Below are 91,666 nucleotides of genomic sequence, written 5' to 3'. Positions count from 1 at the left end.
GCGCCGAGCGCGCCGGTGGTGTCGAGGCCGATCACCTCGAGGTCGTCGCTCGCGTCCGGATCGCTGTCGTTGCCGGTCAGGTCGATCGAGATCGCCGGGCCGTCCTCCGACGCCGCACCGGTGTCGGCGACCGCATTCGGGCCGTCGTTCACGCCGGTGATCGTCACCGTCGCCGTCGCGGTGTCCGTCCCGCCATTGCCGTCCGCGACCGTGTAGCTGAACGTGTCGGCCGCGGTCTCGCCCGCCGCCAGGCTCTCGAACTGGCCGTTCGGGTCATAGGTCACCCCCTCGCCATCGGGGTTGATCAGCACCGCGCCGAGCGCGCCGGTGGTGTCGAGGCCGATCACCTCGAGGTCGTCGCTCGCGTCCGGATCGCTGTCGTTGCCGGTCAGGTCGATCGAGATCGCCGGGCCGTCCTCCGACGCCGCACCCATGTCGGCGACCGCATTCGGGCCGTCGTTCACGCCGGTGATCGTCACCGTCGCCGTCGCGGTGTCCGTCCCGCCATTGCCGTCCGCGACGGTGTAGCTGAACGTGTCGGCCGCGGTCTCGCCCGCCGCCAGGCTCTCGAACTGGCCGTTCGGGTCGTAGGTCACCCCTTCGCCATCGGGGTTGATCAGAACCGCGCCGAGCGCGCCGGTGGTGTCGAGGCCGATCACCTCGAGGTCGTCGCTCGCGTCCGGGTCGCTGTCGTTTCCGGTCAGGTCGATCGAGATCGCCGGGCCGTCCTCCGACGCCGCGCCCATGTCGGCGACCGCATTCGGGCCGTCGTTCACGCCGGTGATCGTCACCGTCGCCGTCGCGGTGTCCGTCCCGCCATTGCCGTCCGCTACGGTGTAGCCGAACGTGTCGGTCGCGGTCTCGCCCGCCGCCAGGCTCTCGAACTGGCCGTTCGGGGCGTAGGCGACGCTGGCGATAGAGCCGTCAGGGTTCAGCGACGCCGTGACCTGGCCGAAGGCCGCCGGCCCGACGCTGGCGACGCGCAGCGCGTCGCCCTCGAAATCGATGTCGTTTGCGAGAAGCGCCGCCGAACCGACAAGCGTCGCGCTGTCCTCATCGGTCGTGATCGCGTCGCCCACGGCGTAGGGCGTATTGTTCGTACCGTCGAGAAGGAGCGTGTATCCATCCTCGAACTCGACAGCCTCGACCGATTTGAGCGTATCGCGTCCGCTCGGGCCGTCGAAGATCCAGCTCTTTCCGTGCTTCTCGAAAGAAAATTCGTATTCGTCAAACGTGCCCTGAAGGGCCGCCGTGTCGAACCCGTTGCCGCCGTCGATGAAATCGTCTCCCGACCCGCCGTCGATCCGGTCGTCGCCGTTGCCGGCCTTGATCTCGTCATTCCCGCCGCCGGCATGCACGGTGTCGTCACCATTGCCGGCCTTGATCTCGTCATTCCCGGCGCCGGCAAACACGACGTCGTCGCCATTGCCGGCCTCGACATCGTCATTCCCGCCGCCGGCATGCACGGTGTCGTCGCCGTTGCCGGCCTTGATCTCGTCATTCCCGCCGCCGGCATACACGGTGTCGTCGCCGTTGCCGGCCTTGATCTTGTCATTGTCGTTCTCGCCGCCGCCATCGGGATCGATATCCGGCGGGACGCCGTCAGCGCCGTAACCGAAGATCAGATCGTTTCCGTTGCCGCCGGAAATCGAGTCCGGGTCGCCGGTCCCCACCAGCGTGTCGTCGCCATTGCCGCCCTTGAGATCGTCTTTCTTGCCATGACCCATGTCGGTCTCTCCTTTCAGATGTTTCGATCCGGCAGCCTGTTCGCCATTCGCGTATGTCGGGACCCCACCACCAGATTGTCGGAGCGGAGCGTGGCGCCGCCATTCCGGACTCCCGGCCCGCCGCCGAAGACGCGGTCGCGGGCCATGCTGTCGCCCGGCGCCGTGCTGCTGGTCAGACGCGGCGTGTCGTCGTCCGCGAAGGGTACGGGCGCGAAAACGATGGCGTCGGTGCTGGCTCCGGCGTCCGGGATTGCCTGTAAAAGAGCGTCATCGCTTGCATCGGCGGCGTTCCGGACGAGAAATCTGTTCATCAAGGATTCCGCCTGGAGGCGTTATCAGTTTTTACATGAGTGATCGTGGTCAGATCATATCATTATTTTAGAATATCGGAGAGTAAGCTTCTTGTTGCACTGGAATACTTTGGAAATTTCTGGATTTCTCTGGAAAGGATTGGACGGATTTGTTCCGGGGCCGATCCGGCTTCGGCTTCGGCGCCCCCAAGTCGGTCGCGCCCGCCGGTCCGGCGGCAAGCGCGCGGCGTCGCCTCAGATGTTTCGCTTTGTCGGCGTGTGCAGGGGCAGCACGACGGCGCTGTCGGCTGAGCGCGCATCCTTGCGTGCGGATTGCGCTTCTGCGTTCGCCAGTTCCAGATCGAGCGCGAAGTTCAGCCGGGCGCTCGCGTCGACCGGGATATGATCGAACCCGCCCTGACCTTCACCGGCAAGAAAATCGAAGACGATCCGGTCGAACTTCACCGCGTCGACGATCGGCAGCCCGGAGCGGATCAACTCTTCCGCTATCGAGTGATCGGCTTCGTCGAACACGCACTCGCGCCCGCCGAGCGCCGAAAGGTCGATGCCCGGCGCCCGGATCGCCAGAAACCGGGTGACCGACGGCCGCGGGCTGGCGTCATGGAACGACAAGCCGGCCATCAGGCCGGCAAGCACGCTCGCAGGCGTGCGCGGCGCGTGCAGGATCAGGTGCACATGGCTGTCATGTCGGTCGTCGTGCAGATCAAGCGTGATGAGGCCGTTCATTGGCGAGACGCGACCGCGATGGATGAGTTCGGTGAACGGCGTCGTCTCGGTGTAGCGGGCCTTGATGCGCGAGGCGCCGCTCGACGGACCGATGATCAGGATGCCGCGCACGATCTTGCCCGCGAAGATCGGCGAGAAGGCGCGGGAGTAACAGGCGAACGTGCCGCAGAGGTGATCATCCCGCGCGGCCCTGGGGGCGTCGGCCGGGTCGGGATCGGCCGCGCCCGGCCTGGCGCCCAGAGGCGCCACCGTAGTGACCATGGCCGGGTCCAGCCCGTATGCCTTGATCACGTCGTCGGCGAACTCCTCGATCGAGCAGCTCTTGAGATGGGCGAGCGAACGGTCGAGCCGAAGCATCCCGGCCCAGTGTTCATAGACTTTCGAAGACCGGGGCGTGCTCCGACCCTGGATCCACTTGTAAAGGCTGTCCTGCTCCAGCCCCAGGGTCGGCGCGACGGTCAGGAAATGGCGGTGAAGCTCCTTCTTGGTCGCGAAGCCGAGCGCCAGAATCGTAACCTTCAGCTTCAGACCAAAGTCCCGGACCATCGTGCTCCTCCTGTTCCGAGGCCGCTTCCCGGAGTGGCGACCGTTACCGGCCCCTTCTGACGATAGCGACGCGCGCGCGACGCGTCGACCCGACCGAGGCGGTTGCGAAGGTGCGGTTCCAGACCTACCTGGATGCGGACACCGGTCTTCGGGACGCCGAGCTTCGCCAATGTCGCCTTCGCGGGCAAATGGGATTGCTCAACCAGCTGGATGATCTTCAGCTTCTCCGTGGCGGGGTATCACCGGTTCGTCGAGCGCCCCGGCGAACGAGTCTAACCCGCCTGAGAAGAGCAGCGCCTCATCGGCGGCGAAGCCGGCGTCAGGCCCGAGATCCAGATACCCTGGTCGGCGGGCGCCTTCACCTCGCGCGACGAAGGCGAAGGCATGGTGATCGTCTGATAGGAAGCTCAGGGTTTCATGCGGCATCGCGCCGACGTCCAGTCGATCTGCAATCTGGTCGGAGGCAACGAACCGCCTGTCTACGCGCCCTGCGAAGGCATGCATGGTCATGCGAACTCTCACTGAGATCGCAGTTTCACAGATATCTACGAATAAAATCAAATACTTCGCGATCGAGGAAGTCACAATTCCTCCCCCCTCCGTCCACAGATTTCCTGCCGATCAAAGCGCATTTCTACGACGTGAACCGCAGCGCAGTCCCGAGCAGCGGAGCGAAAATGAAAGGCGCGTGAGGATGTGGAGTATGACGCAGGATGAACTGGCGGAGAGGTGGCGGATTTCGCCGCGGACGCTGAAGCAGTGGCGGTGGCGCGGGATCGGCCCCCGTTACCTGAAAATTGGCGGCGGGTGATCTATCCCGAGGAGGAGGCGCTCCGCTACGAGGCGGAGCGGCTGCATCAGAATACGGCCGGGCCGCTTGCGGCGGGGGATTGGCGGACGCCCCGCCGCCCCGCTCACCATCGGGTCAAGATCCACGAGGTCTACACTGTCTCCGAGGCGGCGCCGAAGCATGCAAAAGGAGGCTCCACTTTTCCAGCATGTGAATGGCCGGATGCTTTCGCGCGGCCACCCCTCGACGGTCTGGCGGACGCATTTCGGGACAGGCGCGCATATCTCACGCAGCCGCGTGCGCACCGAGCCGGGTCAGCTCGGTCCCGAGGGCGTGGAGACGGCCTTGGCGCTCGAAGCTCAGTGTGATCCGCGAACCACCAACCATTATCACGGAGAAGCCGTGGCGGCGGCACAGCGCCGCAAGGGTCAGGGCATGGTCGACGCGCTGCTCGATGAGGTGTTCGCGCGTTAGCGTTCGAGCGCATCTGGCGGAACATGGCCTCGTCGCGCCGAAGGGGACGCAGAACCTCCGGCGGCTGCAAGATGCCGTCGCCGAGCATGCGGCGCACTTGCCTGCCGTTGTCGTGTCGCTCTGCACGCTCCTGACCGATGGGATCCAGAAACTGACAGTCCACATCGATGACCTGACGCTCCGAATCCGTCGGGAGATACAGGCCAATGAAACGGCGCAGCGTCTGAGCGCCATCCCGGGAATCGGCCCGATCACGGCCATGACCTTGGCCACCCTGGCGCCGCCCACTGACATGTTCCGCAAGGGCAGGGATTTTGCCGCATGGGTCGGACTGACCTCGAGACAGCATTCGACGGGTGGAAAAACACGATTGGGCGAGACGTCGAAGATGGGACAAAAGGACATCCGCCGCCTGCTGATCATCGGGGCGATGGCTGTCATTCAGGCGGCCGGCCGGACCGGAGGACCGAAACCCGATTCTCGGCTGGCCGGATGCTGAGCCGCAAGCCCAAGATGCTCGTGGCCGTCGCCTTGGCGAACAAGATGGCCCGGGTCGCATGGGCGCTTATCTCGCTCGGCGAATCCTACAGAGTTCCGGCATGAGGTCGTAGACCTCGCCGGATCTGGCCGAGCGGAAGTTCTGACAGGAGGTCATGGGAACGCGGGACAGCAACGGGGCGGGAAAACCAGATGTCAACGGAGCGCCCTTGAGCGCGATCCGCCAATTTGGACCCGTCCGCGGAATCGCCATGAGGGCCCGCGGCGTAGAAAGCCGCAACTTGAGGCCGGATACACGTAGGAACTCGACCGCTCCGTCCAGACCCATCTTCAGAAAATCCTTGCTCCGCCGGGGGCGTCCATACACGTTGACATTCCGGCGCGCGGCCAGAATTCAAGCACCTTGGCAGAAGTCCGCAAAGGCCGATCTTGGCCGGTCATGTCCTTCGGAAAATTCAAGATCTGCGTATCAACGCGGCGCAGCCAAGGTGGACGGCGTGGAAGCGGCCTCAGTCCTCGAAACGGGATTGGGACCGGGCTTCAATGTACGCCATGACCTCGGATAACCTCCACCGGGACGACCTGCCGAGTTTCAGCGGACCGGGAAACTCGCTGCGCTCGATATCGCGGTAGATGCTGGCGCGCGAGCGCTGGAGCATTTTGTTGAGGGTCGACATGTCAACGAGCCTGCCGGTGGGGGTGGCGCTGTGCATTGTGGTCTCCTTGTTCGGTTGCGAAGAGGAGATCGGTTCGCCGCCAGGTGGGCGGAAACGATTCGGGAAGAAATATTCAGAGGCTCTCCCCGAACCGTCGGAGCGGCTCCGCCTGATTCGGACTTGTGGCCATAGTTCAGATCACCACTATCCGGCGGTGTCGCTGGTTCGAGCGCATGAGAACAGTGACGGCTCCCAGCCATGTCGCGCCGAAAGGCTCGTGCTTTGCTGCTAGCTCTCAAACCGAAAATTTTACCCGGACTTCGCCGCAAAACCGAAAGACGCGTACATCGTCGGTGTGGAATGCGAGAGCACCGATCCCCATGAGGTCGCGGAACTGACGTGAAGAGGCGAAGATCCGTTCTGCATGCCGACAGAGCGAAATTTGGAACTTATCAACAGCACCGTCTCTTGCTACGGTTCACGGACTGCGCCCAAGCTGGGCTGCAGTCCCGGTGAAGTCCCGGAAAGAAGCAAGTGAGGAGCAGGAAAGAGGATCCGCTGCAAGTATCTGAAAGATCGAGGGAAAAAAGATCGAGGGAAAATGGTGCCCAGGGGCGGATTCGAACCACCGACACGCGGATTTTCAGTCCGCTGCTCTACCAACTGAGCTACCTGGGCCAAGGCGGAGCCGCCTGACGAGCGCCCGTATATTTGAGCGCAGATGGGGTGTCCAGAGCATTTTCTCCCGCGCGCGGCGTGAGCGGGGGGCCGCAGGGTCAGTCTTCGGGCGGCGCGTCGTCCGGCGCGGGTTCGTCCGAGGGGACGACATAGGCGCCGGAGAGCCAGCGGCCGAGATCGATATCCGCGCAGCGTTTCGAACAGAAAGGCCGCCAGCGATGCTCGGTCGGGCGGCCGCAGATCGGGCATTCAGACATCGGGCGTCAACGGCGCCGTCTCGCGCCGCTCCCTCTTTCGGCTGAGTTCGAGATGGCCGAGCGGCGTCCAGCCGGCGACCGTGGTCCGCACCGGATCCGTGGAGAGCGCCTGGCGAAGCGCGGACTCCACCGCCTTCCGGTCGGTCTTGCGCATCGGCGCGAAATCCACCGCGATCTGCCCGCCGAGCCCGCGAATGCGGAGCTGGCGCGGCAAGTCCGCCGCCGCGGCGAGATTGGCGCGCGCCGCGGCGGCGTTCGAGAGATCGCCGCCGGTGTTCACATCGACGGCGATCAGCGCCGCCGTCGGCTCGACCGCCATCCAGCCGCCTCCCGTCAGGTCGACGCGGGGGCTGCGGAGCCGGTCGATCTCGTCCCAGAGGCCGAGCCGGTCGAAGGCGCCCGGCTCGCGGATCACGTCCTCCGCGTCCCATTCCCGGAGCGCGCGCGCCGCCGCGTCGGGCGCCGCCGCGAGCCGGCCGGGCGGGCCGCCGGCGGCCAATGCGGCCTCGCGCGCCATCAACGCTTCGATCTCCGCCCTGATTTCGGCCTCGTCCGCGCCGACGGCGGCGCTCCGGAGGATGAGGCCGGCCTTGGCGCCCTCCAGCGCCGCCTCGCCGATCGCGCAGAGGCGCGCGCGCTCCTCCCGGTCCTTGACCGCCCGGGCGACGTTCACGCCCTCCGCAAGCGGCGTGAGGATGGCGAAGCGGCCGCGATGAAGCCGCCGCGCGGTCAGCGGGACCGCCTTGCCCCGCTCCGCGAAGCCGGTGACCTCGGCCAGAGCGAGATCCCCCTCGGCGACGCCGGGCGCCTCCCGGAGATAGCCGTCGACGCCGCCCGCGAGCTTGACGAGCGCGGCCCCCTGGCTCCCCAGCACCCGGCGGACGCGGACGCGGTGGATCTCCTCGATCCGGGGGGCCTCCTCATCCGCGGGAGGCTCGATCAGCAGGTCTTCGATTCGCCCCTCGACGACGAGAGCGGCCATGATCGGCGGGCCGGGCTCGATGGCGATCAGCCGGCCCTTCATTTCGCCGGCCCGTCGAGCAGGACCGGATAGCCGGCCGCCCGGAGAAGATTGGCGGATTCGGTCAGCGGCAGGCCGACGATGCCGGTGAAGGAGCCCGAGATCCAGGGAATGAGCGCCCCGGCGAGGCCATGGATGGCGTATCCGCCCGCCTTGCCGCGCCATTCGCCGGAGGCGAGATAAGCGGCGATCTCGTCCTCCGAGAGGCGCTTGAACTTCACCCGGCTCACCACCTCCCGCGCCCATGCGCGCTCTCCGCGCCTGACCGTGACCGCGGTGATCACCTGATGGCGACGGCCCGAAAGCAGCCGCAGGAAGCGTTCGGCCTCCGCCGGGTCCGCCGGTTTGCCGAGGATCCGCCGCCCGGCGGCGACGGTGGTGTCGGCGGCGAGCACCACGTCGTCGGCGCCCGCCTGGGTCGCCGCGGCCTTCTCCGCCGCCATGCGGACGCAATACGGCCGGGGCGGCTCGCCCTTTCGCGGCGTCTCGTCGATATCAGGCGGGCGGATGGCGTCAGGCGTGACGCCGATCTGCGCCAGCAACTCCCGCCGGCGCGGACTCCCCGAGCCGAGAATCAGGCGCATCTCCGGCGGCGCTTACTTGAAGCGATAGGTGATGCGGCCCTTGCTCAGGTCATAGGGCGTCATCTCCACCTGCACCTTGTCGCCCGCGAGCACGCGAATGCGGTTCTTGCGCATCTTGCCTGCGGTGTGCGCGATGATCTCATGGCCGTTCTCAAGCTCCACCCTGAATGTCGCGTTGGGCAAAAGCTCGGTCACGACGCCGGGGAACTCGAGGGTTTCTTCCTTGGCCATGCCGTCTCCGAATATGAGCGCCCTGCAATGGGCGCGTGGTAATTGACTCCAAAAGGGAGGGAAAGCAAGCGGCTGCGCGCTCAACCGCCGAATCGCTCGTGGATTCGTCTGGCGATCTGGTCGCGGGTCTGCCGATAGGCGTTGAGCTTGGCCTCCCGTTCCTCCGTCAGGCCGGTCGGATCGAGAGTCGGCCAGTACTCCACCTCGATCGCATGGTGGCGCGTGTACTCCAGCGCGCGCAGCTGCGCCGCGGGCGACAGCGCGATGATCAGGTCGTAGGAGTCGATATCCTCGCCCCAATTCTCGAAATCCTCGAAGCTCTTGACCCGGTGCCGGCTGAGATCTACGCCGATCTCGCGGCAGACCTCGACCGCGAACCCGTCCACCTCCATCTCGCTCTTCACGCCGGCGGACTGGATGAAGACGCGTGAGCCGAGCAGCTTTTTCGCCAGCCCTTCGGCCATCGGCGAGCGAACGGCGTTGTGGTCGCAGCAAAAGAGCACCGCGCCCGGAAGGCTGGCGCCATGAGGGGCCTCCTCCACTCGCTCAACCTCGGAAATGCAGCACGCAGACCAGCGTGAAAAGCCGCCGCGCCGTGTGATCGTCGGTCGTCACCTTGCCGTCGAGCCTCTCCTTCAGCACCCGGGCGCCTTCGTTGTGGATGCCGCGCCGCCCCATGTCGATCGCCTCGATCTGGCTCGGCGGCAGACGTTTCACCGCGTCGAAATAGCTCTCGCAGATCTGGAAATAGTCCTTGATGATCCGCCGGAACGGGGAGAGGGAGAGGTGAAACTCGGCCGCCGCCGCGCCGGTCTCGGTCCTCACGTCGAACACCAGCCGCCGCTCCTTCACCGCGAGATTCAGCCGATAGGGGCCGGCCGCGCGCCCGGGGAGGGCGAAGGCGTTCTCCTCCAGCAGGTCGAAAATCGCGACCTTTCGCTCCTGCTCCACCTCCGGCGTCGGCGCGGCGAGGCCGGAGGCGTCGAGCGAAATGTCGATCAGGCGGTCGGTTGACGCGTCTTCATCCATCGTGTGACGCGCTCCCATCGCGGCGCTCGTTCATCGCATCGAGCCGCCGACGCACGGAAAGCCCGTGCGCTTCGAGCCCCTCGGCGCGCGCCAGCGTCTCCGCCGCCGGGCCGATCGCGGCCAGCGCGCCTGGGCTCATCCGCGCCAGCGTCGTCCGCTTCATGAAATCGAGCACGGACAGGCCGGAGGAGAACCGGGCCGAGCGCGCCGTCGGCAGCACATGGTTCGGCCCCCCGACGTAATCGCCGATCGCCTCCGGCGTGTGGGCGCCGAGGAAGATGGCGCCGGCGTGGCGGATCTTCTCCGCCAGCGCCTCGGGATCGCTGGCGCAGATCTCCAGATGTTCGGGCGCGATCCGGTTCGCCAGCTCGGCGGCGTGGCCGAGATCGCGCGCGACGATCAACGCGCCATGCGCGCGCCAGCTTTGCGCCGCGATCGGGCCGCGCGCCAGCGTCTTCAGCGCGCGGCGGACGGCGGCCTCCACCTTGTCGGCGAAGTCCGCGTCGTCGGTGATCAGGATCGCTTGCGCGCGTTCGTCATGCTCGGCCTGGCTCATCAGATCGAGCGCGATCCATTCGGGATCGTTCAGCGAGTCGGCGATGATCAGGATCTCGGACGGGCCGGCGATCATGTCGATGCCGACGCGCCCGAACACCCGCCGTTTCGCCGCCGCGACGAAGGCGTTGCCGGGGCCGGTGATCTTGTCCACCGGCCGGATCGGCCCGGCGCCATAGGCGAGCGCGGCGATCGCCTGCGCGCCGCCGACGCGGAAGATCTCATCCACCCCGGCGAGCCGCGCCGCCAGAAGCACGAGCGGGTTCGCCGCGCCTTCGGGCGTCGGCGCGGTCATCACCAGCCGGGAGACGCCGGCGACCTGCGCCGGAATGGCGTTCATCAGCACCGAGGAGGGATAGCTTGCGAGGCCGCCAGGCACATAGAGCCCGGCGCTGTCCACCGGCGTCCAGCGCCAGCCGAGCGTCGCGCCGGCCTCATCCGTCCAGAGGGCGTTCTCGGGTTTCTGGCGTTCGTGATAGGCGCGAATCCGCCCGGCCGCGAGCTCCAGAGCGGCGCGCTCCGCCGCCGGGACGGTCCTGATCGCGGCGTCGATCTCCGCCTCGCCGATCCGCAGGGTCTCCGGCTCGGCGTCGAACTTGTCGAACCGGCGGGTGAGCTCCACCACCGCCTCGACGCCGCGCGCCCGGACATCGGCGATGATCGCGGCGACGGCGGCGTCCACGTCGGCCTCCCCCTCGCGCGCCACGTCGAGAAACGCCTCGAAGCGGCGGTCGAAATCCGGATCTGCGTGTGACAGGCGTAGCGGCATGGCGGAGCTGGCTCCCTTGGGCGAGCGACTTCGGCGGTTTATGCGGGCCGGACGCTCAACGCAAACCCGCGTCAGAAATGTTGCGGCTGGCCGCCGGCGGCCCAGGGCCGGGTCAGATCGACCAGCCCGACATTCAAGGCCTCGACCTGCATCTGCAGCGTGGCCTGCCCCGAACAGGTGACGCAAAGCAGGCCGGCGCCGTCCTCCTCCGGCTCGAACGTCATGCTGAGCAGATTGAACACCGCGTCCTTCTCCCGCGGGTCGAGGCCGGCCGCGCGGGCGCGAAGAACATCGTCGAAGGTCAGCGCCGACGCCACCCGCTCGAAGCTGCGGGTCTCACGCGCCGCCCGTTTGTGGTCCTCCCAGCGAAACCGGTAGATCAGCAGGGAGAATCTGCGCCGGCGGGGCGCGTAGTGAACATTTGCGACCTTCCCCACCGCATCCTGCGTCAACGCGGAGATCACCGAGAGATCCTCCGGACTCATCGCACGGAGACGCAGCGCCGCCTCACCGCCTTCGCCGAATGTCGCATCGCGCACCATGTTTATCCGCTCACTCTTTCTATCCGCGCGCCGCAGGCGGAGAGTTTGTCCTCCACCCGCTCATAGCCGCGATCCAGATGGTAGACGCGGCTGACGACGGTTTCGCCCTCCGCCGCAAGCCCGGCGAGCACGAGAGACGCCGACGCCCGGAGGTCGGACGCCATCACCGGCGCGCCCTTCAGCCCGGCCACGCCGCGAATCACCGCAACCGCGCCGTCGACATCGAGATCCGCGCCCATCCGCGCCAGTTCCGGGACGTGCATGAAGCGGTTCTCGAAAATCGTCTCCTCGATCCGGCTCTCGCCCTCGGCGAGGGTGAGAAGCGTCATCATCTGCGCCTGAAGATCGGTCGGGAAGCCGGGGAACGGCGCGGTTTTCACGCTGATCGGCCGGATCACGCCGTTCCGCCGCCGAACCAGCAGCCCTTCCGGCGTTTCGGCGACCTCGATATCCGCGTTCTCGAGCTGATCGGCGAACGCGGAGACGAGCGCGCGCTCGCCGCCTTCGAGCAGAACCTCGCCGCCGGCGATGGCGGGCGCGATCATGTATGTGCCGAGTTCGATCCGATCCGCGACCACGCGGTGCGTCGCGCCATGAAGGCGCTCGACGCCTTCAATCGTGATGCGCGAGGAGCCTTCGCCCTCGATCCGCGCCCCCATGGCGCGCAGGCAGCGCGCGAGATCGACGATTTCGGGCTCGCGGGCCGCGTTGTCCAGAACCGTGACGCCCCTGGCGAGCGTCGCCGCCATCAGCAGGTTCTCCGTCGCGCCCACGGAGACGACGGGAAAGGTGAACTCGGCGCCCTTCAGGCCGCCGGAGGCTTTCGCGTGGACGTAGCCGTCGCGAAGCTCCATCTCGGCGCCCATCGCCTCAAGCCCCTTCAGGTGGAGATCGACCGGCCGCGCCCCGATCGCGCAGCCGCCTGGCAGGGAGACCACCGCGCGGCCCTCGCGCGCGAGAAGCGGCCCGAGAACGAGGATGGAGGCGCGCATCTTCCGGACGATGTCGTAATGGGCGACGTGATTCGCGATGTTCGCCGCGCCGAGCGCGAGAACGCGCCCCTGCTGCAGCGCCGCGATCTCGCAGCCGAGCGAGGTCAGGAGCTCCGTCATCGTGCGGATGTCCGCGAGCCGCGGCGCGTTGGTCAGGGTCAGCGGCTCCTCGGTCAGGAGCGCGGCCGGCATCAGCGCGAGGCACGCGTTCTTGGCGCCGCTGATCGCGATGCGCCCTTTCAGCGGCGCGCCGCCCCTGACGATGATCCTGTCCATGCGCCCTCGATCCTTGCTGCGGCCCCGGATCAGCCCGATCGGCTCTCCGCGTCTTCTTCCGTGGAATCAGGCCGATTCAGCGGCGTGTCCGTGCGATTCGGGTCAAGTCCGGAAAGATCGCTCCGCGCCTTCGCCTGCGCTTTTCGGCGGCGAAGATTGCGGCGGAGGGCCGCGGCGAGCCGTTCGGCCCGTTCGGTCGCCTTCGCGTTTTCACTCGCACCCGTCATGGCTGGTCTTTAGCCGCGCGCCCGCCCCGCGTAAAGCGCCGCGGCGCGCGCCGCGTCCGGATCGGACCTTTGGGCTTGCAATCCCGCCCGCTTTGCACGAGAAACCGCCGCGCGTCAGAAGCGCATCGGCTGCTGTAGCTCAGTGGTAGAGCACTCCCTTGGTAAGGGAGAGGTCGACAGTTCAATCCTGTCCAGCAGCACCACGACGCCCAAGGGGCGTTGTCGGGCCGGAAACGTCCGGCCGGAAACATGGGCCGCGCCGAAGCGCCGGAGGCGGCGCTTCGCGGGGTCGGGCGTCTGAAGCCTTCGCTTACAGCACGCCGTATTTGTCATAGACCTCCTGAAGCAGCTTTCCCTCGATGATCTCGCGCCGCGTGTGATCCTCGGCTGCGACCTTGGCGAGCGCGGCGGCGAGGATCTCGTCGGCGGCCTTCTGCGGGATGACGACGACCCCGTCGATATCCCCGAAGACGAGATCGCCGGAGTGGATCAGCACGCCGCCGCATTCGATCGGCTGATCCATCGTCGTCATCTTGCCGCGCCCGTTGGAATCGAGCGGCCCGACGCCGCCGTGAAACACCGGAAAGCCCATTTCGCGGATCTGGCGCAGATCCCGCACCAGACCGTCGGTGACGCAGCCGACCGCGCCCCGCATCGATGAGGCGGTGGAGAGCAATTCGCCCCAGGGCGCGATCCGCGTCGTCGGCCCGTCGCAGCCGAGAACCGCGACGTCGCCGGGTTTCAGATCGTCGATGAGCGCGATTTCGAGCGCGTAGGGGTTCTCGCCCTCGGTGACCGAGTAGATGTTCATGAAGCCGCCGGTGCGGGCGCGCCCGAAGATGACCTTCGACTCGTCCGATGGGCGGACGAAGGGGCGCATCGCCTGATTCCTGTAGCCGAAACTGTCCAGCACGTCCGAAAGCACGGCGGAGTAGAGTTTTTCCGACAGGCCCTTGAAATCGATCGTCATGTATCGCCTCATTTATCGGGTGTGTTAAACGTTTAATTCACGCTATGGACTGTCAAATGGCCTGTCAACGGGCGTTTGCGCCAGGTTGGCGCCCGGATTGACGGTTGTTCAGGAGGCCCGCCGGGGATGAAGACGAAGCCGACCCTTCACACCGTGGCGCGTCAGGCCGGCGTTTCGACCGCGACGGTCTCGAAGGTGGTGAACGGCATCTGCGCCGGCGTCTCCGACGCGACGCGCGAGAAGGTGCGCGAGGCGATCGTCGCCCTCGGCTACATGCCGAACAGACTGGGCCGGAGCCTGCGGACGTCGCGCCATTTCCGGGTCGGGCTGACGATCATCGATCCGTCGCCGCGCTTTCTGGCGGACCCGTTCACGACCAATCTCGCCGCCGGGCTCGCCAACGCGCTCAGCGAACGGGGGTTCGGCTTGCTTCTTCAGCGCGTCGCGCCCGGCGGGCTCGCCGCGTTCCACCGCGCGCGCGGCGCCGAAGCGGACGCGCTCTGCCTCAACCTCTCCGGGACTCGGGCCGAGCGGGAGGCGGCGATGGAGGTCGCCGCGGCCCTTCACGCGCCCGTCGTCGTCTTTCAGGACGCGCCCTATCCGGGATTGCGCGACGCATGCTTCATCCGTCAGGACGATCAGGGCGGCGCCTTCGCGCTTGGCGACGCGGCGGCGGAGCGACGAGCGGGGGATGCGCTGATGCTCGTCGCCAATGTCGCCTGGCCCGCGGTGGAGCACCGCGTCGCCGGCGTCCGGGCCGCGCTGGAGCGCCGGGGCCGCCGGGTCGCGATTGAGGCCTGCGACGAGACCGACATGGCTGAAATCGTCGCCAGCTTTGAGGCCCGCCTCGACCGCGAGGGCGCGCCGGGGCTGGTGATCGCCCAGAACGATCAGATGGCGATCCTCGCGATGCAGGTCCTGCGGGGGCGCGGCCTCCGCGTGCCGGAGGATGTCGGCGTCGCGGGGTTCAACGCGTTCCCGTTCATCGGCTATTCCGAGCCGGCGCTGATGACGGTGCGCTCGCGCGCGTATGAGCTCGGCCGGCGCGCCTCCGACGCGATCATGACCCGGCTGGACGAAGGCGCGTTCAGAACCCGTGAGATCATCCTGCCGCTTTCGCTGGTACCGGGGGGCTCGATGTGACGGCGGCGCTGGGGAATGCGGTTGCGGCGCGGCGTGTTTCATGCCTGAGTGACGCCCTGTTCGGCCTGACGGCGCTGCGGCCGAGGGTCATTCGCGCGAAGGTCCAGATGCTCGATCGAGGGGCGGATTTCATGTCGGCGCCGGAACGACGCGGTGATCGGAAGGTCGTCTGAGATGCGCGGCGCGGCGCCCGGCGGCCGGCTCTTCTACGGGTGGGTCGTCGTTCTCGCGACCTTCGCGGTCACGCTGTTCGGATTTGGCGCCGCCTATAGCTTCAGCGCGTTCATAGAGCCGCTTCAGGCGGAGTTCGGGGCCTCCCGCGGGTCGGTTTCGCTCGTCTTCTCCCTGGCCGGATTTCTCTATTTCAGCCTTGGGGTCGTCAGCGGGCCGCTCGCGGATCTCTGGGGCGCGCGGCGCCTCACGGTCATCGGGATGCTGCTGGTCGCCGGCGGTCTTGCGCTCGCGGGCGCGGCGCGCAGTCTCTCCGAGGTGTACGTGGCTTACGGGCTTGGCGTCGGCCTTGGGGTGGGCTTCGCCTATGTGCCGGCCATCGGCGCGGTTCAGCGGTGGTTCGTGAAACGGCGCGGCTTCGCCTCCGGAATCGCCGTCAGCGGGATCGGCGTCGGCACGCTGATCATGCCGCCGGTCGCATCGTGGCTGATCGAGGGCTGGGGCTGGCGGAGCGCCTATCTGGCGCTTGCGGCGGTTGTCGCGGTCGCTGGCGCGGGCATGGCGCTCCTGATCGCAAGCGAGCCGCACGAGAGGGGGGTGGGCCCGGATGGCGACCCTATCGACGCCGGCCAGCCCGCCCTGGCGCGGGCCGGCGCCTCGGTTGGCGAGGCGGTCAGGTCGCCGCAATTCATCGGGCTTTACATCGCCTGCATGATCTGCGCGTTCGGCGTTTTCGTGCCGTTCGTGCATCTGGTCCCCTATGCGCTGGACCGGGGGATAGGCGCGCATTCTGCGGTGCTTCTGATTGGCGCGATCGGCGTCGGCAGCACGGCGGGCCGGTTCGTGCTCGGGGGCGTCGCGGATTATATCGGGCGCTTGACCTTCCTCGTGACGATGTTCGCGGGCATGGCGGCCGCGCTGCTGGTCTGGGCCGCCGCCACCGGATATTGGGGGCTCGCGGTCTTCGCGCTCGCGTTCGGCGTCTTCTATGGCGGCTGGGTCGCGATCATGCCGGCCGTGGTCATGGACCTCTTCGGCGGGCGCAACGTCATCGGCATCATCGGCGTTCTCTACACCAGCGTCGGGTTCGGGACGCTGATCGGGCCGAGCGCGGCCGGCTTCATCTTCGACGCCAGCAACAGCTACACGTGGCCGATCCTGGCCAGCGCCGCGGCGAATATCGCCGCGGCGTGCATCGTGGCGCTGATGGCGCGGGCGGCGGCGCGGGCGCCCGCGGAAGGGTAGGGGAGAGGCGCCGGCGGCGCGGCTTTGACCCGCCGGGGCGGCGCGCTACCATGGCCGCGTGCAATCGGAGGATACGCCATGGCCGGAGGCTGGGCGCGCGACGGCGCGGTGAACGAGCAGATCGAAGCCTCGATCGAGGATGAGTTGACGCGGATGCGGGCGGCGCGCGCGGGTGGCGGCGAAAGCCGGACCCATTGCGCGGAATGCGAAGAGCCGATCCCCGAGGCGCGCCGCGTGGCGGCGCCGGGCGTGACGCTTTGCATCGACTGTCAGGAGGAGCGGGACTCGCGCCCCGTCGCGCGGGGCGGGATCAACCGGCGAGGCTCGAAGGACAGCCAGCTGAAATGACCGGAGAGAAGGCGGAACGCCCGCCCGCCGGCGAAAACGCTCCGCCGCATCGTCCGCGAGGATACGCCGCAGGCGCGGCCCCGCCCGGCGCGGTTTCAGATCGAAAAGCTGGTGCCGCAGCCGCAGGAGCTGGTCGCGTTCGGGTTCTCGACCGCGAATCTGGCGCCGATCAGCTCGTTCTTGAAATCGACGACGGAGCCGGAAAGAAACGGCAGAGAAACCGGGTCGATCAGCACGGCGCCTTCTCCGGCCTCGATCACCAGATCATCCTCGGCGACCGTATCCTCAAGCGTGAATTCGTAGGAAAATCCGGAACAGCCGCCGCCGAGCACGGCGACGCGCAGGTTCTTGGGCGCGCCCTCCGCGGCGGAGATCGCGTTCAGACGGGCGGCGCATGCGTCCGTCACCTTGACCGGCAGAGTGAGATCCATGTGTTTTCTCTCGACCTCGCATCGGATATGGAGTCGTGTCGAATGTATGGCTCCTCCGGCGAAGGGACAAGGGCGGCGATGAGCGTGAAACGAGGGTGGACGGCGCGCAGGGCGCGCGCGCGGGTTCTGCGATGAGCCGCCCGCCGCTCAGCCCGGCCGCCACCGACGCCGCGAAGACCCGCGGGCGCCTGCATCCGGAGGAGGAGAGCGCGCACCGGACGCCGTTCCAGCGCGACCGCGACCGGATCATCCACTCCTCGACGTTTCGGCGGCTGAAGCACAAGACCCAGGTTTTCGTCGAACATGAGGGCGATCATTACCGCACCCGACTGACCCACAGCCTCGAAGTCGCGCAGATCGCGCGCACCACCGCGCGCACGCTCGGCGCCGACGAGGATCTGGCGGAGGCGGTGGCGCTGGCGCATGATCTCGGCCATACGCCCTTCGGCCACACCGGAGAGGACGCGCTGAACGAGATGATGGCGGAGCATGGCGGCTTCGACCACAACTCGCAGGCGCTGAGGATCGTCACCGGATTGGAGAGCCGCTACGCCGAGTTCGACGGGCTGAACCTCACCTGGGAGGTGCTGGAGGGGCTCGCCAAGCATAATGGCCCGCTGCTCGACGCCGAAGGGGCCGATCGCTCCCGGCTGCATTTCGCGCTGGCGGAATATGACGCGCGCCATGATCTGGAGCTCTGGACCCACGCCGGGCTGGAGGCGCAGATCGCCGCGCTCTCGGACGATATCGCTTATAACACCCATGATCTTGACGACGGCCTCCGCGCGGGACTGTTCGATTTCGAGGATCTGGCGGATCTGCCGCTGGTCGGCCCGGCGCTGGCGGCGGTGCGCGCGCGCTATCCGGGGCTCGACGCGCACCGGACCGCGCATGAGGCGTTCCGGCGGGTTTTCGGCGCGCTGGTCGAAGACATGCTGACCGAGACGAAGGCGCGCCTCGACGCCGCGCGGCCGGAAAGCGCCGCCGCGCTCAGGGCGCTGCCGGAGCCGGTGGCGGCTTTCTCCGAGTCGCTGAATCAGGACCTCTCGATCGTGCGCGCGTTCCTTTTCGCCCGGATGTATCGCCATTTCAGCGTGCAGCGGATGCGGCGCAAGACGGGGCGGGTGGTGCGGGACCTCTTCACGATTTTCATGGAGGAGCCGGCGCTTCTTCCCGAAGAGTGGGGCGAGGCGGCCGGACACGCGGCCTCGACCGGGCTTCGCGCCCGCATCGTCGCCGATTACATCGCCGGCATGACCGATCGCTTCGCGCTGGAGGAGCATCGCAAACTGACCGACCCGATGACGCCGGTCTGAGCGCGGCGTCTGGTCGGAAACGCGTGGATGCCTCTCCGGACCTGTGTTAGACGGCCCGGAAAAGCCGCAAGAGCGGCCCTGCAGCATGCTTGAGAGTGACGACCGCCATGAATCTCTTCGCCGATATTCTGAACCTCGTCGAGGCGTCGCTCGACGCGATGACCGCCGATGGGGCGCTTCCCGCAGGGCTGGACCGTGGGGCGGTGACGGTGGAGCCGCCGCGCGACCCCGCGCATGGCGACATGGCGACGAACGCGGCGATGGCGCTGGCGAAGCCGGCGGGGATGAACCCGCGGGCTCTGGCCGCTCTGCTCGCGCCGCGCCTCGAAGCCGACGAGCGGGTGATGGAGGCGACGGTGGCCGGGCCGGGGTTCATCAATCTGCGGCTCGCGCCGGCGGTCTGGCTCGCCGCGATCGCCGAGGCTTTGCGCGCGGGCGTCGATTTCGGCCGCGCGGATATCGGCGGCGGCCGGCGGGTGAACGTGGAGTTCGTCTCCGCCAACCCGACCGGGCCGCTCCATGTCGGCCACGCGCGGGGCGCGGTCTTCGGCGACGCGCTGGCGGGACTGCTGGATTTCGCCGGCTGGGACGTGACGCGCGAATACTACGTCAATGACGGCGGCGCGCAGGTGGATGTTCTCGCCCGATCCGCGCATCTTCGCTATCAGGAGGCGCATGGCCGCGCGGTCGAGATCGCGCCCGGCCTTTATCCCGGCGATTACCTCGCGCCGGTGGGCGAGGCGCTGAAGGCGGAATTCGGCGACAGCCTGCTCGATGCGCCGGAATCGGAATGGCTGCCGCAGGTTCGCGCCTTCGCCACGGAGCGGATGATGGACATGATCCGCGCGGATCTGGAGGCGCTCGGCGTCAGGATGGACTGGTTCCAGTCCGAGAAGGCGCTGTACGGCGCCGGCAAGATCGACGCCGCGCTGAAGGCGCTGGATGAAAAGGGCCTGATCTACGAAGGCGTCCTGCCGCCGCCGAAGGGCAAGGTCCCGGAAGATTGGGAGCCGCGCGAGCAGACCCTCTTCCGCTCCACCGCCTATGGCGACGATGTGGACCGCCCGGTGAAGAAATCCGATGGCGGCTGGACCTATTTCGCCCCCGATATCGCTTATCACTTTGACAAGATAGAGCGCGGCTACGATCTCCTGATCGATGTGTTCGGCGCCGATCATGGCGGCTATGTGAAACGGATGAAGGCGGTCGTCGCCGCGCTCTCGGACGGGCGCACGCCGCTCGATATCAAGCTCTGCCAGCTGGTGCGGCTGTTCCGGAACGGCGAGCCCTACAAGATGTCGAAGCGCTCCGGCGATTTCGTCACCCTCCGCGAGGTGGTGGACGAGGTCGGCGCCGGCGTCGCCCGCTTCACGATGCTGACGCGCAAGAACGACGCCCCGCTCGATTTCGATTTCGCGCGCGCGCTGGAGCAATCGAAGGACAATCCGGTTTTCTACGTCCAGTACGCCAACGCGCGCGTCCATTCGGTTCTGCGCGGCGCGGCCGAGCAGGGCGTCGCCTGCGACGACGCGGCGCTGGCGGCGGCCGATCTTTCGGGGCTGGAGCATGAGGCGTGGGTCGAGTTGGCGAAGAAGATCGCCGAATGGCCGCGTCTGGTGGAGACGGCGGCGCATCATCATGAGCCGCATCGCGTCGCCTTCTATCTTTACGACCTCGCCGGCGTCTTCCACGCGCTCTGGAATCGCGGCCGCGAGATCGGCGATCTTCGCTTCCTTCAGGAGGACGACAAGGCCGGCGCGCCGGCGAGATTGGCGGCGATTCGCGCCGTTTCTGTTGTGATCTCGTCCGGTCTTGGTATCCTGGGCGTGACCCCGTTAACCGAAATGCGGTAAAAGCAGGTATATTTGGGGTTGGAGCAGAAGGCGACCACCATATAAGGTGGCGCAAAGGCACAGGCGAAAACCCCATGCGGGATGATTCTTATCTTGAAGCCGGCGCCGCCGCGAAGGCGGCCGCAAGGAAATGGCGCAATGGCGCCGTCACGGCGGCCGGCGCCGTCGTTTCACTGGCCATTCTCGTCGCCGTCGTCACCTGGTCCTACCGGCTGGGCATGCGCGACGCGGAGGATATTCCGGTGATCCGGGCCGAGGCCGGGCTGACCAAGATCCGCCCCGAAGAGCCGGGCGGCCAGGAGGTCGCGCATCAGGACCGGGCCGTCTATCACGCGCTTTCCGGCGGCGGGGCCGAGCCGACGACGAAAGAGGCGGCGGCGCTGGCGCCTCCTCCCGCCAGCCTGACCCCGGCCGACAAGGCGCCGGCCTCGCTCTCGCCGGAGCCGGCGCCGCGCCCGGAGACGGCGCCTGATCGCGCGCTCGCCGCCGCCGCGGCGGAGGTGGGGGGCGATCCTGATCCGCAGGCGGCCGAAACTGGCGCCGCCGCCGCGCCCGACGCCGCCGAGGCGGAGGCGCCGGCGGAAGATCCGCTCGCCGCCGCGGTCGCCGCCGCGGTCGCCGAGGTGATCGGCCAGGACCGCGCGGAGAACGCCAGCGATCAGGCGCCGCGTTACGCGCCGCCCGCGCGCGCGCGCCCCAGCCCCGCCGCCCGCGTCGCCGCCGCCCCGGTCGAGCCGCGCGAGGCCGCCCGCGCCAGCGCGATCCAGATTCAGCTCGGCGCCTTCGAGAGCGAAGCCGTCGCGGCGGCGCAGTGGGAGGAGATCAAGGGCCGCAACGGGGACCTGCTGACCGGACGGGGCAGGGTGATCACCTCGGTGCAGTCCGGCGGGCGCACGCTCTGGCGGCTTCGCGCCGGCCCGTTCGACGAGATCTCCGCCGCCGCCGCGCTCTGCCGCGCGCTTCAGGCGCGGGGCGAAGCCTGCATCGTGGCGCGGGCGCGCTGATGGCGCCCGGCGCGCTCATCCTCGGCTGCGCGGGGGGCGCGCTTTCGGCGCGGGAGCGGGATTTTTTCCGCGCCGCGGACCCGTGGGGCTTCATCATCTTCGCGCGGAATGTCGAAAGCCCGGACCAGCTTGCGGCGCTGACCGCCGAGATGCGGGCCGCCGTCGGCCGACAGGCGCCCGTTCTCGTCGATCAGGAGGGCGGGCGCGTGCAGCGGCTTCGCCCGCCGCATTGGCGCGCGTTTCGCCCGGCGATGGCCGAATGCGAGGGCCGCCCGCTTGAGGTCGCGGCGGAGGCGCTCGTCCTTCGCTATCGGTTGATCGCGCACGAGTTGAACGCCGCCGGCGTCGACGTGAACTGCGCGCCGCTTCTCGACGTGGCGACGCCGGACCTGCATCAGGCGATCGGCGACCGCGCGCTGGCGCGCGACGGGGCCCGCGTCGGAGCGCTCGGCCACGCGGTGAGGCGCGGGCTGATGGCGGGCGGGGTTCTGCCGGTGGTGAAGCATCTCCCGGGTTATGGCCGCGCCGACGTGGACCCGCATCTCTCGCTCCCGGTCGTCTCCGCCTCGCGCGCCGCTCTGGAGCAGGATTTCGCGCCTTTTCGCGCCCACGCCGACGCGCCGATGGGCATGACCGCGCATCTCATGATCGACGCGGTGGACGCCGAATATCCCGTCACCTTCTCCGGCCCCTGCATCGACCTGATCCGGGATGAGATCGGCTTTCAAGGGCTGTTGATGACCGACGATATCTCCATGGGCGCGCTTCAGGGCTCGATCGCCGAGCGGGTGACGGCGAGCCTCGACGCCGGCTGCGATATCGTTCTGCACTGCAATGGCGACATGGCCGAAATGGAGGCCGCCGCCGAAGCCGCCGGCCGGCTTGAAGGCCGGGCGCTGGCGCGCGCGCGCGCGGTGGACGCGCTGCCGCGGGCGGTGGAGGAGATCGACATCGCCGAGGTGGAGCGGCGCTACCGCGCGCTCGACCCGGCGAAGGCGGGCGCCCATGCGTGACGAGCGCGCGCCCGAACAGCCTTTTCCGCCAGAGCGGCGGGAGGAGGAGGGCGCGCTCTTCACCGCGCCCCGCGCGGGAGCGGCGGATCCGGAGGCGCTTCTCGTCGATGTGGACGGCTTCGAAGGGCCGCTCGATCTGCTGCTGACGCTGGCGCGCGGCCAGAAGGTGGATCTTCGCCGCGTCTCGATCCTGCAACTGGCGGAGCAATATCTGGCGTTCGTCGCCGCGGCGCGGAAACTGCGGATCGAGATCGCCGCGGATTATCTGGTGATGGCGGCCTGGCTCGCCTATCTGAAGTCGCGCCTGCTTCTGCCGCCGCCCGAAGAGGACGAAGGCCCGAGCGCGGAGGACCTCGCCGCGCGGCTCGCCTTTCGGCTGGAGCGGCTGGAGGCGATGCGCACCGCCGGCGCGCGGCTGATGGCGCGCGATCAACTCGGCCGCGAGATCTTTCCCCGCGGCGAGGAGGAGAGCCAGGCCGTGCGCCGGAGGGTGGAATGGACCGCTTCGCTCACCGACCTCCTGACCGCCTACGCCCGGATCAAGACGAAGGACAGCTACGAGCCGCTGCACCTTCGCCGCGCGCCGGTTTATGCGCTCGAGGATGCGGTGAAGCGGCTGACGGACCTGATCGGCGACGCGATGGACTGGACCGCGCTCTCGGCGTGGCTCCCCGATGATTGGGCCGGCGCGCCGGAACGCAGGCGAAGCGCGCTCGCCAGCCATTTCGCGGCTTCGCTGGAGCTTGTGAAACGCGGCGAGGCCGAAATCCGTCAGGATGACATCTTCGGCCCGCTCATGCTCCGCGCGCCCCGGCGCGCCGACGCGGCGACGCGCCATGCCTGAAACGCCGCCCGAAAGCCTCTTTCGCGCGCCGCCGATGGAGGAGCAGGAGCGCATGGTCGAGGCGCTGCTTTTCGCCTCCGCCCAGCCGCTCGAACTGAAGGAGATGGCGGCGCGGATGCCGCATGGCGCGGATCCGGCGGAAGCGCTGGCGCGGCTTCGTCGCCGCTATGAGGGACGGGGCGTCACGATCCGCCGGGTCGGCGCGGGATGGGCGATCCGCACGGCGCCCGATCTCGGCTTTCTCATGCGCCGCGATCAGGTCGAGCGGCGCCGCCTGTCGCGCGCCGCGGTGGAGACATTGGCGATCATCGCCTATCATCAGCCGACGACCCGCGCCGAGATCGAGGAGATCAGGGGCGTCTCCGTCTCGCGCGGCACGCTCGACATGCTGATCGAACTCGAATGGGTCCGGCTCGGCCGGCGCCGGATGACGCCGGGGCGCCCTGTCACCTTCGTCACCACCGATCGGTTTCTGGACCAGTTCGGGCTGGAGAGCCCGCGCGACCTGCCGGGCGTGAAGGAGCTCCGCGACGCCGGGCTTCTCGACAATCGCGGCGCGCTCGAGGCCGATGGCGAGGAGGAGGAGGACGACGCCCCGGCCGCCGAAGGGCAGGACGAACTTTTCGAGTGACATCCGCGCGCCCTTACCCCGGGGCGAAGTCTCCTTGTTGCTTGCGGAGCGGGTCTGCGGTTGAGTAGAGATGAGGGAACAGGGGCGGTGAACGCCTCGGCTTGGGGAGGTGTGGCGTGAGCCGCATATGGGTTTCTTGCCGGCGCGCCGCGCCCGACGGGCGAGGCCGCGCCCGACCCGGATCCCGGGTGTGAGCGCCGCCGCGCCCAGGGTGGAAGGCGAGCCCGCCTCGCTCACAGTAGAGAATGTCGTGCTGAGCTTCGGCGGCGTGAAGGCGCTCAGGGGCGTCTCCTTCGGTGCGGAGGCGGGGGCGATCACCGCGCTGATCGGGCCGAACGGCGCGGGCAAGACCTCGATGTTCAACTGCATCTCGGGCTTCTACCGGCCGGAATCCGGGCGGATCCTGCTGGACGGCGAAGATATCGGCGCCCTCCGGCCGCCGCGGCGCGCCGCGCTCGGCATGGCGCGCTCCTTTCAGAACATCGCGCTTTTTCGCGGCATGACGGTGCTGGACAACATCAAGCTCGGCCGCCACGCGCACATGAAGACCAATCTTCTGCAGGCGTTCCTTTACGCCGGGCCCGCCGCCCGCGAGGAGATGGAGCTTCGCCGCGAGGTCGAGGAGCGGATCATCGACTTTCTGGAGATCGACCATATCCGCAACATGCCGGTCTCGGTTCTCTCCTATGGACTGCAAAAGCGCGTGGAGCTGGCGCGCGCGCTGGCGATGCGCCCGCGCATCCTGCTCCTCGACGAGCCGGTCGCCGGCATGAACCGGGAGGAGACCGAGGACATGGCGCGGTTCATCCTCGACGTGAAGGAGGAATGGGGCGCGACCATTCTGATGGTCGAGCATGACATGGGGCTGGTGATGGACATCTCCGATCATGTCGCGGTGCTGAATTTCGGCGCGCTGATCGCCAGCGGCCCACCCGCCGAGGTGCAGGCGGATCCGCTCGTCGCCGAAGCCTATCTCGGCAGCGGCGATCCCGCGGCGCTGATGAGGCGGCTGGCGGCGGAGGCGGCGACATGAACGGCGAGCTTCTGTTCTTCATCGAGGTCTCCCTCGCCGGCCTCGGCTCGGGCGCGCTTCTGGCGCTGACGGCGCTCTCGTTCGTGCTGATCTACAAGGCGACGCGGGTCGTCAACCTTGCGGTGGGCGAATTGCTGATGCTCGGCGCCTATCTCTTCTTCGCCTTCGCGGCGGGGCTCGGCCTGCCGGTCTGGGCGGCGCTGCCGCTGGCGGTGATCGGCGGCGGCGCGGTCGGCGCGGTGATCGAGCGCGGGGTGATCCGCCCGCTGCTGGGGGAGAGCCCGATCTCGGTCCTGATGGTGACGATCGGGCTCGGCTCGATCATCGTCGGGCTGGTCGAGCTGATCTGGGGCACCGATCCGCGGAGCCTGCCCGCGTTCATCGACAGCGCGCCGCTCTTTCTCGGGGAGGCCTACATGTCCCGGAAGATCGCCGTGAGCTTTCTCGTCGCGGCGGGGGTGATCGCGATCTTCCTGATCCTGTTCCGCTTCTGGCGCGGCGGGGTCGCGCTCCGCGCCACGGCCACCGATCAGGCGGCGGCCTATTCCTGCGGCGTCAACGTGCCGGGGGTGTTCTCCGCCGCCTGGATCATCGGCTGCGCCACCGCGGCGGGGGCGGGCGTCCTGCTCGGGGCGATCGGCGGGATCGCGCCCTCGATGGGCGTCTTCGGACTCTCGGCGCTGGCGGTGGTGATCGTCGGCGGGCTGGATTCGGTGCTGGGCGCGCTGGTCGCGGGGCTGGCGCTCGGGCTGATCCAGTCCTGGGCGGGCGCCTTCATGGGCGGCGACTACCAGAGCGTCGTGACCTTCAGCCTGATGATCGCGGCGCTGATGATCCGGCCTTACGGCCTGTTCGGCGTCCATGAGATCGAAAGGTTGTAGCGATGATCATCGGCACGGCGAAGGAGACCTATCGCGCCGACGAGGCGCTCCTGACCACGCGGCCGCAGCAGGTCTGGACCGGCGCGCTGATCGCCGGGCTGGCGGCGCTGCCGTTTTTCTTCAACGATTACTGGCTTTACCTGATCTGCCTCATCGCGATCAACGTCATCGCCGCCACCGGGTTGAACATCCTCACCGGCTTCACCGGGCTGGTGAGCCTCGGGCAGGCCGCCTTCATGGCGGTCGGGGCCTATACCGTCGCCTGGCTGGAGCGGGATGTGGGCTCGCCCTTCCTCCTGAACATCCTGCTCGGCGGCGGGGTGGCGGCCGCGATCGGCGTCGTCGTCGGCATCCCCAGCCTCCGGGTCAAGGGGCTCTATCTCGCCATCGCCACCATCGCCGCGTCCTTCATCCTGCATTTCATCTTCGTGCATTGGGAATCGGTGACCGGCGGCAATGGCGGCGCCAATGTCGCCCCGGCGCGCGTCTTCGGGGTCGAGCTGATCACCTATTTTCAGCTTTACTGGGTGATCATGCCGCTGACGATCCTGATGGTTCTCGGCGCGGCGAACCTGTTTCGCACCCGCATCGGGCGCGCCTTCATCGCCATTCGCGACCGGGACATCTCGGCCGAGGTGCTGGGTATTCCGCTGCTTCGCTACAAGCTGATGAGCTTCGCCGTCGCCTCTTTCTACGCCGGGGTGGCCGGCGGACTCTGGGCCTATTTCTTCCGCGTGGTGACGCCCGAGAGCTTTCCCTTCATCGCGTCGATCTTCCTTCTCGCGGCGATCATCGTCGGCGGCATGGGCACGATCATCGGCGGCGTCGTCGGCGCGCTCTTCATGACGCTGACGCCGGAGCTTTTGCGCTTCGCGGTGGAATGGGCCAGCCCCTGGGTGCCGAACGCGGGGGTTCTGCTCTCGCCGGTGCGCACCATTGTCTTCGGCGTGCTGATCGTCGGCTTTCTGGTGTTCGAGCCGCAAGGGCTGGCGGAAATCATCCAGCGGGTGCGCCGCCATTTCCGGCTGTGGCCGTTCAGGACCTGATGAAAACAACAATGGAAAACGGGAGAAAACGAATGTCCGAGCTGACCAGACGCACCCTGATGGGGATGATGGCGACCGCAGGCCTGACGCTGAGCGCCGGCGGCGCGAGAGCGGCGGGGGACGATATCGTGATCGGCGCCTCGTTGCCGATGACCGGGGTCTTCGGCTTCGCCGGGGTCGCGATCGAAGCCGGGATGCAGGACTATATCGAGATCGCCAACGCGGATGGCGGCGTCGGCGGGCGGAAACTCCGGCTCGCCTATGAGGACACCGGCTACAAGGTCGACCAGTCGGTCGCGGTGTTCAACAAGCTGCTGAGCCAGGAGGAGATCCACCTCTATTATGGAGACTCGACCGGCTTCGCCAAGACCATCGCGCCGGAGCTGGCCCGCGCCAAGAGCATGATCATGGGCGGCGCCTCCTTCGCCAGCGAGCTGAACGACCCCGAGGCCTATCCCTACACCTTCATCGCCGGTCCGGATTACACCGAGATGGTCGGCATCCTCCTCGAATATATCGCGAAGGAGACGCCCGGCGCGAAGCTGGTTCTGGTCAATTCGGACAGCGAATTCGGCCGAGATCCGATCGAGAAAACCCGCGCCCGGGCGGCGGAGCTCGGTCTCGAAATCGTCGAGGAGATCATCACCGCTCCGGGCTCCGTCGATGTCTCGACCGAAGTTCTGAAGCTTCGCCGCGCGAGGCCCGACTACACCATCTTTCACGGCTATATCATGGCGCCGATCCCGGAATTCATGTCTCAGGCCAAGTCTCTGGGCCTGACGACGAAATTCATGGGCACGTTCTGGTCGATGGACAGCTCGCTCTGGAACACGGTGGGCGAGCTCGCCGACGGCTTCATGGGCGTGATGCCGTATCGGTACTATTACGACGACGCCGAAGACGCGCCGATGCTGGACAAGATCCGCGAGATGCGGCCCGAATATCAGGCCACCGGCTACATGCAGGGCTTTCTCTCGGCGATGGTGATGATCGAATCCGCGCGCCGGGTCCTCGCCGCCGGTCAGGAGCTGAACGGCGACACGTTGAAGGCGGCGATGAACACCATCGAGAACTTCGACACCGGCGGCGTCATCGGCGTTCCGATCTCGACGCCCGGCAACTCGATCCCTGTCGGGCGCGTCTATCAATACAGCGCCGCCGAGCAGAAGATGCTGCCGATGTCGGACTGGATCAGCCTGCAGGAGTGATGAAGCGTGAGCGCGGACGCCATTCTCGACATCGAGAATATCGAGGTCGTCTACAACAAGTCGGCGCAGGTCCTCCGGGGCCTGTCGCTGACGGTTCCGCGCGGGCGGGTCGTGACCCTTCTCGGCTCCAACGGGGCCGGGAAGTCGTCGACGCTGAAGGCGATCTCGCGCCTTTTGAGCCTGGAGAACGGGGAGCTGACCGCCGGGCGGATCCTGTTCAATGGCCAGGACACCGCCGAGATGGCGCCGCACCAGCTGGTGCGCAAGGGGCTCTTTCACGTCATGGAGGGGCGGCGCATCTTCGAGGATCTGACCGTCGAGGAAAATCTCGTCGCGGCGACCTTCGCGCTCATCGGGCGCGGGGCCAAGGCGCCCTCCTTCGATCTCGTCTATGAATATTTCCCGCGCCTTCATGAGCGGCGCTCCGCGCGCGCCGGCTATCTTTCCGGGGGCGAGCAGCAGATGCTGGCGATCGGGCGGGCGCTGATCGCGCAGCCCTCGCTGATCCTTCTCGACGAGCCGTCGCTCGGCCTCTCGCCGCTGCTGGTCGAGGAGATCTTCACCATCATCGCCCGCATCAACCGGCAGACCGGGGCCTCGATGCTGCTGGTCGAGCAGAACGCGGCGGTGGCCTTCGCCATCTCCGAATACGGCTACATCATGGAAAACGGCAGGATCCAGCTGGACGGCCCGAGCGCGCGGCTGGTCGCCGATCAGGATGTGCGCGAATTCTATCTCGGCCAGGCCGGCGGCGCGGCGCGGAAAAGCTATCGCGACGTCAAGCATTACAAGCGCCGCAAGCGCTGGTTGTCCTGAGATGCGGACGCCGGCCGAGACCGTCTCCTATCCCGAAGCGACCCTGCCGCAGATGCTGCGCCGGAATGCGGAGCGCTGGCCGACCCGCCGCGCCATCCGGCAGAAGGATTTCGGCATCTGGAAGGTGACGGACTGGAAGACCTATTTCGAGCGCGCCTCCGCGGTCGCGCTTGGCCTGCGCCGGCTCGGCCTCGACGAGGGCGGGCGCATGGCGGTTCTCTCCGAAAACCGGATCGAATGGGTGCTCGCGCAGCTTGGCGCGGGCTCCGCCGGAGCGATCACCGTCGGCGTCTACCCCACCAGCCCGGCGCCGGAAGTCGCCTATGTCCTCGAGCATTCCGACAGCCAGATCGTCATCTGCGAGGATCAGGAGCAGGTCGACAAGGTGCTCGAGATCCGGAGCCAGCTTCCGAAGCTCGCCCGCATCGTGGTGATCGAGACGCGGGGGATGCGCGCCTATCCGCCCGATCTCGTCACCAGCTTCGCCGCGCTTGAGGCCGAGGGGCGCGCGGACGCGGCCGCCGCCCGCGCCCTGGTGGACGAGACGCTCGCCCGGCAGAGCCTCGATGACACCGCGCTGATGATCTACACATCCGGCTCCACCGGCAGGCCCAAGGGCGCGATGCTGAGCTACCGGAATCTGCGCGCGCAGGCCGTCGCCGTGACGGAGCGGCTCGGCCTCGGGCGGGAGGATTCCCATCTCTCCTATCTGCCGCTCTGCCACGTGGCCGAGCAGATGACCACGACGATGGCGCCGATCTACAACGCCAGCCTCGTGAATTTCGGCGAGTCTCTCCGCACTGTGCAGGAGGATCTCCGCGAGGTGGCGCCGACGATGTTCCTCGGCGTGCCGCGGATCTGGGAGAAGCTGCATGCGTCGATCCATATCGGAATGCTGGAGGCGGGCGGCCTCAGGAAGCTGCTCCATGACCGCGCGCTGAAGGCCTGCGCGCCCTTCGCCGATCTTCCGCCGGAGCGGCGGAGCGTCGCGCAGCGGCTGACCTTCCTTTTCTGGTATCTGCTGGTCTTTCGCGCCCTTCAGAACTTCATCGGCCTTCGCCGCGCCCGCATCGCGATGACCGGGGCCGCTCCGATCGCCCCGGTCATCGTGGCTTATTTTCGCACCATCGGCGCGCCGCTGGTCGAGGTCTACGGCGCGACCGAGACCACGGGGATCGCCCTCGGGCAGCGGCTGTCGCGGCTGGAGCCGGGCGGCGTCGGCGAGGTGGTCGTGAACGCCGAAGCCCGCGTCGGCGAGGTCGGGGAGCTTCTGATCCGGGGCGATATCGTCTTCGAAGGCTACTACAAGAACGAGGAGGCGACGCGGGGCGCCATTCGGGACGGCTGGCTCCACACCGGCGATGTGGTGGAGGAGAGTGACGGCCAATACCGGGTCGTCGATCGGCTGAAGGACATCATGATCACCGCGGGGGGCAAGAATCTCTCCCCGTCCGAGATCGAGAACGCGATGAAGAGCAGCCCCTATATCAAGGAATGCGTCGCCATCGGCGAGCGGCGCAAATACGTCGCGGCGCTGATCCAGATCGATTTCGAGACCGTGGGAAAATGGGCCGAGGAATCGCGGCTCGCCTACACCACCTTCCGCAATCTCTCCGAAAATCCGGCGGTGCGCGACCTGATCGAGACCGAGGTGGCGAAGGCCAACAGCGGCCTCGCGCCGGTCGCGAACATCCGGCGGTTCCATCTTTTGACCAAAGAGTTGGACCATGACGACGACGAGGTGACCGCGACCATGAAGGTGCGCCGCGCCAACATCGCCGCGAAATACGCCGATCAGATCGAGGCGCTCTACGCCTGACGGCGCGCGCCTCCGGTTCTGGCGCGGCGCCGTCGCGCCGGGCGCATCGGCCCGCAATGGGCGTTTGGCCCGGCGACCTGCGGAGCCCCGGAGCCATTTCCGCCCGGCTGTGGAGGCGGAGCGGATGGGCGCGGCGTCAGGCCTTGATCCAGTATTCTTCGAGATGCATCTCGAAGGTCGGATGCATGTCGGCGCCTCTGACGCCGGGTCTGACATGGCGATAGATCGACCGCCAATAAGGTTGGATCATGACGCCCTGCTCCTGCAGGATCTCCTCGATCCGCTTCATCACCTTGCGCCGCTCTTCGACGTCGGCGAGAGACATCGCCAGGTCGAGCTGCTGATCGAACTCCTTGTTCGAAAATGCGCTTTCGTTCCAGGCGGCGCCGGAGCGATAGCCAAGCGCGAGCGCCTGAACGCCGAGCGGGCGCATGTTCCATTCGGTGGCCGAAAACGGATACGTCATCCAGTTTTCCCAGTAGGTCGCGCCGGGAAGAATGGTCCGCTTGATGTTGATCCCGGCGTCGCGGATCTGCGCCGCGACGCTGTCGCAGGTGTCGCGCTGCCAGTTGTCGTCGAGCGAGATCAGGTCGAACTCATGGTCCGAAAGCCCGGCGGCGTCGATCGCGGCCTTCGCCGCGGCCGGGTCGGGCGCGAGCGGCGGCAGCTTGGCGTATTCGGGGTGGATCGGGCAGACATGATGGTTCTCGGCCACCGCGCCGCGGTCGCCATAGCCAAGCTCCAGCACCACCGCGTTGTCCACCGCCATCGACAAGGCCCGGCGCACCTCAAGCTGGTCATAGGGCTCGGCGAGCTGATTGTAGCGCACGGTGATCGTCGCGGCGGACGCGGTTTTGGATTTCTCCCAGCCGAACGCGTCCATGATGTCGATGAAATCGCCGGTGGTCTGGTAGAGCATGTCGATTTCATCGGCTTGCGCGGCCGCGACCCAGGTGGAGATATCGGTGCCGAAATCGATGAATTCGATCCGGTCGAGCCACGCGCCCTCGCCCCACCATTTGTGGCCTTCCTTCCTCACCAACACGCCCCTGACGTGGGCCTCGTAACTTTCGGGAACATAGGGGCCGGTGCCGATCGGGTTGTCCGCGGGGTCGCCCCCCGAATAGGACGAGTGGACGATGGCGGCGGGATAGTCGGACATGTTCGGGATGATGGTGATGTCCGGCTGGTTCAGGGTGAGCTTCACGGTGTGCGAGTCCAGCACCCGGATCGCGCCGTCGCGGGCTTCGCCGGTGTCGGGATCGATCAGCCCCGCGACCCGCGTCGCCATCGAGTTGCCTTCCGCCGAACTGTCGGCCCAGAGCGCGATGTTCCGCGCCACATCCTCGGCGGTGAAGGCGTCCCCGTTGTTCCAGGCGACGCCCTTGCGAACGTTCAGGATGTATTCGGTCGCGTCCTCGTTGACCTCCCAGCTTTCAAGAAGGCGCGGCTCGAAGGCGCCGTCGCTTGTGTAGCGGACGAGATATTCCAGCCAGCCGCGGGTGAAGTTCGCGATCTGCGACCAGTCGGCTGCGCGCGGGTCCCTCAATTCCCTCAGCTCCATCTGGATGCGGAGCGTGCCGCCGGGCGCGCCGGCGGCGGCCGCGCGCCGGGGCGCCGAGAGGCCGACCATCGCGTAGGCCGCGGCCGCCGTGGCGCCGAGGGCGCAGGCGCGGGTCAGAAATTCGCGCCGACCGATATGGCCGGCGCGGTATTCCTCGGCGTAGGTCGCGACGGCCCAGTGCATCGGCGCGCCGCTCAGCGTGGTTTTTGAGCCGTTCATGGCATTCTCCTGTCCGCCGCCGCGCGAGGAGGCCGCAGCCGGCCGTCGCGGTTCGCGAAACGCATCCCTACTCAGATGGCGCCCGCGCCGCGGAAAACGAACGGTGAGTGTGGCCTTGAAGATTGTGTCATATCAACCCCCGCCTCAGCGAGGCGCGCGCGCTGACCACTGGCGTCCGCCGCCCAGCGCTCTAGTATGCGGGCGATGATCCCGGCGGCATGAGGTGAGCGAGATGAAATTCGGGGTTGGACAGGCGATGCGGCGAAAGGAGGATCGGCGGCTCCTCACCGGCGACGGTCGGTTCATCGACGATCATGCGCCGGAGGGCGCGCTCAGCGCGTTCGTGCTGCGTTCGGGCTCGGCGCATGCGCGGTTCACCCTTTCGGGTCTGGAGGAGGCGCGCGCGGTGCCTGGCGTGCGGCTCGTCTATGTCCATCAGGATATCGCGGACCGGCTCATCCCGCTCACCTGTCTGATCCCGATTCCGCAGCGCGGCGGCGGTCGGCAGGCGCAGGTGGCGCAGCCGCACCTTGCGGACGGAACCGTGCGCTATGTGGGAGAGCCGGTGGCTTTTATCGTCGCGGATACGCTGGACCGCGCGCGGGACGCGGCCGAGCTGATCGAGGTCGATTACGACGAAGCGCCGGTTGTCGTCGACGCCGCGGCCGCGCTCGCCCCCGGCGCGCCGAACCTGCATGAGACCGCGCCCGGCAATCTGGCTTACGACTGGGAGGCCGGCGACGAGGCCGCCGCCGCCGCGGCCTTCGCCGGCGCCGCGCATGTGGTTCGCGCTCATGTCGTCAATCAGCGGCTGGCCGTCACGGCGATGGAGACGCGGGGCGCCCTGATCCGGTATGACGCGGCCGACGGCCGGTGGGAGGGGTGGATCGGCAGCCAGGGCGCGCATGCGATGCGCGACGGCGTCGCCCAATCTCTCGGGGTCGAGCCGAGCCGCCTGCGCATCCATGCGCCGGATATCGGCGGCGGCTTCGGGATGAAGACCATGCAGCATCCGGAATACGCGCTTGTGGCGCTGGCCGCGAAGGACAGCGGCCAGCCGGTGAAATGGATCGCCGACCGGGCGGAGAGTTTTCTTTCCGACGCGCAGGCGCGCGATCTTCAGGTCGATATCGAAGGCGCGTTCGACGCCGATGGGCGGCTTCTGGCGCTCCGGTCCGACGGGGTCTCCAATCTCGGCGCGTATTACTCCACCTGCGGCCTTGCGGTCCACACGCTGTTCTCCAGCGTGCTGATCGGCGGGCTGTACCGGGTTCCCGCCGCTTATGTCCGGGTGCGCGGCGCCCTGACCAACACCACGCCGACCGACGCCTATCGCGGCGCCGGGCGCCCGGAGGTCATCCACAACACCGAACGGCTGATGAGCGCGGCGGCGCGTCAGATCGGGATGGATCCGGTCGCGCTTCGGCGGATCAATCTGCTCACCCCGGAGGAGACGCCCTACGCCACGCTGGGCGGCCTGACCTTCGACAGCCTGGACCCCGCGCGGGTGATCGATGTCGCGCTGGAGGCGGCGGATTATGACGGCTTTTCCGCCCGCGCCGAAGCCGCCGCCGCGCAGGGGCGCGTGCGCGGCCGCGCGGCGATCTATTACATGGAGAGAACCGGCGGCGGGCCTGACGAGAACGCGGAGATCACGATCTCCGCCGAGGGCGATGCGGTGATTCATGTCGGCACGCAATCGACCGGGCAGGGCCATGAGACGACCTGGGCGCAAATCCTGCATGAGAATCTCGGCCTCGAATGGGACCGGATCAGCCTGGCGGATGGAGACAGCGACGCGCTGCCGCTTGGCGGCGGAACCGGCGGCTCGCGCTCCGCGATCATGGCGAGCCGGGTGATCCGGCTGGCGGCCGACGAGATCATCCGGAAATGCCGCGCCGCCGCCGCCGAAGAGTTGGAGGCGGCCGAGGAGGATGTCGAGTTTCTGGCCGCCGAAAGCGCGTTCATCGTGGCGGGCACGGACCGCCGCGTCGGCTTGCCGGCGGTGGTGCGCGCGCTGGGCGGCGTCACCGGCTTCGGCAAGGTCTCGGATACGACGGCGAGCTTCCCGAACGGATGCCACATCGCCGAGGTGGAGATCGACCGCGAGACCGGGCGCGTCTCGCTTGAGCGCTATACGCTGGTCGACGATTTCGGCGTCATCATCAACCCGCTGCTCGCCGGCGGCCAAGCGCAGGGCGGAGTCGCGCAAGGCGTCGGTCAGGCGTTGCTGGAGCACGCCGTCTACGACCCCGAGACCGGGCAGCCGCTGGCCGGCAGCTTCATGGATTACGCGGTGCCCCGCGCCGACGATCTGCCGGCGCTCGAGCCGCATTTCGTGGAGATCCCCTGCCAGACCAATCCTTACGGCGTGAAAGGCGGCGGCGAATCGGGGACGGTGGCGGGAATCCCGGCGGCGACGCTTGCGGTTCATGACGCGCTGATCCGCGCGGGCGGGCGCGAGATCGAGGGGCCGTTCACGCCGTTCCGGGTCTGGACGGCCTTGCGGCGGGATTGAAGGGCGGAGCGCAGGCGGGGCGGACTCCTTGTCCGCGTCTTTCGCGTCCCGAACCGCCGCCGGACGGCGAAATCATGCCCGCCGCCGACGGAGGCGCCCGTTCGGCTCAATGGCCATGAGGCCGTCCGCTCGAAGGATCAGCCGGAAGGCGCTCGCGCTCTATGGCCGCGGCCGGGGCGTCAGACCCGGCCGTGGCAGTGCTTGTATTTCTTGCCGCTTCCGCAGGGGCAGGGGTCGTTCCGGCCGATCTTGGCCGCCGCCGCCGTCGCCCGCGTGGCCGTGGCGACGCGCGCGCCGCCGGCCGCCGCGGACGCGTCCCCGGTTTCGGCCTCTTCGGGCGGCGCCGCCGGCCGCTCGGCTCCGCCTCGCATCGCCTGCATGATCTCCGGCGGGATCTGCGGCTGCGCCGCCGCGTCGGCGGGAAGCTCCTCGCGGCAGAGCCGCCTCGTCAATTCGGACCGGATCCGGTTCATCATCGCGTTGAAAAGCTCGAACGCCTCGGATTTGAACTCGTTCAACGGATCGCGCTGCGCGTATCCGCGAAGGCCGATGACCGATCGCAAATGGTCGAGCGTCGTCAGATGATCGCGCCAGGCGGCGTCGATCGCTTCGAGCAGGATGGTCTTTTCGGCCGCCCGCATCCGCTCCGCGCCATGGCGCGCGACGCGTTTCGCGGCCTGCTCCGCCAGCGCTTTCTCCAGCCGCTCGCGGATCGCCTCGTCATCGACGCCCTCTTCCGCCGCCCATTCGGCGATGGGAAGGTCGAGAGCGAACATCTCCTTCACCGCCTCGGCGAGGCCGTCGACATCCCATTGCTCCGCGTAGGCGCGGGGCGGGATATGCGATGAGACGAGATCGTCGGCCAGGGAGGCGCGCATCTCCGCCACCGTGTCGGCGACGTCCTGGGCCTCCATGACCTCGCGGCGCTGCGTGAAGATCGCCTTGCGCTGATCGTTCATCACATCGTCGTATTTCAACAGATTCTTGCGGATATCGAAGTTCCGCGCCTCGACCTTGGCCTGGCTCTTCTCGATCGCCTTGTTGACCCAGGTGTGGACGATCGCCTCGCCTTCCTGCAGGCCGAGCCGCTGGAGCATGCCGTCCATCCGCTCGGAGCCGAAGATCCGCATCAGGTCGTCTTCGAGGCTGAGATAGAAGGTGGAGCGGCCGGGGTCGCCCTGCCGGCCGGAGCGGCCGCGAAGCTGATTGTCGATCCGGCGGCTCTCATGGCGTTCGGTCGCCAGCACCCAGAGCCCGCCGGCGGCGACCACCTTCTCCCTCGCCTCCGCGACTTCGGCCTTGATCGGGTCGACGATTTCGGCGTGTTGCCCGTCCTCGGCCTCCTTCTTCAGCACCTGCATCGCGGAGTTGACGAGTTGCTGGGTGACCATCTGCCGGATCACCTGCGCGCGCGCCTCGGTCTGTTTCGGGTCGTCCAGCGGCGGCTGCGCGGCGACGATCTGCTCCACCGCGGCGTTCACCTGCGCGTCGATCGCGTCGCTCTGGCTCTTGAGCAGCGCGGCGAGAATGCGGCCTTCGGGGTTGCCGCCAAGCTGAATATCGGTGCCTCGGCCGGCCATGTTGGTGGCGATGGTCACCGCGCCCGGCGCCCCGGCCTGAGCGATGATCTGCGCCTCTTGCTCATGAAAGCGCGCGTTCAGAACCTGGTGCGGCACGCCTCCGGGCTGTTTGGCGAGCTCATCGAGCTGGTCCGCCTCGGCGTTCAGCCGCGCGATCTCGGCCGCTTCCTTTTTCTGGTTCAGCTTGGCTGCGAAGGCGCGAAGTTTCGCCGCGGCGTCGCGAAGAACGCCGGGGTTCTTCAGCATCCCCGACAGCATCTCGGATTTTTCGATCGAGGTGGTGCCGACCAGAACCGGTTGCTGGCGGGAATAGGCGCCGGCGATGGCTTGAATGATCGCGATATATTTCTCTTCGGCGGTGCGGTAGACCTGATCGTCGTCATCGATGCGCGCCACCGGGCGATTGGTGGGAATCTCCACCACCTCCAGCCCGTAGATCGAGGCGAACTCCTCCGCTTCTGTCATCGCGGTGCCGGTCATTCCGGCGAGCTTGTCGTAAAGCCGGAAATAATTCTGAAAGGTGACCGAGGCGAGCGTGACGTTCTCCGGCTGGATCTTCTGCCGCTCCTTCGCCTCCACCGCCTGATGCAGCCCTTCGCCCCAGCGCCGCCCGTCCATCATCCGGCCGGTGAACTCGTCGATGATGACGATCTTCCCGTCCTTGACGATATAATCCTTGTCGAGCTGATAGAGCTTGTGCGCCCGGAGCGCCTGGTTGACGTGGTGAACCAGGCTCGCGTTCTCGGGGTCGTAAAGCGTCGCGCCCTCGGCCAGGAAGCCGGCCGCGCGCACCAGCGTCTCCACCTTTTCGGTCCCTTCCTCGGTCAGGATGGCGGTGCGCTGCTTCTCGTCAATCTCGTAATGCTCGGGCGTCAGCTCGGGGATGAGCTTGTCGATCGCGATATAGAGGTCCGACATGTCCGTCGTCGGACCGGAGATAATGAGCGGGGTCCGGGCCTCGTCGATCAGGATGCTGTCGACCTCGTCGATGATGGCGAAGTGATGGCCGCGCTGCACCATCTGATCGAGGCTGTATTTCATGTTGTCGCGAAGATAATCGAAGCCGAGCTCGTTGTTCGTCGCGTGGGTCACGTCGGCGGCGTAAGCGGCCTTGCGGCTGCGGTCGTCCATGTTCGGCACGACCACGCCGACGGTGAGGCCGAGAAAGCGGTAGATCCGGCCCATCCAGTCCGCGTCCCGGCGGGCGAGATAATCGTTCACCGTGACGACATGCACGCCCTTGCCCTCGAGCGCGTTCAGATAGACCGGCATCGTCGCGACGAGGGTCTTGCCCTCGCCGGTCTTCATCTCGGAGATGTTCCCCTGATGCAGCATGATCCCGCCGATCATCTGCACATCGAAGGGGCGCATGCCGAGCGTGCGCCGGGCGGCTTCCCGGACGGTCGCGAAAGCTTCGGGGAGAAGCGCGTCCAGCGTCTCGCCGTTCGCGAGCCGCGCGCGGAACTCGGGCGTCTTCGCCTTCAACTCGTCATCCGACAGGGCCTCGAACGCGGGCTCCATCGCATTGATCGCCTGAATCTGTTTCGCCACGCCCTTTACGGCGCGGTCAGTGGTCGTGCCGAAGACCTTTTTCGCCAATCCGCCGAAGCTCAGCATCGCTCGTCCTTGATCCATCGGCGCCGCCCCGGCGCCAGTCAGGTTGGCATATCCCCAACGGTGCGCGGTTTTCACGGGGCGCCGCCGAGGGGGCGCTTGTCCGCTGCGGCCCAACATCGTAGATGAAAGCGTCGCGCGCGCCGTTCGAGCCCGTGGGCCGGGGCGAGATGTATGCGTCGCCCCTTGGCCTGTCAACGTCGCGCGCGCGTATCATTGGCTTTCACGCCGGTGCGCGAAGGTCGAATCTGCAACGTTGAGGCCGGGCGCGTCCTGGCCGACCGGAGAATTTACATGCGATTTCTCGCGCCTCGTCTCGCCGTCGCCGCCGCCTTTCTGATCATGGCCGCCCCAGTATCGGCCGAGGATGCGGCGCCCGCCAACGCGGAGCCGGCGGCGGAAGCCGCGCCCGCCGATCCCGCAATGGTGATCGCCACGGTGAATGGCGAGGAGGTGACGCTGGGCGGCCTGATCGCGCTTCGCGCGGAGCTGCCGCCGCAGTATCAGGCGATTCCGGATCAGGCTCTTTACGACGGGCTGCTCGAGCAGATCAGCAACCAGATTCTGCTGCGTCAGGAAGCGGAGCGGAGCGGGCTCGCGGACAGCGCCGGCGTGAAGCGGGCGCTCGAGTTCCAGCGCACCAGCTTTCTCGCCGAGCTTCTTGTGCGCCAGCGCCTGAACGAGGAGATCACCCGGGAGGCGGTCGAGGCGAAATACGAGAGCGACTATGTCGGCGCGCCGGAAGTGACGCAGTACAAGGCGCGTCATATCCTCGTCCCCGACGAGGCGGACGCCAGGGAGATCGCCGAATCCGCCCGCGCGGAAGGCGCCGATTTCGCCGAACTGGCCAAGACCCGCTCCAAGGGGCCGTCGGCGCCGTCGGGGGGAGATCTCGGCTGGTTCGAAAAAGGGCAGATGGTGCCGGAGTTTGAGGGCGCGGTGTTGGCGCTGAAGCCGGGCGAGGTCTCCGAGCCGGTCAAGACCCAGTTCGGCTGGCATGTGATCCTGCTGGAGGAGACGCGCGCCCGTCCGACGCCGCCGCTCGACGAAGTGCGCGAGGAGATCGTCGGCGCGATGAGCAACGACGTCACGCGCGCGGTGGTCGATGAGCTGCGCGCCGCCGGCGACGTGGAGCTCCCCGAGGGGCGTCCGGGCCTCGACCAGATCCGGAACGACGATCTCATCGCGGAATAAGGCGACGACCATGAAAGAAGAAGCGGCGGCGACGGGCGGAACGTCCACGGCGGAGAAGATCGCTTTGTTGAAGGATCGCGCCGCCGCGCTCCGGAAGGATCTGGCCGACGTGGAGCGGGAACTGGCCGCTCTCGACCCGGCGGCGGCGGGCGGCGGGACGGCGAAGGCGACGCCGGCGTCGCCTTTCGCCCGGGCCTTCCCCGATCTCCCGGTGGTGAAGGGCGTGCGGTTCGCCGCCGTGGCCGCCGGGGTTCGCTATCGGGGGCGGAAGGACGTGATGCTGGCGGAGATCGCGCCGGGCGCCGCCATCGCCGGCGTCTTCACCCGCTCGTCCACCCGCTCCGCGCCGGTGGACTGGTGCCGGGCGCGGTTGGCCGGGCTGGAGGCGGCGGCGCCGAAAGGGCCGCTCGCCATCGTCGTCAATTCCGGCAATGCGAACGCGTTCACCGGCGGCGCCGGCATGAAGGGCGTCGAGAGGGTGGCCGCCGCCGCCGCCGCCGCCGTCGGCGGCGAGCCGGCCGGGGTTTTCATCGCTTCGACCGGCGTGATCGGCGAGCCGCTTCCGGCGGAGCGGATCACCGCGAAGCTTGACGAACTCGCCGCCGCGCTTTCTCCCGGCGCCGGCCGCGCCGCCGCCGATGCCATCATGACGACGGACACTTTCGCCAAGGGCGCGGGCCGCACCATCGATCTCGGCGGCGTCCCTGTGGCTATCGCCGGGTTCGCCAAGGGCTCGGGCATGATCGCGCCCGACATGGCGACAATGCTCGGCTTCGTCTTCACCGACGCGCCGGTCGGGCGGGCGCTGTTGCAGGAGATGGTCTCCGACGGGACGACGATCAGCTTCAACGCGGCGACGGTGGATGGCGACACTTCTACGTCGGACACGCTTCTGGTCGCCGCGACCGGGGCCGCCGGCGGCGCGCCGATCCTCTCGCGCGACGATCCGCGCGCTGCGCCTTTCGAGGCGGCGCTCCGGGAGGTTCTGGTCGACCTCGCGCAGCAGATCGTGCGCGACGGCGAGGGGATCTCGAAATATGTCGCGGTGAAGGTGACGGGCGCCGCCTCCGACGCTTCCGCCGCCATTGTCGCCCGCGCGATAGCCAATTCGCCGCTGGTGAAAACCGCGGTCGCCGGCGAGGACCCGAACTGGGGCCGGATCGTGATGGCGGTCGGCAAATCGGGCGAGCCGGCGGAGCGGGATCGGCTTTCGATCCGGCTCGGCGACATCCTCGTCGCGGAAAACGGCTGGATTGCGCCCGGCTACCGGGAGGAGGCGGGCGCCGCCTACATGAAGGGCGACGAGATCGAGATCACCGCCGATCTCGGCGTCGGCGCGGGCGAGGCCGTGGTCTGGACCTGCGATCTCACGCATCGCTATATCGAGATCAACGCGGATTATCGGTCTTGAGCGTCGTCCTCGTCGCCGCCGCCGCGCTGATCGACCGTGACGGGCGCGTCCTTCTGGCGGAGCGCCCGGCCGGCAAGCCGATGGCCGGGCTCTGGGAGTTTCCGGGCGGCAAGGTGAAGCCGGAGGAGACGCCCGAGGCGGCGCTGATCCGCGAGCTGCAAGAAGAGCTCGGCATCGACACCTGGAAAAGCTGCCTCGCGCCGCTGAGCTTCGCCAGCCACGCCTATCCGGATTTTCATCTGCTGATGCCGCTCTTCGCCTGCCGGAAATGGAACGGCATTCCCGCGCCGCGTGAAGGCCAGCGGCTGAAATGGGTCCGCCCCGCGGATTTCGGCGCTTACGAGATGCCGCCGGCCGATATTCCGCTGGTCGCGGTTCTTCGCGACTGGCTCTGATCGGGCGGGCCGGTCAGCCGCGCCGCTCGCTCTCCTGAAGCCGGGGCATGATCTCGACCATGTTGCAGGGCATGTGCCGATAGTCGAGCTGATGCGCGAGGATCTCGTCCCACCCGTCCCGGCAGGCGCCGGGGCTGCCGGGAAGGGCGAAAAGATAGGTCCCGCCCGCCACGCCGGCGCAGGCGCGCGACTGGATCGTGGAGGTGGCGATCTTGGCGTAGGAGATCATGTGGAATACGGCGCTGAAGCCGTCGATCACCTTCTCGTAGACCGCCTGATGCGCCTCCACCGTCACATCGCGCCCGGTGAGCCCGGTGCCGCCGGTGGAAATGACGACGTCGACGCCGGGATCGGCGATCCAGGCTCTCAGCCGCGCCTCGATCTCGCCGCGGTCGTCGATGACGATGGCGCGGGCCGCCAGATGATGCCCCGCGGCCTTCAGCCGTTCGACGAGGATATCTCCGGACCGGTCTTCGGCCGGGGTTCGCGTGTCCGAGACGGTGAGGACCGCGATGCGGACCGGGATGAATTCACGATTCGGGTCGAGCTTCATGACGACAGCTTTCAATCGGGCGCCGCGGCGCCGTCCAGCACGGCCCGGAGCGAGAGGAGATCGCGCCAGCTCTTGGCCTTTTCAGCCGGCTGACGAAGAAGATAGGCGGGATGCAGCGTGAGAAGAAGCGGCCGGCCTCCGGCGCGGGCGGGCCTCAGCCAGCGGCCGCGCATCTTCGTGATCGCGACCGGACGCTCCAGCATCGTCGCCGCCGGGGTCTTGCCGAGCGCGACGATGATTTCGGGTTCCGCGAGCGCGATATGGCGTTCGAGAAACGCCCAGAGCATCTCCGCCTCGTCGGTCGAGGGGGCGCGATTGCCGACCGGGCGCCATGGGACGATGTTGGCGATATAGGCGGCGGAGGCGGGATCGCTGGAGCGCCGGTCGAGGCCGATGGCGGCCAGCATCCGGTCGAGAAGCTGGCCCGACCGGCCGACGAAGGGCTTGCCTTGCCGATCTTCTTCGCGTCCCGGCGCCTCGCCGATGAACATCACCCGCGCCGCGGGGTCGCCATCGGCGAAGACGGTGTTTCTGGCCCCGAGCTTCAGCGCGCAGCCCTCGAACGCCGCGAGCGCGCGTTCCAACTCGGCGAGCGTTCCCGCCGCCGCCGCGCTTCGCCGCGCTTCGCTGATGGCGGCGTCGGCGCCGCCGGAGGCCGCCTGCGGCGGGGGCGGGGACGGAGGCGCGACCGGCGGCGGCGTTCTCTTCGTCGCCGCCCGCGTCTCGGCGGATGCGGCGAACCGGTCGATGGGCGCATCTGCGACGCATTCGTCCGCGCCCATCTCGATCTGCCATGAAAGGGCGGCGAGAAGGGCGGCGGCGTCATCCTGGGCGGGGGCGGCGTTCATGCGCCGACTATAGCCGCGCCGGCGCCCGCCCGCCAGATCGTCCGGCGGGCGCGCCGCGCCGGCCGGCCGCCATCCTGCGGCGGCGCGTCCCGGCCGAAAGCGCCGGCGCGGCCATTCCGTCCTTGGCGACGGGGCCTTGGCCATGATCTAGTCATGATCTAGTAAAGCGATAGTGAGATATCGCTGACCTGAAGGAGCAACGTAAATGTCCCGCCTGACCAGAGCCTGCTTCGCCGCCTGCGCCTTTGCGGCCGGCTTCGGCCTTCCGGGCGCCGCCGCCGCCGAGCAGACGGTCGTGATCGGCGTGCAGCAGGAGCCGACGACGCTCGACCCCACGGCGGACGCCACCGCCTCGATCGACGGCATGATGACGCAAAACGTTTTCGAATCGCTCACCACGGTTCTCGAATCGGGGGAGCCGGCTCCGGGATTGGCCGAGCGTTGGACGATTTCCGACGATGGGCTGACCTACACCTTTCATCTGGTGAAGGGCGCCACCTTCCATGACGGTTCGGCCTTCGACGCGGAGGATGTGAAATTCTCCTTCGAGCGGGCGATGGCGGAGGACAGCGTCAATCCGACCAAGAGCTTCTTCAAGCCGATCGCGGCGGTGACGGTGATCGACCCCGCGACGGTCGAGATCAAGCTTTCGGAGAAGGACGCCTTCTTCCTCTTCAACATGGCGCAGGGGGACGCCTCGATCGTCGCCCCGGAGACGGCGGCTACGAACAAGACCGACCCCGTCGGCACCGGCCCGTTCAAGTTCGAGTCATGGAAGCGGGGGGACCGGCTCATCCTCGCCAGGAACGAAGCGTATCGGCGCGCCGACGAGGTTGCGTTGGACAGGGTGGAGTTTCGCTTCATCTCCGAGCCCGCCGCCGCCAGCGCCGCGCTGCTCGCGGAGGAGCTGGACGCCTTTCCCGGCTTTCCCGCGCCCGAGCTTTTGCCGCAATTCGAGGCCGATCCCCGCTTCAATGTCGTGGTCGGGAGCACCGAGGGCGAGGTGATCCTCGCGATCAACAATTCGAAGCCGCCCTTCGACGATATCCGCGTTCGCCGCGCCATCAACTACGCGCTCAATCGCGACGAGATCATCGAGGGCGCGATGTATGGCCGCGCGACCCCGATCGGCAGCTTTTATCCGCCGCACGGCCCCGCCTATGTCGACCTGACCGGCGCCTATCCGCATGATGTCGAGAAGGCGAAGGCGCTCTTCAAGGAGGCCGGCGTCGAGGGGATGACGATGACGCTCCGCACGCCGCCCTATCCATACGCCATGCGTTCGGCGGAGATCATCCAGGCCGAACTGACCGCGGCCGGGATCGACGCCAGGGTCGAGAATGTCGAATGGGGCTTCTGGCTGGACGAGGTCTACAAGAAGAAGAACTACGATCTGACCGTCATCGCCCACACCGGCGCGAACGACATGGTCAACTTCACGCGCGGCAAGGGCTATTTCTACGGGTATGAGGACCCGGCGTTCGACGCGCTCTGGAACCGTATCCGCACCGAAGCGGATCCGGCCGCGCGCGGCGAGCTTTTGAAGGAGGCGCAGCGCCACCTGTCGGAGAACGCGGTCCACGGCTTCCTGTTCCAGTTGCCACGGCTTGGCGTCTACCGCACCGGCCTGGAAGGCTTCTGGACCTCGTCCCCGGTGCTTTTTCAACCGATGGCCGGCGTTCACTGGACGAAATGACCATGAAAGGCGGCGGGCGCGCCGGCGCTCGCCGCATCGGTTGACGCGATGGGCTTTTTCATCCTCCGCCGGAGCGTCGGCTTCGTTCTGACGCTGTTCGCGGTTTCGGTCGTTGTTTTCGCGGTGATGAACGTCCTGCCGGGCGATCCCGCGTTGACGATCCTCGGGCTCGACTCGACGGAAGACGCGCGGGCGGCGCTCCGGGCGGAGCTCGGCCTGGATGCGCCCGTGCTCGAGCGGTATTTCGAATGGATCTCCGGCGCGGTTCGGGGCGATTTCGGCGAGAGCTATTCCTACGGCGTCCCGGTGTCGGGGCTGATCGCGGAGCGCCTGCCGGTGACGCTTTCGCTCGCGGTCTCGGGCATGACGCTGACGGTGGTCGTCGCGCTGACGATGGGCGTCGCCGCCGCGACCTATCACCGGCGGGCGGGAGACTGGGGCGTGATGCTGCTCAGCCAGATCGGCGTCGCGATCCCCGCGTTCTGGCTCTCGCTTCTTCTGGTGCTGCTCTTCGCGGTGAAGCTCCGCTGGCTGCCGCCGGGCGGTTTCCCCGGCTGGGGCGAGCCGGTGGCGGCGCTTCGCTCGCTGATCCTGCCGACCATCGCGCTCGGCCTTGTGCAGGCGGCGGTGCTGGCGCGCGTCACCCGGTCCTCCGCGCTGGAGGTGATGCGGCTCGATTTTGTTCGCACCGCGCGGGCGAGCGGCCTTTCGCGCCGCCGGGTTCTCTGGCGGCACGTTCTGCCGAATGCGCTGGTGCCGATCGTCACCATCGTCGGGATGCAGTTCGCGAGCGTGGTCACCGGCGCGATCGTGATCGAGAATGTCTTCTACCTTCCCGGGCTGGGGCGGCTGATCTTTCAGGCGATCTCCAACCGGGATCTCTTCACGGTTCAGGCGCTGGTGATGATGTTCGCGGGCATCGTCGTCACCGCGAATTTCCTTGTCGATATCGCCTATGTGCTGATCGACCCGCGGCTGAAGGCGCGCGAGACATGAGGCGCGCGCCGCTTCCCGCCAATCTGCTGATCGGCTCGGTTCTGATCGCGCTGATCGTCGGCGCGGCGCTGCTCTCCACGATCTGGACGCCGCATCCGTACGCGGTGCTCGATGTCAGCCGGAAGTTTCAGGGGCCGAGCGCGGCGCATTGGCTCGGCGCGGATCAACTCGGCCGCGATGTCGTCTCGCAGCTCATGGTCGCCGCGGGCAATTCGATGGCGGTCGCGCTGATCGCGGTCGGTCTCGGCGCGTCGATCGGCTCCGCGCTCGGCCTCCTCGCGAGCGCCATCGGCGGCTGGGTCGAGGATCTGGTCATGCGGTTCTCGGATCTCAGCTTCGCGTTTCCGGCGCTGCTCTTCGCGATCATGCTGGCGGCGGTGTTCGGGCCTTCGCTGCAGAATGTCGTGCTCGCGATCGCCTTCATCAACATCCCGATCTTCGCGCGCGTCGCCCGCGGCTCCGCCAACCAGGTCTGGACGCGTGAATACGTCTTCGCGGCGCGCGCGGCGGGCATGGGCGCCTTCGCCATCTCCCGCGATCATATCCTGCCGAACATCGCCGCGCCGTTGATCGTGCAGGCGACGATCGAATTCGCGGTCGCGATTCTCGCGGAGGCGGCGCTGTCCTATCTCGGGCTCGGCGCGCAGCCGCCGTCGCCCTCCTGGGGGCGGATGCTGTCGGAGGCGCAGACGCTGCTCTATCTGGCTCCGCAACTGGCGATCTATCCCGGGCTCTGCATCGTCGCGGCGGTGCTTGGCTTCGGGCTCCTCGGCGACGGGCTGCGGGATGTCACCGATCCTCGTCTGGCGCGGCGGCGGGCGTGATCGAAGTTGAGAACCTCTCCGTTCTGATCGGGCCGGCGAAAGCGGTTCGCGGCGCGAATCTCGTCATTCGCCCGGGCGACCGGATCGGCGTCGTCGGCGAATCCGGCTGCGGGAAGTCCATGCTCGCGCTGGCGCTGATGGGGATGACGCCGGACGTGGCGACGGTGGAGGGCTCGCTTCGCATCGACGGGCGCGAGATGGCGGGCGCCGCCGAGAGCGACTGGCGCCGGCTCCGCGCCCGCAAGATCGCGATGGTGTTTCAGGAGCCGATGGCCGCGCTCAACCCCTTGCGCCGGATCGGCGACACGGTGATGGAGCCGCTGATCCTGCATGAAGGCCTCACCCGTGCCGCCGCGCGCGCGCGCGCGCTGGCGCTTTTCGAAGAGGTCGGCATCCCGGAGCCGGACGCCCGGCTCCGACAATTCCCGCACGAGATTTCCGGCGGCCAGCGCCAGCGCGTCCTGATCGCGCTCGCTCTCGCATGCGCGCCGGATCTGTTGATCGCGGATGAGCCGACCACGGCGCTGGACGCCAATGTCGCGTTGCGGATCATCGAGCTGCTGGTGCGGCTGGCGGAGGACAGGCGGATGGCGCTGCTGTTCATCAGCCATGATCTCTCCGCGGTCAGCCGGGCGACCCGCGATATCCTCGTGATGTATGGCGGCGATATCGTCGAGCGCGGGGCGACGGCGGCGGTGCTGGACCAGCCCGCGCATCCCTATACGCAGGGGTTGCTCTCGGCCCGGCCGCGAATCGCGCAGGCCCTCGGCGCGCGCCGGCGGCTGAAGACGATACCGGGGAGCGTGCCGTCTCTCTCCGAGCTCGCGCCGGGGTGCCGCTTCTCCGGCCGCTGCGAGGTGGAGGTGGCGATCTGCGCGCGGGCCAGGCCGGCGATGACCGCGACGGGCGGCGGCGGCTCGGCGGCCTGCCATCTTCTGAGGCCGAAGGGATGAGCGCGCCGCTGCTTCAGGTTCAGAACGTGACGCGGCGCTATCGTCTGCCGCGGCGGTCGATCTTGAGCGCGCCGCCGGTCCTGACGGCGGTGGAGGATGCGAGCTTCGATCTCGCGCGCGGGGAGACGCTCGGCGTCGTCGGCGAGAGCGGGTCGGGAAAATCGACCCTGGCGCGGATGGTGATGGCGTTCGAGCGCCCCGACGAGGGCCGCGTTCTTTTTGGCGGCGAGGATGTCAACGCCGCGCCGCGCCGCGCGCTTCGCCTCCTTCGGCGGCGGTTCCAGATGGTGTTTCAGGATCCGTTCGGCTCTCTCGATCCGCGCCGCGCCGTCGGCTGGTCGATCGGGGAGCCGCTTCGGGCGGGCGGCGCGGATGACATTCCCAAGAGGGTGGATCAGGCGTTGCGCCAGGTCGGGCTTCGCCCGCGCGACGGCGCGGCCTATCCGCATGAGTTCTCGGGCGGACAGCGCCAGCGTATCGCCATCGCGCGCGCGATCGTCACGCGGCCGGAGCTTCTGGTGGCGGATGAGGCGGTCTCGGCGCTCGATGTTTCGGTGCAGGCGCAGATTCTCAATCTGCTCATGGATATTCAGGCGGAGCTCGGGCTCGCGATCCTGTTCATCAGCCATGATCTGGCGGTCGTGGCCAGTCTTTGCGACGAGATCATCGTCATGCGGTCGGGCCGGATCCTTGAGGCCGGCCCGGCGCGGGAGGTGCTGACGCGCCCGCGCCATGACTACACGCGGGCGCTTATCGCTGCCTCCGACCGGTGAGCCGGAATGCGTGAGCGGGGGCGCCGCCCCGCGCCGCCTTCATGTCACGCCGCGCGCGCCTTTCGCGCCTTCCACGCGCGGAACAGCATCAGGCAAGGGGGAATGAGCCAGAGCGAGAGAGTGGTGACGCCGAGAGTCGCCGCGATCGGGCGGGAGAAAAACCCGAGCAGGTCGCCATCGGTGATGATCATGGACGACATGAAATTGTCCTCCAGCATGTGCCCGAGCACGATCCCGAGGATCGCCGGCGCGACGGGGATGCCGTTCCCCTCCATGATAAAGGCGAGGATGCCGAAGACCAGCATCACGGTGATCCCGAAGGCGGTGTTGTTGATGGCGAAGGAGCCGACGATGCAGAACATCAGGATCACCGGCATCAGCACATTCTGCGGAACCTTCAGGATCTGCCGGGACATCCGGATCGCGATGAAGCCGAGCGGCAGGAGCGCGATATTGGCGACGAAGAACGACATGAAGACCGCGTAGATGAGCTCCGGGCTGTTGACGAAGACCATCGGCCCCGGATTCAGGCCCTTCATGTAGAGAACCCCGATGACGATCGCGGTGATCGAGTCGCCGGGGATTCCGAACACCGTGGCCGGCACCCATGCGCCGGCGAGCGCGGCGTTGTTGGAGGAGCCCGCGTCGACCAGCCCTTCGGGATGCCCGGAGCCGAATTTTTCCGGCTCCTTGGAAAACCGTTTCGAGAGGGCGAAGGAGATCCACGCGGCGATGTCGCCCCCGGCCCCCGGCAGGATGCCGACGACCGCGCCGATCAGGCTGCCGCGGCCGATATTCAGCTTGTAGCGATAGAGGATCGGCCCGAGCCCGCGGAAAATGTTTCCCATCGCCTTCTGCGGCGGGCGCGGAAGCGGGGAGGTCGCGGTGAAATAGCGGAGGATTTCGGAGATCGCGAACATCCCGATCATCGCCGGGATGAAGCTCACCCCGCCCAGCAGTTCGACATTGCCAAACGTGAAGCGTGGGTAGCCGGCGGTGATGTCGAGGCCGATCGTCGCCACGAAAAGACCGATCAGGAGCGAGACAAAGCCCTTCAGGGTCGAGCCCGAGGAGATCACGACGCCGCAAGAGAGGCCGAGGCAGGCGAGCCAGAAATACTCGAACGAAGAAAACTGGAGCGCGAATTCGGCGAGCATCGGCGCGGTGAACGCGAGAACGATCGACCCGGTCAACCCGCCGATAACCGCGCAAACGAGCAGAATCCCGAGCGCGCGCTCGGCGTGCCCTTTCCGCGTCATCGCGTAGGATTCCTCGCAATAGGCGGCTGAGGCGGGCGTGCCGGGGATGCGAAGCAGCGCCCCCGGAATGTCGCCCGCGAAGATCGCCATGGCGACGGCGGTGACGATCATCGCGATGGCGGGGACCGGGTCCATGAAGAAGGTGAAGGGGATCAGAAGCGCCGTCGCCATCGTCGCGGTGAGCCCGGGCATGGCGCCCACGAAGAGGCCGAAGATCGCGGCCAGCAGCATGACCCCCATCGTGTACGGTTCGGTGATGAGCTCGAGCGCCTTGAAAATGGCGTCCATGGCGGATCTCCTACCAGGCGATGGGGAGCAGAACCCCCCAGGGAAGCGGCACCAGAAGCACCTTTGCGAACAGCGTGTGAATGATCAGCGTCGTCGCTATCGCGACGGTGACGCTGACGGCCGCGCCGGCGCGAAGCCGGAGCATCAGCACGGTCAGGAGCAGCATCGACATCGGGATGAAGCCGACCGGATCCGAGAGCAGGATATAGGCGATGACGCCCAGAATCAGCAGGCAGAGATTGAACACCATCCGCCGGTCTTTCGCCCACGGGCCGAGAGAGGCGAGCGTCTCTCCCCGGTTGACGAGCCCGCGCCCGATCAGCGCGACGCCGCAGATGATGAAGCCGGCCCCGATCACGATCGGAAAGAGGTCCGGCCCGAAATTCTGACCGTGAAGCGATGGGAAGGTCGTCGTATAGGCGATCTCGGCGATCGCGAAAACGATCAGGAAAGCGCCGATAACAGCGTCGTTCAAACGCATATGAAATGTATCCGTATCTGGATCAGGCTCAGTCGCCGGGCGAAGATGCGGTCGCCTCCTCGCCCGGAGCCGTCATTATTTCGCCAGGCCGACCGCGGCCATGACCTTGCCGAGCGACTCGTCGCTCTCCGCCATGAACGTGCCGGCGTCGTCGCCGGACGCCCAGATCATGCCGTAGCCGCGGCTGTTCATGAAGTCCTTGAACTGATCGGAGTTATAGGCCTTCTCCAACGCCGCCGTCAGCTTCTCGGAGACGTCGGCAGGCAGGCCCTTCGGGCCGGCGATGCCGCGCCAGGCGCCCATCTTCCAGTCAAGGCCCGTGACCTCCTTCAGCGTCGGGATGTCAGGATACGCGGCGAGCGATTCATCGGCCATGATCGCGAGCGAGCGCACCTTGCCGGCGCTCATCAGGGATTCCGCTTCGGGCAGCGAGCAGGGCACGATGTCGATGGTGCCGGCGGCCATGGATTGCAGGCCGGCCGCGGCGCCTTCCGACGGCACCCACGGAACGGCGTCGGGCGCGATGCCCGAAGATTCCAGAAGCCCCGCGATCGCCAGATGCCAGATCCCGCCCTGGCCCGTCCCGGACGCCTTGTGCTTGCCCGGTTCGGCCTTCACCGCGGCCAGAACGTCATCGACCGATTGCCATGGCGAATCGGCGCGCACCTGAATGCCCGCAGGATCGAAATTGTAGATGACGAGCGGCGTGTAATCCTCGCTCGTCAGCTCGGTGATGCCCGACCAGTGCATCATGCCGATCTCGACGGTCAGAACGCCGATCGTGTAGCCGTCCGGCTTCGCGTTCGCGATCGCCGAATGGCCGACGACGCCGCTGCCGCCGGTGCGGTTGACCACGTTGACCGGCTGGCCGAGATCTTCCTCGAGCAACTGGCCCAAAATGCGCCCGGTGGCGTCGGTTCCGCCGCCGGCGCCCCAGGGCACGATCAGCGTGATCGGGCGGTCGGGATATTCCGCTTGCGCGGGAAATGCGGCGACGGCGGCGAGGCCACCCAAGGCCAGCGCGGCGACGGCGCCAAGGCCGTGTCGATATAACATCAGATTCTCCTAATCAGGCGTTTCCCCGAGCCCGCGACGCCTCTTGATGGGCTGTCGGGCGGTGTCGCTTTATAAAGCGAACCTGATGATGTGGCAGCTTCGCCATCGTTGCAAGCGCCGGATTACGGCCGCCCCGGATGAAATCGACGGAGCGGATCGGGTGGGGAAGCCGCAGCCTCCCCACCCGGAGCCGTCACTCTTTCGTCATGCCGACCGCGGCCATGACCTTGCCGAGAGTGGCGTCGCTGTCCGCCATCCACTTGGCGGCGTCGTCGCCGGCAGCCCAGGCCAGGCCGAAGCCGCGGTTGCTCATGAACTCCCGGAACTCGCCGGAGTTGTAAACGCGCTCCAACGCCGGGATCAGCCGATCGACCACATCCTGCGGCATGTCTTTCGGGCCGGAAATGCTGCGCCAGCCGCCCATCGTCCAGTCGAGCCCGGTGGCCTCTTTCAGCGTCGGGATGTCGGGGAATTTCTCAAGACGTTCGGCGGACATGATCGCCAGCGAGCGCACCTTGCCGGCGCTGATCAGCGATTCCGCCTCCGGGAGGGAGCAGGGCACGATATCGACCCCGCCCGAGACCAGCGACTGAAGGCCGGGCGCCGCGCCCTGCGACGGAACCCAGGGGGCCGCGTCCGGGGCGATGTCGGCGGATTCCAGCAGGCCGGCCATCGCCAGATGCCAGATGCCGCCCTGACCGACGCCGGATGCCTTGTGCGCGCCCGGATCCGCCTTCACCGCGTCGAGAACGTCCTGCGCGGTTTTCCAGGGCGAATCTTCGCGCACCTGCAGCCCCGCGGGATCGAAGTTGTAAACGACGAGCGGCGTGTAATCCTCGCTGGTCAGCTCGGTCAGACCGGTCCAGTGCATCATGCCGATCTCGACCGTCACGACGCCGATCGTGTAGCCGTCCGGCTTCGCGTTCGCGATCGCCGAATGGCCGACGACGCCGCTGCCGCCGGTGCGGTTGACGACATTGACCGGCTGGCCGAGATCCTCTTCGAGGAGGGCGGCGATCATGCGTCCGGTGGCGTCGGTTCCGCCGCCTGCGCCCCATGGAACGATCAGCGTGATCGGGCGCTCGGGGTATTCCGCTTGCGCGGGGAAGGCGGCGACGGCGGCGAGCCCGCCAAGAGCCAGCGCGGCGACCGCGCCAAAGCGGTGTCGTTTCAGCATGAAAGTCCTCCAGACAAGGTGTTTCCCTCTTGCTCCCGGCGCCTTGCTCCCGGGTGGGGAGCCAATTCGCTCTATCGAAGCTGATTGATGATGTATCAGTCCCCCTGTCGTTACAAGCGCGTTCGGGCGTCATTTTTCGCCGGATCGGACAGCCGAAGCGCGAACCCGGACCCGCCGGCGGCGGGCGTCGGCGGGTTGAAGAACCCGGCTTGCGCCTTGCCGAGCGGGGAGCCGGCCAGGCCGAAGGCCGGCGACGGCCCTCATGTCGTCGGCGCCCGGTTCGCCATGCGCATCGGACCGGCGCGTGGCGCGCGCCCGACATAAGTAGGCATTGGAATAGCATATTAGTAAGTGTCTGCGATGTTGCAGAAATACGCGTCTCCCACGCTCCAGAACTAGCGCCTCAGGGCCGGAATTCGATCGGCTGGAATCGAAAAAAGAACACCGGATCTACATGATGCGGTTGCATATATTCATCTGATATATAATAGATCGATCAGCTGAGCGGCGTCTTCAGCCGCATGCGACAGGGAGAAATGATGTGAACATCTCAGGCTTGGCGGGCGCTGCTGCGCTTGCGTTCTCGATCTGCGCTGCGGGCGCCGTTGGCGCGGAGGAGCAGAAAACTCACGAATTCACCATGGCCACGAGCTGGGTCGGCGGGCCGATCATGGAGATCGGCGCACAAGGGTTCGCCGACGCCGTGAGAGAGCTCTCCGACGGCCGGATCCAGATCGAGGTTTTCCCCGCCGGCACGCTCGGGCCGGGGCTCAAGGTCTCCGAGACCGTGCAGAACGGCATCGCCGATATGGGCCATCTCTGGTCCGGCTATGACTGGGGCGGCGACCCGACCGCGGTTCTCTTCGGCGGCTACGCCGGCTCCTTCGACGCGGAGCGGATGCTGCACTGGCTCTACCGCGGGGGCGGGGTCGAGCTGTGGGAGGAATGGCGCAAGGAGCAGTTCAACCTCGTCGCCATGCCGGTGTTCATCCGGACGGCGGAGGTCTTTCTCCATTCGCGCAAACCCGTGCGCACGCTGGAGGATCTTCAGGGCCTGAAGCTCCGCACCGCGGGCGCCTGGCTCGAAATGGCCAAGACGCTTGGCGCGGCGCCGGTGACGATGCCGGGCGGCGACGTGTACACCGCGCTGGAGCGCGGCGCGATCGACGCCACCGAATGGGGCACGCTCTGGGAAGATCAGGCCCCCGGCTTTCATCAGGTCACGAAATACGTGATCATTCCCGGCGTTCATCAGCCGACCGCGCCGATGGAGCTGGTTGTCAATCCGGACGTCTGGGCGGAGCTTTCCGAGCGCGATCAGCAACTGATCCGGGACGCCGCGTTCATGACCACGATCAACGCTTGGCTGACGGTGGGTCAGGAAGACGCGAAATCCATCGATTTCTACAAATCGCACGGCAACGAGATCATCGAGCTCGATCCGGAGGTGCAGTATCAGGCGCGCGAGATCGGCCTCGAATGGGCCGAGGGCATCGCCAAGGACAACGCCTGGTTCAAGAAGGTGTTCGAAAGCCAGAAGGAATTCACCGACCTCTGGAAGGACGCTGAAAAATACCGCAACGTGAAAGTCCGCGAAGTCGAGTGACCAGATGACACTCCGGATCATTCGCTGGATCGAGATCCTGACCGAGACGGTCGGGGGGATGGCGGCGCTGCTCGTCGTCCCCCTCGTTCTGGCGACATGCTGGGAGGTCTTCGCCCGCTACGTGCTCGGCGCGCCCACGATCTGGGCGTTCGAGCTCGGCTACATGCTCATGGGCGTGCATTTCCTGCTCGGCGGGGCGATCACGCTCAAGCGGCAGGTGCATGTCCGCATCGACCTGATCTATGCGCGCCTCACGTCGCGGCGGCGCGCGTGGATCGACCTTATCCTCTACTCCTGCCTCATACTTCCCGCCGTCTTTCTGCTCTGCGTCCGGTTCTGGGAGTATACTGCGCACGCCTATGAAATCGGCGAGCTTTCGGGACAGTCCGCATGGAACCCGCCGATCTGGCCGTTCCGCGCGGTCATCGTCTTCAGCTTCATCGTGCTTGGGCTGCAGGTGCTGGCCGAATGCCTCAAATGCGTCAAGGCGATCCGCCATCACGTAACTTATCCGGACACCTGAGCCATGGAAGCATTCCTGATGTTCCCGGCGCTTTTTGCGCTGATTTTCGCCGGGTTCCCTGTGGCGTTCGCGCTTCTCGGGGTGGGGTTCGTGTTCGGGATCTACGCCTTCGGCGACGCCGCCTTCTTCCAGTTCACCCAGAAGATCGAGGACGTCGCCTCCAATTTCGTGCTCGCGGCGGTGCCGCTTTTCGTCTTCATGGGCTCGATGCTGGAGCGCTCCGGCATCGCCGAGCAGCTTTTCAACGCGGTCCATCTCTGGACCAAACGTCTTCCCGGCGGGCTGGCGGTCGGCACGATCGTGATGTGCATCATCTTCGCCGCCTCCACCGGCGTGATCGGCGCGACCGAGACCGTCGTCGGGTTGTTGGCGATCCCGCCGATGATGCGCTACGCCTATCCCAATTCCCTGATATCGGGGACGATCTGCGCCGGCGGCTCTCTCGGCACGATCATTCCGCCTTCGGTCGTGGTCGTGATCATGGGGCCGATCGCGAACGTCTCCATCGGCTCGCTGATGGTGGCGATGATCCTGCCCGGGCTGATCCTCGCCTTGCTCTACATCGTCTATGTCATCGTCGCCTGCCTGATCACGCCGCCGGCTGGCATTGAGGACGAGCCGGACGAGCCGAGCTTCGGCGAGAAGGTGGTCATCACCATCAAGGCGCTCTGGCCGCCGATGTTCATGATCTTCGCGGTTCTCGGGTCGATCATGCTCGGATGGGCCGCTCCGACGGAAGCCGCCGCGCTTGGCGCGATGGGCGCGTTCCTGCTGACGATCATCTACGGCAAGTTCTCGTTCCAGACCCTCTGGGAGGCGTTGATGAAGACGCTGGTCATCACCTCGATGATCATGTTCATCCTGCTGGCGGGAAGCATCTTCACCGGAGTCTATGTCGGCAATGGCGGCATGAAGGTGATGCGTGATGCGATCAATCTGCTCGATGTCGGCTACTGGGGGCTTCTCGCGATCTTCCTCGGGCTCGTGTTCATCGCCGGGTTCTTCCTCGAATGGATCTCGATCCTGCTGATCTTTCTGCCGATCTTCATGCCTTTCGTGTTGGCGGCCGGGATGGACCCGGTGTGGTTCTGCATGCTGGTCCTGATCATGATCCAGACCAGCTATCTCACGCCGCCGATGGCGCCGGCGATCTTCTATCTGAAGGGAGTCGCGCCGCCCGAGATTCAGCTTCGGCAGATGTACGCCGGCGTGACGCCCTTCATCATCATCCAGATCATCGGGCTCGTGCTCGTCGCCAGCTTCCCGGACATTGCGCTCTGGCTTCCGGCGCAGGTCCTGAGCATGAGATAGCGCCCGCGCGCGCTGCGCCCTCCGGCGCATGGCGCCGCCTCAAGGCCCTGGCTGTCGATCGGGATTGGCCGCTGAAACGGGCGCGGCGCGCGCCGCTCCGCCGGCGCGCTTGGCTGGCCGCCGGGCTTCGGTCAGATCGTCGCCCGCGCGAATTCCTCTATATAGTCGATCAACTGGTCGGAGGCGGCGGCCGAGGCGGCCTCGTCGCCATTGGCGACCTCTTCGGCGACGCGTTTGTGCAGCCGGGCGCAGCGCGGCAGGTCCAGGACGTTCTGATAGTGCCGATACCAGAAGCGGCGGGACAACCCGTGAACCAGCTGCATCGCCCCCGCCGCGAAGTCGTTGCGGCTCGCCTCGACGAGCAGGCTGTTGAAGCGCTGATCGAGCCGCATGAAGCCGATATCATCCTCGTTCGCGGCGACAATCTCCAGCGCCGCGGCGATCTCGCGGAATTCGTCGCGCTCATCCGCGCTGGCGCGCTTCGCCGCCTTCCGCGCGATGAGCCGCTCCACCTCGCGCCGGACCTCCAGCAGTTTCAGATGCTCGCCGATATTGATCTTCGTGATCATCACGCCGCGACGCGGCATGATGACGACCATTCCCTCATGGGCGAGCCTCTGAAGGGCCTCGCGCACCGGGGTCCGGCCGATGCCGATCCGCTGCGCAAGCGCGGCCTCCGAAAGAACCTCCCCCGGCTTCAACCGCAGGGTGACGATCTGTTCCTCGAGATGACGATACGCGCGCTCGGTCAGCGACGCGCCGCGCTCACCCGCCGCCGCATCCGAGGAAAGCGCCTCCTCAGTTCGCTCCAGCCTTTGGTCCATCCGCCAGTCGCCTTTCTTCGCGCGATCACACTCCGCCGCCGCGCAGAAGCGGAGTGGCCAGGGAACGGATCAGCGCCCGCGCGCGTCTTTCTTGACCTCTGGGAAAAGCCATAGCGCGAAACACATGAAGGCGCCGAGTCCGAAAAGCAACGCCGGCGACGCGGTCATCCCGATCAGGTCGCGGAAGAACCAGGCGGCGATGGTGGCGATGACGACCATCGCCGTGAGCATGATCTTGATCTTCGGTGGCATGGATTCGTCCTCCTAGCGGGTGAAGGGTGAGGGGAGAAGCAGCAACAGAACGACGGCGAGCGCGGCGATCAGGACAAGCCCTGCGCGAGATTCGCGCAGCCACGCCGGGATCGGCTGCACGGCCGCGGGCGCGGCGAGAAAGGCGAGGCCCGCCGTGATCACCGCCACCGTCCAGGGCAGCTTCGTCGCCGTGAAGATGAGCTCGCCGATCAGCGCGACGAGCGCGAGCGCCGCGGCGTAAACCGCCGCCCCGCCGGCGAACCCCTTGCCGCCTTCCGGTCCCGCCGCGCGCGGCAGGAACGCGCCGACCAGAACCGCTCCAGCCGTCGAGATGAAAGCCGCGCCGGCGAAAATCGCCAGCAACAAAAGATCGAGATCGGCCAACGGGGACATGCGCCGCTCCAAGCTTGCATCAGATATCTATCTGATATATTAGTAAGCCAGATCGGAGAGCCAGACAAGACCAAGATGGAGATCGCCCGAATGCCCGACGAAAAAAGATATTGCGGCGACCGCACGATCGACGGCACCGTCGTTACTGTCGATGGCGCGCCGCTCGACGCGCGCTTCGACATCAAGACGTTCACCGATCACGGCTTCGAGTGGGGGTATGAGGGCGACGGCCCAAGCCAGCTCGCGCTCGCCATTCTCGCGGACCATCTCGGCGACGGCGCCGCGGCGCTGGCCGAAGTTGACGCCTTCATGCGCCGCGTCGTCGCCAATTTCGGCAACGAGTGGGAGATGACGAGCGCGGATGTCCGCACCGCGCTCGAGAACATTCACGCGGCGGTCTGAGCCGGCCGCAGAGACGTCAAGGAGGAACCCATGGAACTCACTGAAAGCCGGATGTCCGATCGGCAGCGCAAATACCGGGAGACTTACCGGGACCGGATCATCGGCTGGTACAATGGTTGGCTGCACATCCTCGTCATCTACCTGATCGGCGCGGCCGCGATGGTGATTTACATCCAGAGCATGGAGAACGTGCGCTGGTATGAGTTCCTGATCATTCCGGTGGTGTTCATCGGCGCGAATTATTTCGAGTGGTTCCTTCACACCTACGTCATGCACCGCCCGCAGAAGAACCGCGCGCTCCGCGCGATCTACACGCGGCATACGCTGATGCATCACCAGTTCTTCACTGATGACGAGATGCGCTTCGCCGATGCGCATGACTGGCGCGTGACCGTCTTCCCGCCTTATGCGCTGGTGACGTTCATGTTCATGTCGATCCCGATCGCGCTGGTCGCGGGGTTCCTCTTCACCGCCAATGTCGGCTGGCTGGTCATGGCCACGACGACGGCGCTCTACCTCAACTACGAGTTCATGCATTTCTGCTGTCATGTGAACGAGAACTGGTTCGTCCGGAACACGCCGTTCATCAACACCATCCGCCGCCATCACACCGCGCATCACAATCAGTCGCTGATGATGGAATGGAACATGAATCTCACCTTCCCGATCATGGACTGGCTCTTCGGCACCACCGATCTGGATCGCGGGCTGATCGGCCATCTCTTCAACGGCTACAGCACCAAGCATCTCAAGAAGAACATGCGAAAGACCGCGCGGACGCCCGACGGGCGCCTTCATGGCGGCGAAGCGACGATCGCCGCCGAATAAGCGTGGCGGATCACGAATGACCGATCGCCGGCGGCCCAGCGTCGCCGGCGTTCTTTTGCGGAACAGGAGGAGCCAAATTGGCCGTCGAGAAGAAGAAGCGGACGATCCAGGACATCAGGGACTCGAAAACGTCCGGCGAGAAGATGGTGTATACGTCGGTTCCCGATTACACATCGGCGCAATGGGCCGAGGCGGCCGGGGTCGATGTCGTCGTCGTCGGCGACAGTCTCGCCATGATCGCGCATGGGCACGCAAACACGATCCCTGCGACGATGGACATGATGGTGATGCATGCGCAATCCGTGCGCCGCGGCGCGCCGAACACGTTCTCGCTCGGCTGCATGCCGTATCAGAGCTACAACACCGTCGACCGCGCGCTGACCAACGCGACCCGCTTCATGCAGGACGCCGGCTGCGACGCGGTGAAGCCGCAGGGCGGCCGAAGCCAGCAGGACATCCTGAAAGCGCTGGTCGCGGCGGGCATCCCGACCGCATCCCATATCGGCATGGCGCCGCACCGGGTCGCGATGTATGGCGGATTCAAGATCCAGGGCCGGACGGCGGAGACGGCGATGGAGATCCTCGAAGACGCGTTCGCGATTCAGGACGCCGGCTGTTTCATGCTCGAGTTCGAGGCGGTGCCGGCGCCGATCGCGCGGCTCATCTCCGAGCAACTCGAGATCCCGACCATCGGCATCGGCGCCGGCGCCGGCACGGATGGGCAGATCCTGCTGAGCTATGATCTCCTCGGGGTCTTCACCGATTTCAAACCCAAATTCACCAAACGCTTCGCAAACCTCACCGAAGTCGCCGTCGGCGGGTTGAAGCAATATGTCGAAGAGGTGAAATCGGGCGCGTTCCCCGACGACGCTCACAGCTACACGGCGAAGCCGGAAGTGGTCGAGCAATTCCGCGACATGATCGAGAAGCGCCGCCAGGTCTGATCCGGGAGAGAGGGCGGGCGCGGCGTTCCGGCGCCCGTCGCGGCGGTCATGAGGCCGCCGCGCGGCGATGGTCCCGATGCGGCGCGCAAATCGAGTTGGCGCGGATCGGCGGATGTTCGCGGAGGGCGGCCAGCGGCTGGAGGATCGGCTGTCGGTCGGGTTTCGTCAGTTGCAGGTCTTTTGCAGAACGAGAAACGTCATCATCGCCATTGGCGGGATCGACGCCATTTCGACGATCTTGAGGTTTGGCTGGCCGAGAACCGCGCTGATGTCGAAATCGGAGTGCCATCCCAGAACATTCGCGAACGGGGCCGAAAGCCGCTCGATCATGGCCAGAAAGCCGCTTTGGCGCGAGAAGTGGTTGGTGATCACGATCCGGCCGCCGGGCTTGCAGACCCGCGCCATCTCGGCGACCACACGCTCCGGCTCCGGCACCACCGAGACGATATGCATCGCGGCGACCGTATCGAATGCGTCATCCGGGAATGAGAGCTGCCGCGCGTCCATCTGATCGAGGCCCTTGATCTGTCTCAGGCCAAGATCGCGCACCTTTTCGCGCGCCTTCTTGAGCATGTCATCGCTGAAATCGATGCCGATGACATGGAGGTCCGGACGATAGTGTGGAAGAGCCAGTCCGGTGCCGACGCCGACCTCCAGAACCTTGGCGCCCTCCTGGCCATTGATGTACCCCACCGCCTTGCGTCGGCCGGCATTGGTCACCGCCCCGAAGGTCTTGTCATAGATCGGCGCCCAGCGGGCGTAGGAGGCTTTGACGGCGTTGATATCCAAAACGGTATCCTCTTCAATTCCCAGTTTTGCGCACTGTCCGGGAAGCCCAGAAGAGGCCCGCGACGTAGGCGACGGTGAGGACGACGAGCGTCGCCCAGAGGTAGGTGAGCAACGCCGACGCCAGGAGAGCCGCTCCTAATACCCAGAACTTTGCATTCTCGCGATAGATCGAGAGATTCTTGAAGGAATATGTGGGGACGCGACTTATCATCAAGAGTCCGATAGCCAAGATGTAGCCGGCGATGAAGGCCGGCGGAATCACGAACATGTCGGAAAACAGAAAAGACACATACATCGGCAACATGGCAAGTATGGCCCCGGCCGGCGACGGCACCCCCACAAAGAAGGCGTTGCTTTTCTCCGTCTCGCGCTTGCTGCTGACATTGAACCGGGCGAGGCGCAGCACGCAGCAGACCGCGTAGCCCAGCACGGCGATCCAACCCGCGCGCGTGAAATCCTGCAGGGCCCAGGCATGTATGATCAGCCCCGGCGCCACTCCGAAATTGAGAAAATCGGCCAGCGAATCCAGTTCCGCGCCGACCGAGCTTTGGCAGCGCAGCAGCCGCGCGAGGCGCCCGTCGATCCCGTCAAGCACGCCGGCCAGAAGAACCAGCCGGACCGCTCTCTCGAAGTCGCCCTGAAAGCCGAAGCGGATCGCCGTCAGCCCTGCGCAGATCGCGGCGATCGTCAGCAGATTGGGCAGAAGATGAACGATCGGCAGGACGTTGGTCTTCTCAGGCAAGCGCTTGACCATGTCTTCAGTCTGTCCAGGTCGGGCGGGCGGCTTCGTCCGACGCAAGATCGGCCAGGACCGTTTCCCCCGCAATCATGGTTTGGCCCGGACTGACGAGAGGCGTCACGCCGTCGGGCAGATAGACGTCCAGGCGCGAGCCGAACCGGATCAGGCCGAATCTCTCGCCGGTTCGAACTTCCTGCCCTTCCCTGACGAAACACATGATGCGGCGCGCGACGAGGCCGGCGATCTGCACCACCGCGATCTGGCGTCCGTCGGGCGTCTCGATGCACAGGCTGTTGCGTTCGTTATCCTCGCTCGCCTTGTCGAGCGACGCATTGAAGAACTTGCCGGGACGATAGGCGATCGCCGTGACCTTCCCGCCGCTCGGCGCCCGGTTCACATGGCAGTTGAAGACGTTCATGAAAACGCTGACCCGGGTCAAAGCCTGGTCCGACATGCCAAGCTCGGGCGGCGGCGCGGCTTTCTCGATCAGCGAGACGACGCCGTCGGCCGGGCTGACGATCAATCCGTCGCGCAGAGGGGAGACACGCGCCGGATCCCGAAAGAAATAGTAGCACCAGACGGTTAATCCGACTGCGATCCAGCCCAGGATTGACGAAACGAGGAATAATCCAAGGGCCGCGGCGGCAAATAACCCGACGAAGCGCCAGCCCTCGGGGTGCATGGGCTTTAGAAAGGTGTCCCGCATCCGCATCGCGTGTCGCTTTCCGTTCAAGGATAGCCGCCTCCTACCCTGAAGTCATATCATCCACAACGCGATTTTATCACGTCGGGCGCGAACGGCGGTCGATTTTCGCTCACGGGCGGGGCGCCGGTCAGGACCGGGGTCGCCGCTTCGGCGTGAAAGGCGCCCATGAAGACGCCCGCATTCACATGGCCGTTCGCCGCTCCGTCACCCGCCGACGCTGGACGATGGAGCCTGAGACCGTCATCAACGTTCCGATCGATCAAACGCTGGGGCGGCGCGCCCAGTCCGACATGGCTACTCCGGGGCTTCCGCCCAGTCGGCCAGTTTCGCGAGGAAGGCGTCGCAGGCGTCGAGTTGGGCGGTTTCGACATATTCGTCGGGCTTGTGCGCCTGGGCGATCGAGCCGGGGCCGCAGATCACGGTCGGCACGGCCAGCATTTCGTCGAACCGCCCGCCTTCGGTTCCGAAGGCGACCTTGCCGTGGTCGTTGCTTCCGGCGAAGCGCTTGGCCAGCGTCGTGATCTCGGCGCCGGGGGCGGTGTCGAGGCCCGGAAACTGCGCATAGACGTCGATCTCGATCCCGGTTTCGGGGGCGATCCGGCGCATCTGCGGCTCAAGCACGGTCGTCGCGTAGGCGCGCAGCTCTTCGACCAGGGCGTCGGCGTCCTCGGCGGGCAACACGCGGAACTCGCAATCGAAATGGCAGAGATCGGGGACGATGTTCAGCGCGGCGCCGCCCGCGACGATGCCGGTGTGGGCGGTGCTGTAGGGCACGTCGTAGGCCGCGTCGCGCCCGCCGGATGTCGCGAGGCGCTGTCCGATCTCGCGGATCTTCACGATCATCAGGGCGGCGTAATCGATCGCGTTGACCCCTTGGGGGGCCAGCGACGAATGACAGCTGAGCCCGCGCACGGTCACGCGCATGGACCGTTTGCCCTTGTGGCCGATCATCACCTTCATCAGCGTGGGCTCTCCGACGATGCAGAAGGCGGGGCGAACGGGCTCGACCTGAAGCGCCTTCAGAAGGCCGATGACGCCGACGCAGCCGACCTCTTCATCATAGGAGAACGCCAGATGCACGGGGTGGGTCAGATCGCGCGCCGCCAGACCCGGAACCGCAGCCAGCGCGCAGGCGAGAAAGCCCTTCATGTCGCATGACCCGCGCCCATAGAGACGCCCGTCGCGGGGCTCAAGGGAGAACGGGTCGCTGCTCCAGTCCTGTCCGTCGACGGGCACGGTGTCGGTATGCCCGGACAGAATGACGCCGGGCTTGTCGGCGGGGCCGATCGTGGCCCAGAGGCTCGCCTTCTGGTTTGTCGCATCCGGGACCCGGCGGCTGGCGACGCCATGGGACGACAGATACGCCTCGACATACTCGATCAGGGGCAGGTTCGAGTTTCGGCTGGTGGTGTCGAAGGCGACCAGATCCGCAAGGAGTTCTCTACTTGTTGGGGTGGGCATGGGGAGCCTTTCGCATCTGCGCTTAAGGGATCGTCGGATACGCCGCCCGGTCCAGGCTGGCGCGTGTCAGTTCGATGAAGGCAAGCGTCGCGGCCGAGGGCGCGCGGCTCGACGGCAGCAGGAAATTGGTGCTGTAGCCGATTTCGGGCAGGAAGGGGCGCACGGCCACGTCGCGGCCGACCTGGTGGATGATGGGAAACGGATTCACCAACGAGACGCCCAGACCTTCGCGCACAAACTCCAACGCCGAGACGTTGGTCGCCGTCTCGATCACGATCCGGCGGGACACGTCGGCGCGCTCGAACAGGCGGTCGATGGTGACGCGGCTGGAATGGCGGCGCGTCAGGGCGATGAAATCCTCGCCTTCCAGATCCTCGGCGCGGATGACGTCCCGCGCCGCCAGGTGATGCGCGGCGGGCACGAGACAAATCGCCTGGGTCGAGAGCAGCGGCTCGAAGTGGATGCCGTCGTGCGTTGGGGTCGAATCGGTCAGCCCGACGTCGAACCGGCATTCGGCCACGCCCGTCACCAGGCTGTCGCTGGCGATGACCTCGAAGCTGATCGTGAGCTTGGGGTTGCGCCGCCTCAGCGCCGCGATCCGTCTGGGGAGAAAGCGGTGCGCGATGGTCGGGGGCGCCACGATGGCCAGAGCGCCCTGATGGGCCCGGCGGGGCGCGTCCGCATGGTTGGCGATCTGGTCCAGCGTGGCGAAAACCGGGGCCAGCTGTTCGTTGATCGACAGCGCCTCGACGGTGGCGACCAGACGGCCGCCCGAACGCGTGAACAGGGAGAACCCCAGCCGCTCCTCAAGCCGCGCCAGGCGGCGGCTGACGGCGGATTGAGAAATGCCCAGCACGCGCGCCGCGCTGACCGCGGTGCCGACACGCACGAGAGCCTGAAGGACTTCCAGTTCGCGCAGGGTGATCCCGGACCTGCGGTCCTGAATGTCGTCGCCGATGTCGAAACGCCCCATTGTCCCCGACCAGACCGCGCCCGCGATTCAACCGATCGTTTCAGGCCCGCAACGCGGTCCTGCGACCCCCCAAGACGAACCTATGACCTAATCGCATAGAAATTCGAGATTGACATTTGATTATCTCATAATAGCGTGAATGCCAAGCTGAATTCCATCGGCGGCGGTCCGCGCCGGGGCGGAAAATCGAAACGACAAAATCGAAAATCAAAGCGACAGCTACCAACAGGAAGGACTGAACAGTGAGAGCATCAACACTGCCGATCATCGCGGGGATCGTCGCGATCGGCGTCGCGCCGGCCTTCGCCCAGGAGCTCACCATCGGGGTCAAGTCCGAACCGACGTCGATGGACCCGCAGTTTCATCAGCTGTCGTCGAACATTCAGGTCCACAAGAACGTGTTCGAGGCGCTGACGAAGCAGGACGCCGTTCAGAAGGTCAGCCCCGGCTTGGCCAGCGAATGGGAGGCGCTGGACGATCTCACCTGGCGCTTCAAGCTGCAGGACGGCGTGAAGTTCCATAATGGCGCCGCCTTCACCGCGCGGGATGTGATCTATTCCTTCTGCCGGGTGCCGCTGGTCGAAAATTCACCGTCCGCCTTCACCATCTACACCGGCACCATCGCCGACATGACCGCCGAGGACGACCACTCGCTTATCATCAAGACGACCAGCACCAACCCGCTTCTGCCGGCCGAGCTTTGGAGCCTGGCGATCGTTTCGGCCGACGCGCTGGGAGCCGAGGACGAGGTCACATACCGGCCCGACGGCGCCTGCGAGGGGATGGGCGATGTGCCCCAGGCGCCGGCGTTCAACTCGCCCGACGTGGCGGTGGGAACCGGGCCCTACAAGCTGGACGCCTACACCCGCGGCGCGGAACTGGTGCTGACCCGAAACGATGAGTACTGGGGCGGGACGCCAGACTGGGCGCGCGTCGTGATGCGGCCCATCACCAGCGAAGGCCCCCGGGTCGCGGCGCTGCTGGCCGGCGACATCGACATGATCGAATCGCCGCCCATCCAGGACATTCCGCGCATCGAAGGGGCCGGGTTCAAGATCGTCGACGCGCTGTCGAACCGGATCATCTATCTCGCCATGCGCCAGGAAGAGGGCGCGCCGAGCATTTCGGGAACCGACGGGAAGAACCCGCTGATGGACAAGCGCGTCCGCGAGGCGATCTCGCTGGCGATCAACCGCGAGGCCATCGCCGATCGGATCATGGGCGGCTTCGCGCAGCCCGCCGGCGAGCTGCTGCCGCCGCCGATGTTCGGCACCTCGAGCCGCCCGGTGGACGCCTATGACCCGGATCGCGCCAAGGCGCTGCTGGCCGAGGCGGGCTATCCCGACGGGTTCACCATCACCCTCGGCACGCCGAACGACCGCTACATCAACGACGAGCAGGTCGCCCAGGCGGTGGCCCAGATGATGGCGCGGATCGGCATCACGATGAATGTCGACGCCACCACCGCCAGCCAGTTCTTCTCGCGCCGCAACGCGCTTGATTTCCCGATCTACATGGCGGGCTGGGGCGCGGCCTCGGGCGAGATGTCGTCGCCGCTGAAATCGCTGGTCGCGACCTATAACGCCGACACCGGGATGGGGCCGACGAACGCGGGGCGCTATTCCAACCCGGAGATGGACAAGGTGCTGCTGAAGGCGATGTCGACCATCAACGACGATGAGCGCGACAGCCTGCTGCAACAGGCGGAGACGATGGTCCTGGACGATTACGGCATACTTCCGCTGCACTTCGAACAGACCGTCTGGGCGATGAAGGCCGATCTGGACTACGAGCCGCGCGTCGATCAGTACACGATGGCGTCCGAAGTGAAGCCGGCCAAGTGAGCCTGACCTTCGGCGCCCGCGGTTCGCGGGCGCCGACCTCTTTTTTCCGATGCGGCCACACGGGGAGACCGGAATGACCGTCTATCTCGTCCGGCGCTTTGGTCAGAGCCTTCTCGCGGTCGCCGCGATGGCGGTGCTCGTCTTCGTGGGCGTCTATTTCATCGGCAACCCGGTCGACGTGCTGATCAATCCCGAAGCGACGCAGGCGCAGATCCTCGCCACGACCGAACGGATGGGGCTCGACAAGCCGCTCTATCAACAATTCGGCATCTTCATCTGGAATGTGCTGCACGGCGATCTCGGCACCTCTTTCGTCTACGGGCGCCCTGCGCTCGATATCATTCTCGAACGGCTGCCCGCGACGATGGAGCTGGCCATGGTCGCGCTGGTCCTGTCGGTCGGCCTCGGCGTCCCTCTGGGGGTCTGGGCCGGGCTGCGGCCCCACAGCATCGCGGGCAAGACCATCATGGGCGGGTCGATCCTGGGGTTTTCACTGCCGAATTTCTGGCAGGGGATGCTGTTGATCCTGGTTTTCGCCGTCCTGCTGGGATGGCTGCCCGCGGGTGGGCGCGGCCAGACGACCGAGATTCTGGGCATGCATGTCAGCTTTCTGACGCTTGACGGGCTCTCGCATCTGATTTTGCCGGCGATCAATCTGGCGCTTTTCAAGATGTCGCTGATCATCCGCCTCGCCCGCGCCAACACGCGCGAAGTCTGCCTCCAGGATTACGTCAAATTCGCCCGCGCCAAGGGGCTTTCGGGCCGGCGCGTGGTGCTGGTGCATGTGCTCAAGAACATCATGATCCCGGTCGTGACGATCATCGGCCTTGAACTGGGCTCGATGGTGGCTTTCGCGATCGTGACCGAGACGGTCTTCGCCTGGCCCGGAATGGGCAAGCTGCTGATCGATTCGATCAACCTTCTCGACCGGCCCGTGATCGTGGCCTACCTGATGCTGACCGTCCTGATAATCGTCGCGATCAACCTGCTGGTCGATGTGATCTATTCGCTGCTCGACCCCCGGATCCGGCTTTCGGAGATGAAGGGATGACCGACGTCGCCGCCAACGCGCCGCTGCGCATCGATGGTTTCTTCAAACGGGTCGCCAAGGAGTTCGTCGAGGACCCCGTCGCAATCGGCGGGCTGGTTCTGTTCATTCTGATCGCGGTGATCGCCGTCGCGGCGCCGTGGATCGCGCCGCAGAACCCCTATGACCTGGCGCAACTCGACATCATGGATGGCGGCCTGCCGCCCGGCGAGGTCAGCTTCGGAACCGGCCAGACCTATTGGCTGGGCACCGACCAGCAGGGCCGCGACATGGCTTCGGCGATCATGTACGGCCTGCGCATCAGCCTCCTGGTGGCGTCGGTGTCACTGGGCCTGGCCATCACGATCGGCACCGTGGTCGGCGTGACGGCGGCCTATTTCGGCGGGCGGCTCGATTCCTTCATCATGCGGATTGTCGATCTGCAGCTCTCCTTCCCGGCGATCCTGATCGCGCTGATCCTGCTGGCGCTGCTGGGCCGCGGGGTCGACAAGGTGATCCTGGCGCTGGTGATCGTGCAATGGGCCTATTACGCGCGCACCGTCCGCAGCTCCGCCATCGTCGAGCGGCGCAAGGATTACATCGAGGCCGCGCGCTGCCTGGCGTTGTCGAACCGGCGCATCATGTTCCGCCATCTGCTCCCCAATTGCGTGCCGCCGCTCATCGTGGTCGCGACGGTGCAGATCGCGCAGGCCATCGCGCTGGAGGCGACGCTGTCCTTTCTCGGCGTCGGCGTTCCGATCACCGAACCGTCGCTGGGGCTGCTGATCGCCAACGGCTACGATTTCCTGCTGTCGGGCCGCTACTGGATCAGCCTGTTTCCCGGCATCGCGCTGGTGATCACGATCATCGCCATCAATCTGGTCGGCGACCGGCTGCGCGACGTTCTCAATCCGCGGCTCTCTTCATGACCAGACTTCTCGAAATTCGCGATCTGCAAACGCATTTTTTCACCCGCGACGGCGTCGCCAAGGCGGTCGACGGGGTCAGCCTGTCGCTGGATCGGGGCGAGATTCTGGGCCTTGTCGGGGAATCCGGATCGGGCAAGTCGGTCACCGGGTTTTCGATTCTCGGGCTTGTCGATTCGCCGGGCCGGGTGGTTTCGGGGCAGATCCTGTTCAACGGCGCGGACCTGGTCGCGGGCGGCGAACAGGTGCTGCGCCCGCTGCGGGGCAAGCGCATCGCGATGATCTTTCAGGATCCGATGATGACCCTGAACCCCGTGCTCCGGATCGACACCCAGATGATCGAGACCGTCCGCGCGCATGAAGACGTATCGCGCGCCGCGGCGCTGGAGCGGTCGCGCGAGGCCCTGGCCGCGGTCGGGATCTCGTCGCCGGGCGAACGGCTGGAAAGCTATCCGCACCAGTTTTCGGGCGGGATGCGGCAGCGGGTGGCCATCGCAATCGCGCTTCTGCACAAGCCGGATCTGATCATCGCGGACGAGCCGACCACCGCGCTCGATGTCACCATACAGGCGCAGATCCTGTCCGAAGTGCAGACGCTTTGCGCGGAATCGGGCACCGCGCTGATCTGGATCACCCATGATCTCGCCGTCGTGTCGGGCCTGGCCGACCGTCTCGCCGTGATGTACGCCGGCCGCATCATCGAAGAAGGCGCGACGGCGCAGGTGATCGCCCGGCCGATGCATCCCTACACCAGAGGCCTGATCGAGAGCGTCCCCCAGGGCAAGCGCCACGGGGCTCTCCTGACTCAGATCAAGGGAATGACGCCGTCATTGCTGAATCTGCCCTCCGGCTGCAAGTTCAGGCCGCGCTGTCCGCGCGCCGACGACGCCTGCCTGACGGAGCCGTCGCTCGACGCGCAGAGCGCGGACCATCGGGTCCGCTGCGCGCATCCGCATCTTGAAAGCCGCCAGGGGGTTTCCGCCTCGTGACCACGCCACCGATCATCGAGATCGACAACGTCTCAAAACGCTTCGTCAAGGAGCTGGACATCGCCGAGCGGACCGCCCGCCGGCTGGGCTCCTCCATCCGGCCGCTGACGGTTCACGCCGTCGATGGCGTCAGCCTTGCGGTGAAAGGCGGGGAGGTGCTGGGCCTCGTCGGCGAATCCGGCTGCGGAAAATCCACTCTGGGCCGCATGGTGGCGGGGCTGCTTTCGACCACCGAGGGGCGCATTCTCTATCGCGGGCAGGACGTGGCCCGCCTGGAGGGGGCCGCCGCGCGCGAGGCCGCGCTGAGGATCCAGATGGTGTTTCAGGACCCGATGTCGTCGCTGAACCCCCGGCTTCAGGTGCGCGACATCGTCGGCGAGGCGCCGCGCGTGCACGGTATCGCGCCCCGGCGCGAAATGGCGGCCTATGTCGAGGAGCTTCTCGAACAGGTCGGCCTCGATCCGTCGATGGGCAAGCGGTATCCGCACCAGTTCTCGGGGGGGCAGCGCGCCCGCATCGGCATCGCCCGCGCGCTCGCCGTCAAGCCCGATTTTCTGGTTTGCGACGAATCCGTCGCCGCGCTCGATGTCTCGATCCAGGCGCAGGTTCTCAACCTCTTCGTGGGGCTGCGCGAGGCGTTCGATCTGACCTATCTTTTCATCAGTCATGATCTCGGCGTGGTCGAGCATATCTCGGACCGGATCGCCGTCATGTATCTCGGCCGCCTGGTCGAGTTGGGCGAGGCCGAGGATCTGATGGCCCGCCCGAACCATCCCTATACGCAGGCGCTGGTCGCCGAGATTCCGACATTCGAGACGGGAAAGCGGATCTATTCCGCCATCAAGGGCGAGATCCCCTCGCCGTTGCACCCGCCGACGGGCTGCCATTTCCATCCGCGCTGCCCGCACGCCCATGACCGCTGCCGCGTCGAGGCGCCCGCCCTGAAGGAAGTGGCGCCCGGGCGGCTCTCGGCGTGCCATCTGAATGACAGGGCCGGCTGACCCGACAACGCGCCGGGCGACCCGGCGACAGAACGCCCAAGGAGACGGTGCGATGCGAAACGAGAATCCGATCTGGCCGCTGGTCGACGAAAGGCGCGAGGCGTTCATCGGCCTGGCCGACCGCGTGTTCGACATGCCTGAGGTCGCGTATACCGAAACGCGGTCCTGCGCCGAGCACACCGCGATGCTGCGCGAGCAGGGCTTTCGCGTGCAAGAGCATCTGGCGGGCATCCCGACGGCGGTGATGGGCGAGGCTGGCGAGGGCGGCCCGGTGATCGCCATTCTGGGCGAATACGACGCTCTGCCGGGCCTCAGCCAGCAGCCCGGCCTGGCCGAGCCCAGACAGATCAGCGAAACCGGCTATGGCCACGGCTGCGGCCACAACCTTCTCGGCTCGGCCGCGCTCTCGGCCGCCACGGCCGTCAAGGATTGGCTGGAGGCCGAAGGCCTGCCGGGCCGCATCCGCTATTATGGCTGCCCGGCGGAAGAGGGCGGCGCCGCCAAGACGTATATGGTCCGCGACGGACGATTCGACGATGTCGATATCGCCATCACCTGGCATCCGGCCAGCTTCAACGCGGTGGACGACATGCGGTCGCTGGCGAACACCCGGATCGACTTCACCTTCACCGGCAAGGCGTCCCACGCCGCCGGCGCCCCCGAACTGGGGCGGTCGGCGCTGGATTCCGTCGAATTGATGAACATCGGCGTCAACTACCTGCGCGAGCACATGCCCGACGCCGCCCGCGTCCATTACGCCTATCTTGACGCCGGCGGCGAGGCGCCGAACGTGGTGCAGGCCAAGGCGACCGTGCGCCAGTTGATCCGAAGCCCCGACCTTCAGGGCCTGCAATCGCTGGTCGAGCGTGTCCGCAGGATCGCCGACGGCGCCGCGCTGATGTCCGGCACGACCGTCACCTCGCAGGTGTTCTCGGCGGTGTCCAACCTGCTCGGCAATCGCCCGCTGCAAGAGGCGATGCAGGCCGAGTTCGACGCTCTCGGCCCGGCGCCGTTCGACGCCGACGACATCGCCTTCGCCGCCGAAATCCGCAAGACCCTCTCCCGCGAGGAGATCGCCGACACCTTCCAGCGCCTCGCGATGAAACCGGATTACGATCTGGCGCTCTGCGACTTCATCGCCCCGCTGGACAGGCCGTTCATGGGCGGGATGGGATCGACCGATGTGGGCGATGTCAGTTGGGCGGCGCCGACCGTCCAGGCGCGGGTGGCGACCTGCGCTATCGGCACGCCGCTTCACACCTGGCAACAGACCGCTCAGGGCAAGACGTCGGCGGCGCACAAGGGGATGCTGCATGCCGCCAAGGTGATGGCGGCGACCGCGCGCCGCGCCCTGCGCGACGACCGGCTGCGGGCCGCGGCGCGAAAGGCCCATGCCGAGCACCTGAAGGAGTTCCCCTACGCCTGCCCGATCCCTCCGGAAACGAAACCGCCGATCGCCGCGGAATGACCGGAGACCTTGAGAGCCGCGTCTTCGGAACCGGGCCTTGAGAGACTGACGATCGACCTGCGCGGCGCGGCGCTCAATTCATGATCTTGATGTCGAACAGCCAGGCGATCAAGGGAACCGGCGCGACCGCCAGGCCTATCGTCAACAGCGTGGCGGCGGGGCGGAACAGGCGGCTCAGGCCCGCCATGAACAGGATGCCGCCGCCGCCGCCGATGAGAGAATTGCCGGGCAGGTTGACCAGCGCGGCGAGCAGGAGATAGCGATAGCGCGAGACAAACGGGCGCGCCCACGCCGGCGCCCGGCTTCGCAGCATCTGGACTCTTTCCTCGCTGGTGAGTGGAGCGATCCGATCCAACAGCGCGCAGGCGCGGCGCATCCGCATGTCGGCCAACATGCCGTGCAGGCGCGAGTAGGGGAGCCATGCCCCGGCGGCGTAGGCGGCCCCCAGCCCCATTATGGTCGCGGCGTAGATAAGCGGCGAGATCGGGGCCCCTTCCATGGCCATGAGCAAGAGCCCGAGTTCGACACCGGGCACGAAGGGGATGGCGATGAGCAACGCGTAGGTCAGCACCAGCGCGATCAGCACTCCTGTCCGGGCGTGGGGATTCCCCGAGATGGAGAGATGCGCCGCCCAGCCGATCAGAAGATGAACGCCATACGCGGCCAGCAGCAGGACGGCGATCCTCAGAAGAATGCGGATCGTCGCGCCCTTTGGCTCGGGCGCGGGGGGGAGGTCGGGCTCACCCGCCATCGGCGGTCGTTACAGGGGGATCGCCATCGACAAGCGTCAGAACGCGATCACGCCAGGAATGGCCCGACGACCGGGCGCGACTCCCCGCGCGGTCGCGCCCGGTCGCGGGCGCGCAAAGCCCGCCGCGACGGCGCGCCCGAGGCCTGCTGACGCCAAGACCAGTTTGAACGACAACCGTATCCTTGCTCCCTCAGCGTTCTTGAGCGCATTTCAGCGGCGGCCGCGCCGGCGAAGGCGAAATGAGCCGCCTCCCGGCGCACTGTAAGGATTAACACCCCGGACACGAGAGCGACTCAATCGTCGTTCATCCTTCTCCCGCCGATTGTGAACCAAATTTTCGTGAAGTCGCCCGTGAGCCGGTTCCGACCTTGCAGCGGGCCTCCATGCGCCTTGGCCGCGTCCTCCTCTCGGCAGGATGCGGGTCATGAGCGTGATCGCGAGGGCGACCGGCGGTCTTGTCGATGGCGCGCCGATACGCGCCCTCCGGCGCCCCGGGTTGCGGCGGGCAGCTTCAGCCATGGCCCGTCGGGCGAGGTTTCCGGAGTTCCGGGCGCGTTTCTCAGCGCGCTGCGCGGCGGGTCTGACGCGCCCGCGCCGTCATGCGATCGACCAGCGGCGCAGCATCTGCTCCGACAGATCGACGAGGTCGGGCGAAACGAAGTCCGGCTGCGGCGCCTGCTCCGCCGGGAACGGGGCGTTATGGGGCCGTGTCACCAGCGCGCCCAGCCACCCGGCGGACTGGGCGCCGATCGTGTCCCAGACGTGACAGGCGACCAGACACAGGTCCGACGGCTGAACATCCATCTCCGTCGCGACGTGAGCGTAGGTTTCGGGGGCCGGTTTGAATTTCCGGACGGCGTCGACGCTGAGCGAGCGCTCGAAGAACCCGCCGATCCCGGCGCGCTCGAGCGGCGAAGGGCCCGGCCCGGGCGCCGAGTTGGTGAATGTCGCCAGGCGCAGGCCCGCATCCCGCAGCCGGGTCAGGGCGGGGACGACGTCGGGATGGGCGGGGAGCGCGCCCATGCGTTCCTTCAGCTCATCAATGTCCTGGTCGGTCACGGGCGTGTTCTTCGTTCGCCCGATCATGCGCAAGGCTCCGACGGCCAGCGCGCCAAACGGCGTATAGAGCCCGGAGAGGGTCATGGTCTGGGAATAGAGGACCAGCTGCGCGAACCATTCCCGCATGACGGATCCATCGTTGAACACGCGGTCGAACAGAGGCTCCAGCGTGGTGATGTCGAGCAGCGTTTCGTTTACATCGAACACAATGACGGAGGGTGTCTTGGCGTTCATTGAAATGTCCTCGGTGTCGAATGTTTCGCCCGCGGCCGATTCCGGCCGCGCCATGTCAGGATAGGAACGAACGAGAGGTCTGAACACACCCGATTGACGGCCCGTTCATTCGCAATCGATGGGCGCCGCTCAAGACCATCGGGGCCGCCCTGAAGACGGCGCCGATGCGGCGGCGATGACCCGGTTTGCGCCGAGAGCGCATCGGAGCGCCGGCGGCTGGAGGCCGGAGGGAATCCGGTCCCCGACCGTAGCGGTTGGGCTTCCGCCCGGGGCGCTATCGCGCGCCGCTCGGCCCTGTCGCTCGCGGGGCGTTCACGCCGCCAGCGGCGCCTATCGGATGACCAGCACGGGAATGGTCGTCTTGACCAACACTTCCGACGTCTGGCTTCCGAGCAGCAATTTCTGCACGCCGCGTCGGCCATGCGAAGACATCACGATGAGGTCGCAGCTCCGGATTTCGGCGAACCTGACGATGGCTTCGGCCGGCGCGTCATCGATCTCATGCGTCAGGTCCACTGTGATGCCGTGTTCACGCGCGCGCTCCCTGATGAAGGCGAAACGCTCCTTCATGAGGTTGTCGATCTGTTGATCGTAGCGGGTGGCGGCGTTCTCGACGCCGGCCAGTTGAGCCGCGCGCGCCGCTTCCGGGCGCAGGGGCTCCGAAACCGTCAGGACCGTAATCTTCGCGCCGAGCTGTTTGGCGAGCGCCAGACCATGCTCGAGCCCCTTTTGGGCAAGCTCGGATCCATCGGTCGCAACCAGAATGTGTTTGTACATTCGCACCTCCATGTAGAGCCTGCGTCTCGGCTCGGTCCATGCATCATCTATAGAACAATCCGAGGCGATGGACAGCAGGCGTCTCACGGCCTGCTCTCCCGGCGGCCTCGTTTATCGGTCGGCGCCGCCCAGGTTTCGGCCCTCCTTTGGCCGGTTGGCGCATGCCTGCGCCGTCACCCCGCCGAGATCGATCGGCGAAACAGGATCAGGCTGGCGGCGAGGAACCCCGCGCCCAGAATGAAGGTCCAGAAGAATTCCGGCCAGACGATCGCGAAATCGGCGCCGCGATAGGTGATGGCGATGGCGAACTCCATGAAATGGCGCGAGGGAAGCAGCCAGGTGATGGGCTGCAGCCACAAGGGCTGACTTTCAATGGGCGCGACGCCGCCCGACAGAATCATGATCGGCATGATGACCAGCATCAGGAGCAGCGCGAATTGCGCCATGGTCCGCGCCAGGATCCCCAACAGCACCCCGATCGACGCGGCGGCGAAGAGATAGATCGCCGCGCCCGCCAGCAGCAATCCTTCGGATCCGGCGAACGGCACCTTCAGCGCGCCTTCGACGACAATGAAAAGAGAAAACACGAAGGCCGCGAAGATCACGAGACTGTTGGCGACGATCTTGGCGAACGCGATCTCGATCGCGGTGACCGGCATCAGCAGAAGATGCTCGATCGTGCCGTGTTCACGCTCGCGGATCACGGCCGCGCCGGTGAGAACGATGGTCAGCATCGACAGCGCGTTCAAGAGCGAGGAAATCGACCGCAACCACACCGCATCGCCCGCCGGGTTGAATGACCGGCGCAGCACCAGGTCGATGGGCGGCGCCTGAACGATGTCGTGACCGGCCGCGAAACGGTTGATTTCCTCATTGAACGTGGCCGTCAGATAGCCGGCGCCCACGGCGGCGGCCTGCGTTTTGGTGGCGTCGATGTTGAGCTGCAAGGAGGGCGTGCGCCCGGCGCGCACATCCGCCTCGAATCCGGCGGGGATCACCACGACGAAAACCGTCTCGCCCCAATCCATCATCCGGTCGATCTGGTCGGCGGTGGTCTCGAGCGGCGGCAGATAGCGCGGCATCTGAAGGGAGGTCTGAAGCGCGCGGCTGAGCGCGGACCGGTCCTCGTCGACGAAGGTGACGGACGCCTTGTTGAGCGTTTCCCCCTCGCTGGCGCTTTCGATGTAGAGACCGGGCCCGAAAGAGTAGATGACCAGGAGCAGCAGGATGGCTTCGCGCCAGAGCGTGCGGAACTCCTTGATCATCAGCCAGAAGACGTTCGCGACGCGCCGCATTCCTCACGCCTCCTGCTTTTTCATGAACAGGACCGCCACCGCTACGAAGACCGGCGCGAAGAGAGAGATCAGCAGGATATTGGGGCCGAGCTGCTCAAAGCTGAGCCCCTTGGCGAAGGCGCCGACGCTCATCTGCATGAAATAGTTGGTGGGCCAAAGCTGCCCCATGAGCCGCCCGGCCCCCTCCAGTGTCGAGACCGGCTGCGTGAGGCCTGAAAACTGCACGGTCGGCATCATCGCCAGCACCATGGTCGCGAAAACCGCGGCCACCTGGCTGCGCACGAACACCGCAACGATCAGGCCGAACCCGGTCGCCGCCGCCACATAGGCGAGCGCTCCCAGCGCCAGCGCCAGCGCCGAGCCTTTGAGCGGGACGCCGAACAGGAACACCGCCATGCCGGTCAGAATCAGCCAGTTGACGAAACCGACGCCGATATAGGGCAGCTGCTTCCCCAGCAGATACTCCAGTTTGCTGGTGGGGGTGACATAAAAATTGGTGATGGTGCCGATCTCGCGTTCGCGGCTGACGCTGACCGCCATCAGGATGGCGGGAAACAGCATCAGCAGGATCGCGGGCACCGACGGGGCCATCGCAGGCAGCGATTCAAAGCTTGGATTGTAGCGATACCGGGGCTCGATGTTGACGATGGGCTGCGCCATGCCCTCCAGGCCGGCCGCCGCGGCGCGCGTCGCCAGGAACGCGCCGTGCGCGCCCTGCACGTAGCCCTCGACCGTCGCCGCGCGAATGGTGTCGGCCCCGTCAATCCACGCCGCCACGCTTGTGGGCCGCCCAGCGGTGACGGCGCGGCCGAATCCGGCCGGGATCTCGATGGCCAAAGTGATTTCACTGGTGACCATCCGGCGCTGCAATTCCGCGACGCTGGCGACCTCCGGGACCTCTTCGAAATAGGTCGAGCCAGAGAAATTGGCCAGATAGGCGCGGCTTTCGGGCGTCCGGTCCAGATCATAGGCGGCGTATTTCAGCCCGTTGACGTCCATTGAGATGCCATAGGCGAACAGCAGCATCAAAAGCATGCTGCCGACGAACGCGAAGGCCAGGCGGATCGGGTCGCGCATCACCTCCAGCGCCTCCCGGCGGCTGACGGCCAGAAGCCGCGTCAGCCCGGCGCCGCGTCGGCGCCGCGGCGGCGTGGGCGCGCCGCCGCTCAGCCTTTCGGGCGCGGCGCCGGGGGCGTCCATCGCCTCCGTGATATAGCGGATGAAGGTCTCGTTCAGCGATGTCGAGCCGCCCTCGGTCGCCAGATTTTCGGGCGTGTCGCACACCAGCACATCGCCCGCATGCATCAGGCTGATCCGGTCGCACCGCATGCCCTCGTTCATGAAATGGGTCGAGATGAAGATGGTCACCTTGTCGCGCCGCGACAGCTTGGCGAGCGACTCCCAGAACTCATCGCGCGCCACCGGATCGACGCCCGATGTCGGCTCGTCGAGGATCAGCATGTCCGGGCCGTGGATGATCGCGCACGCCAGCGACAGGCGCTGCCTCAGCCCCAACGGCAAGTCGCCCGCAAGCGAATCCGCGTGCGAGCGAAGGTCGAATTCATCCAGAAGCGCGATGATGCGAGGTTCGATGGCGGCGGGCGGCATGTGGAACAGGCGCGCGTGCAGGCTCAGATTCTGGCGCGCCGTAAGCTCGCCATAGAGCGAGAAGGATTGAGACATGAAACCGACGCGCCTGCGCGTCTCGATGTTGCGCGCGTCGGCCTTTTCGCCGAACAGCCACGCCTCGCCCTCGCTGGGGGCCAGGAGGCCGGTCAGCATCTTCATCGTGGTGGTCTTGCCGCAGCCGTTCGAGCCGAGAAAACCGAATATCTCGCCGCGCCGGATCTCGAAACTCACATCATCGACGGCGGTGAAATCGCCAAACCGTTTGGTCAGGCCCTTGGCCACGATCACCGGCCCGCCTGCGTCCCTGTCCTCCAGCGGCGCCATCTTCACCGGATCGCGCTTGCGCTGCTTGCTTTCGGGCAAGAGCGACACGAACGCCGCTTCCAGGGTGTCCTCGCCGGTCTCGGCGCGCAGTTCAGCCGGCGCGCCGGTGGTGAGGATGCGCCCGTCGTCCATGGCGGCCAGCCAGTCGAAGCGGTCGGCCTCCTCCATATATGCGGTCGAAACCAGCACGCTCATCCCCGGACGGTCGGCTCGGATGTCGTCGATCAGGTCCCAGAACTGACTGCGCGACAATGGATCGACGCCTGTGGTCGGCTCGTCCAGGATCAGAAAATCGGGGTCGTGAATCAGCGCGCAGCACAGGCCGAGTTTCTGTTTCATGCCGCCTGACAGTTTTCCCGCCGGACGGGTCAGGAACGGATCCAGCCCGGTGGCCCGCGTCAGTCGGTCGATCCGCCGCCGCCGCTCCGTCCCGCCATGGCCGAACAGGCGGCCGAAGAAGTCGAGGTTCTCGAAAACGCTCAATTCCTGGTAGAGGTTCTTGCCGAGGCCCTGCGGCATGTAGGCGATGCGGGCGAACACCGCCTCGCGCCGGCGGCGGTCGGCCATATCCTGGCCCAGCACCGTCACCGCGCCCGCCTGAATCTTGCGGACCCCGGCCAAAAGGGCGAGCAAGGTGGATTTCCCTACCCCGTCCGGTCCGATCAGCCCCAACATCTTTCCGGCCGGCAGAGCCAGCGTCACGTCATCGAGCGCCAGGACCTCGCCATAGCGATGCGTGACGGTCTGGACGCGGGCGACCGAGGCGACCGGCATCGCTCAGCCTCCCGGCAGCTTGTCGGCGGGGATCGGCTGGCCCACGAACTCGGCGGGCCAGGGCAGGCTCTCGGCCCCCGCAAGCCGGATATAGGCGACCCCCCGCAAACCGGTCTTCACCTGTTCGATATAGGCCTTCACCAGTTCCTCGGGCAGGCGAACCTTGACGCGGAACATCAGCTTTTCACGCTCGCTGGCGGTCTCCACCTGCTTGGGGGTGAACTGCGCCTCGGGCGAGACGAAACTCACATAGGCGGGAATCGCGTAGGGAATGCTGTCGAGCCGGATCCGCGCTTCCGCGCCGATGCCCGTGCGCATCGCCTGATCGGCCGGCAGGAACGCCTCCATGTAAACCTGGGACAGGTCCAGCAGGGTGACGACCTTGCCGCCGGCGCCCAGAACCTCGCCCGGCTGGGCCAGACGATAGAGGATGCGGCCGAACACCGGCGCGGTCAGGGTGGCGTCGGCGACCTGCGCCTCGAATTGAGCGACAAGCGCGGCGGCGGCCTCCACGCTGCGCTCGGCGGTGTTCAACTGGGCGATCGCCGCGTTCAGAGCGGCCTCGGCCGTGGCGAGGCGGGTTTCCTTCTCATTCGCGAGCGCCTGCGAATTCACGCCTCGCTCGACCAATGTGCGCGCACGGGCGAATTCCTCTTCGGCGAGCGCCCTTTCGGCCCGGCGCTGTTCGATCAGGGCGCGAACCTCCTCGACCTGGCTGGCGGCGCGGGCCGCGTCGGCCCTGGCGCGCGCCACCTGCGCCGCAAGTTCGCGCGTGTCCATCACCGCGAGAATGTCGCCAGCCTGCACGAGCTGGCCCTCGCTCACACGGATTTCGGCAATCCGACCCGGCGTCTTGGTCGCGATGTCGATCTGGTCGGCCTCAAGCCGGCCATTGCCGCTGGCGAAGCCGTCCGGGAGCCCTCCGACGTTTCGCTCCCAGACATACCAGCCGATCGAGGCGATGACGGCCAGAACCACGATCGCGGCGCTTACGGGCCGAAGGTATCCCATCGATGAAACTCCATTAAATCCCGTCCTCCAAAGTGTGGTGTTCCGAGGGATCGGACGCAACGACCCGCGGATCGCGCGCGGCGGGTTCTAGCGCTGCGCAAGCGGTGAAACCGGGGCGTCATCCGGCGGCCGGGGGGTGATCGCATGCGATCGTCGAGACGGGAAGCGGCGCTCCGGGCGCGGATGGAGCGCCGCTTCAAGTCGGGTCGCGGCCCGCGCGGAGGCGGCCCGCCCGCTCATGTCTTGAGGACGCGGTAGATCGCCGGGATCACCAGCACCGTCAACGCCGTGGAGGTCAGCAACCCGAACAGCAGCGAGAGCGCGAGGCCCTGAAAGATCGGGTCGGCCAAGATCACCGCCGCGCCGATCATGGCGGCGATGGCGGTCAGGAGGATCGGCTTGAACCGGGTGGCGCCCGCTTCGATCAGGGTATCGACGGTGACGCCGCTTTCGGGGGCGGCGTGGCGGATGAAATCCACCAGCAGGATCGAATTCCGCACGATGATCCCGGCGAGGGCGATGAAGCCGATCATCGACGGGGCCGAGAACGGCGCGTTGAACAGCCAGTGCCCGAACACGATGCCGAGAAAGGTCAGCGGCACCGGCGTGAGGACGACAAGCGGCAGGCGGAACGACCCGAACTGCGCGACGACGAGGATATAGATCCCGAGGAGCGCGACAGCGAAGGCCGCGCCCATGTCGCGGAACGTCACCCATGTGATCTCCCATTCGCCGTCCCAGAGCAGAACCGGCGCGCTGGTGTCGGCGGGCTGGCCGTTCAGGCGAATTTCGGGTCTCGGCGTATCGCCCCAATCCATCGCCTCCAGCCGGTCGGCGACCGACAGCATGCCGTAGAGCGGGGCCTCGTATGCGCCGGCCAGCTCGCCCATCACCATGACGATGGAATGACCGTTGCGCCGGAAGATCGGGTAAGAGGCGCGCTCCTCGCTGATCCGCACTACGTCGCCGAGTTCGACCACCCCGCGCGCCCCGGGAAGGGCGTTGACCGGGATCGGCGTGGAGAGCGCCGCCTCGCCCATCACGCGTTCGCCCCGGGGGCGGGCCATGACGATCGGAATCGGTTGGCGCCCTTCGCGGCGATGCGAATAGCCGATGGTGGTGGTGGAATTGAGCAAGCGCAGCGTCTGAAGCGCGTCGCCCTCCTGCACCTTGAAGAAATTCATGTCGCTGGCGTTGAGATGGGCGCGGAGACGCCGCGGCCGCGCGCCGTAATTGTCGTCCACGTCGACAATGAACGGCGTGTCGTGAAACGCCTCGCGCACCTTGTCGGCGACCGCGCGGCGGGTGGCGCCGTCCGGGCCGTAGATCTCGGCGAGAAGCGTCGCCAGAACCGGGGGGCCGGGGGGCGGCTCGACCACCTTGAAGACCGCGCCTTCCGGCAGGTCGAGGCCGCCCGCCAGCCGCTCACGCAGATCGAGCGCGATGGCGTGGCTCGTGCGGTCCCGTTGGTCCCTGGCCTTGAGGTTCAGCTGCACCTGCCCCTGTTCGGGGCTGAACCGGATGTAGTAATGCCGCACCAGCCCGTTGAAATCGAAGGCCGCCGGCGCGCCCGCATGGGTCTGGGCCGAGAGGACCTCCGGCATGGTCAGCGCGATGCGCGCGGCGGCCTGCGCGGCGGCGTCCGTATCCTCGACGGCAGCGCCTTCGGGCAGGTCGATCATCACCGACAGCTCGGACTTGTTGTCGAACGGCAGCAATTTCACCGTCACGTCGCGCGTATAGAACGCGGCCAGAGAACCGAAGGAGAGCGCGGCCACGATCAGCAGAAACAGCCATGCGCGCCATTTGCTCTTGAGGAGGGGCCGCGCGACGGCGGCGTAGATCCGCCCCAGCCCGCCGCCGGGATGGGCGGCGCCCGCTCCCGCATGGGCGATGGTGGCGGGGCTGGCGAATTTCATCATCATCCAGGGCGTGATCATCACCGCGACGAAGAAGGAGAAGATCATCGCCGCCGACGCGTTGGCGGGAATGGGGCTCATGTAGGGGCCCATCATGCCCGAGACGAACAGCATCGGCAGCAACGCCGCAACCACGGTCAGCGTGGCGACGATGGTGGGGTTGCCGACCTCGGCCACCGCTTCGACGGCCGCCCGCCGCGCGCTCTTGTCGGCGGGCTTCAGGCCCCAATGGCGGGCGATGTTCTCGATCATCACGATGGCGTCGTCGACGAGGATGCCGATGGAGAAGATCAGCGCGAACAGGGAGACCCGGTTCAGCGTGTAGCCCATGATCCAGGCGGCGAACAACGTGAGCAGGATCGTGACCGGGATGACCACGGCCATGACGGCCGCCTCGCGCCAGCCGATCGCCAGCAGGATCAGCAAGACGATGGAGAGCGTGGCGAGCGCCAGATGGAAAAGCAGCTCGTTGGCCTTCTCGTTGGCGGTCTCGCCGTAATCGCGGGTGATCTCGACGCTTACGCTGTCGGGGATCAGGTCGCCCTGCATCGCCTCGACCCGGCGCAGGATTTCGTCGGCCACGGTCACCGCGTTGGCGCCGGCGCGCTTGGCCAGAGCCAGCGTGACCGCCGGTCTGCGCGTGATCGCTCCGGCGGCGTCGCGGGTCAGCGTGGCGACATGCTCCTCGTTCATGTCCGAGACGAAAGCCACATCGGCCACGTCGCGCACATAGACGGCGCGCCCGTCGCGCGCGGTCACTTCCAGATCGCCGATCTCGCCGGGCGTGGAGAGGGTCCGCCCGATCACGAGGCCGATCTGCTCGCCCGCGTCGCGGAGATCTCCCGCCGGCGCGGCCCGGTTGGCGCCTTCGACCTTGGCGGCCAGTTGCTGCAGGGTGACGCCGTAAAGCGCGAGACGCTCGGGGTCGGGCGCGATGCGCAGGACCTGATCGGTTTCGCCGACCAGATAGGTCAGCCCGACATCGTCGATCCGGGCCAGCTCGACCTCGACCTCGCGGGCGATGCTGGTCAGCGTGTCGGCGCCGATATCCTCCTCGCCCGGCGTCGGCGCGAAGGTGAGCGCGACGATCGCCACGTCGTCGATGCCCCGGCCGACGACCAGCGGCTCGGGGACGCCTACGGGAATCCGGTCGAGATTGGCGAGGATCTTGTCCCGGACCCGCAGGACCGCGATGTCGGAAGAGACGCCCACCTCGAACCGGGCGGTGACCATCACGCGGTCGTCGCGGGTGTCGGAGTAGACATGTTCAACCTGACCGATCCCCTTGACGATGGTCTCCAGCGGCTCGGTCACCAGTTTCAGCGCGTCCTCGGCCGCCAGCCCATCGGCCCGCACATGAATGTCGACCATCGGCACGGAGATCTGCGGCTCCTCCTCGCGCGGAAGGTTGACCAGCGCGATCAGCCCTACGGCGAGCGAGGCGATCAGGAGAAGCGGCGTCAGCGATGAGGCGATGAAGGCGCGGGTCAGCCTGCCGGCTACGCCCAGCCCGTCCGCTCCGTCACTCATCCGGGGTCACCACGCGGTCGCCGGCGCTCAGCCCGGTCAGGATTTCGCGCCACGTCGCGCCGCCGTGTTCAACGGTGTCGCCCGGCACGACGACGCGCGCCACCACGCCGTCCGGCCCTTCGACGTCGATATAGTCCAACCCGTTTCGGGTCGAGAGCGCGTTGGCGGGCGCAAGGATCGCCCGCCGCGCGCCGATCGGCAGCCGCACCTGCACGCGCCGGCCGACAAAGCGCGCGTCGAGCCCCGCAACCTCGACATCGGCCAGCACCCGGCCCTCCTCGATCTGCGGGTAGAGCTTGACCAGCCGGCCGACGCGCCGGCCGTCGCCATCGCCTCCGATCACGATCTCGTCGCCCTCGGACAGCGCCTCGGCGTGGCGTTCGGGCAGGGCGAGGCGCAGAAACACGCCGCCGCCGCCGATCTCCGCCACCGCTTCGCCGGGGGTCACCACCGATCCGCGCGCCAGCGGCGCCGACAGGACGACGCCGGTCAGCGGCGAGAGCACCGCGCCTTCGCTGACCCGCTGCGCGATGACCAGCCGTTCCGCGTCGAGGCTGCGGATCTGGCCGCGGAGCACATCGACCTCGGTGCGCAACTGATCCATCCGCTGGGCGGTGACCACCCCGCGCTCCAGCAAGGTCTGGCCGCGCGCGAGATCGGTCTCCGCGATGGCGAGCCGGGCGCGCAGCGCGTCAAGCTGCGCGTCGAGAGAGGCGGCCTGGAACGCGAACTTGTCATCCTCCACCAACGCGATCTGCTGGCCGGCCTCGACCCGGTCGCCCGCGCTCACGTCCAGGCTGTCGAGAATGCCGCCGATGCGGGCGCGGGCCGGCACGCGGTCGCGGGTCTCGACCATGCCGTAGACCGATTTCCATTCGGTGATCTCGACCGATTCAACCGTCAGCGCGTCCGCTTTCGCCAGATTTCCCATGCAGAGCAGCGACGGCAAAACTCCCAAGACAATCCATCGCCTGATCATCCGCTCGCTCCTTGCTCGTGGTCGACCAAGCATTCCCGCCATCGCCTGGAACTGCAACGTGCAACAATGGCGCGGCCGCCTGCGTCAGGAGGAAGCGGACGATTTCCCGTCCGCTCCCGATTTCGCTCGCCGGGCGTGCGTTCAGGGCCAGGGCCGCCACCAACTCCAGGCTTTCGCCGAGGCCGGAAAAACAGACAAACCTTGCCATTCGAGGCCCCGCGCAACACGATCACGCGTATTCAGCGGTTTGACCACGCGACCATCCGGCGCCGACCACGGGAGGGATCGACATGTTGCGGCAGCTATTGAGCGCGGTGTTGGTCCTCGGGCTTTCCGGGGCGGCGCTCGCCCAGAGCCCATCATCGCCCGCCGCCGGCGCGGCCATCCCAGAGATCACGGCCGATCACGCCAGGTTCGACAGTTTGAAGGGGCCGTTCAAGACCGGATCGGACGTGACCAGAGCCTGTCTCGGTTGCCATACCGAGGCGGGCAAGCAGATCACGCGCTCCATTCACTGGACATGGGAGACGGTGAACCCGACGACAGGGCAGACCCTCGGCAAGAAAAATGTGCTCAACGCATTTTGCGGAAATCTGGCGACGAACGAGCCGCGCTGCACGTCCTGTCATATCGGTTACGGCTGGGAGCGGACCGCCAGCTTCGATTTCACCGACGAGACCAGGATCGACTGTCTGGTCTGTCACGACACGACCGGCGACTATGTCAAATGGCCGACCGAGGCGGGCCACCCGCTCTATGCGCCGCGCACGCAGGCCAGCCGGATGGTCCCCTACGCGGACGCGCTGATCGTCGAGCAGGCGGACGGGAAACTGACGCATCTTCCTCCCGATCTGGCCAAGGTCGCGGTCAATGTCGGCCGGCCTACACGCGAAAATTGCGGCAACTGTCACTTCTACGGCGGCGGCGGCGACAATGTGAAACATGGCGACCTGTCGTCGGCCCTGCTCGATCCGAGCCCGCATGTCGATGTCCACATGTCGCCGGACGGGGGCGATATGGTCTGCGTCGATTGCCATGTCGGCGACCGCCATGAATGGCCGGGCTCGCGCTATCACGGGACGCTCACCGATACGTCCGAGCAGCGGCCGGGAATGCGGAACGTCCGTGTTCTCGCCTGCGATTCCTGTCATACGTCCACGCCGCATGAGGCGCTGTCGCTCAAGGGCGCCAAGTTGAACGATCACGTCGCCCGCGTCGCTTGCCAGACATGCCACATTCCGGAATTCGCCAAGGGCGGCGTCGCGACCAAGACCTGGTGGGACTGGTCGACGGCCGGCAAGCTGAAGGACGGCTTGCCCTATGCCGAGGAAGACGAGAACGGGCGCATCGCCTATCTGACCATCAAGGGGGATTTCCGGTGGGCCGAGGATGTCACGCCGGACTATGCGTTCTGGAACGGCGTCGTCGAATACACCTTGCTGGGCGAAAAGATCGATCCGAGCGGGCTCGTCGGCGTCAACCGGATCGGCGGCGGGCCGGACCAGCCGGGGTCGGTGATCTTTCCCTTCAAGCGGATGCTGGGCAAGCAGGCCTATGACAAGGTCAACGAGAACCTGATCCAGAGCAATGTCTACGGCCCTGAGGGCGACACCGCGTTCTGGAGCAATTACGACTGGGACAAGGCGCTGAAGGCGGGGATGGAGGGCAGCGGCGTGCCCTATTCCGGCGAGTTCGGCTTTGTCGAGACCGAGATGTGGTGGCCGACGACCCATATGGTCGCCCCCGCGTCCGAGGCGCTGGAATGCGGCGCCTGCCACGCGCGGGATGGCCGGCTCGCCAATCTGGCCGGATTCTATTTGCCGGGGCGCGACAGGTTCGCCCTGACCGACCGGATCGGCCTCTGGCTGCTCGCGCTGACGCTGGGCGGCGTGGGGCTTCATGCGGGATTGCGGATCGCGCTGGGCCGGCGCCGGCGCGACCGGGGGGAGGGCTGAGCCATGGCGGAGCGCCAATACGTCATGATCTTCACCCGGTTCGAGCGGTTCTGGCACTGGATGCAGGCGCTTCTGGTTCTGGCGCTGCTGTTCACGGGCGCGCGGTTGCACGGGCTGATCAGCGCGCTGGACTGGTCCGGCGCCTTCACGCTGCATCTGATCGCGGCGGGGGCGCTCATCCTTCTCTGGGTGTTCGCCATCTTCTGGCATTTCACCACCGGCGCCTGGCGGCACTATATTCCGACCCTGCGCAATCTGCTCCCGGTGATCCGCTTCTACGCCTATGGCGTCTTTCGCGGCGAGGCGCACCCGGCCAAGCCGACGATTCACCGCAAACACAATCCGTTGCAGCGGCTCAGCTATCTTTTCCTGAAGCTGGTGATCAACCCGGCGATCTGGGCCACCGGCGTCCTCTATCTGACAGTGAACCTGACCGGGTTAGACCTTCAGGCGGTGGCCTGGCTGCATGTGGTCGCGGCCTATGCGATGGCGATCTTCGTGGTGATCCACGTCTACATGGCGACGACGGGCGACACCCCGATCGCCTATCTGAAGGCGATGACGACCGGATATGAATGGGTGAGTGTGAAGAAGGACGAGAGCGGCGGATAGCCGACATATCGGAGGCCGGTTCACTGAATCCGGCGCCCGCGTTCTGACGTCGGCTCGGACATGAGCGGGCCGGGCGCCGCAGGCGCTACGCTCATCCAAAACACCGGCTGCTCCATTTCGGAACGCCGCAATTCGCGGGGTTTTCACGAAGCGCCCGTCCTGACGCGCTCTTCGCGTGGAGAATGGCCGTGTCCGGCGACGGTCTCATGCGGGTCCGCGGATCGCGCCGGATCCCGCGGCCGGATGTGAACTGGCGGCGGCATGCGAAGTCGTGCCAATAGGGCGGCGGGTCGCGAGGCGGGGGCGATCCCTTCGGGCGCGCGTCGAACATGCAAGCGGGTATGGCCATGATCGAAACACGGTCAGAGAAAAGGCCGGTGGTGCGGCGGGGCGCGAACGCGCGTATTGTCGCGCCCGTGGCGCGCCAGTTGCGCGCTGCCGCCGCATTGTCGGTGGGCGCGGGGCTCGTCTGGCCCGTGCAGGCGGCGGCGCTGGCCTGGGCGATCTCCGGCTGGGTGGCGGGAGATCTGGAGCGCACCCCTTGGGCGGCGCTGATCTTCGTTCTGGGCGGGATCGTGCGCGCGGCGATCGATCATCGCGCCGGACGCCATCTCTTCGACGCCGCCGACCGGACCATCACACGCGAACGGGCGGCCTTGATCCGGCGGGAGGCGCGTTCGCGCGCCGGCGCCGGTTCGGCCGAGATCGCGGCGCTGATCGTGCAAAAACTGCCGCTGCTGCAGCCGTGGATCACCCGGTACTACGTCGCGATGGCGAGGGTGCTGGCGCTTCCCGTCGTCCTTCTCGCGTTGACGTTCTGGTTTTCATGGGCGGCGGGCCTGGTTCTGCTGATCGCCGGGCCGTTGATCCCGGTCTTCATGGCGCTGGTCGGGATGGCGGCGGAACAGGCGTCCCGCCGGCAGATGGACGAGATCGGGTCGATGAACGCGATGCTGATGGACCGCCTGTCGGCCATGCTCGACATCCGGCTGCTCGGGGCGACGGAGCGGGCGGCGGCGGATTTCTCGGACCGGGCCGAGGGGCTCCGCCGCCGGACGATGGCGGTTCTGCGCATCGCGTTCCTCTCCTCGACCGTGCTGGAGCTGTTCAGCGCCATCGGCGTCGCGATGGTCGCGGTTCTTGTCGGATTCACGCTGCTCGGCGCGATCGGGTTCGGCGGCTGGGGCGGGCCGCTCGGGCTTGGCGAGGGCGTGTTCCTGTTGCTGATCGCGCCGGAGTTCTTCCAGCCGTTCCGCGATCTCGCCGCCGCCTGGCATGACCGCGCCGCCGGGTTGTCGGTCGTGGCCGATCTGGAGGCGCTCGACGCCGCCGAGCGCGTGTCCTTTCTCGGGCGGGCCGATGCGCCCGATCCCTTGCCGGGGCCGTTGACGCTCGTCGTGTCGGGCGCCGTCGCGGCGCTGCCGGGGCGGGATGTTCCGCTGCCGGCGTTGCGGCTCGGCGCGGGAGAGTCGCTCGCGCTGACCGGGCCGAGCGGAGCGGGCAAGAGCACCTGCCTTGCGGCGATCGCCGGGCTGGTTCCGCAGGTCGCGGGCGGCGTGTCGGTCTGCGGCCGGCCGTTGGATCACGAGACCGCCGACGCCTGGCGCGCGCGGCTCGCGCTCATCCCGCAGGCGCCGCATTTCCCGGATCAGACCCTGCGCGACTGGCTCGACGCCGACGGGCGCGGCGCGGACCCCTGGCCGGCCCTGAGACTGGCCGAGGCGGATGGGGTCGTCGCGCGGCTGGCCGACGGGCTCGATACGCGGCTGGGCGAGACCGGCGGCGGCGTGTCGGGAGGGGAGGCGCGGCGGCTGATGATCGCGCGCGCGGTGTTGAGCGGGCGCGAGTTGATCCTCGCGGATGAGCCGACGGCGGATCTCGACCCGGAGACGGCGGCGCTGGTCGTCCGGGCGTTGATCCGGCTGCAGGAGAGCGGGCGGAGCCTGATCGTGGCGACGCATGATCCGGCGGTGGCGGGCGCGATGGACCGATCGATCGAGGCGTCGGCGTGAAGGCGCTGCGTCCCATCATTCGCCTGCTCTTGACGGCGGCGCCCTGGGCGATGGCGCGCGGCGCGGCGTTGAGCGTCATCGTCCTCTTGATGGGCGCGGCGCTCCTCGGGCTTTCCGGCTGGTTCATCACCGCGACGGGAATCGCCGGGATCGCCGGGATCGGGATCGCTTTCGATGTGTTTCGCCCGTCGGCGGGCGTCCGGTTTCTGGCGCTTGGCCGCACCGCCGCGCGCTATGGCGAACGGATTCTGACCCATGACGCGACGTTGCGCGCGCTGGCCGCGCTCCGCGTGACGCTTCTGCGGCGGCAGGCGCGGCGGGGGGCGCGCGATCTGGCGCGTTTGCGCGGCGAGGCCGTGCTGACGCGGATCGTCTCGGATGTGGACGCGCTCGACGGCGTCGTTCTGCGGCTTTTGCTGCCGGGACTGGCGGCGATCGTCACCCATGGGCTGGTCTTTCTCGCGCTTGGCTGGCTGGCGGGCTGGCCGGTCGCATGGGCCGTTCTGGGCGCGTACGCCCCGTTCGCGGCGTTCATTTTCTGGCGTCTGGCGCGCCGCGGCGTCCAGCCTTCGGACGCGGTTGAAGCACAGGATCAGAAGCTGCGGCGCGGCGTCATCGACATGATCCGAAATCGTCAGGCGTTGATCCTTGGCGCGGCGCTTGGCGCGCGCGAGGCCGCGTTGCTCGGGGTCGACGCGGACTCTCGCGCCGCCGCGCGGGCGCTGGACCGGGCGGACCGGAATGCGGGCGCGGCGCTCTCCGCGCTGGTCGCGGTGGTCGCCGGGGGCGCGCTGATCGCCGGAGGCTGGCTGATCGCGAGCGGGGCCGCGGGGCCGGCGGTCGCGGCGATCGGCGTTTTTGTCGCGCTGGCGCTGGCCGAGACCCTGCCGCCGCTCAGACGCGGGTTCTCCGAGTATGGAAAGATGGCCGGCGCCGCCCGGCGGATCGGCGGGGACGCGGCGGCGCCGCCGGAGGCGCTCGACAGGGGCGGCGCGGGCGCGGCGGGCGCGCCGCTGCTGGCGATCCGGAGGCGCGGGTTGAGCCTCGAGCTTGAGCCGGGCGACGCGGTCGCGCTGACCGGGCCGAGCGGCGTCGGCAAGACAAGCCTGCTGATGGAGATCGCCGGGTTGGCCGGAGGCGATGGGATAACCATCCTCGGGCGGCGCCCCGATCACTGGCCCGACGCGGCGCTGAGGGAGGTCGTGGCGATGGTCCCGCAGCGGAGCGCGCTGATCGCCGGGACGATCCGCGAGAACCTCGCTCTGGCGGCCGACGCCGATGACGGCGCGATGTGGCGCGCGTTGGCCGCGGCGGCGCTCAGCGAGGTGATCGAGGAGCGCGGCGGGCTAAACGCGCGCCTGGGGGAGGCCGGCGCGGGCCTTTCGGGCGGACAGGCGCGGCGCCTCACCCTGGCGCGGGCGGTTCTGAAGCGCCCCCGGCTGCTCCTTCTCGATGAGCCGACCGAGGGACTGGACGCCGCCGCCGCCGATCGCGTTTTGTCGGGCGTTCGGGCCGCGTTGCCGCGCGCGGCCATCCTCGCGACACTGCACCGCAGCAAGGATCATCCGATCTTCGATAGACAAATTTCCTTGAGTTTGTGACGATGTCACCGTCCCAAAACCAACGGGGATGTATGTCCGCATCGTTAACAGGCCGCCCGGAATTCGTCGGACGGCGTCGGATTGCGTCATCATAAGCTAAGGAGCCCGAGAGATGGATCTCGATGTCGTCGAGCTGTCGCGTCTGCAATTTGCGACGACGGTGATGTATCACTTTCTCTTCGTACCGTTGACGCTCGGCCTGTCGGTGATCGTCGCGATCATGGAGACGGTCTACGTCATGACCGGCCGGCCGATCTGGCGCCAGATGACCAAGTTCTGGGGGCTGCTTTTCGGGATCAATTTCGCGCTTGGCGTCGCCACGGGCATCACCATGGAATTTCAGTTCGGGATGAACTGGTCCTATTTCAGTCATTATGTCGGTGATATCTTCGGCGCTCCGCTCGCGCTCGAAGGCTTGATGGCGTTCTTCCTCGAGGCGACCTTCGTCGGGTTGTTCTTCTTCGGTTGGGACAAGTTGAGCAAGGTCGCGCATCTGACCGTGGCCTGGCTGGTGGCGATCGGGTCGAATTTCTCCGCGCTCTGGATTCTGATCGCCAATGGCTGGATGCAGAACCCGGTCGGCGCGGAATTCAATCCCGAAACCATGCGGATGGAGTTGACCAGCTTTTTCGACGTGATGTTCAACTCGGTCGCGCAGGCGAAATTCGTCCATACCGTCTCGGCCGGTTACGTGACCGCGGCGGTGTTCGTGCTGGGCGTGTCGGCCTGGTACATGTTGAAGGGGCGCCATACCGAGCTCGCCCGCCGGTCGATCACGGTGGCGGCGTCGTTCGGCCTCGCTTCGGCCCTTTCGGTGGTGCTGCTGGGCGATGAATCCGGCTATGACGTCTCGCATAACCAGAAGATGAAGCTCGCCGCGATCGAAGGCATGTGGGAGACCGAGCCGGCGCCGGCGCCGTTCAACCTGATCGGCTTCCCCGATCAGGAGGCGCGCGAGACGCATTATACGATCAAGATTCCATGGGTGATGGGCCTGATCGGCACCCGCTCTCTCACGACCGAGATTCCGGGGATCAACGAGTTGGTCGCGGAATCCGAAGAGCGCATCCGGTCGGGCGTCATCGCCTATGACGCGCTGATGACGATCCGCGAGCAGCGGGACGCCGCGCCGCAGGACGTGCGCGAGGCGTTCGAGGAGCACGGCGGCAATCTTGGCTACGCCTTTCTGCTGAAACGCTATCTGGACGACCCGCGCGAGGCGACCGAGGCGCAGATCCTGCAGGCCGCCGATGACACGGTGCCGAATGTCTGGCCGCTCTTCTGGTCGTTCCGGATCATGGTCGCGCTCGGCTTCAGCTTCATCGCGGTGATGGCCTATTTCTTCTGGCGATCCAGCTTTCGCGGGCAGAACTATCCGCGCTGGGCGCTTTGGGGGGCTGTGGCGATCATCCCGACGCCCTGGATCGCCGCGGAACTGGGCTGGATCGTCGCCGAATACGGACGCCAGCCCTGGACGGTGGACGGGGTGCTGCCCACGGCGCTCTCGGTCAGCCATCTGTCGGTCGGGGATCTCCTGCTGACGCTGGCCGGCTTCATGATCTTCTACACGGGCCTCTTCGTGGTCGAGATGGGTTTGATGCTCAAATTCATCCGCAGAGGGCCGGTCGAGGATGTCGTGGAGACCGAGATCTGGACGGCGCGGCACGAACAACGACTGCGCGGGAGCGATGGGACGGTCCCCTTCGCCGCGACGACTGCGGAGCAAGCGCGATGATCCTCTATGAACTGATTTCCTACGACGTCCTGCGCGTGATCTGGTGGCTGCTGCTTGGCGTCCTGCTGATCGGCTTCGCGATGACGGACGGCTTCGACATGGGCGTGGGCGCGCTGCTGCCTTTCGTCGCGAAGACGGATGTCGAGCGCCGGATCGCCATCAACACGGTCGGCCCGGTCTGGGAGGGCAACCAGGTCTGGTTCATCCTCGGCGGCGGCGCGATCTTCGCCGCCTGGCCGCCGCTCTACGCGGTCAGTTTTTCGGGCTTCTACCTTGCGATGTTCGTGATCCTCGCGGCGCTGATCGTGCGGCCGGTGGCGTTCAAGTATCGCTCGAAACGCGACTCCGCGGCCTGGCGCTCCGCCTGGGACTGGGGACTTTTCGCCGGCGGGGCGATCCCTGC

The 91,666-nt window shown here is 67.0% G+C and carries 84 protein-coding genes and 2 tRNA genes (1 of these 86 only partly in view); 45 read left to right on the top strand and 41 right to left on the bottom strand.

All coding sequences use genetic code 11. From position 1 onward, the window contains the following. From WG921_RS15385 to WG921_RS15370, 4 genes are all read right to left on the bottom strand, one after another. Positions 1-1,727, bottom strand: a 1,727-nt coding sequence (locus WG921_RS15385; protein ID WP_340110134.1) for an Ig-like domain-containing protein, incomplete at its 3' end; no start/stop codon positions are given. Between the two features lie 14 nt (positions 1,728-1,741). After that, positions 1,742-2,038 (bottom strand): hypothetical protein, encoded by a 297-nt coding sequence (locus WG921_RS15380; RefSeq protein WP_340110133.1) that lies wholly within the window; start codon positions 2,036-2,038, stop codon positions 1,742-1,744. Positions 2,039-2,272: 234 nt separating this feature from the next. Continuing rightward, positions 2,273-3,310 carry a hypothetical protein gene (locus WG921_RS15375; protein WP_340110132.1) on the bottom strand — a complete coding sequence of 346 codons (1,038 nt, stop codon included), beginning with the start codon at positions 3,308-3,310 and terminating at the stop codon, positions 2,273-2,275. A 198-nt stretch (positions 3,311-3,508) separates the two neighbouring features. Next, a complete protein-coding gene (locus WG921_RS15370; protein ID WP_340110131.1) occupies positions 3,509-3,820 on the bottom strand; it encodes a hypothetical protein in 312 nt (103 codons plus the stop codon). A 460-nt stretch (positions 3,821-4,280) separates the two neighbouring features. Here WG921_RS15370 and WG921_RS15365 point away from each other — a divergent pair, with 460 nt between their 5' ends. Both WG921_RS15365 and WG921_RS15360 read left to right on the top strand, forming a co-directional pair. Then, on the top strand, positions 4,281-4,574 hold the full coding sequence (locus tag WG921_RS15365) for a hypothetical protein (RefSeq protein WP_340110130.1): 294 nt from the start codon (positions 4,281-4,283) through the stop codon (positions 4,572-4,574). Continuing rightward, positions 4,555-5,073 (top strand): transposase, encoded by a 519-nt coding sequence (locus WG921_RS15360; RefSeq protein ID WP_340110129.1) that lies wholly within the window; start codon positions 4,555-4,557, stop codon positions 5,071-5,073. Before WG921_RS15365 ends, WG921_RS15360 begins: the two co-directional genes overlap by 20 nt. 508 nt (positions 5,074-5,581) lie before the next feature. Here the strand turns inward: WG921_RS15360 and WG921_RS15355 are convergent. The 11 genes from WG921_RS15355 to murA form a co-directional block, all read right to left on the bottom strand. Beyond that, entirely contained in the window at positions 5,582-5,785 is a 204-nt protein-coding gene (locus WG921_RS15355) for a helix-turn-helix transcriptional regulator (protein WP_340110128.1), read from the bottom strand. A 545-nt stretch (positions 5,786-6,330) separates the two neighbouring features. Continuing rightward, positions 6,331-6,406: transfer RNA gene (locus tag WG921_RS15350), tRNA-Phe, on the bottom strand. Between the two features lie 98 nt (positions 6,407-6,504). After that, positions 6,505-6,663: a DNA gyrase inhibitor YacG gene (locus tag WG921_RS15345; protein ID WP_340110127.1), complete on the bottom strand. Its 159-nt coding sequence runs from the start codon at positions 6,661-6,663 to the stop codon at positions 6,505-6,507. Beyond that, a complete protein-coding gene (locus WG921_RS15340) occupies positions 6,656-7,687 on the bottom strand; it encodes a ribonuclease E/G (RefSeq protein ID WP_340110126.1) in 1,032 nt (343 codons plus the stop codon). The genes WG921_RS15345 and WG921_RS15340 overlap by 8 nt, the downstream gene beginning before the upstream one ends. Beyond that, on the bottom strand, positions 7,684-8,268 hold the full coding sequence (locus WG921_RS15335; RefSeq protein ID WP_340110125.1) for a Maf family protein: 585 nt from the start codon (positions 8,266-8,268) through the stop codon (positions 7,684-7,686). The genes WG921_RS15340 and WG921_RS15335 overlap by 4 nt, the downstream gene beginning before the upstream one ends. Before the next feature lie 12 nt (positions 8,269-8,280). Further along, positions 8,281-8,499 (bottom strand): translation initiation factor IF-1, encoded by a 219-nt coding sequence (gene infA, locus WG921_RS15330; protein ID WP_340110124.1) that lies wholly within the window; start codon positions 8,497-8,499, stop codon positions 8,281-8,283. A gap of 80 nt (positions 8,500-8,579) precedes the next feature. Further along, a complete protein-coding gene (locus tag WG921_RS15325; RefSeq protein WP_340110123.1) occupies positions 8,580-9,041 on the bottom strand; it encodes an arsenate-mycothiol transferase ArsC in 462 nt (153 codons plus the stop codon). A 4-nt stretch (positions 9,042-9,045) separates the two neighbouring features. Continuing rightward, positions 9,046-9,528: a UPF0262 family protein gene (locus WG921_RS15320; RefSeq protein ID WP_340110122.1), complete on the bottom strand. Its 483-nt coding sequence runs from the start codon at positions 9,526-9,528 to the stop codon at positions 9,046-9,048. Then, entirely contained in the window at positions 9,521-10,852 is a 1,332-nt protein-coding gene (hisD, locus tag WG921_RS15315) for a histidinol dehydrogenase (RefSeq protein ID WP_340110121.1), read from the bottom strand. The genes WG921_RS15320 and hisD overlap by 8 nt, the downstream gene beginning before the upstream one ends. A 71-nt stretch (positions 10,853-10,923) precedes the next feature. Continuing rightward, positions 10,924-11,394, bottom strand: coding sequence for a DUF2948 family protein (locus tag WG921_RS15310; protein WP_340110120.1), 471 nt, complete (start codon positions 11,392-11,394; stop codon positions 10,924-10,926). A gap of 2 nt (positions 11,395-11,396) precedes the next feature. Next, a complete protein-coding gene (gene murA, locus WG921_RS15305) occupies positions 11,397-12,662 on the bottom strand; it encodes a UDP-N-acetylglucosamine 1-carboxyvinyltransferase (protein WP_340110119.1) in 1,266 nt (421 codons plus the stop codon). Positions 12,663-13,017: 355 nt separating this feature from the next. Between murA and WG921_RS15300 the strand changes: the two genes are divergently transcribed. Further along, a tRNA-Thr gene (locus WG921_RS15300) sits at positions 13,018-13,092 on the top strand. 107 nt (positions 13,093-13,199) lie between these two features. Here WG921_RS15300 and WG921_RS15295 read toward each other — a convergent pair. Then, positions 13,200-13,859: an RraA family protein gene (locus tag WG921_RS15295; RefSeq protein ID WP_340110118.1), complete on the bottom strand. Its 660-nt coding sequence runs from the start codon at positions 13,857-13,859 to the stop codon at positions 13,200-13,202. 126 nt (positions 13,860-13,985) lie between these two features. Here WG921_RS15295 and WG921_RS15290 point away from each other — a divergent pair, with 126 nt between their 5' ends. The 3 genes from WG921_RS15290 (at position 13,986) to WG921_RS15280 (ending at position 16,766) form a co-directional block, all read left to right on the top strand. After that, the gene (locus WG921_RS15290; protein ID WP_340110117.1) at positions 13,986-15,002 is read left to right on the top strand and encodes a LacI family DNA-binding transcriptional regulator; all 1,017 of its coding nucleotides are present in this window, start codon (positions 13,986-13,988) and stop codon (positions 15,000-15,002) included. 174 nt (positions 15,003-15,176) lie between these two features. Next, positions 15,177-16,418, top strand: coding sequence for an MFS transporter (locus WG921_RS15285; RefSeq protein ID WP_340110116.1), 1,242 nt, complete (start codon positions 15,177-15,179; stop codon positions 16,416-16,418). 78 nt (positions 16,419-16,496) lie between these two features. Then, on the top strand, positions 16,497-16,766 hold the full coding sequence (locus WG921_RS15280) for a DksA/TraR family C4-type zinc finger protein (RefSeq protein ID WP_340110115.1): 270 nt from the start codon (positions 16,497-16,499) through the stop codon (positions 16,764-16,766). Between the two features lie 95 nt (positions 16,767-16,861). Here the strand turns inward: WG921_RS15280 and erpA are convergent, their stop codons facing one another. Further along, on the bottom strand, positions 16,862-17,197 hold the full coding sequence (gene erpA / locus WG921_RS15275; protein WP_340110114.1) for an iron-sulfur cluster insertion protein ErpA: 336 nt from the start codon (positions 17,195-17,197) through the stop codon (positions 16,862-16,864). 131 nt (positions 17,198-17,328) lie between these two features. Here erpA and WG921_RS15270 point away from each other — a divergent pair, with 131 nt between their 5' ends. The 12 genes from WG921_RS15270 (at position 17,329) to WG921_RS15215 (ending at position 30,661) form a co-directional block, all read left to right on the top strand. Next, entirely contained in the window at positions 17,329-18,513 is a 1,185-nt protein-coding gene (locus tag WG921_RS15270) for a deoxyguanosinetriphosphate triphosphohydrolase (RefSeq protein WP_340110113.1), read from the top strand. Positions 18,514-18,620: 107 nt separating this feature from the next. Next, a complete protein-coding gene (gene argS / locus WG921_RS15265) occupies positions 18,621-20,366 on the top strand; it encodes an arginine--tRNA ligase (protein ID WP_340110142.1) in 1,746 nt (581 codons plus the stop codon). A 74-nt stretch (positions 20,367-20,440) separates the two neighbouring features. Then, positions 20,441-21,370, top strand: coding sequence for an SPOR domain-containing protein (locus WG921_RS15260; RefSeq protein WP_340110112.1), 930 nt, complete (start codon positions 20,441-20,443; stop codon positions 21,368-21,370). Next, entirely contained in the window at positions 21,370-22,383 is a 1,014-nt protein-coding gene (locus tag WG921_RS15255) for a glycoside hydrolase family 3 N-terminal domain-containing protein (protein ID WP_340110111.1), read from the top strand. The genes WG921_RS15260 and WG921_RS15255 overlap by 1 nt, the downstream gene beginning before the upstream one ends. Next, positions 22,376-23,227 (top strand): segregation and condensation protein A, encoded by an 852-nt coding sequence (locus WG921_RS15250; protein ID WP_340110110.1) that lies wholly within the window; start codon positions 22,376-22,378, stop codon positions 23,225-23,227. The genes WG921_RS15255 and WG921_RS15250 overlap by 8 nt, the downstream gene beginning before the upstream one ends. Then, positions 23,220-23,858, top strand: coding sequence for an SMC-Scp complex subunit ScpB (scpB, locus tag WG921_RS15245; RefSeq protein WP_340110109.1), 639 nt, complete (start codon positions 23,220-23,222; stop codon positions 23,856-23,858). Before WG921_RS15250 ends, scpB begins: the two co-directional genes overlap by 8 nt. Before the next feature lie 190 nt (positions 23,859-24,048). Beyond that, the gene (locus WG921_RS15240; RefSeq protein WP_340110108.1) at positions 24,049-24,891 is read left to right on the top strand and encodes an ABC transporter ATP-binding protein; all 843 of its coding nucleotides are present in this window, start codon (positions 24,049-24,051) and stop codon (positions 24,889-24,891) included. Beyond that, positions 24,888-25,772 carry a branched-chain amino acid ABC transporter permease gene (locus WG921_RS15235; protein WP_340110107.1) on the top strand — a complete coding sequence of 295 codons (885 nt, stop codon included), beginning with the start codon at positions 24,888-24,890 and terminating at the stop codon, positions 25,770-25,772. The genes WG921_RS15240 and WG921_RS15235 overlap by 4 nt, the downstream gene beginning before the upstream one ends. Positions 25,773-25,774: 2 nt before the next feature. Next, on the top strand, positions 25,775-26,818 hold the full coding sequence (locus tag WG921_RS15230) for a branched-chain amino acid ABC transporter permease (RefSeq protein ID WP_340110106.1): 1,044 nt from the start codon (positions 25,775-25,777) through the stop codon (positions 26,816-26,818). 32 nt (positions 26,819-26,850) lie between these two features. Then, positions 26,851-28,026 carry an ABC transporter substrate-binding protein gene (locus WG921_RS15225; RefSeq protein WP_340110105.1) on the top strand — a complete coding sequence of 392 codons (1,176 nt, stop codon included), beginning with the start codon at positions 26,851-26,853 and terminating at the stop codon, positions 28,024-28,026. 6 nt (positions 28,027-28,032) lie between these two features. After that, positions 28,033-28,842: an ABC transporter ATP-binding protein gene (locus tag WG921_RS15220; protein WP_340110104.1), complete on the top strand. Its 810-nt coding sequence runs from the start codon at positions 28,033-28,035 to the stop codon at positions 28,840-28,842. A 1-nt stretch (position 28,843) separates the two neighbouring features. After that, positions 28,844-30,661, top strand: coding sequence for an AMP-dependent synthetase/ligase (locus WG921_RS15215; protein WP_340110103.1), 1,818 nt, complete (start codon positions 28,844-28,846; stop codon positions 30,659-30,661). Positions 30,662-30,797: 136 nt separating this feature from the next. Here the strand turns inward: WG921_RS15215 and WG921_RS15210 are convergent, their stop codons facing one another. After that, a complete protein-coding gene (locus WG921_RS15210) occupies positions 30,798-32,444 on the bottom strand; it encodes an ABC transporter substrate-binding protein (RefSeq protein WP_413788601.1) in 1,647 nt (548 codons plus the stop codon). Between the two features lie 232 nt (positions 32,445-32,676). On the opposite strand from WG921_RS15210, the gene WG921_RS15205 reads away from it, so the two are divergent. Next, on the top strand, positions 32,677-34,962 hold the full coding sequence (locus WG921_RS15205; protein WP_340110102.1) for a xanthine dehydrogenase family protein molybdopterin-binding subunit: 2,286 nt from the start codon (positions 32,677-32,679) through the stop codon (positions 34,960-34,962). A gap of 179 nt (positions 34,963-35,141) precedes the next feature. Here WG921_RS15205 and secA read toward each other — a convergent pair whose 3' ends face one another. Continuing rightward, complete coding sequence (secA, locus tag WG921_RS15200; RefSeq protein WP_340110140.1) at positions 35,142-38,159, bottom strand: preprotein translocase subunit SecA; 3,018 nt, start codon at positions 38,157-38,159, stop codon at positions 35,142-35,144. A gap of 291 nt (positions 38,160-38,450) precedes the next feature. Between secA and WG921_RS15195 the strand changes: the two genes are divergently transcribed. The 3 genes from WG921_RS15195 to WG921_RS15185 are packed head-to-tail and all read left to right on the top strand — an operon-like array spanning position 38,451 to position 41,156. Then, the gene (locus tag WG921_RS15195; protein ID WP_340110101.1) at positions 38,451-39,350 is read left to right on the top strand and encodes a peptidylprolyl isomerase; all 900 of its coding nucleotides are present in this window, start codon (positions 38,451-38,453) and stop codon (positions 39,348-39,350) included. Positions 39,351-39,360: 10 nt separating this feature from the next. After that, on the top strand, positions 39,361-40,761 hold the full coding sequence (gene argJ, locus WG921_RS15190; protein WP_340110100.1) for a bifunctional glutamate N-acetyltransferase/amino-acid acetyltransferase ArgJ: 1,401 nt from the start codon (positions 39,361-39,363) through the stop codon (positions 40,759-40,761). Beyond that, positions 40,758-41,156 carry a (deoxy)nucleoside triphosphate pyrophosphohydrolase gene (locus WG921_RS15185; RefSeq protein ID WP_340110099.1) on the top strand — a complete coding sequence of 133 codons (399 nt, stop codon included), beginning with the start codon at positions 40,758-40,760 and terminating at the stop codon, positions 41,154-41,156. The genes argJ and WG921_RS15185 overlap by 4 nt, the downstream gene beginning before the upstream one ends. Positions 41,157-41,169: 13 nt before the next feature. On the opposite strand, the gene moaB is transcribed toward WG921_RS15185, so the two are convergent. Together moaB and WG921_RS15175 are read right to left on the bottom strand one after the other, a co-directional pair. After that, positions 41,170-41,709: a molybdenum cofactor biosynthesis protein B gene (gene moaB / locus WG921_RS15180; RefSeq protein WP_340110098.1), complete on the bottom strand. Its 540-nt coding sequence runs from the start codon at positions 41,707-41,709 to the stop codon at positions 41,170-41,172. Between the two features lie 11 nt (positions 41,710-41,720). Beyond that, the gene (locus WG921_RS15175; RefSeq protein WP_413788600.1) at positions 41,721-42,701 is read right to left on the bottom strand and encodes a uracil-DNA glycosylase; all 981 of its coding nucleotides are present in this window, start codon (positions 42,699-42,701) and stop codon (positions 41,721-41,723) included. Between the two features lie 61 nt (positions 42,702-42,762). On the opposite strand from WG921_RS15175, the gene WG921_RS15170 reads away from it, so the two are divergent. From WG921_RS15170 to WG921_RS15150, 5 genes are read left to right on the top strand one after another with little or no spacing between them, the layout of a single operon-like run. Next, positions 42,763-44,253 carry an ABC transporter substrate-binding protein gene (locus WG921_RS15170; RefSeq protein ID WP_340110097.1) on the top strand — a complete coding sequence of 497 codons (1,491 nt, stop codon included), beginning with the start codon at positions 42,763-42,765 and terminating at the stop codon, positions 44,251-44,253. A gap of 48 nt (positions 44,254-44,301) precedes the next feature. After that, the gene (locus tag WG921_RS15165; RefSeq protein ID WP_340110096.1) at positions 44,302-45,249 is read left to right on the top strand and encodes an ABC transporter permease; all 948 of its coding nucleotides are present in this window, start codon (positions 44,302-44,304) and stop codon (positions 45,247-45,249) included. Further along, a complete protein-coding gene (locus tag WG921_RS15160; RefSeq protein ID WP_340110095.1) occupies positions 45,246-46,073 on the top strand; it encodes an ABC transporter permease in 828 nt (275 codons plus the stop codon). Before WG921_RS15165 ends, WG921_RS15160 begins: the two co-directional genes overlap by 4 nt. Next, positions 46,070-47,026, top strand: coding sequence for an ABC transporter ATP-binding protein (locus WG921_RS15155; protein ID WP_340110094.1), 957 nt, complete (start codon positions 46,070-46,072; stop codon positions 47,024-47,026). The genes WG921_RS15160 and WG921_RS15155 overlap by 4 nt, the downstream gene beginning before the upstream one ends. After that, positions 47,023-47,799: an ATP-binding cassette domain-containing protein gene (locus WG921_RS15150; protein ID WP_340110093.1), complete on the top strand. Its 777-nt coding sequence runs from the start codon at positions 47,023-47,025 to the stop codon at positions 47,797-47,799. The genes WG921_RS15155 and WG921_RS15150 overlap by 4 nt, the downstream gene beginning before the upstream one ends. A gap of 44 nt (positions 47,800-47,843) precedes the next feature. On the opposite strand, the gene WG921_RS15145 is transcribed toward WG921_RS15150, so the two are convergent. The 4 genes from WG921_RS15145 to WG921_RS15130 all read right to left on the bottom strand — a co-directional run bounded on the left by WG921_RS15145 (position 47,844) and on the right by WG921_RS15130 (position 52,060). Continuing rightward, on the bottom strand, positions 47,844-49,346 hold the full coding sequence (locus tag WG921_RS15145; protein ID WP_340110092.1) for a tripartite tricarboxylate transporter permease: 1,503 nt from the start codon (positions 49,344-49,346) through the stop codon (positions 47,844-47,846). A 10-nt stretch (positions 49,347-49,356) separates the two neighbouring features. Further along, the gene (locus WG921_RS15140) at positions 49,357-49,827 is read right to left on the bottom strand and encodes a tripartite tricarboxylate transporter TctB family protein (protein WP_340110091.1); all 471 of its coding nucleotides are present in this window, start codon (positions 49,825-49,827) and stop codon (positions 49,357-49,359) included. 75 nt (positions 49,828-49,902) lie between these two features. After that, entirely contained in the window at positions 49,903-50,883 is a 981-nt protein-coding gene (locus WG921_RS15135; protein WP_340110090.1) for a tripartite tricarboxylate transporter substrate binding protein, read from the bottom strand. Between the two features lie 193 nt (positions 50,884-51,076). Next, positions 51,077-52,060 (bottom strand): tripartite tricarboxylate transporter substrate binding protein, encoded by a 984-nt coding sequence (locus tag WG921_RS15130; RefSeq protein ID WP_340110089.1) that lies wholly within the window; start codon positions 52,058-52,060, stop codon positions 51,077-51,079. Positions 52,061-52,601: 541 nt separating this feature from the next. On the opposite strand from WG921_RS15130, the gene dctP reads away from it, so the two are divergent. Genes dctP through WG921_RS15115 form a run of 3 tightly spaced genes read left to right on the top strand, consistent with a single transcriptional unit; the run spans position 52,602 to position 55,500 of the window. After that, entirely contained in the window at positions 52,602-53,666 is a 1,065-nt protein-coding gene (gene dctP / locus WG921_RS15125) for a TRAP transporter substrate-binding protein DctP (RefSeq protein WP_340110088.1), read from the top strand. Positions 53,667-53,670: 4 nt separating this feature from the next. Further along, the gene (locus WG921_RS15120) at positions 53,671-54,189 is read left to right on the top strand and encodes a TRAP transporter small permease subunit (protein WP_340110087.1); all 519 of its coding nucleotides are present in this window, start codon (positions 53,671-53,673) and stop codon (positions 54,187-54,189) included. A gap of 18 nt (positions 54,190-54,207) precedes the next feature. After that, positions 54,208-55,500, top strand: a complete 1,293-nt coding sequence (locus tag WG921_RS15115; protein ID WP_340110086.1) for a TRAP transporter large permease — start codon at positions 54,208-54,210, stop codon at positions 55,498-55,500. 131 nt (positions 55,501-55,631) lie between these two features. On the opposite strand, the gene WG921_RS15110 is transcribed toward WG921_RS15115, so the two are convergent. From WG921_RS15110 to WG921_RS15100, 3 genes are all read right to left on the bottom strand, one after another. Then, positions 55,632-56,324, bottom strand: coding sequence for a GntR family transcriptional regulator (locus WG921_RS15110; RefSeq protein WP_340110085.1), 693 nt, complete (start codon positions 56,322-56,324; stop codon positions 55,632-55,634). Between the two features lie 69 nt (positions 56,325-56,393). Continuing rightward, positions 56,394-56,576 carry a hypothetical protein gene (locus WG921_RS15105; RefSeq protein WP_340110084.1) on the bottom strand — a complete coding sequence of 61 codons (183 nt, stop codon included), beginning with the start codon at positions 56,574-56,576 and terminating at the stop codon, positions 56,394-56,396. A 12-nt stretch (positions 56,577-56,588) separates the two neighbouring features. After that, on the bottom strand, positions 56,589-56,969 hold the full coding sequence (locus WG921_RS15100; protein WP_340110083.1) for a hypothetical protein: 381 nt from the start codon (positions 56,967-56,969) through the stop codon (positions 56,589-56,591). A gap of 90 nt (positions 56,970-57,059) precedes the next feature. On the opposite strand from WG921_RS15100, the gene WG921_RS15095 reads away from it, so the two are divergent. The 3 genes from WG921_RS15095 (at position 57,060) to panB (ending at position 59,143) form a co-directional block, all read left to right on the top strand. Further along, positions 57,060-57,371 (top strand): DUF6166 domain-containing protein, encoded by a 312-nt coding sequence (locus WG921_RS15095; RefSeq protein WP_340110082.1) that lies wholly within the window; start codon positions 57,060-57,062, stop codon positions 57,369-57,371. 30 nt (positions 57,372-57,401) lie between these two features. Next, positions 57,402-58,199: a sterol desaturase family protein gene (locus WG921_RS15090; RefSeq protein ID WP_340110081.1), complete on the top strand. Its 798-nt coding sequence runs from the start codon at positions 57,402-57,404 to the stop codon at positions 58,197-58,199. Positions 58,200-58,276: 77 nt separating this feature from the next. Next, entirely contained in the window at positions 58,277-59,143 is an 867-nt protein-coding gene (panB, locus tag WG921_RS15085) for a 3-methyl-2-oxobutanoate hydroxymethyltransferase (protein WP_340110080.1), read from the top strand. A 165-nt stretch (positions 59,144-59,308) separates the two neighbouring features. On the opposite strand, the gene WG921_RS15080 is transcribed toward panB, so the two are convergent. From WG921_RS15080 to WG921_RS15060, 5 genes are all read right to left on the bottom strand, one after another. After that, positions 59,309-59,932 (bottom strand): class I SAM-dependent methyltransferase, encoded by a 624-nt coding sequence (locus tag WG921_RS15080; protein ID WP_340110079.1) that lies wholly within the window; start codon positions 59,930-59,932, stop codon positions 59,309-59,311. Between the two features lie 13 nt (positions 59,933-59,945). Next, positions 59,946-60,686, bottom strand: a complete 741-nt coding sequence (gene pssA / locus WG921_RS15075; protein ID WP_340110078.1) for a CDP-diacylglycerol--serine O-phosphatidyltransferase — start codon at positions 60,684-60,686, stop codon at positions 59,946-59,948. Between the two features lie 4 nt (positions 60,687-60,690). Beyond that, positions 60,691-61,404 carry a phosphatidylserine decarboxylase gene (locus tag WG921_RS15070; protein WP_340110077.1) on the bottom strand — a complete coding sequence of 238 codons (714 nt, stop codon included), beginning with the start codon at positions 61,402-61,404 and terminating at the stop codon, positions 60,691-60,693. Positions 61,405-61,671: 267 nt separating this feature from the next. Further along, positions 61,672-62,838 (bottom strand): acetylornithine deacetylase, encoded by a 1,167-nt coding sequence (gene argE, locus WG921_RS15065; RefSeq protein ID WP_340110076.1) that lies wholly within the window; start codon positions 62,836-62,838, stop codon positions 61,672-61,674. A 22-nt stretch (positions 62,839-62,860) separates the two neighbouring features. Continuing rightward, complete coding sequence (locus tag WG921_RS15060; protein WP_340110075.1) at positions 62,861-63,811, bottom strand: LysR substrate-binding domain-containing protein; 951 nt, start codon at positions 63,809-63,811, stop codon at positions 62,861-62,863. 242 nt (positions 63,812-64,053) lie between these two features. Between WG921_RS15060 and WG921_RS15055 the strand changes: the two genes are divergently transcribed. From WG921_RS15055 to WG921_RS15030, 6 genes are all read left to right on the top strand, one after another. Beyond that, on the top strand, positions 64,054-65,655 hold the full coding sequence (locus tag WG921_RS15055; protein ID WP_340110074.1) for an ABC transporter substrate-binding protein: 1,602 nt from the start codon (positions 64,054-64,056) through the stop codon (positions 65,653-65,655). Positions 65,656-65,728: 73 nt separating this feature from the next. Next, positions 65,729-66,706, top strand: a complete 978-nt coding sequence (locus tag WG921_RS15050) for an ABC transporter permease (RefSeq protein WP_340110073.1) — start codon at positions 65,729-65,731, stop codon at positions 66,704-66,706. Further along, complete coding sequence (locus WG921_RS15045; protein ID WP_340110072.1) at positions 66,703-67,611, top strand: ABC transporter permease; 909 nt, start codon at positions 66,703-66,705, stop codon at positions 67,609-67,611. Before WG921_RS15050 ends, WG921_RS15045 begins: the two co-directional genes overlap by 4 nt. Beyond that, the gene (locus WG921_RS15040) at positions 67,608-68,597 is read left to right on the top strand and encodes an ABC transporter ATP-binding protein (protein WP_340110071.1); all 990 of its coding nucleotides are present in this window, start codon (positions 67,608-67,610) and stop codon (positions 68,595-68,597) included. Before WG921_RS15045 ends, WG921_RS15040 begins: the two co-directional genes overlap by 4 nt. Further along, entirely contained in the window at positions 68,594-69,598 is a 1,005-nt protein-coding gene (locus WG921_RS15035) for an ABC transporter ATP-binding protein (protein ID WP_340110070.1), read from the top strand. Before WG921_RS15040 ends, WG921_RS15035 begins: the two co-directional genes overlap by 4 nt. A gap of 52 nt (positions 69,599-69,650) precedes the next feature. Continuing rightward, entirely contained in the window at positions 69,651-71,066 is a 1,416-nt protein-coding gene (locus WG921_RS15030; protein WP_340110069.1) for a M20 family metallopeptidase, read from the top strand. 73 nt (positions 71,067-71,139) lie between these two features. Here WG921_RS15030 and WG921_RS15025 read toward each other — a convergent pair whose 3' ends face one another. From WG921_RS15025 to WG921_RS14990, 8 genes are all read right to left on the bottom strand, one after another. Next, entirely contained in the window at positions 71,140-71,817 is a 678-nt protein-coding gene (locus tag WG921_RS15025; protein ID WP_340110068.1) for a hypothetical protein, read from the bottom strand. A 597-nt stretch (positions 71,818-72,414) separates the two neighbouring features. Next, positions 72,415-73,110 carry a haloacid dehalogenase type II gene (locus tag WG921_RS15020; RefSeq protein ID WP_340110067.1) on the bottom strand — a complete coding sequence of 232 codons (696 nt, stop codon included), beginning with the start codon at positions 73,108-73,110 and terminating at the stop codon, positions 72,415-72,417. Between the two features lie 330 nt (positions 73,111-73,440). Beyond that, positions 73,441-73,974: a universal stress protein gene (locus tag WG921_RS15015; protein ID WP_340110065.1), complete on the bottom strand. Its 534-nt coding sequence runs from the start codon at positions 73,972-73,974 to the stop codon at positions 73,441-73,443. An 86-nt stretch (positions 73,975-74,060) separates the two neighbouring features. Further along, positions 74,061-75,182, bottom strand: a complete 1,122-nt coding sequence (locus WG921_RS15010) for an ABC transporter permease (RefSeq protein WP_340110064.1) — start codon at positions 75,180-75,182, stop codon at positions 74,061-74,063. Between the two features lie 3 nt (positions 75,183-75,185). Beyond that, positions 75,186-77,909: a ribosome-associated ATPase/putative transporter RbbA gene (rbbA, locus tag WG921_RS15005; protein WP_340110063.1), complete on the bottom strand. Its 2,724-nt coding sequence runs from the start codon at positions 77,907-77,909 to the stop codon at positions 75,186-75,188. Positions 77,910-77,912: 3 nt separating this feature from the next. Then, the gene (locus tag WG921_RS15000; protein ID WP_340110062.1) at positions 77,913-78,920 is read right to left on the bottom strand and encodes an HlyD family secretion protein; all 1,008 of its coding nucleotides are present in this window, start codon (positions 78,918-78,920) and stop codon (positions 77,913-77,915) included. A 236-nt stretch (positions 78,921-79,156) separates the two neighbouring features. Next, positions 79,157-82,369, bottom strand: coding sequence for an efflux RND transporter permease subunit (locus WG921_RS14995; RefSeq protein ID WP_340110061.1), 3,213 nt, complete (start codon positions 82,367-82,369; stop codon positions 79,157-79,159). Continuing rightward, positions 82,362-83,348 (bottom strand): efflux RND transporter periplasmic adaptor subunit, encoded by a 987-nt coding sequence (locus WG921_RS14990; protein ID WP_340110060.1) that lies wholly within the window; start codon positions 83,346-83,348, stop codon positions 82,362-82,364. The genes WG921_RS14995 and WG921_RS14990 overlap by 8 nt, the downstream gene beginning before the upstream one ends. Before the next feature lie 290 nt (positions 83,349-83,638). Here WG921_RS14990 and WG921_RS14985 point away from each other — a divergent pair, with 290 nt between their 5' ends. The 6 genes from WG921_RS14985 to cydB all read left to right on the top strand — a co-directional run. After that, on the top strand, positions 83,639-85,303 hold the full coding sequence (locus tag WG921_RS14985) for a tetrathionate reductase family octaheme c-type cytochrome (protein ID WP_340110059.1): 1,665 nt from the start codon (positions 83,639-83,641) through the stop codon (positions 85,301-85,303). A 3-nt stretch (positions 85,304-85,306) separates the two neighbouring features. Next, positions 85,307-85,915, top strand: coding sequence for a cytochrome b/b6 domain-containing protein (locus tag WG921_RS14980; RefSeq protein ID WP_340110058.1), 609 nt, complete (start codon positions 85,307-85,309; stop codon positions 85,913-85,915). Between the two features lie 428 nt (positions 85,916-86,343). Beyond that, the gene (locus WG921_RS14975) at positions 86,344-87,927 is read left to right on the top strand and encodes an ABC transporter ATP-binding protein/permease (RefSeq protein WP_340110057.1); all 1,584 of its coding nucleotides are present in this window, start codon (positions 86,344-86,346) and stop codon (positions 87,925-87,927) included. Next, complete coding sequence (locus tag WG921_RS14970) at positions 87,924-89,528, top strand: amino acid ABC transporter ATP-binding/permease protein (protein WP_340110056.1); 1,605 nt, start codon at positions 87,924-87,926, stop codon at positions 89,526-89,528. The genes WG921_RS14975 and WG921_RS14970 overlap by 4 nt, the downstream gene beginning before the upstream one ends. Before the next feature lie 112 nt (positions 89,529-89,640). After that, positions 89,641-91,263, top strand: a complete 1,623-nt coding sequence (locus tag WG921_RS14965; protein ID WP_340110054.1) for a cytochrome ubiquinol oxidase subunit I — start codon at positions 89,641-89,643, stop codon at positions 91,261-91,263. Continuing rightward, positions 91,260-91,666, top strand: partial view of a cytochrome d ubiquinol oxidase subunit II gene (gene cydB, locus WG921_RS14960; protein ID WP_340110053.1) — the 5' portion only. The gene runs 754 nt beyond the window's last position; the window shows 407 of its 1,161 coding nt (coding positions 1-407); it begins with the start codon at positions 91,260-91,262; the stop codon falls past the right edge of the window. Before WG921_RS14965 ends, cydB begins: the two co-directional genes overlap by 4 nt.

Source organism: Paludibacillus litoralis, from assembly GCF_037646705.1.
GTDB lineage: Bacteria > Pseudomonadota > Alphaproteobacteria > Rhodobacterales > Rhodobacteraceae > Pikeienuella > Pikeienuella litoralis.
Note: the sequence above shows the minus strand (reverse complement) of the source record. Positions and strands in the feature narration are given on the sequence as shown.

Bases quoted from the DNA above. Each gene is read 5' to 3' on its own strand.
- WG921_RS15310 (WP_340110120.1), bottom strand. From the start codon at position 11,394: ATGGTGCGCGATGCGACATTCGGCGAAGGCGGTGAGGCGGCGCTGCGT.
- WG921_RS15020 (WP_340110067.1), bottom strand. From the start codon at position 73,110: ATGAACGCCAAGACACCCTCCGTCATTGTGTTCGATGTAAACGAAACG.
- moaB (WP_340110098.1), bottom strand. From the start codon at position 41,709: ATGAAGCTCGACCCGAATCGTGAATTCATCCCGGTCCGCATCGCGGTC.
- WG921_RS15215 (WP_340110103.1), top strand. From the start codon at position 28,844: ATGCGGACGCCGGCCGAGACCGTCTCCTATCCCGAAGCGACCCTGCCG.
- WG921_RS15260 (WP_340110112.1), top strand. From the start codon at position 20,441: ATGCGGGATGATTCTTATCTTGAAGCCGGCGCCGCCGCGAAGGCGGCC.
- WG921_RS15335 (WP_340110125.1), bottom strand. From the start codon at position 8,268: ATGCGCCTGATTCTCGGCTCGGGGAGTCCGCGCCGGCGGGAGTTGCTG.
- WG921_RS15295 (WP_340110118.1), bottom strand. From the start codon at position 13,859: ATGACGATCGATTTCAAGGGCCTGTCGGAAAAACTCTACTCCGCCGTG.
- WG921_RS15100 (WP_340110083.1), bottom strand. From the start codon at position 56,969: ATGTCCCCGTTGGCCGATCTCGATCTTTTGTTGCTGGCGATTTTCGCC.
- erpA (WP_340110114.1), bottom strand. From the start codon at position 17,197: ATGGATCTCACTCTGCCGGTCAAGGTGACGGACGCATGCGCCGCCCGT.
- WG921_RS15235 (WP_340110107.1), top strand. From the start codon at position 24,888: ATGAACGGCGAGCTTCTGTTCTTCATCGAGGTCTCCCTCGCCGGCCTC.
- WG921_RS15145 (WP_340110092.1), bottom strand. From the start codon at position 49,346: ATGGACGCCATTTTCAAGGCGCTCGAGCTCATCACCGAACCGTACACG.
- WG921_RS15160 (WP_340110095.1), top strand. From the start codon at position 45,246: ATGAGGCGCGCGCCGCTTCCCGCCAATCTGCTGATCGGCTCGGTTCTG.
- WG921_RS15170 (WP_340110097.1), top strand. From the start codon at position 42,763: ATGTCCCGCCTGACCAGAGCCTGCTTCGCCGCCTGCGCCTTTGCGGCC.
- argE (WP_340110076.1), bottom strand. From the start codon at position 62,838: ATGCCCACCCCAACAAGTAGAGAACTCCTTGCGGATCTGGTCGCCTTC.
- WG921_RS15010 (WP_340110064.1), bottom strand. From the start codon at position 75,182: ATGCGGCGCGTCGCGAACGTCTTCTGGCTGATGATCAAGGAGTTCCGC.
- WG921_RS15250 (WP_340110110.1), top strand. From the start codon at position 22,376: ATGCGTGACGAGCGCGCGCCCGAACAGCCTTTTCCGCCAGAGCGGCGG.
- WG921_RS15175 (WP_413788600.1), bottom strand. From the start codon at position 42,701: ATGGCCAAGGCCCCGTCGCCAAGGACGGAATGGCCGCGCCGGCGCTTT.
- WG921_RS15380 (WP_340110133.1), bottom strand. From the start codon at position 2,038: ATGAACAGATTTCTCGTCCGGAACGCCGCCGATGCAAGCGATGACGCT.
- WG921_RS15230 (WP_340110106.1), top strand. From the start codon at position 25,775: ATGATCATCGGCACGGCGAAGGAGACCTATCGCGCCGACGAGGCGCTC.
- WG921_RS14985 (WP_340110059.1), top strand. From the start codon at position 83,639: ATGTTGCGGCAGCTATTGAGCGCGGTGTTGGTCCTCGGGCTTTCCGGG.
- infA (WP_340110124.1), bottom strand. From the start codon at position 8,499: ATGGCCAAGGAAGAAACCCTCGAGTTCCCCGGCGTCGTGACCGAGCTT.
- WG921_RS15345 (WP_340110127.1), bottom strand. From the start codon at position 6,663: ATGTCTGAATGCCCGATCTGCGGCCGCCCGACCGAGCATCGCTGGCGG.
- WG921_RS15320 (WP_340110122.1), bottom strand. From the start codon at position 9,528: ATGGATGAAGACGCGTCAACCGACCGCCTGATCGACATTTCGCTCGAC.
- WG921_RS15135 (WP_340110090.1), bottom strand. From the start codon at position 50,883: ATGTTATATCGACACGGCCTTGGCGCCGTCGCCGCGCTGGCCTTGGGT.
- WG921_RS15290 (WP_340110117.1), top strand. From the start codon at position 13,986: ATGAAGACGAAGCCGACCCTTCACACCGTGGCGCGTCAGGCCGGCGTT.
- WG921_RS15045 (WP_340110072.1), top strand. From the start codon at position 66,703: ATGACCGACGTCGCCGCCAACGCGCCGCTGCGCATCGATGGTTTCTTC.
- WG921_RS15355 (WP_340110128.1), bottom strand. From the start codon at position 5,785: ATGCACAGCGCCACCCCCACCGGCAGGCTCGTTGACATGTCGACCCTC.
- WG921_RS15255 (WP_340110111.1), top strand. From the start codon at position 21,370: ATGGCGCCCGGCGCGCTCATCCTCGGCTGCGCGGGGGGCGCGCTTTCG.
- secA (WP_340110140.1), bottom strand. From the start codon at position 38,159: ATGCTGAGCTTCGGCGGATTGGCGAAAAAGGTCTTCGGCACGACCACT.
- WG921_RS15360 (WP_340110129.1), top strand. From the start codon at position 4,555: ATGAGGTGTTCGCGCGTTAGCGTTCGAGCGCATCTGGCGGAACATGGC.
- murA (WP_340110119.1), bottom strand. From the start codon at position 12,662: ATGGACAGGATCATCGTCAGGGGCGGCGCGCCGCTGAAAGGGCGCATC.
- argJ (WP_340110100.1), top strand. From the start codon at position 39,361: ATGAAAGAAGAAGCGGCGGCGACGGGCGGAACGTCCACGGCGGAGAAG.
- WG921_RS15130 (WP_340110089.1), bottom strand. From the start codon at position 52,060: ATGCTGAAACGACACCGCTTTGGCGCGGTCGCCGCGCTGGCTCTTGGC.
- hisD (WP_340110121.1), bottom strand. From the start codon at position 10,852: ATGCCGCTACGCCTGTCACACGCAGATCCGGATTTCGACCGCCGCTTC.
- WG921_RS15000 (WP_340110062.1), bottom strand. From the start codon at position 78,920: ATGGGATACCTTCGGCCCGTAAGCGCCGCGATCGTGGTTCTGGCCGTC.
- WG921_RS15095 (WP_340110082.1), top strand. From the start codon at position 57,060: ATGCCCGACGAAAAAAGATATTGCGGCGACCGCACGATCGACGGCACC.
- WG921_RS15115 (WP_340110086.1), top strand. From the start codon at position 54,208: ATGTTCCCGGCGCTTTTTGCGCTGATTTTCGCCGGGTTCCCTGTGGCG.
- WG921_RS15090 (WP_340110081.1), top strand. From the start codon at position 57,402: ATGGAACTCACTGAAAGCCGGATGTCCGATCGGCAGCGCAAATACCGG.
- WG921_RS14980 (WP_340110058.1), top strand. From the start codon at position 85,307: ATGGCGGAGCGCCAATACGTCATGATCTTCACCCGGTTCGAGCGGTTC.
- WG921_RS15110 (WP_340110085.1), bottom strand. From the start codon at position 56,324: ATGGACCAAAGGCTGGAGCGAACTGAGGAGGCGCTTTCCTCGGATGCG.
- WG921_RS15270 (WP_340110113.1), top strand. From the start codon at position 17,329: ATGAGCCGCCCGCCGCTCAGCCCGGCCGCCACCGACGCCGCGAAGACC.
- WG921_RS15040 (WP_340110071.1), top strand. From the start codon at position 67,608: ATGACCAGACTTCTCGAAATTCGCGATCTGCAAACGCATTTTTTCACC.
- WG921_RS15285 (WP_340110116.1), top strand. From the start codon at position 15,177: ATGCGCGGCGCGGCGCCCGGCGGCCGGCTCTTCTACGGGTGGGTCGTC.
- WG921_RS15375 (WP_340110132.1), bottom strand. From the start codon at position 3,310: ATGGTCCGGGACTTTGGTCTGAAGCTGAAGGTTACGATTCTGGCGCTC.
- WG921_RS15205 (WP_340110102.1), top strand. From the start codon at position 32,677: ATGAAATTCGGGGTTGGACAGGCGATGCGGCGAAAGGAGGATCGGCGG.
- WG921_RS15365 (WP_340110130.1), top strand. From the start codon at position 4,281: ATGCAAAAGGAGGCTCCACTTTTCCAGCATGTGAATGGCCGGATGCTT.
- argS (WP_340110142.1), top strand. From the start codon at position 18,621: ATGAATCTCTTCGCCGATATTCTGAACCTCGTCGAGGCGTCGCTCGAC.
- WG921_RS15165 (WP_340110096.1), top strand. From the start codon at position 44,302: ATGGGCTTTTTCATCCTCCGCCGGAGCGTCGGCTTCGTTCTGACGCTG.
- WG921_RS15030 (WP_340110069.1), top strand. From the start codon at position 69,651: ATGCGAAACGAGAATCCGATCTGGCCGCTGGTCGACGAAAGGCGCGAG.
- scpB (WP_340110109.1), top strand. From the start codon at position 23,220: ATGCCTGAAACGCCGCCCGAAAGCCTCTTTCGCGCGCCGCCGATGGAG.
- WG921_RS14965 (WP_340110054.1), top strand. From the start codon at position 89,641: ATGGATCTCGATGTCGTCGAGCTGTCGCGTCTGCAATTTGCGACGACG.
- WG921_RS15340 (WP_340110126.1), bottom strand. From the start codon at position 7,687: ATGAAGGGCCGGCTGATCGCCATCGAGCCCGGCCCGCCGATCATGGCC.
- WG921_RS15210 (WP_413788601.1), bottom strand. From the start codon at position 32,444: ATGAACGGCTCAAAAACCACGCTGAGCGGCGCGCCGATGCACTGGGCC.
- WG921_RS15150 (WP_340110093.1), top strand. From the start codon at position 47,023: ATGAGCGCGCCGCTGCTTCAGGTTCAGAACGTGACGCGGCGCTATCGT.
- WG921_RS15105 (WP_340110084.1), bottom strand. From the start codon at position 56,576: ATGCCACCGAAGATCAAGATCATGCTCACGGCGATGGTCGTCATCGCC.
- rbbA (WP_340110063.1), bottom strand. From the start codon at position 77,909: ATGCCGGTCGCCTCGGTCGCCCGCGTCCAGACCGTCACGCATCGCTAT.
- WG921_RS14995 (WP_340110061.1), bottom strand. From the start codon at position 82,369: ATGAGTGACGGAGCGGACGGGCTGGGCGTAGCCGGCAGGCTGACCCGC.
- WG921_RS15060 (WP_340110075.1), bottom strand. From the start codon at position 63,811: ATGGGGCGTTTCGACATCGGCGACGACATTCAGGACCGCAGGTCCGGG.
- WG921_RS15140 (WP_340110091.1), bottom strand. From the start codon at position 49,827: ATGCGTTTGAACGACGCTGTTATCGGCGCTTTCCTGATCGTTTTCGCG.
- pssA (WP_340110078.1), bottom strand. From the start codon at position 60,686: ATGGTCAAGCGCTTGCCTGAGAAGACCAACGTCCTGCCGATCGTTCAT.
- WG921_RS15370 (WP_340110131.1), bottom strand. From the start codon at position 3,820: ATGACCATGCATGCCTTCGCAGGGCGCGTAGACAGGCGGTTCGTTGCC.
- WG921_RS15120 (WP_340110087.1), top strand. From the start codon at position 53,671: ATGACACTCCGGATCATTCGCTGGATCGAGATCCTGACCGAGACGGTC.
- WG921_RS15280 (WP_340110115.1), top strand. From the start codon at position 16,497: ATGGCCGGAGGCTGGGCGCGCGACGGCGCGGTGAACGAGCAGATCGAA.
- WG921_RS15225 (WP_340110105.1), top strand. From the start codon at position 26,851: ATGTCCGAGCTGACCAGACGCACCCTGATGGGGATGATGGCGACCGCA.
- WG921_RS15050 (WP_340110073.1), top strand. From the start codon at position 65,729: ATGACCGTCTATCTCGTCCGGCGCTTTGGTCAGAGCCTTCTCGCGGTC.
- WG921_RS15025 (WP_340110068.1), bottom strand. From the start codon at position 71,817: ATGGCGGGTGAGCCCGACCTCCCCCCCGCGCCCGAGCCAAAGGGCGCG.
- WG921_RS14990 (WP_340110060.1), bottom strand. From the start codon at position 83,348: ATGATCAGGCGATGGATTGTCTTGGGAGTTTTGCCGTCGCTGCTCTGC.
- WG921_RS15195 (WP_340110101.1), top strand. From the start codon at position 38,451: ATGCGATTTCTCGCGCCTCGTCTCGCCGTCGCCGCCGCCTTTCTGATC.